This window comes from Streptacidiphilus sp. MAP12-33 (genome assembly GCF_041261265.1).
Taxonomy (GTDB): domain Bacteria; phylum Actinomycetota; class Actinomycetes; order Streptomycetales; family Streptomycetaceae; genus Streptacidiphilus.
In genome coordinates this window covers 1-110,072 of record NZ_JBGCCA010000021.1, presented here as the reverse complement: position 1 = coordinate 110,072, position 110,072 = coordinate 1, and the positions used below count along the sequence as shown (strand labels likewise).

Here is a 110,072-nt window from a genome sequence, read left to right as displayed (position 1 = left end):
CGGAAGAACCATGCAGGCTCTGCAGCCCCCCTCGCCAACCGCCGCCCCGCCCACCCCGGCGCGCCCGCCCCTGCGCACCCGTCCGGGGATCCCCCCGGGCATCCCCGCGCAGCCCACCCGGACGGGCCGGGCTCGCGCCGGCGGCGAGAGCTGCGACGCCCACCCCGGCACGTCCGACCGGCCACTGCGCGCCCTCGTGGTCACCGGCAGCGTCGGCGCCGGGCACAACGGCGCCGCCGACGAACTGACCCGCCGACTGACCGCGCTGGGCCTGGACGTCAGCTGCCGCGACTTCCTCGACACCCTCCCGCGCCGTTACCGCCGTCTGCTGCAGGACGGCTACGAGTTCAGCGCGGGCAGGCTGCCGCGCTTCTTCGAGTGGCTCTTCCAGAACGAGGAGCACGACTCGGTGGTGCGCTCCCTCACGCTCCACCTGTGCCGGCTCGCCACCCGCGAACTCGGCCGCTGGACGGACGAGGGCTGGGACGTGGTCGTCACCACCTTCCCCTTCGCCGCCCAGAGCCTCGGCATGCTCACCGAGGACGGCGCCCTCCACGCCCCGACCGTCTGCTACCTCACCGACCCAGCCCCGCACCGCCTCTGGCTGCACCCCCGGATCGGCGTCCACCTGACCGTCACCGAGGCGACCGCCGCCGAGGGCACCGCGCGCTACGGCGTCCCCATGGCGGCGGCCGGACCGCTCACCCCGGAGCGCTTCGCCGTCCCGCTCCCCGCGTCCGATCGCGCCGCGCTCCGCGCCGAACTCGGCGTGGAGGAGGACCGGTTGATGGTCCTCCTGGTCACCGGGTCGATGGGCCTGGGCGACGTCACGGCGAGCGTCGACGCGCTGCGCGCGGTCGAGGGCGCGACCCCCGTCGTCCTGTGCGGCCGCAACGACCGGCTGCGCCGCCGGCTCGCCGCCCTCCCCGGCGTCGTCGCCCTGGGCTGGCGCACCGACGTGCCGGCCCTGATGGGCGCAGCGGACGTGCTGGTGCACAACGCGGGCGGCCTCTCCTTCACCGAGGCCCTCGTCGCGGGCCTCCCGGCGGTCAGCTACGAGGTCATCTCCGGCCACGGACGCGCCAACGCCGCCACCCTCGCCGCCGCCGGGCTCGCGCCCTGGCCCCGGGACCCGCAGGCCCTCGCCGACGCGCTCACCACCCAGGCCGCCCGCGGCCGCGTCCACCTGGACCCCCTGCCCGCACACCGTCAGGCGGCCCACGTCGTCGCCGACCTCGCCCGCGAGCACCGCGCCCGGCAGGCACCACGCCGCGCCCTCGGCCGCGTCACCTCCCGCTTCGCCTCACTCGCCCGGCGGGCCTGAGCCACGCCGGGGCCGCCCGCCACTCTGGCGCGGCGGTTCCGGCGCGGCGGCTGCGCCGGGTCGGTTCCCGGCCGGGAACCGACCCCGGGCGCATGCTGGAGCCATGACCGATGCCCGCCCGGCCCGCCTTCGTGTCGCCCACACCGCCGACCTGGACCCGGACGACCTCCTCGCCGCACGAGCCCTGCTGTACCGCGCCTTCGACGACATGACGGAGGACGACTGGGAGCACTGCCTCGGCGGACTCCACGTCCTGGTGCAGCGAGCAGACGGCCTCGTCGTCGCCCACGCGGCCGTCGTCCAGCGACGCCTGCTGCACCGGGGACGGGCCTGGCGCGTCGGCTACGTCGAAGGCGTGGCGGTGGAACCGCCGCTGCGACGCCACGGTCACGGCGCCGCCGTGATGCGGGAGGCCGCCCGCCTCATCTCCCGTGCCCACGAGTTCGGCGCCCTCGCCTCCTCCGACGAGGGCCTGCCCTTCTACCGCGCGCTCGGCTGGCAGCCCTGGCACGGCCCCACCTCCGCGCTCACCCCCACCCGCGGCGTCGTGCGCACCCCGGAGGCGGACGACTGCGTCTTCGTCCTGCCGGGAACGGCGCCGCTCGACCTCACCGACGAGCTCACCTGCGACTGGCGCGACGGCGACCCGTGGTGACCGGGCTCGGCTCCAGGGTCAGGTTCAGGGAGCGAGGCTCGCCCAGTGCCGTGCCTGCGAGTAGCTGAGGACCATCCACACCCACGGCGCCACGATCGCGACCGCGAGGCACACCGATCCCAGCACCCGTGCCGACCCGCGCGGCAGCCGCCCGAGTACCAGGGACGCCGCCAGCAGCACGAGCACGACAGCGGCCGCGACTCCTGTCGACTCCTGGAAGTAGTGGTCGAAATGGCGGCTGAAGGCCTCCGGGATGTCCCGGTCGCCGTAACAGACCAGCGGCATCATCGCCGCCACGAACCAGGCCAGGCACCCGGCCCCGACCGTGAGCACCAGACCGATGGGCAGCACGATCCGGGTGAAGGTCCCCTTGACCGGCTCGGGGGCCGCGGGGCGGATCCAGGGTGCGCTCGTCATGGTCCGAGTGTGGCGAGCGCGGCGCGCCGGGTTATCCGCTGCGCTACTCAGCCCGCGACGGTCGGCTACTCAACCGTCGCTCATCAGTAGACGAAGGGGATCAGGCGCTTGGTCCGCACCCGGTAGTCGGCGTACGCGGGCCCGAACGCGGAGAGCAGCAGCCGCTCCTCGGCGCCGATCCGCCACACGTAGGCGGTGGCGAGCAGCGCCGCGACGACCACCGTCGCGGGCCAGCTGCCCAGGCCGAGGGAGTAGCCGATCCAGACCATCAGGCTCCCGCAGTACCCGGGGTGACGGATCACCCGGTACGGTCCCTCCTGCACCACCCGCTGGTCCTCGACGGTGCGCAGCGTCCTCGTGTAGTAGCCGGCCAGGGTCCGCATCCCCCACGCCCGCAGCGCGAGCCCACCGACCAGCACGACGACACCGCACCACCGCACGGCCGTCGGCACCATCCCGACCGAGGCGGCTCCGAAGACCACGTTCACCACCACCGCGGCCACATAGGCCGAGATCAGCAGCCGCGTCGACCCCCGATCCCGCCGGTCCGCCTGCCAGCTCGCCGCGTCGGCGTCCTCCCGCCGCCGCAGGACGAGTTCGTAACCCACCCAGCTCAGGATGCCCAGCACGGACAGCAGTCCGGTCAGCTCCATGGAAAACGCTCCCCACACTCGACGACCACGGCACCTGCCTCCACGGTCCCCGAGCACCGCCCCGAACGCACCCAACCCCGGGTGGACCCACCGCCCTCCACCCCCGGGTGGAGCACCCGGGACGGCCGGCCACCGGACGAACCGGACTCCGCTCCTACGCGCCGGGGCCCAGGTGCAGCGCGTCGCACAGGCGCGAGATCGCCGCGGCCATCGAGATCGACATGGCGTCGTCCTGGGACCACCCCTTCTGCTCCAGCAGCGCCCACGCGTCGCCCGCGTTCCCGCGACGATGGAACCCGGTGCACGCGTCCCGTCCGGCCGCGAGCAGGACCGGTTGCGGGGTGTGGCCGGGCACGAGCCGGTGGTCGCTCCCCGCGTCGGTGGACCCGTCCTGGAGGGCCCGCAGGTACGCCGAGACCGTCACGGCGGGGACGGACGGCAGGGCCACCGGCGCGCGGCTCGGCACGGCGGGGGCGGGCGCCGCGTCGCCACAGCCCGTGCCGGCGGCGAGGACCGTCAGTGCGGCACCGGCGGCGACGATGATCGTTCTCGGCTTCACAGCGCGCAACTGTACGGCGGGTCCGCCCTCCTGGCGAAGCCTTTACGCCCAGGCCGGTCACCGGATGCGATCATCCAGCCGCGCGCCCACCCTGAGACCGTGAGCATCTTCTCGGCAGGGCAAAACGACTCCCGCATCGTGGTCCACCGCCCCCACACCGACGCCGCCGGCCAGCACTACCGGCAGGTCGACTTCTTCGGCCTGGAGGTCGGCCGCGCCTACGGCACGGAGGACGTGAAGGCCCTCATGGTCCGGTGCGGCATGGACCCCGAGCTGCTCGACCAACCCGGCGTCGTCGAGTGGTTCGGCGGCGGCCCGGAAATCTGGGACGAGCGTGCCTGATGTCCGGTGGCGGTACGGTCACCGCATGACGGAGCAGAGCGAGTGGACCTACGTGGTGACCGACATCGAGGTCGACGGTCCGTGGGCGGGCCCGAACTCCATGCGTTCGTTCGCGTCGGTCGCCACGACGATGGACGGGCGGACCTTCGGTGAGTTCGAGGCCGTGCTCAAACCCCTCCCGGGCTCGGCGCCGAACCCGCGCACGAAGGAGTGGTTCGATTCCGAGCCGGGCACCTGGGCGGCCGCGACCACCGATCCGGAGCCCGTTGTCGACGTCATGCGCAGGTATGTCGAGTGGGTCCAGGCGCTGCCGGGGCGGCGGGCGTTCGCCGCGGCACCCTTGTCGTTCGACGGCGTGTGGATCGACTACTACCTGCGCCGGTTCACCTCCTACGGGCTGCACCAGGGCCCGTACGAATCGGATCGCCTGTTTCACGGGCCGGCCCTGTGTCTGCGGTCCTACACGGCGGCGTTGACCGGCCGACCGCCCGCAGACCTCCCCGCACCGGAGCTGCCCTCGCACTGGCTCGGCGACGTGGAGCACACACACAAGGCGATCGACGACGCGCGCGGCTTCGCCAACCTGCTGCACTTCCTCGCACGGAACGCCGGAACACCCGTGATCACGTTCGACTCCCAGGCCTCCGACGGGTCCGCGGTCAGCTCGCCGACGAGCGCGACCTCGTCATGACGGGCTCTTCCCGCCGTGACGGCGTGCGCCGCAGACCCACTCCGCGACCATCCGCCCGACGATCAACAACCACGGGGCCAGGCCCAACGGCACCATCCAGCTCGCGTGCCAACCGGCCAGCGCCGCGAGACCCGAACCGAAGAGGCCCACACAAAGGACCGCGCCCAGCATGAACGCGATGGCGATGGCCCACTTCTTCGCACGCAGTGACATGAGCGAACTGTAGGCTCCGGAATCTCGATTGCCTGCACCACACCCGTGCTCACCGACACCTGGCGCCTGGCGTCGGGCGCGTTGCCGACACCGCTGTGAACGAGGAGACCGTCCCATGGAGCCCGTCACGTTGATCACCGGCGGCTCGAGCGGCATCGGTGCGGCCACCGCCCGTGCCCTGCTCAAGCGAGGTCACCACGTGGCCGTCACCGGCCGCGACGCTGATCGACTCGCCGCGTTCGCCACCTCCACCGCAGCGGGGGAGCGGCTGCTCACCCTCAGCGGTGATGCCGCCGACGAGGCTGATGTCGCCTCCGCCGTGAGCAAGGTCGTGGACCGGTGGGGCCGACTGGACACGGTGATCGCCAACGCCGGCTTCTCGCTGCCCGGCACCCTGGAGGACCACGACCCCCAGGCCATGCGCGGCATGATCCTCACCAACGTCCTCGGCCCGGCTCTGCTGGTCCGCGAGACGCTGCCGCACCTGAGGGCGTCCAAGGGCCGGATCGTGATCGTCGGTTCGGTCGCGGGCACCAGGAACACGCCGGGCAACCTCTACTCCGTCACCAAGTGGGCCGCACACGCCCTGGCGGAGAACGTCCGGCTCCTGGTGACCCAGGACGGCGTGGGCGTCACCCTTGTCGCCCCGGGTGTCGTGGACACCCCGTTCTGGGACGAGCGCGGTGGAAGCCCGCAGGCGGCTCCGACGCTGACCGCCGAGCAGATCGCCGAGGCGATCCTCTTCGCCGTCAGCCAACCCGAAGGCGTGGAGGTCAACCAGCTCGTCGTGCGACCGGCCGGCCAGGTCGGTTGATCTCACGACGAATCGCCGATCGTCGCCGGGCTCGCGGGTGGTGAAGACGTGGGTCTGTAGCGGTCCGCCTGGAGGCAGCCTCGTCATCGACGGTCGCCGGCCTGTACGCGCGCGAGGCGGGAAGCGGGGGCGGGTTCGTCTCCCGCTGCCTCCAGCGGATCATGCCGGCCACCGCCGGGTCACGTGGATCGGCACACCACCGGCGAGGCTGACCGAACCGCCCCGAGATGCCGAGCCGCCCGTTCCGCCGCACGCTGGAGGCAGGAGACCTCAGTGAGGAGCGGGGTCGCGCATGAAACTCGTCTTCGCACTCGCCCACGCGGGGCCGCGGAACTGGACGCTCACGCTCTTCCGCGAGGACACGGACACCCTGCTGTTCACCCTGGCGGGGCTCCGCAGCGAGGCGGAGGCACGCCACGCGGCGGAGAGCCTCCGCGCGGCCGTGCACGTCGCCACCGTGGTCCGTGTCGACGCCAAGACCGCCGCATAGCGCGTGGGCGTGGTCGTCGTTGGGGGTGTTTCAGGCGGCCTCGGAGTTGCGGTCTACGACTGGCTCCGTGGTCGGCGACGCACAGTCCCGCCGGCGTGACCGCGGTCCGTGACGGCGGTGGCTTCGTGTCGGTGTCGGTCGTGGCGGGCAGCGGAGAGACGACCGCCGCCGCGGCCCGGGCGACGAGCGCGCCGGACCGCGGGCGCGGGGGTCAGCGGTAGCGGGCGCGCAGTTCGCGCTTGAGGACCTTGTGGCTCGGTCCCAGTGGGTAGGAGTCGGTGAACTCCACCCGGCGCGGGTACTTGTGCTTGGCCAGGTGCTCCTTGGACCAGTCGATGACGTCCTGCGCGGACGGCGCGGGGGCGTAGGACGGGTCCAGGACCAGGACCGCGCAGACCTCCTCGCCGTGGGTGTCGTCCGGGAGGCCGATGACGGCCGCCTCCGCGATGGCCGGGTGGCGCAGCAGCGCCTCCTCGACCTCGCGCGGGTAGACGTTGAAGCCGCCGCGGATGACGATGTCCTTCTTGCGGTCCACGATCGAGACGAAGCCGTCGGCGTCCTTGACGCCGAGGTCGCCGGTGCGGAACCAGCCGTCGACCAGGGCCTGCGCGGTCGCCTCGGGGCGGCCCAGGTAGCCCTGGAAGACGTTGTGGCCGCGCACGACCACCTCGCCCAGCTCGCCCACCGGCAGCAGCTCGACCGACTCCTCGATCTCCGCCCGCGCGATCTCCACGTCGACGCCCCACACGGGGTGGCCGACGGTGCCGGCGCGCGTGCCGAGGTCGGGCTGGTTCACCGAGGCGGTCGGGGAGGTCTCCGACAGGCCGTAGCCCTCGAAGACGTTCGCCTCGAACGCCGCGTTGAACCGCTCCAGCACCGGGACCGGCAGCGACGCGCCGCCGGAGATGCACAGGCGCAGGCGCGGCAGCGGGCCGTCGCTGCCCTTGGCGGCCTCCAGCAGCGCGATGTACATGGTCGGCACGCCGTGGAAGGTGTTGACGCCCTCCCGCAGCATCAGCTCGATCGCCTGTCCGGCTTGGAAGCGCGGCAGCAGGACCAGTGCCGCGCCCGCACGCCAGGTGGAGTTCATGCTGACGGTCTGCCCGAAGGTGTGGAACAGCGGCAGTGAGCCCAGCACGACGTCGCTGGGCTCGACGTGGTTGGCGTCGAAGGCGTTGACGGTCGCGTTCATCACCAGGTTCAGGTGCGACAGCACCGCGCCCTTCGGCTGCCCCGTCGTGCCGCTGGTGTAGAAGACGACGGCCGGATCGTCGGCCTCGCGTGAGACGAAGTGCGTCAGCGGCTGCGTGCCCTCGGCGTCCGCGAAGTCCTCCAGCCGGCCCAGCGCGCCCGGGACCTCGGCGACGGCCGGACCCATGGCGACCAGCGGAACGCCGGTCTCGGCCGCCGCGCCCGCCGCTACCGCGGCGTTCGCCACGTGGGCGACCAGCAGCGTCGCGTCGGAGTCGCGCAGGACGTAGGCGACCTCTTCGCCGGTCAGCAGCAGGTGGACCGGGACGACCACGCCGCCCGCCGCGAGGATCGCGTAGTACGCGCGGGGGAACTCGGTCACGTTCGGCGCCATCAGGGCGACGCGGTCGCCGGGCTTGACACCGAGCTTGACCAGCGCCGCGGCCTGCGCCAGCGACTGCCGCCACAGTTCACCGAAGGTCAGCCGGGTCTCGCCCTCCACCAGCGCGAGCTTTTCGGGCCGCCGCCGTGCGTTCTCCGCCAGGACGGAGGCGAGGGAGAGTGCGGTCACCGGGCGCCGCCGTTGACGTACAGGGTCTGGCCGCTGACGTAGGAGGCGTCCTCGGAGGCGAGGAAGGCGACGACCGCCGCGATGTCCTCGGGCTGGCCGACGCGGCGCAGCGGCGTGCGCCCGGCGACCTCCGCCTGGTGGTCCTCGGCGGAGGCGCCGACGCGCTCGGCGGTGGCGGCGGTCATCGAGGTGGCGATGTAGCCCGGGGCGACGGCGTTGACGTTGACGTTGAACGGGCCGAGCTCGATCGCGAGCGTCGCGGTGAAGCCCTGGATGCCGGCCTTGGCCGCCGCGTAGTTGGCCTGGCCGCGGTTACCCAGCGCCGAGCGCGACGACAGCGAGACGATCTTGCCGTACTTCTGCGCGCACATGTACTTCTGCACCACGTGCGAGCAGTTGTAGACGCTGCTCAGGTTGACCGTGATGACGGCGTCCCAGTCGGCCTTCGGCATCTTGAAGAACAGGTTGTCCCGGGTGATGCCGGCGTTGTTGACCAGGATGTGGATCGCCCCGAAGTCGTCGGCGATCGCCGCGAAGGTGGCGTCGACGGCCTCGTAGTCCGTGACGTCGCAGCCGTAGGCGCGGGCGCTGCCGCCCTTGGCGGTGATCGCGTCGACGGTGGCCTGCGCGCGTTCGGCGGTCAGGTCGACGACGGCGACGCTCGCGCCCTCCTCGGCCAGGCGCAGCGCGGTGGCGGCGCCGATGCCCTGGGCTGCGCCGGTGACGACGGCGACGCGGTCGGTGAAGCGGCTCATGCGGGTGACTCCTCAACAACGGGTGCGGTCAGCGAGGTTTCCCGGCCGTGCGACCCCGGATCGGCGGGGTCGCACGGCATGACGGGTCAGCGGAAAGCGGAAGGGGAGGGGGAAGTGGAGGGGAACGGGATCGGGATCGAGCTCAGTCGCGGTCGACGAGGACGGCGGTGCCCTGGCCGACGCCCACGCACATGGTGGCCAGACCACGGCTGTCGCCGGTGCGGGCCATGCGGTGCAGCAGGGTGGTGAGGATGCGCGCGCCGGAGGCGCCCAGCGGGTGGCCGATCGCGATCGCGCCGCCCTGCGGGTTCACCAGCTCCGGGTCGATGCCCAGCTCGCGCACGCAGGCCAGCGCCTGCGCGGCGAAGGCCTCGTTGAACTCGGCCGTCTGCACCGATCCAAGCGTGCGGCCGGTGCGCGCCAGCACCCGTCGCACCGCCGGGACCGGGCCGATGCCCATGACGTCCGGGTGCACGCCCGCGCTCGCTCCGCCGACGTAGCGGCCCAGCGGCTCCAGGCCCAGCGACGCCAGCGCCTCCTCGCTGCACAGCACCAGCGCCGCCGCGCCGTCGTTCATCGGCGAGGCGTTGCCGGCCGTCACCGTCCCGCCCGCGCGGAAGACCGGCTTCAGCGTCGCGAGCTTCTCCAGGCTGGTGTCGGGGCGGATCGACTCGTCCTGGGTGACGACGCTGCCGTCCCCCAGCGTCACCGGCACGGTCTCGGCGTCGAAGAGGCCGTCCTTGCGCGCGGCCGCGGCGGCCTGGTGGGAGCGGAACGCGAACGCGTCCTGGTCCTCGCGGCCGACCCCGTAGCGGGCGGCGACCTCCTCGGCGGTCTCGCCCATGGAGAGCAGCCCGTGCAGCTCCTTCATCCGCGGGTTGACCATGCGCCAGCCCAGCTTGGTGTCGAAGATCTCCTGGCCGTGCGGCAGCCGGTCCTCCGCGCGCGGCAGCACGAACGGTGCCCTGCTCATCGACTCCGAGCCGCCCGCGACCACGATGTCCATCTCCCCGGCGGCGATGGCGCGCGCGGCGGTGGTGACGGCCTCCAGGCCGGAGGCGCACAGGCGGTTCAGCGTGGCGCCGGGCACGGTCTCCGGCAGACCGGCCAGCAGCACCGCCATCCGCGCGATGTTGCGGTTGTCCTCGCCGGCCTGGTTCGCCGCGCCCCAGTAGACGTCGTCGATCCGGGCCGGATCCAGGCCGGGCAGGGTGTCCAGCACGCCACGCAGCGCGGTGGCCGCGAGGTCGTCGGGGCGGACCCCGGACAGCGCGCCGCGCAGGCGGCCGATGGGGGTCCGCTTGGCGGCGGCGAAGTACACAGGGCGCATCGTCGGGCTCCTGGGTGATCGGGTGGAGGAGGGTTCGTTGGTTCAGAACGCGTTGACGCCGGTCAGGGCGCGGCCGATGAGCAGCTTCTGGATCTGGCTGGTGCCCTCGTACAAGGTCATCACGCGGGCGTCGCGGACGTACTTGCCCACGGGGTACTCGTCGATGAACCCGTAGCCGCCGAAGACCTGCAGGGCGGTGTTGGCGGCCTTGACGGCCGCCTCGGAGGCGTAGAGCTTGGCGACGGAGGACTCCGTCTGGAACGGCAGCCCGCGCTCGATCAGGTCGGCGACCCGCCAGACCAGCAGGCGGGCGGCGTCGAGCTCGACCTTGATGTCGGCGAGCATCTCCTGGACCAGCTGGTGCGCGGCGATCGGCTTGCCGAACTGCTCGCGCTGGGTGGCGTAGGCGACGGCCGCGTCGAGCGAGGCGGCGATGATGCCGACGCAGCCGGCCGCGACCGACATCCGGCCCTTGGCCAGCGCCGACATGGCGACGTTGAAGCCCTTGCCCTCGGGGCCGAGCATCGCGGAGGCGGGCACGCGCACGTCCTCGAAGGCCAGCTCGGCGGTGGGCTGGCCGCGCAGGCCGAGCTTGCCGTGGACGGTGGTGCGGGTCAGGCCGGGGGTGTCGGTCGGCACCAGGAAGGCGCTGACGCCCTTGTGACCGGCCTGCTCCTCGTTGCCCGGCTCGCCGGTGCGGGCGAAGACGAGCGCCACCTCGGCCCAGGTGCCGTTGGTGATGAACATCTTCGCGCCGTTGATCACCCACGAGTCCCCGTCGCGCACGGCGCGGGTGGTCAGGTTGCCGGCGTCGGATCCGGTGCCCGGCTCGGTGAGCGCGAAGCAACCGAGCGCCTCGCCGGCGCACAGGCGCGGCAGCCACTGCTGCTTCTGCTCCTCGGTGCCCCAGTGGTTGATCGACTTGGCGACCAGGCCCAGTGAGACCGACAGCAGCCCGCGCACGGAGGAGTCGCCGCGGCCCAGCTCCTCGGTGACCAGGACGTAGGCGAGGTGGTCGCCGCCGGAGCCGCCGTACTCCTCGGGGATGGTCAGGCCCAGGAAGCCCAGCGCCCCGAGCTTCTTCACGATGCCCCGGTCGACCTCCTCGGCGCGGTCCCAGGCGGTGGCGTGCGGGACGATCTCGCGGTTGACGAAATCGGCGGCCAGCTCGCGGACAGCGGCCTGCTCTTCGCTGAGCTCCAGATTCACGGCGTTTGCTCCTCCATGACACAGCCCCTGAGGTGGTCGCTGACGGCAGTTAAACTAGCACTGCAAGTTTTTAGACCGTAACCCCGTACGGCAGGCTTGGGGAAGTGTGTCGCCGGACACGCGTGCGACAGGACGAACCAGGTGAGGAGGGTCGGAGCCCGATGGCCAGACCGCGCAACCCGCTGCTCAGCCACGAGCGGATCGTCGAGGCCGCGTTGCGCCTGGTCGACACCGAGGGCCTGGACGCGCTCTCCACCCGCCGCCTCGCCGCCGGTCTCGGCGTGAGCGGCCCCTCGCTCTACCACCACTTCGCCACCAAGGACGCACTGCTCGACGCCGTCGTCGACGCCGTGGTGGGCGAGGTGCGCCTGGACATGCTCGGCCGCGACCCGTGGCCGGACGCGTTGCGTGCCTGGGCCCGCTCCTACCGCGCGGCGCTCGCGGCCCACCCCAACCTCGTCCCCGCCCTCGCCACCGGCCCGGGCCGCCGACCCAACGCGCTGCGCCTGGCCGACGCGGTCTTCGGCGCCCTGGTCGACGCGGGCTGGCCCACCGGCGAGGCGACCCGTATCGGCGCCCTGATGCGCTACCTCGTCTTCGGCTCGGCGCTGGGCTCCTTCGCCGGAGGCTTCGTCGACGACGCGGGCCTGTACACCGAGCAGTACCCCCACCTCGGCCAGGCCCACCTGCTGGCGGACCGTCAGCGCGCGGTCGACGAGGGCGCGTTCGAACTCGGCCTGGACACCGTGCTGCTAGGCCTGGAGTCCCGCTACGCCCGCCTGGGCGCGGGTGCGGCCACGCCGAAGTGACCGCGACGCGGCGGCGTCGCGCGCGAGTTCAAATCGTTACCGGGCCCGCCCGCGAATCAACATCTTCCAACAACCTCGCAAAGGCCCGCTCATAAGCGCTTTCGTGTGCGTCCCTCCGGAGCCGCCGCGCAGGGCTCGGAAAACCCCGTGCTGGGCTGCAAGTTTGTGCTGTCCGGGACCTTGACAGGGCGTCAAGCTGTTGGTGGTATCTGAACGCTCACGTTCGTTTGTGTGTTCATTAGCGTTCCACGTACGGCACTTGCACCCCACGGGAGGGGACAATGGCAACGCCCGGACCGCACGACCACCGCACCACCCCGATAAGCCCCACCAGACGGTCGGTCCTGCGCGCCGCCGCGATCGGCGCAGGGGCGGTCACGCTTCCCTCGGTCCTCGCCGCCTGCGCCAGCGGCGGCGGAGCAGGAGGCAGTGGCGGCAAGACCGTCACCTTCGGCTCCAACTGGTCCGACCCGGTGCCGAAGAAGGGCGTCGCGAAGGCGATCGACGACTTCCAGAAGAGCCAGGGCTACACGGTCAAGACCAACACGGTCGACCACAACTCGTTCCAGCAGAACATCAACCGGTACCTGCAGGGCAACCCGGACGACGTGTTCGGCTGGTTCGCCGGTTACCGCATGCAGTACTTCGCCCAGAAGGGTCTGCTGAGCGACATCAGCGACATCTGGGCCAACTTCACCGGCTTCTCCGACGCCATCAAGGCGCAGTCCACCGGCCTGGACGGCAAGCAGTACTTCGTGCCGTTCTACTACTACCCGTGGGCCGTGTTCTACCGGAAGTCGGTCTTCGCCCAGCACGGCTACCAGATCCCCACCACCTGGGACCAGTACATCGCCCTCGCGAAGCAGATGCAGAAGGACGGCCTCGTCCCCATCTCCTTCTCGGACAAGGACGGCTGGCCGGCCATGGGGACGTTCGACTACATCAACATGCGCCTCAACGGCTACGACTTCCACAAGTCGCTGATGGCCGGCCACGAGGACTGGACCGACCCGAAGGTCAAGAAGGTCTTCGACACCTGGCGCGAACTGCTGCCCTACTACCAGCAGGGCGCCCTCGGCCTCACCTGGCAGGAGTCCGCGCAGGCCCTGCAGCAGAAGAAGACCGGCATGATGACCCTCGGCATGTTCCTGGGCCAGCAGTTCGGTTCGGACGTGTCCGACCTCGACTTCTTCGCCTACCCGAGCATCGACCCGGCCAACGGCCAGGACGCGGTGGAGGCGCCGATCGACGGCTTCCTGCTCTCACACAAGGCCAAGAACGCCGACGCGTCGAAGAAGCTGCTCACCTTCCTCGCCACCGCCAAGGCCGAGAACGACTACCTGTCCGTCGACCCGACCCTGCTCGGCGTCAACTCGGCCGTGGACACCAGCGGTTACACCGCCCTGCAGCAGTCCGGCGCCAAGCTCGTCGGAACGGCCAAGAGCATCTCGCAGTTCATGGACCGCGACAGCCGCCCGGACTTCGTCTCCACCGTGATGATCCAGGCGCTGCAGACCTTCCTCAACAACCCGAACGACATCGACGGGCTGTGCACCTCCATCCAACGGCAGAAGACGGCCATCTATGCGACCGAAGGCTGACCTCGAACCCGCCGTGGACACCGGCCCGACCGGACCCGTCGCGACCGCCGCCGCCCCCACCCAGGGGCGGCGGCGCCCGCGCGCCGGGCGCCGCCGGATCCGCCGGCTCACCACGCGCGACCGCCTCGTCATCGGTGTGCTGCTCGGCCTGCCGCTGCTGCTCACGCTCGTGCTGGTGTGGGCGACCACGCTCGCCTCGGTCGGGCTGTCCTTCACCAACTGGGACGGCATCGGCTCGGCCAAGTTCATCGGCGTCGACAACTACAAGGAACTGTTCACCAACTACCCGCCGTTCGCGACCGCGATCTGGCACAACCTGCTCTGGCTCGGCTTCCTGGCACTCGTCGCCACCCCGCTCGGCCTGCTCTTCGCGGTCCTGCTGGACCGCCAGATCCGCTTCAGCCGCTTCTACCAGAGCGCCATCTACCTGCCCGTCGTGCTCTCCCTCGCGGTGATCGGCTTCATCTCGCAGCTGCTCTTCGCCCGCGACGACGGCATCGTCAACACCGTGCTCGGCACCACCGGACAGGGCGGCCACCCGGTCGACTGGATCGGTGACCCGCACATCAACATCTGGGTCGTGCTGGTCATGGCGGGCTGGCGCCACGCCGGTTACGTCATGGTGCTCTACCTGGCCGGCCTCAAGGGCGTGGACCCCTCCCTCAAGGAGGCCGCCGCCATCGACGGCGCCAGCGCCCGGCAGACCTTCTTCCGCGTCGTCTTCCCGGTGATGCGGCCGGTCAACATCATCGTCGGCGTCATCACGGTGATCGAGGCGCTGCGCGCCTTCGACATCGTCTACGCCATCAACGGCGGCACCAACGGCCTGGAGCTGCTCAGCGTCCTGATCACCGACAACATCATCGGCGAGGCGAGCCGGATCGGCTTCGGCTCCGCCATCGCGGTCGTGCTGCTGCTGATCTCGGTGGGCTGCATCATCGCCTACTGCATGACCGAACTGCGGGAGGAGAAGTCGTGAGCGCGATCACCGCGGGCCGCGCGCCGAAGGTCTCCGGGGCGGGGGCGTCCGACCGTCCCTCCGTCCCCCCGCGCCGGCTCGGACTGCACGTTTTTCTCTCCGCCGTCTCGCTGCTGTGGCTGGCGCCGCTGCTGCTGGCCGTCTACGCCTCCCTGCGGCCCTACCAGGAGACCGCCAAGTACGGCTACTTCTCCTGGCCGCGCCACCTCAGCTTCGACTACTACCGCGAGGCGTTCACGCAGTCGGGGATGGCGCAGCACTTCCTCAACACGCTGATCATCGCCGTCCCGGCGGTGCTGCTCACGCTCTTCTTCGCCTCGTTCGTGGCGTTCTGCATCACCCGGGTGCGCATCCGAGGCGGGTTCCTCATCCTGATCCTGTTCACCGCCGGCAACCTGCTGCCGCCCCAGGTCATGGTGACGCCCGTGTACGAGCTCTTCACCCGGGTGCCGCTGCCGTACTGGATGTCCGACTCGCTGACGATGTACGACTCCTACTGGGGCGTCATCGCCATCCACGTCGCCTTCCAGACCGGGTTCTGCGTCTTCGTGATGACCAACTTCATGAAGGCGCTGCCGGAGGAGCTCCGCGAGGCCGCCATCATGGACGGCGCGAGCGTGTGGACCCAGTTCTGGCGGATCACCCTGCCGCTGTGCCGCCCCGCGCTGGCCGCGCTGGCGACACTGGAGTTCGCCTGGATCTACAACGACTTCCTGTGGGCGCTGGTGCTGATGTCCTCCGGCGACAAGATGCCGGTCACCAGCGCGCTCAACAACCTGAAGGGACAGTACTTCCAGGACTACAACCTGCTCGCGGCCGGCTCCGTCCTGGTCGCCCTGCCCACCGTCATCCTCTTCTTCATCCTCCAGCGCCACTTCATCGCCGGTCTCACCCTGGGCGCGACCAAGGGCTGAACCGGGCAGGGGGCGCCGCACCGGCTGCGGCGCCCCCTGCCCCCGTGCCGCGCCGCCTGTACTCGTCGCGTTCGGGCTGACCTACGATGACGCGGTGAAGTTCGTGATGGTGCCGGGTGGCTGGCAGGGCGGATGGGTTTTCGACTCGGTGGCTGCCGAGCTGCGCCGAGACGGTCACCACGTCGAGGCGGTGACCCTGTCGGGGTTGGAGCTGGACGGCCCGACCGACGTGAACCGTCCGCCGAACCTCGATGCCCATATCGACCAGGTCGCCGAGATCATCGCCCGTGGCGACGACACGCCCCTGGCGCTGTGCGGGCACAGCTACGGCGGGATGGTGATCGCCGGTGTCGCGGATCGGCTCGGCGACCGCCTCGATCAGCTCGTCTTCATCGACGCCTACGTCCCGGACGACGGGGATTCGTGTTGGTCGTTGACCAGCGAGAAATTCCGGGAGTTGTTCATCGCCGGCGCCCGCACAGACGGGCGGTGGGTCGCCGTTCCTGACGGGCTTGACCCGCGCGCGCGACCGCACCCGATGGCGAGCCTCGTCCAGTCGGTCACGCTGGGAGGCCACCGCGGCCGCCCGCCCATCAAGACGTTCATCAGTGGTGGCGCGTGGCCGGACAGCCCGTTCGTGGCCCTGACCGAACGGTTGCGCAACGACCGGGGCTGGCAGGTCCACGAGATTCCGGTCGGTCACAACATCGCCCGCCGCGACCCGCACAGCCTCGCCGCCGTTCTCGGCGCACTGCCGCCCGACGTCGCCTGATACACGGCTGCTCACTCCAGCCGTGCCACTACTCGCCCGCGCCGCCTCCCAACGCCTGCCGCCCCGTGAAGTACGCGAACGCCCGAGGCGCGTCCTCGTTCGCTGCCAACTGCTCCTCGGGCGACTCCCGGGGCTGCTCGTAGCACTCCCACGAGCAGCGGCCCCACGGGGTCCACTCCGTCACCGCGCCGCACCCGCCGCAGACCATGACGTTCACGCCGGGCGGCCCGGCTCCACCTTGCCATTCGCCCATGCCACCGATGCTCCCACCGGCCCGGCCACCCCGCGACCGGCGCGTCAGTCGCCGTACGGCTCCCCCCACGCGCCGTCGCGGCGCAGGTAGGCGGGGCGGGCGTGCGGGTCGGGCGCGTCGTAGTAACGGTGGAAGACCGCCGTCGCACCGCCGGACAGCGGCGGCACGATCCAGGACCAGTCCGTCGGCACCCGGCGGCCGTAGCGCTGCTCGCGCTCGATGTGGGTGAGGAAACGCAGTGACTCGGTGTGGTGGTCGGCGACGGTGACCTGCTCGCGCGTGAACGAGTGCAGCACCGCCGCGTTCAGCTCCACCAGCGCCCGGTCCCGCCACAGCGTGCGCTCGCTGGAGGTGTCCAGGCCGAAGAGCACCGCGACGGCTCGCAGCCGGTCGTAGCGGGCCTTGTCGGCGAGGTTGCGCGAGCCGATCTCGGTGCCCATGTACCAGCCGTTGAAGGGCGCGCAGGGGTACCGGATGCCGCCGATCTCCAGCGTCATGTCGCTGACCGCCGGCACGGAGTACCAGCGCAGCCCGAGATCGGCGAAGCCCGGCTCGGTCGGGTGGCTCAGCCGGACCTCGTGGACGGCGTCGTCGGGCAGCTCGTACCAGTCCGGCGGGCGCTCCGGCGAGGACTGCACCAGCAGCGGCAGCGGCTCGAACGGACCCTTGCCGCCCTTCCAGCCCAGCTCCCCGGCCAGCGCGGCCCGCTCGGCGCTGCGTGGGTCGTCGCCGTACCGCACCAGCTGCTCGTTGAGCAGCCGGGGAGCGCGATGTCCCGGCTGGTCGGGGGCGAAGACGGAGACCAGCGGCCGGATCCGCCCGCCGTTCCCCGCCAGCCGCAGGTGCTCGAAGCACTGCTCGGCGATGTCGTCCGGACGCCGCACGTGCCGCAGGTCCCGCACGACCAGGCTGCGCCAGTACAGTCGCCCGATGCACCGCGCGGCGTTGCGCCAGGCGACACGGGCGCCGAAGGCCAGCTCGTCCGCCGTGTGCGTGTAAGTGCCGCGCGCGGCCACCTCGGCGCGGACCTCGCGCAGCCGCGGCTCGGGATCATCCGGCTGTGCGGCCTCGGCGGCGAACAGGCGGACGAACTCCTCGGCGGCCGCGAGCAGCGTCGTCGGCGCGGCAGGCGCGGCAGTCGCGGGGCCGGGCGTCGGGCCCGGCGCTGTGGCGTGCCCAGGATCCGACGGGCGCTGGTGGACCACCGGACACCCCCGCGGCGCGGGCACGACAGGGGTCGCGATGGACGGTGACTCGTAGGCGACGCTGCGCAGCAGCTTGCGATGGCGAGTGAACAGCAAGGACATCCCTCCCACGCCCATGGGTACCGTAGGTGCGGCGGCGAGCACGCAGAGTGCCTGATTCGTGGGACAGGAGTGACGGCCTCCGGCTATGCTCACGCCCGCTCGAACACGTTCGCAGCCTTACCGCGCCGGTTGCCGCCCGTTGTTCCGTAGACTCCCCGCATGCTCAAGGCTGATCGCTTCGCCCGCATCCTCGACCACGTCGCCCGTGCCGGCAGCGCCGACGTGCACCAGCTCGCCGACCTGCTCGGCGTCTCCGGCGCCACCGTCCGCCGCGACCTTCAGGCGCTCGACGAGCAGGGCCTGCTGCGGCGCACCCACGGCGGCGCGGTCACCGGCACGGTCAACCTGGAGCTGCCGCTGCGTCACCGTGCGGGCCGCCGCCAGGAGGAGAAGCGCCGCATCGCCGAGGCCGCCGCCGCACTCGTCCCCGACGGCGCGGTCGTCGGTCTGACCGGCGGCAGCACGATCAGCGAGCTCGCCCACGTCCTGGCGGAGCGCTGCGGGGGCGGGCAGGGCAGCCTCACCGTGGTGACCAACGCCGTGAACATCGCGGCCGACCTCATCGTCCGCCCGGAGATCCGCCTCGTCGTGATCGGCGGTCAGGCTCGCAGCGCCAGCTACGAGCTGGTCGGCCCGGCCGCCGACCAGCACCTGGCCCGCTACCGCCTCGACTACGCCTTCATCGGCGTCGACGGCCTCAGCGCAGCCGCCGGCTGCACCACCCACGACGAGATGGAGGCGCACACCGACCGCTCCTTCCTCGGCGTCGCCGCCCACCGCGTGGTCCTCGCGGACGGCAGCAAGCTCGGCCGGGCCACCTTTGCCGCCATCTGCCCGCTCGCCGAGATCGACACCCTGGTCACCGACGTCACCCCGGCGCAGCCGGAGCTCACCGCCCTGGAGGCGGCGGACGTCCGCGTGCTCACGGCGGCGGGCGAGTGAACCCGGCGCGGGCCCGCGGGCCCCGGCGCCGGACGCTGCTCCTGTTCACGGCCTCGGCGCTCGCCGTGGTCGCCGTCTGGTACGCGGTCGCCTGGGCTGCCCCGCACGTCTTCCGGTTCCTGCTCGGCGGCGTCTGAGCCCGCGCACCGCCCGTTGCGGGACGGCGGGCGGGCGGGACGTCAGGACGCGGTGTCGAGCAGGCCCAGCAGCCGGGCCACCTCCGCCGCCACCGCGTCCCGGCCCGGCGCGAGCCACTTGCGCGGGTCGACCTGCGCCGGGTCGGCCGCCAGCGCGTCGCGGACCGCCTCGGTGAACAGGCGGTTCAGGTGCGTGGAGACGTTTATCTTCCGCATCCCCGCCCCCACCGACGCGACCAGTGTCGCGTCCGGCACACCCGAACTGCCGTGCAGCACCAGCGGAACGGGGACGGCCTCGCGCAGACGCCCGATCAGGTCCAGGTCCAGGGCGGCGGTCCGGGTCGTCATCGCGTGCTCGCTGCCCACGGCGACGGCCAGCGCGTCGACGCCGGTGCGGGCCACGAACTCCGCCGCCTCGCCCGGGTCGGTGCGCACGCCCGGCGCGTGCGCGCCGTCCTTGCCGCCGACCTCGCCGAGCTCGGCCTCGATCGCCAGCCCGTGCTCGTGGCACCAGGCGGCGATCTCGGCGGTGGTTTCCACGTTCTGTGCCCACGGCAGGGTCGAGCCGTCGTACATCACCGAGCCGAAGCCGCAGTCGGCGGCCTCGTGGATCAGCCGGGTATCGGTCGCGTGGTCCAGGTGCAGCGCGGCGCGGGCGCTGCTGCGCTCGGCGGCCAGGTGGGTGGCTGTCGCGATCGGTGCGAGGGCGCCGTGGTAGCGCACGGCGTTCTCGCTGATCTGCAGCACCACCGGAGCCTTGGCCTGCTCCGCGCCGGCGAGGATCGCCTCCGCGTGCTCGATCTGGATCACGTTGAAGGCGAAGACGGGCCGTTCGGCCAGCAGATGGGGGAGAGGGACGAGAGGCACGGCGGGTCGCTCCAGGATCCGGTAGGTCGGTGGGGTGGCTGGCAGGTGGGTCGGCGCATCCGCTGCAGCGGCGGGCGGCGGGCGGCGGGCGGCGGGTGGCGCGTGGCGTGCGGCGGGTGGCGGGTGGCGGTGGCGGTTCAGGACAAGGGGCGTGCCGTGACCAGGGGTTCGAGCTCGGCGAGCACCTGGGCGTCGACGTCCCCCGCGAGCGGTGCGGCGACGGCGGCGGCGGACAGCGCCACCGCGTGGGCCAGGGCGTCCTCAGGAGCGGAGCCCCGCATCAGGGCGAGCGCCAGCGCCGCCGACGCGGCGTCCCCGGCGCCGGTGGGGTTCCCCACCACGACCCTCGGCGGCGCGGCGGCGAGCATCCGCCCGTCCCACCACGCCACGAGCCCTGCTGCCCCGGCGGACACGACAGCAGCCCCGGCCCCGGCCGCGACGAGCCGCCGCGCGAGCGCCCCCGGGACGTCCGGCCCGCACGGCGCCTCGTCGCCGAGCGCGCGTGCCGCCTCCTCGGCGTTGGGCTTCACCAGGGCGGGCCGGGCCGCGAGCGCCTCGCGCAGGGCGTCCGCGTCCGCGTCGACCAGGGTCGGCGCCCCGGCGTCCGCCGCGAGGCGGACCAGCTGCGCGTAGGCGTCGCGCGGTACCCCCGGCGGCAGGCTCCCGGCCAGCACCACGGCCCGGACCCCGTCGCGGACCACGGCCCGGAACTCCGCGAGGAACAGCTCCCACTCCCCGTCGGACACCTCCGGCCCCGGCTCCCAGAACCCGGTCACCTCAGTGTCCGCCCCGCCGTGCGTGGGGGCGTTGTGTCCGGCGGGGTTGTGGCGGTCCGGGTCCGGTGTCTGCGGCCCGGGCTGCCCGAGTCCGCTCGTCTCATCGGCCGTCCCGTCGTGCGTGGGGGCGTTGTGTCCGGCGGGGTTGTGGCGGTCCGGGTCCGGCGCCTGCGGCCCGGGCTGCCCGAATCCGCTCGTCCCACCGGCCGCGTCGCCGGGGTGGCCGGTGTCCGGCGTCGCGCCCGGCAGGGGCTGCGCCACCACCGCCACCGTCCGCCGCGTCGAGCCCGCGACCGGGGTGAAGCGGTGGGGGATCCCCGCCGTGTCCAGCTCCGCGAGGAGGGCCGCGCCGGAGGCGCCGCCCGTCAGGCCCAGGGCGAGGACCGGCTCGCCCAGGGAGGCCAGCACTCGCGCCGTGTTGACGCCCTTGCCGCCCGCCCGCTCGGCGACCGAGCGGACGCGGTGGGTGGCGCCCGGCCGCACGCCGCCCTCGACGACGTAGGTGATGTCGAGCGCGGCGTTCAGCGTGACCGTGACGATCACGAGGACAGCACCACCGACCGGGTCAGGTGCTGCGGGTTGTCGACGTCGCGGCCGACGCTCTCGGCGAGGGCGACACCCAGGCGCTGCACCTTGACCAGCTCGGCCAGCGGGTCGTGACGCGCGGCCACCAGGTGCGCGCCCGTCGCCGCGACCTGCTCGGCCAGGCCGTCCGGGAGCGGGCCGAGGCTCCACACCGCGCGGCCGGGGCGGGCGATGGCGATGGGGCCGTGGCGGTACTCCATCGCGGGGTAGGACTCGGTCCACCAGGCCGCCGTCTCACGGACCTTGAGCGCGGCCTCGCGCGCCACGCCGTAGCTCCAGCCGCGGCCGAGGAAGGAGACCTGCTCGGCGGCGAGCAGCTCGGGCTCCAGCTCCTGCTCCAGGGCGGCCTGCGCCTGCGCGGGCAGGTGGCCGACGGACTCGCCCAGGTGCGCACGGAGCAGCACCATCTGCGAGGTGGGGAAGCGGGTCTGCACCACCGAGCGCTCGTCCGCCCAGTCCAGCACGACGAGGTCCTGGGCCAGTGCCGCGATCGGGGTCTGCGGGTCGGCGGTGATCGCGGTGGTGGCGACGGTGCCGCGCACGGCCTCCAGCAGGCTCAGCACCTCGGTCGTCGTGCCGGAGCGGGTCAGCGCGAGGACGCGGTCGTAGCGCCGGGAGAAGCCTTCGCCGAGGGGGGCCTCGGACGCCGCGAAGGCGTCCGTCTCGCCGAGCCCGGCGTTCTCGCGCAGCGCGGCGTAGGCCTGGGCCATGAACCAGGAGGTGCCGCAGCCGACGACGGCGACGCGCTCGCCGGCGCGCGGCAGCAGACCGGCGACGGAGGGCAGCAGGTCCAGCGCGCGTTGCCAGCACGCGGGCTGGGAATCGATCTCCAACGTGGTCTGCGAAGCGGCGGTCACCGTTGGCACCCTCTCTCGGATTGTCATGCGCAGTAATGCTCACTTGAGCATCAAGATGAGCAAGACCGAGCATAGCGAGCGCGGGCGCAAAACGAAACGCCCCGCCCGGCGAAAGGCCGGACGGGGCGCCACGCGTCGCGGTGGCGGGACTACTCGTCCTCGGCCAACCCCGCCTCCTCCAGATCCAGTACCCGCTGCAGCCGCCGCCGTGTCCCGTCGGTGATCCGACGCTCCGCGTACAGGCGGGCCAGCTCGGCCGTCTCCGCGCGGATCAGCTCGTGGCGCAGGTCCCGGTGGGCCGCCATCAGCGTCGCGTCCCCGTCGGGCTCCTCGTGCAACTGCGCCTGCGCATGGTCGAGCCGCGCCTGCAGACTGCGCCGCAGCTGCTCCACCACGACTTCCGGCGCTGCCTCCACGTCGGCGACCTGCTCCAGTCGCGCCAGGCCCGCCCGGGCCAGCCGGTCGCGGGCCTCGGCCTCCTCCCGCGCGGTCACGGCCGGCTCCAGGGCGATGCCGGAGGCCCGCACCACCGGCGCCAGCGTGAAGCCCTGGAGCACCAGCGTCAGCACCACCACACCCGTGGTCAGCACCAGCACCAGCGAGCGGTGCGGCAGCGGCTGCCCGTCGTCGGCCACCAGCGGGATCGAGAGCGCGGCGGCCAGCGGCATGACCCCGCGCGTGCCAGCCCAGGAGATCACCGCCGGTACCCGCCAGGAGACCGTCCCGCCGCCCCGCCTGCGCTGCATCGCCGCGGACATCGGGAAGACCCACAGCATCCGGGTCGCGATCAGCGTCGCCGCGATGGCCAGTACCCCGAGCGGCCACATCTTCTCGCCCGGGCTCAGATCGTGGATCAGCGAGGGCAGTTCCAGCCCGATGACGGCGAACACGACGCTCTCCAGCAGGAAGACGACGGTCTGGTACACCGCGTGCACCTGCAGCCGGATCCGCGCGCCGGTCAGCCGGTGGCCCATCGAGCCCAGCACCACACCCGCGACGACCACGGCGGTCACCCCGGACGTGTGCGCGTCCTCGGCCAGCACATAGGCGGCATAGGGGGTGACCAGCGCGACCACCGTCTCCAGCACCGGGTCCTCGGTACGCCTGCGGATCTGCGCGACCGCCAGCGCGACCAGCAGCCCGACGACGGCCCCGCCCCCGCCCAGCACCACGAACTCGCCCGCCGCACGCGGCACCGAGAACGACCCCGCCGCGACCGCCGTCCCCACCGCCACCTTGAACAGGACCAGGCTGGTCGCGTCGTTGAACAGGCTCTCGGACTGCACCATCACCTGGATCCGCGGCGGCAGCGACAGGCGCCGCCCGAGCGCGGTCACCGCGACCGGGTCGGTGCTGGCCAGCACCGCGCCGAGAACGAACGCCATCGGCGCGGCCAGCGGCGTCAGCGCCCGCGCGACCAGACCCACGACCGCCGCCGACGCGAGCACCAGCCCGAAGGCCAGGATCGCCACCGGACGCCAGATCAGGCGCAGGTCGCGCAGGGCGATCTCCTCCGCCGAGGCGTAGAGCAGCGGCGGCAGCACACCGATGCTGATGACCTCCGGCGGCACGTGCAGATCGGGGGTGAACGGAAGGGCGCCGATCAGCACCCCGGCCACCACCAGCAGCGACGGAGCGGGCAGGCTCCACCGGCGGGCCCCGGTGGCCACCAGGGTGGCGAGGCCCACCAGCAGCAGTACGGCGGTCAGATCGGTCATCGGCGCGGGTGCTTCCGGTTCTCGTACGGCAACGGACGGCCCCGGGGCGTCTCGACCCCGGCTCGCCGACCAGCCTTCCCGGCTCACCTCGCGCGGCCCCGGCGTGCACGGCGCGTTCGGGGGCTCGTAAAGATCCTGTCAAGGTGCCCTGGTCGAACGCAAGCCCGAACGCGCGACCGCCCCCGGCGCGAGGTGCGCCGGGGGCGGTCGGACGAGCAGGACGGGCCGAACCGGGGTGTCAGCCCTGGACCGTGCCGAACGGCGCGGAGCCGTCACCGGCCGGGCTCTGCGGGGCGTCCATGCCGGGTTGCGTCTGCGCGGGCAGCGTGCGCGGGGCCGTGTGGCTCGCGGTGGCCCCGTACGTCCCCAGGTCGCGGTGGACCTGGAGGGCGATGCGCTCGATGGTGGTGATGCCGTACCCCATCGTGGACTGGTTGTCGGTCAGTATGGCCATGCGGTAGTCACGGCCGGAACCGGTGAAGATGCCCAGGCTGTTCACCCGCCACCCCAGGGAGGCGCGCGGCAGCCAGCCGTTCTTCACGTGCGCGGTGACCCCGGCCGGCGTGCCGTAGGGGGTGCCCCAGCGCTGGTCGGACTCGACGCTCGCCATCAGCTTCAGCGCGTACGCCTTCGCGTTCGGCGTGAGCAGGTCGGTCCGGTCGGTGTAGACGTTGAGCAGCCGCATCTCGTCGCGGGCGTCGACCTGGGTCAGACCCCAGTAGCCGCCCGGGCCGAGATAGGTGGTGGTCATCTCCGCCGCGTTGAGGAACCGCTGGATCCGGGTGCGGCCGACGTAGTTCCACAGCCAGGTGGCCGCGTTGTTGTCCGAGTTCTCGATCATCGGCTTGAGGTGCGCGACCTCGGCGGCGGTGAGGGTCTGACCCTTTCGCCAGTACAGCAGCGCGCCCATGATCGTGGCCTTGACGATGCTGGCGGAGTCGAAGTGCCAGTACGGGTGCACGGAGCAGTACACACCCGTGTGCGGGTCCCACACGTTGAGCGCGTAGGTGTCCGTGCGGCCGCTCAGCGCGGAGTTGATGTCCCGCGACAGTTTGGCCGCCAGGGCGGGGTGGGTGCTGGAGGTGCAGATGGGGGCGGTCGCCGCGGCGGCCGGCTGGGCCGCGAGGCCCAGGGGAGCCAGAGTGGCGACGGCGACGGCGCCGAGCCCCCCGGCCAGCGCGCGCTTGGCGCGCGCTTTGAAGGATGATGCCACCGAAATGGATCCTTCCGACGTCGGATACGTTCGCTTGTCTTACGAGTGTGCAAGTTGACACCTCGTCGACACTGCAGACATTCCGAAAGTCGGATCGGTTGCGCAGAAAGAGTAATCGTTACGTGATCAGTTCGGAGGCGTCCTGACGGCCTGTGAGGGAGTGCTCCCCTCCGCCGTCGCGGGCGACGAGGGCCGCGTAGTGGCCGCCCAGGGCGAGGAGTTGGTCGTGGGTGCCGCGCTCGGCGATGCGGCCCGCGTCCAGGACGACGATCTCGTCCGCGTCGCGCACGGTGGAGAGGCGGTGGGCGATCGTGATGGTGGTGCGGCCGGCCGAGAGTGTGTCGAGCGCCTGCTGGACGGCCTGCTCGGTCTGGGTGTCCAGGGCGCTGGTCGCCTCGTCGAGGACCAGGACCGGGGGGTCGCGCAGGATGGTGCGGGCTATCGCCAGGCGCTGCTTCTCGCCGCCCGAGAAGCGGTAGCCGCGCTCGCCGACCAGGGTGGCGTAGCCGTCCGGCAGTGAGCTGATGTGGTCGTGGATCTGCGCCGCGCGGGCGGCCGCCTCCAGTTCCGCGTCGGTCGCGTCGGGTTTGGCGAAGCGCAGGTTGTCGGCGACGGAGGCGTGGAAGAGGTAGGTCTCCTGGGAGACGACGCCGACCGCGTCGGCGAGCGCGGCGAAGCTGAGGTCGCGCACGTCCGTGCCGTCGATGGCGACCCGGCCCTGCGTCACGTCGTACAGGCGCGGGACGAGGTAGCTCAGTGTCGTCTTGCCGGAGCCGGTCTCGCCGACCACGGCCAGGCTGCCGCCCGGCGGGACGGTCAGGCTCACGTCCTGGAGCGTGGGCCGCTCCTGGCGGTTGTCGTAGCGGAAGCCGACGCCCTCGAACCGCACCTCGCCCCGGGCCCGGCCCGGCGGGGTGACCGCGTTCGGGCGCTCGGTGATGTCCGGCACCAGGTCCAGGTACTCGAAGATGCGCTGGAACAGCGCGAGCGAGACCTGCACCGCGACGCCGACCTGCAGCAGCGAGACCGTCGGCCGGAACAGGCTTTGCTGGAGGGAGGTGAAGGCGACGAGCGTGCCGAGCGAGATCGCGGTGCCGTGCGCGCCGGCGAGCCCGGCGGCCCAGTAGATGACGGCCGGCATCGCGGCCATGACGATCTGGATGGTCGACTGGCGCCAGCGTCCGGCCATGTCGGCGCGGACCTCGAGGTCGGCCAGTGCGGCGGACTCGTCCGCGAACTCCTTGCTGAGCGCGCGCGAGCGGCCCATGGTGCGGCCGAGCAGGATGCCGGAGACCGAGAGCGACTCCTGCATGATCGAGGAGATCGCCGCGAGCTGCCGCTGCCGTTCGCCCGCGATCCGGCGCCGCTCGTTGCCGACGCGGCGGCTGATCCAGACGAACAGCGGCAGCAGGAGCAGCGAGACGATGGTCAGCTGCCAGTCCAGGGCCGCCATGGCGATGACGGTCGCGACGACCGTGGTGGTGTTGGAGACGAGCGAGGTGGCGGTGGAGGTGACCGTGGCCTGCATGCCGCCGATGTCGTTGGCGATGCGTGACTGCACCTCGCCGGTGCGGGTGCGGGTGAAGAAGGCCAGCGGCATCCGCTGCAGGTGCGCGTAGACGGCGGTGCGCAGGTCGTGCATGACGTGCTGGCCGACATTGGTCGACAGGTAGGTCTGCCAGACGTTGAACACCGAGTTCGCCACGGCGACCGCGACCATGCCGACGGCCAGCACGGTCAGCAGGCCGGTGCGGCGCTCGGGGATGGCGACGTCCAGGATCGCCCGCAGCAGGAACGGCGAGGCGACCGAGACCAGGGAGGAGAGCCCGACCAGCACCGCGACCACCGCGAGCCGCCCCCGGTAGGGGCGGAACAGCCGCAGGATGCGCCGCAGCTGCCGCGGCTGCCGCGGCGCGTCGGGATCGCGCGGCGGGGGAGTCCAGTCGGGACCGGGAGGCTTCATGAGGTCGAGCATAACTCACTATTGCTCTGGCTAATAGTGAGTTTTGCTCACTACTACTGTGGCGGTGGCCTCAGTGGCGCAGCGAGTCCGCGCCCCGGTAGCCCTCCGGCGCGCCCGGGACCAGGACGATGTCCGCGACCATGTGCCGGGTCCGCAGCGGTGCGATCTGCCGGTAGGCGGGGGAGTCCCACCAGGCCCGCGCGCGGTCCAGGTCCGGGAACTCGATGAGGATCAGGTCGCCCTTCCAGCTTCCCTCGACCTCCTGGACCGGGTTGCCGTGCACCAGGAAGCGGCCCCCGAACGGGTCCAGGGTGGCGTCGATCCGCTCCAGGTACTCCACGATCTGCGGGCCGAACTCGACGGAGTGGACGTGGGCCATCGCGTAGGCGGTCATTTCGCTGCTCCTCAGCGCTCGGTGGTGCGGTGTGGTGCGGGGTTCCTTCGATGACCCCACTCTGTCCGAGCCGCCCGCACGGCGAATCCGTCACACTTAGGTAGTCGCGGGGGCCGGACCGGCCCGGTGCGCTCTCCGGGCCGCCGGGCCACCGCGCCGGCGGGCTGGGGCAGCGGCGGCGCGGACGCCTATGCTCGGATGAGGGGAAGCAACCGACCCGGGCGGGCGCCATGGCCTTCGCCGTCTTCACCGATCGCCGCGAGGCGGGGAGACGGCTCGCCGCGCGCCTTCACCACCTGCGCGACCAGGACGTGGTGGTGCTGGGACTCCCGCGCGGCGGGGTGCCGGTCGCGGCCGAGGTGGCGGCCGAGCTGGACGCGCCGCTGGACGTCGTGGTGGTCCGCAAGCTCGGCGTTCCCGAGCAGCCGGAGCTCGGCATGGGGGCGATCGGCGAGGGCGGGGTGCGCGTGCTCAACGCCGAGGTCATCCGCCTGGCCGGCGCGAGCGAGGAGGCCCTCGCCCGCGTCGAACGCGAGGAGCGCACCGAACTGGAACGCCGGGTCCGCCGCTACCGGGGCGACCGCCCGCCCGTCGCGGTCACCGGGCGCACCGCCCTCGTCGTGGACGACGGCATCGCCACCGGCTCCACCGCGCGGGCCGCCTGCCGCATCGTCCGCGCCCAGGGCGCCGCCCGGGTCGTCCTCGCGGTCCCCGTCGCCCCGCGCGGCATCGCCTCCGCCTTCACCGGCCTCGTCGACGAACTCGTCGTCGCCGACCAGCCGGCCTGGTTCGCGGCGATCGGACAGTTCTACGAGGACTTCACCCAGACCTCGGACGCGGAGGTCCTGGCCTGCCTGGACCGCGCGGTACCGCACTGAGCGCCGCGAACGGGCCCGGTCCGGGGTCCCACGGGTTTCCGTCGCGGTGCGGTGGGCGCATGGTGGTAAGGAACACCTGTTCACGTTCCGAGGTGGTGAGCAGATGGCGGACGACTCAGACAACAGGGGGTCCGGCCACCGGGGCTCGGGCGCGGGCCCGTCCGGCTCACGCCGTGGGCTGAGTCGGCGCGCGCGGATCGTAGCCCTGGTCGCCGGGCTCGCGGTCGTCGGTGCCGGGCTCTGGTTCGGAGTGGCGGGGGGAGGCAACCCGGCGGCTCCGCCGTCCACGTCACCCTCCTCGCCGGCGGTGAACCCGCTGACCGGCGAGGGGACGGGCGGGCACGTGCTCGCCGTGAAGATCGACAACGTCGGCGGCGCGCAGCGCGTCCAAGCCGGACTGAACTCCGCGGACCTCGTCTACGCGATCCAGGTCGAGGGCGGGCTCAGCCGCTACCTGGTGGTCTTCGACAGCTCCCACGTCCCCGCCAAGGTGGGGCCGATACGCAGCGCCCGGCAGGCCGACATCCCCCTGCTCGCCCCCTTCGGGCGCGTCGGCTTCGCCTACTCCGGCGCGATCTCCGGCCTGCTACCCGACCTGGCCGCCGCCAACCTTCAGACGATCACGCCGATCGCCCGCAACGACCTGTTCAGCAACGGCGGCAGCGACCCCACCTACATCCAGCCCGCGCAGGTCTTCGCGGCCTTCCCCGATCTGGCCTCCACCCAGGACGTGGGCCTGCGTTTCGGCGCCGAACCCGCGGGCGGCACCGCCGCCGGCACGGCGAGCGCCAGGATGCCCTCGGCGCGGTTCACCTTCACCGCCTCGGGCGCGAAGTGGCTGGTCGCCGTGGACGGGCACGGCGTGACGACCACCGACGCCGGGCAGGCGAACGCGGACAACGTGATCATCCAGCACGTGCAGGTCGTGCCGGGCAAGTACACCGACCACAACGCTGGGCACGCCGACAACGAGGTCTTCTCGCAGACCACCGGCCAGGGCAGCGCCGACTTCTACCGCGACGGCAAGGTCTGGCACGGCCAGTGGTCCAAGCCGAACGACGGCGCGCCCACCAGCTACACGGTCGGCGGCGCGCCGATGCAACTCGCCCAGGGCCGCACCTGGATCGTCCTGGAGGGCTGAGGCCCGCCGCCGCGCGCCCTCACCGCGCGGCGGGGGCCGGTCCGGCCAGGTAGGCGAAGTCGTGCGAGGCCATGTCGTGCAGACGCTGCGCGAGGTCTTCCAGAGCGCGGCTGGCCGCGAGCTCGTCACCGATGTCCGGCACCGACCGATCAGCCGGGTTCCGCCGCGCCACCCCGCGCCCGGTCGCCATCGGCGCCCCGGGGTCCGTCATCACGGCCCGCGCCTCGGTACGGTCCTCGTCCTCGTCGATGGTGACCGTGACGGTCCACTGCTTGGTCTTCATGACATCACCTGTTCCTGCCTCTCCCACCAGTGCGCCACGCCCGCACGCGGGAGTCCAGTCCGGCGGCCCCGGACACCCGGAAACCCCGGTGCGACGGGCCGCCCCGGCTGACAGCATGGCCGCATGACCCAGCCCACGAACCCGCCCGCCCCGCTCTCCCTCCCCTTCGCACCGCCCGCGCCCGCGCGCGACGCGCTGGAGGGGCTCGCCCTCGGGGACGCGTTCGGCGAGCGGTGGTTCCGGCTGTTCCGCGCGCCGGACGAGGCGTCCGCGCAGATCGCGGCGCGGATCGTGCCGCAGGAGTCGCCGTGGCACTGGACCGACGACACCGCGATGGCGCTCGCCCTGGTGCGGGTGCTGTGCTTCCAGGACGCGGTGCACCAGGAGGACCTCGCCCGCTCCTTCGCCGCGACGTTCCTCGCGGATCCCGCGCGCGGCTACGGCCACGGCATGCGGCGCCTGCTCCCGGTCCTGGCCGAACGGCCGGACGCGTGGCGGGAGGAGAGCCGCAGGCTCTTCGACGACCAGGGAAGCCTCGGCAACGGCGCGGCGATGCGCGTCGCCCCGCTGGGCGCGTGGTTCTGCGACGACCTGGACGAGGCGGTCGCCCAGGCCACCTTCTCGGCCGAGGTCACCCACGCCCACCCGGAGGGCGTCGCCGGCGCGGTGGCCGTCGCGGCGGCCGCGGCACTGGCCGCCGCGAGCCGGGGCGCTGACGCCCCGTCCGCCGCCGACCTGCTGGACCGGGTGCGCGCGGTCACCCCGCAGGGCGCCATCCACGAGGGCCTCCACCGCGCCGCCGCCCTCCCGCCCACGACCCCGCCGTGGCGCGCGGCGGACCTGCTCGGCAGTGGACAGCGCATCCGCGCGAGCGACACCGTCCCCTTCGCCCTCTGGTCGGCCGCCCACCACCTCGACGACCTCGTGGGCGCGCTGTGGTCCACGGCGGCTGGCCTCGGCGACGTCGACACCACCTGCGCCATCACCGGCGGTGTGGTCGCCGCCCGCACCGGCCTCGCCCACGTCCCCGCGACCTGGCTCACCCGCCGCGAGCCGCTCCCGGACTGGGTGGGCGCCCGCTGACCCCTGCGGGCTCGTTCAGGCGGGCACGGCGGTCCGGTCAGGAGATGACCCCGGAGGCACTGACGCGCAGCTCCACCGGATGGTCGGTCACCGGCGGCAGGCAGTTCTCCCGGCTGCACGCGGCGTAGCTGACCAGCACAGTTGCCGTTCCCGAGCCCGTCGCGCGGACCTGGAGGTCCGCGGTGACCGGCCCGTCCGGGTAGACCGGCAGCACGAGCGAGGTCCCGGCCAGGGGGAGCCGCACCGGCCGCTCGGCGGTGACGGGCGGGCCGGCGCTGAGCACGGCGCTGCGCACCGTGACCCTGAGGGGCCGTCCGACTCCGTCGATGCCGGTCGGCGGGAGGTCGACACTGTAGAGGTGGTAGCCGGGGTGTTGCGGGGCGAAGCTCGCCTCCAGCGTGGCATGCGGGCCGGACCGGTCCTTGACGGTCAGCGTGACGGTCACCCCGTTCTGGGTGAACCGGCCCACCACGGAGGGCGCGGTCCCGTCCGGCCGCAGCGCCACGAAGGCGCCGGCGGCCAGGACCCCGGCGACCGCCGCGCCGGCGCCGAGCAGCGGGAGCTGCCGTCTCATGCGGCCCACTTCTTCAGGAAGGCCAGGAACCCGGCCTGGTCGAACTGCGGGTTCCCGGTCTTGTTGGTGTCGACGCGGATGGTGCCCGACGGGCTGAGGATGACGATGACGGGCAGCGCGAAGCTGCTCGCGTCGTCGTAGTGCCCCAGGATGCGCATGTTCGCGTCGACGTTGTCGCCGATGTCGATCTGGACGAGGTGGTAGGAGGCGCCGAGGACGGCCCGGACCTGCGAGGTGTGGAAGTCCTGGTCCATCGCCACGCAGTTGCCGCACCAGGTCGCGCCGAAGTCGAGGAGGACCTCCTTGCCGTCCGCCCGTGCCGCGGCGCGGGCGGCGTCGATCTGGGCCTGGGCGTTCGCGGTCGGCGAGTAGCCGAAGGACGTGGGAGCGGACGAGGCCGGCCTGGTCGTGCGGTGCGACGCCGTGGGGTGGGGCGTCGGGCGCTTGCTCGCCTGTGGGGAGGCCGGACGCTGCGTCGTCGCGTCCGACAAGGGCCGGGCTGTCGGCGTCGGGGCCCCGGCCCCGCTCGCCGTGGCGCTCACGGACGGCTGCGCGGCGCCGACGGTCGATGCGTTGAGAGGCGAGGCGCAGCCCGCCGCCAGGGCGACGACGGCTGCGGCGGTGAACACGGATATCGCTTGGCGCACGGTGGCTCCCGAGGGTGCGTGGCCGCCGCTCCGGTGGGGCGGCCCTCGTACTGGAGATCCGCGGGCGGGACGGGAGTCACAGAAATCCGCGAGCGGATCGACTCGGATTCCCGCTCCCGGCTCACCCGCCGTGAACCCGGGGCGGGCTGGGTGGGTCCCACGCTGGGGAGGCCGGACCGGTGCCTGCTTGGATGGGGACTGGCGGATCGTCACACCATCGGGGGGAACGATGACCGACACCGAGGCCGTGGTGGCCTACCTGTTCCTGTTCCTGGGACGCAAGGCCGAGAGTGCCGATGATCCGAGGGATTGGGCGGGGGAGCGGTTGCACGCGCTGGTGGCGCCGAAGCTCGGGGACGGCCCGGCCTGGCGTTTGCTCGTCGGTGAGGCCGACGCGGGCCGCGAGAAGATCTCGTCGGACACGATGCGGCGGATGGCGCTCGCGCTGGTGCCCGTCGCTGAAGGCGATCCGGGCTTCGCCCGCGCCCTGGCGGGGCAGTTGCAGATCTGCCACGCGGCGGAGGCGGCCATGCAGCCGACCCACCCGCAGGACGAGGTGACGGTGGGAGGCGAACCGGCGTTCCTCGCCGACTACGTGCGCTTCGGCGGTCCCGACAACCCCGGCATCCGGAGCGTCCGCGACAACCTTGCGGACTACCTGAATCAGCCTGAGTATCCGAACCTCGGGTTGCGTCTGCTCCAATCCATGGCGGCTGACTGCGCGTATCCGGGGCCGGAAGCGGAGCATCCCTTCGCCCCGACGGCCCGTGGCCACCTGGCTCGTTTTCTCGCGGTGACCGGGCATCCGGCGGCGGCTACCGCTGCTTTCGAGGCGCTCCTGTCCGACTGCATTCGGTTGCTCGGCGCCGAGCATCCCGTCGTCCTGGGCTCCGACCTGGCTCTCTTCCTGGGTGGGGAGGTGAGTCCGGCGGAGGCCACTGAGGCGTTCGAGGCCCTCCTGGCCAATGCCTCGACGGTCCTCGGCCCCGAGCACCCCGCGATCGTGAACGGCCGCGACCACCTGGACGGTCTACGCGACGGACTCGTCACTCCGGTCCCGGTCGCCGCGGCTCTCGCCGCCCCTCTCGCGGACTTCCTGCACGTCCTCGGTCCCGACCACGCCGTCATTCTCAAGGCCCGCGGGCACTTGGGCGGCATCCTGGCCCACGCAGCCGGCCCGGCCGCGGCCGCAGGGGCTCTCCATGCCGTTCTTGTGGACTGCCTGCGCGCCCTTGGCCCCGACCACATCGTCACCAGAGGCCTCGACCACAGCTTCGGATACTGGTACACGAGGGCGCGCTTCGAGTCGTCGTAGGCGCGGCTGCGCTCAGGTGCCGGAGCCGCGCCGGGCGAGCCAGGCGGCGTGATGTCGCATGCGTGACCGGTCGTCAGGGAAGCAGCTGTCCCAGGGCTGGTCCAGTGGGAGCCAGGCCGCCGGTTGCCCGTCCTCCGGAGCGAGCGGGGTCGAGGTGTCGGCCAGCGCGGCGTACGAGAGGCCCAAGGTCACCGCGAGGCCGGTGGCGTAGGAGCGGACGGTCGCCGCGGCCGGCTGGGGGAGGAGCGCCGCGTCCAAGCCCGTCTCTTCCCGCAGTTCGCGCGCGGCCGCCTCGCGGGGGGTCTCGCCGGGCTCGACCATGCCGCCGGGTGGCACCCAGCCCCGCCAGCGGTGGTGGACCAGCAGAACCCGCGTCAGGTCCTTGTCGAAGACCCACACCTCGGCTCCCAGCGGCTCCATCGGCCCCCGGCAGGCCGCGGCCAGCCAGCGGCGGGCGTCGTCGTACTCGCACACCGCCGACGCGGCGTCAGCCGCGGCGGCGGCCACGGACCTCTGGTCGAACTCGTCGCGCATCACCCGCCGCACGATAGGCCGTGGGTCTGACACGGCCGGTCCACGGCACAGCCCTCACCCTGAGGTCCAGGGTGAGGGTTACCCGCGTAGCTCGCGGGCGTGCGGCACGGGGCGGTGGGTCAGGCCGCCGCGGTGAACGGCGTCGCCCGTGCCCAGAGGCGGTCGAAGGTCTCCTCGAGCTCGGCGACCGTGTGCACGTCGTCGACGAGCAGGACCGGTCCGGGGGTTCCGTCCGGGGTCGGGTCCGCCGAGGGGAGGGTCAGCAGGGCGCGTTCGCGGTCCGTGAGGATCATGCGGGTCTCCACCGCGGAGGTGACCCTGGCCTGTTCGCCGGCCGCGGCGAACCGTGCCGCCCGCGCCACCAGGCGCGGGTCGCTGAGCAGGTCCGCATGGTAGACGCAGCGCACCGAGCCCCCGGAGGTGGTGATCGCGCGGACCCGGCTGAGCCAGCCCTCGTCCGACAGGCCGTCGAAGGGAGGCCGGGCGGTCGCCAGCACCGAGTGCTGGGCGTAGTCGCGCCAGTGGTCCATCCGCGCCAGGACGCCTTGGTCGTCGCGCGAGCGGGCGAGCCCGGGCCGGGGCTCGCTGCGCGCGGTCAGCCAGTCCGCGCGCAGCTCGGCGACCAGGTCGGAGGCGACGACCTCCAGTCGGGCCAGGCTGTCGCGGTGGGCGCGGATCAGGGCCGCCGCCGCGCACGCGGGGTCCACGGCCCGGTACGCGGCCGGCTTGCCGGGCGTCTTCGCCACCAGGCCCTGGTCGATGAGCGAGCCCAGGACGTCGTAGATGCGCTGGCGTGGGACGCGGGTGGCGTCCGCCAGATCCGGGGCGGTGGCGTGGGGGAGTCGGGCCAAGGTGGCGTAGGCGCGGGACGAGTACGACGTCAACCCCAGGGTTTCGAGCGCCCGTTCGCAAAACGATGCTGCCGGTGTCATGTACCACTCATATCAGAGACTCAGGTCCGGTTGCGAACAGTGATGATTCAACTACTGATATCGCAACAGCCTACGGCGACGCGGCGGTGGCCCGCTCCCGACCAAGGGAACGGGCCACCGCCGACGTCATGCCGTCGCCGCGCTGTCGCCCGGACGGACGCGGGATGAAGATCATCCCTCGGTTCGCGCCGGGGCGAACCCGGTCGGCCGTGCCGTGAACGTGCCACGGCCCTGCGTCCGGCTGCGCAGCCGCGTGGCGTAGCCGAACAGCTCCGCCAGCGGTACCGTCGCGGTGACCACACCGGCGCCGCCGCGCACCGTCTGGCCGGACACCCGGCCGCGCCGCGCGGCCAGATCGCCGAGCACCGACCCGACTGCCTCCTCCGGGACCGTCACGGTCACCTCCACGACCGGCTCCAGCAGGACCATCGCGCACCGGCCCAGCGCCTGACGCAGCGCCAGCCGGCCCGCCGTGCGGAACGCCAGATCCGAGGAGTCCTTCGGATGCGTGGCCCCGTCCGTCAGCGTCACCTTGACGCCCGTCACCCGGTGACCGCCGAGCGGACCCTCGGCGAGGGCGTCACGACAGCCGGCCTCGACCGCGCGGATCCACTCCTGCGGCACCCGGCCGCCGGTCACGGTGGACGCGAAGACGAACTCAGGCCCGCCCTCCACCCGCTCGAGCGGCTGGACGTCGAGCACGACCTGCGCGAACTGGCCCGAACCGCCGTCCTGTTTGACGTGGCGGAAGAGCATGCCCGCCACGCCGCGCACGACCGTCTCGCGATGGCCCACCTGCGGGCGGCCGACGCGCAGCTCCATCCCGTGGGCGCGGCGCAGCTTCTCCACCGCGACCTCAAGATGCAGCTCGCCCATGCCCGACAGCACGGTCTGGCCCGTCTCCGGGTCGGTCCGCACCGCGAGCGAGGGGTCCTCCTCGACCAGCCGGGCCAGCAGGCCCACCAGCCGCTCCGAGTCCGAGGACCGCACCGCCTCCACCGCGACCGACACCACCGGCTCCGCCGTCCCCGGCGGCTCCAGCAGCAGTGGCGCGTGCGGCGCGCACAACGTCGCGCCCGCGCGGGCCGCCTTCGGGCCGATCACGGCCACGATGTCGCCCGCGACCGCCGTCTCCACGTCCGCGTGCCGGTCCGCCTGGACCCGCAGGATGCGGCCCACCCGCTCGGTGCGTCCGGCGCCGGCGTCCAGCACCGAGTCGCCTTTGCGCAGGGTGCCGGAGTACAGGCGCAGGAAGGTCAGCCGCCCCGTGGGCGCCTGGGTGACCTTGAAGACCAGCGCCGCGAGCGGCTGCGCGGGGTCGGCGGCACGTTCCGCCGACCCCGCCGCCACCCCGGCACCGGACGTACCGTGAGCGGGAAGGTGGGAGGTGTCACGAGACGTCGGGGCCGACGTCCCCCTCGCCGGAGCGACATCCGCAGGCGAAGGCAGGTACGAGACCACCGCGTCCAGCAGCGGCTCCACCCCACGATTGCGATACGCGGATCCACACAGCACCACCACCCCCTCTCCGGTACAGGTCACTTCCCGAAGCGCCGCGGCCAGTGAGCTGTCGCTCAGCCGGCCCTCGGCGCAGAACTCCTCCAACGCCCGCGGATGCAGCTCCGCGACCGCTTCCTCCAGCAGGTGGCGCCGGCTCCGCGCCTCCTCCCGCAGGTGTGCGGGCACCTCGCCCGCGTGCATGCCCGCCGCCGCGTCCGGCCAGGTCAGCGCGCGCAGCGTGACCAGGTCGACGACACCGGTGAAGTGCTCCTCGCTCCCGATCGGCAGCTGCACCACCAGCGGCACGGTGTGCAGCCGCGACCGGATCGAGGCGACTGCCGCGTCGAGGTCCGCCCCGGCGCGGTCGAGCTTGTTGACGAAGGCGATCCGCGGCACGCCGTGCCGGTCCGCCTGCCGCCACACCGCCTCGCTCTGCGGCTCCACGCCCGCCACGGCGTCGAAGACCGCGACCGCGCCGTCGAGCACGCGCAGGGCGCGCTCGACCTCGTCGGCGAAGTCGACGTGGCCAGGGGTGTCGATCAGGTTGATCCGGTGCCCGTCCCAGTCGCAGCTGACGGCCGCGGCGAAGATCGTGATGCCGCGGTCGCGCTCCTGCGGGTCGAAGTCGGTGACGGTGGTGCCGTCGTGGACCTCGCCGCGCTTGTGCGTGCTGCCGGTGGCGAAGAGGATCCGCTCGGTGACGGTCGTCTTCCCGGCGTCGACATGCGCGAGGATGCCGAGGTTGCGGACCTGGGCGAGGGCGGAAACAGTGGTGACGGTGGTACGCACGGCCGAAGGCCTTTCAGGATGATCCTGGACAGGGAGGCGCGATTACCCCGCGGCGGCGTGACGGAGCGTCGGGCGGCACGGTGCCGCTCGGCTCGCAGTCGTCAGGCGAGCGCCGTGGTCCTCCGGTTCCGGCCGCGCAGCCGGCACCGGAGGACCCGGGACACCAGGATCACCTCGTACCGCGTCAGGGGAGCCATGACGGCGTGACGGTTGTTCATGGCCGGGCTCCCCTCGTGGTCGAAGTCGGTGTGTCAGTGGAACGAAAGCGTCGAACGCATGGCACAGGTGTGCCGGTCAGTGGTGCGCCGGGCGACCGCTTCCGTGCGGTGCGCTCGGCACGGGCCGAGTCTGTCAGCGGGGGACCGCGCGGCGCATCCCAATTTCCGCACTCAGGCCTTGAGTTCCTCCGGAACCGCGGCCAGCGCCTGCTGGATCGCGGCGACCAGCTGCCGCGCGGACTCCGCGGTCAGCTCCATGGCCACCCGGCGCGCGGGATCGCCGTCCGGGTCGGCCAGGTCGATGTTCAGGGTGTGCTCGGCCATCGCGTGCACCGGGTGGTCGAAGTAGACCGTCGCCTGCCCCACATGGAAGAACGTGCTGCCCGGCCCCTTGGCGCTGCCGTCGATCGCGGCCTGCACGGTGGTGTAGGTGCACATGCTCAGGCTCCCAGGTGCTTGCCGAAGAAGGCCGCGATGCGCTCCCAGCCGTCGGTGGCCGCCGCCACGTTGTAGCTGGGACGCTCGGTGGAGAAGAAGGCGTGCCCGGCCCCCTCGTAGCTGTGGACCTCGAACTCCTTGCCGTGCGCGGTGAGGATCTCCTCCAGCTGCGTCACCTGCTCCGGGCTCGGGTACTTGTCCTCCGCGCCGAACAGGCCGAGCAGCGGGGCCCGCAGGCCCGGCAGCTGGTCCACCAGGTTCGTGACCTTCAGCGGGAACTCGGTCGGCACCTCGCCGGTGACGAACGCGCCGTAGCAGTCCACCGCCGCGTCCAGGTCCAGGTGGCAGGCCGCCAGCACGGACTGACGCCCGCCCGAGCAGTAACCGATCACGCCGACCTTGCCGTTCGAGGTCGGCAGCGCGCGCAGATAGGCGGCCGCGGCCGCCACGTCGCCCACCAGCCGCTCGTCCGGGATCCCGCCCTGCGCCCGCGCAACCGCGGCCGCGTCCTCCGGCGATGCGCCGGGCGCCTCGCGCGTGTACAGGTTCGGGCAGACGACGTCGTAGCCCAGCTCGGCGAAGCGGCGCGCGATCTCCTTCGAGCCGCGGTCCCAGCCCGGCAGGTGGTGGATGACGACGACGCCACCACGGCTGAACTCCGCCTCGGGCCGGGCCACGTAGGCCTCGATCTCGTCCCCGTCGTGGCCCGGGATGCGGACCAGCGTTGCGATCATGGATTCGTACATGCGCCAGCTATATCACGCGTGTCCCACGCCCCGGCACGCCCGCCGCCGGGGACGGGCCGGGCTGGCAGCGCGGGCACCAGAACACCACCCGGTCCTGCGGCGGGGCCCCGAGCCGGGCCGTCCGCACCTCCGTGCCGCAGCGCCGGCACGGCCGGTGTGCCCGGCCGTACACCCAGTGCTGACGGTCACGGCGCGGATCACCCGTCGTCACATGGCCGTGGCGCAGCTTGTTCAGCACCAGCAGGTGCCGCGCCGCGTGGACCACCCGCGGCAGCTCCGCCACCTGCGCGACAGGCGTCCACGGCGACACCTGCGCGAGGAAGCACAGCTCGTTCGCGTACACGTTCCCGATCCCGGCCAGGTTGCGCTGGTCCAGCAGCGCCTCCCCGAGACCGCGCCCCGGCACCGAGGCGAGCCGGCGCACCGCCTCCGCCTCGTCCCACGCGGCGGAGCCGCTGGTCGGCTCGGTGGGCCCGAGCAGATCCGGCCCCAGATGGCCGACCACCCGCGCCTCCCCGGCCGTCGGCAGCAGCTCCACCACGCCCAGCCGGTATCCGACCGCCGTCCGGTCGGCGTTGCCCAGCACCGCCCGGATCTGGAACTCCGCCCCGCCGCTCCACGGCTCGCCCGCCGCGAAGACCCGCCAGCGCCCCTCCATCCGCAGATGCGTGTGCAGCGTCAGCCCGCCCTCGATCCGCGTCAGCAGATGCTTGCCACGCGGCACCACGTCCAGCACGCCACGCCCCACCAGATCGGCGGTGGCATGCGCCGGCACCCGCAACTCGGCCACCCGCAGCACCTGACCGGCCAGCGCCCGCCGCAGCTCCCACGCCGTCCGATAGACCGAATCACCCTCGGGCACCGGGCTCCCTCTCCCTCTCGTCCCTGCTGCGCCCATCGTCGCACCCACCACCGACAACGACGAAGGCCCACCCACCGGGACCGAGCGGGCGCCTACCGCAGCGGCGTCACGCGCAGCGCCTGCCACGCCGCACCCGCCCGCGCCGAGACCGCCACGCGGTCCGCGGACGCGTCGCCCAGCGCCACCCAGAACCGCCCCGCGACCACGCGCGGCACCGTCGCCTCGGCCGCGCCGCGGCCGAACCGCACCAGCGGGGTGCACCCGTCCGGCGGCAGCAGGCCCCACGCCAGCACCGCCGTCCCGGGCGCGGCGCCACGGCGGGCACCGCGCAGCAGTTCGGCCGTCAGCGCGCTCTCGACCATGACGTCGAGCAGCGCCTCCCCGGCGTAGACCTCCAGCGCGACCCGCCCGCGCGACCCCTGTCCGAGGCGCAGTGCCCACCCGTCCCCGAGGTCCACGCCGCCGTCGATCCGCTCCACGCTCTCGCGCTCCAGCACCGTCATGGCCTCTCCTCCTGCCGTTCAGCCGTACGGCCACGACCGTAGGGACCGACTTTGTGGTTTCCCTGGGAGACGCCTGCGCACTCACCCGCACGGCGGCGGGTCCTGGCGGGGCGGCCGGGAGGGGGCGAAGGTGGAGGCGGAGCGGAGGAGGTGAGCTGGGGGTCGTGGAGAGCGACGGGGACGGCCGACCGGGCCACGGCGGCAGGGTGTGGACCACCCGCGCGTACTGGGCGTCCTACGCCCGCCGCCTGTGGGACCACGGCCGCCACGTGGAGATCATGCAGCGTTCGCTCGCCTTCGCCGCGCTCTTCTTCGTCACCCTGGTGCCCCTGCTCGTCGTCATCGCCGCCGCCGAGGGGACCCGGGGCAACGGCATCGCCCAGTGGATCACCGACGCCCTCGGGCTCTCCGGCGCCGGCGCGCAGGCCGTCAAGCGTCTCTTCGTCGCCCGCGGCCAGACGCTCAGCACGACCACCGGCGTCAGCCTCGCCGCCCTCGCGGTCTTCGGCATCTCCCTGATGGCCTCGGTCCAGGCCGCCTACGAACGCATCTGGAGCCTCCCGCGTGGTCCTTGGCACACCACCTGGCGCCAGACCGTCGGCCTGGCCGGCCTCATCGGCTACATCCTGCTGGCTGCCTGGAGCGGCGTCCCAGGCCAGGGCACCGCCTTCCAGCCCGGGCTGCGCGTCGTCGTGACGCTGGTCGGCGGCATCGCGCTGTTCTGGTGGCTCCAGTGGCTCCTGCTGGGCTCCCGCATCCCCTTGACCCGGCTGCTCCCGGGCGCGATCGCGACCGTCCTCGCCCTCACCGGCCTGCAGATCTTCTCCCGCTTCGTGCTGGCGCCGCTGTTGGTGATGAACGCGGTCTCCTACGGGACCGTCGGCACGGTCCTGATCGTCCAGTCGTTCCTCATCGGCGTCGGCTACACGCTCTACGCCGGCTGCCTCGCCGGCCAGGCCCTCACCCCGCCGTCCGAGACCGAACGCCCGTCCGAGCCCTGACGTCCGCGCGGGCCGGGCCCGTACGAGCTCTCGCTCGCACGGGCCCGGCCCGCAGGTACGCACCGAGGCCGGAATCAGCCCTCGTTGGCGCAGCTGTTGCCGAAGGCCGGGTTCAGCGCACCGATGACGTTGACGGTGTTGCCGCAGACGTTCACCGGGATGTGGACCGGAACCTGGATCAGGTTGCCGGAGAGGAAGCCCGGGGAGTTGGTGGCGGTGCCGGTCGCGGTGCTGCTGGCAGTCGCCATGCCGGCGGCCGCCGCGACAAGACCGGCTGCCGCCGCCGTCACCGCAAGGCCGCGCTGGGTGCTGCTCATGTGAGGTAGTCCCTTCGGGAACCGAGAATGGGTCAGATCCGGCCGACACGGCTGGGGGCCGCACCGACTTTCACTGCCAACGCGCGGTCAACGCCGAAGGACATGCAGGTCGGCCGGGTTTCACCCGGTCGGCCGACGCGCCCAGCCCGTCGCCGTCCGGACAGCCGGTCACACCGTCAGGAGGTGTAGGGCTCCCAGGTGTGGCTGAAGTACCACGTCGACTGGCTGATGCCGGAGCAGGAGTCCGAGCCGGCCGTGCCGGGGCAGCCGCCGTTGTCGCGTTCCGAGGCCCACATGGAGATCTCGTCGACGCCCTTGCTCACGGCCCAGGTGTAGACCGTCTTCGCGTCGGCGGTCGTGAGGGTCTCCGGCTTGCCGTAGTCGTCGATGCCGGGCATCTCGGTGACGCCGACCATCGCCCACAGCTGCGCGGAGCTCTTGGTCGGGTAGAGCTTGCCGAGTTCGGTGACCAGGCCCTGTGCGGCGGTCTCCGTCGCCGTGGCCATCTCGTGCGAGCCGCCGGTGTAGTAGTCGAAGGTCATGATGTTGACCACGTCGATGCGGGTGTGGTTGGCCACGGCGTTCTTGAGCACCGCCGTGCCGCCGGAGTCCAGGCCGTCGGTGTTGGTCGGCAGCGTGTAGGAGAACTCCACGTGCCGGCCGTTGCTCGCCGCCCACGACTCCACCTGGGCTATGGCCTTGTTGCGCCGGTCGATGCCCGCGCTGTTGGTCAGCGAGTTCTGCTCGACGTCGAAGTCGACGCGGGAGAGCCCGTACGTCGAGATGAGCTTCTCCAGCTGCGAGGTGATGGAACTGACGCTGGTGCAGCTGTCGGCGAGCTCGGTGTTGGTGGTGTCCGCCGTGTAGCCGCCGAGCGAGGGGATCCCGTCACCGCCGGCCGCGCGCAGGGCGGTGAAGGAGGAGCCGTAGACGGAGGAGGAGATGGGCTGGGAGGTGCTGCCGTTCCAGTCGAGCGTGCAGGAGCCCGCCTTCGCGGTCTGCAGGAACGCCAGCGAGACCCACTTGACGCCGGACTTCGAGGCGATGGTGGCCGGGTCGTCGCCGTTGTAGGTCTCCACGTAGGGAGCGAACACGTGGGTAGGGACGGTCGTCGCGGGGTGGACGGCCGCCCCCGCGGGACTGGACGAGAGTGCGAGGGCCGCGAGCAGGGCGAGCGTGGTCGCGGCGGTGGCAGCGGTGGCACGCAGGGGAGCGGTGGGGCGCACGTGAGGCCTCCGGAACGAAGCGATGGGGGAAGATGGTTAGGAAACTTTCCTTCCTGACATGTGCCGGTAGATATACCGGCCTGGCCGACGGGCCGTCAACAGGTCCGACAGAACGGACATGTGGGCGCGCGGCCCGACGGGGGGCGTGCGCCTCGATGCTGCGCTCCGGCTAATCCGCGAAAGCGTGGAATGCATCTACATCTACGCGTAGGTTGACGCCGCCGGGGGAGCATCACCCGGCCTCGCGGACCGATCTAAGGACCGTCAGATGTCCCAACCCGCCTCGCCATCCGTATACAGTCCCTCGCCCGTCGTCCCCTTGTCCCGCGCCCCCCAGGCGAATCCCGACGCCGTCCCGGCCGACCTGTTCGCGTCCTTCGAGCAGCCGGTCGTCGAGCCGTTCCCGGTCCAGGCCCTGCACGCCTGCCGCGTCCTGGCCCACGTGCTGCAGCGCGTTCCGCGCCCCGAGAGCGTGCAGTTGTTCACGGCCGACCACTGGTCCTCGCCCTGGCTCCAGGTCCACCTCTACCCCGACCCCGACGACGCGCAGCTGGCGGCCTACCAGCACGCTCTCGGCGGACGCCTCACCCGCAGCCGCAGCGACGGGGAGTCCCGCACCGTCGTCTACAGCGAGCTGGCGACGGTGGTCGACCGGGTCCGCATCCAGGTCTGGAACGTCAACGAGCACCCCCTGCCCACGCTGGTCCCGACCCCGGACGTCCGCACCGACGAGGCACCGGCCGAGCCCCTGGTCGCCGACCCGCCGCCGACCCTGGAGTCGCCCGCGCCCGCGCCGTCTCCGGCCCCCGCCATGCCGACCGCTCTCGCGGATTCCGACGGTTCCGTGACCCCGGTGACCCCCGGCGCGCCGACCACGCTCGGCGGCCCCGCCGCCCCGGCCGCCGAGACCCTGGCTGCCCCCGGCACTGCGCCTGGTGGTGCCGAGACCCCGGCAGCCCCCGGGGCGCAGGCCGGTCCCGGTGCGCCCGCCGTGCTCGGTGGTCCTGCCGTCGTCCCCAGCGCGCGGACCGCCCCGGCGGAGCCCGCCGCCTCCGCCGCCCCCGCGGGACCCGTCCCCTGGGCCGGTCCCGGCGCCGCGAAGCGCAGCGTCGGCGCAAGGCCCAAGCCGAAGCCGCCGTCCGCCACCAAACGCCCAAGCGCGCAGGGCACCGCCCGGGACGACACCACCCAGGACGCGTCATGAACGCCCTGCTCGCACGCCTGCTGGTGATCCTCACCGCGCTCTCCGTGCTCGGCTGGCTCGCCTGGGCCGGCTCCGCCTGGCACCTGTGCCGCGTCCGTGCCCGCCGGTTCGCGCAGGACGTCGAGCTGCTGCGCCCCGTCTCGGCCAGCCGCGAGCGCGACTGGTTCGCGGAGTGCCTCCAGGAACTGCACGTCGCCATCGAACACGACCTCACCGCCTCAGCGCCTGCACTCCAACTGGGCCAGCCGGGCCAGCCGGGGCGGCAGCAGAATCGGTTCTCCACAGAAGCAGCGAAAGCCCGACCAGGTCCGCCGTGCCCCGACGTCCGCCAGGATCGCGGCGACCTCGTCGAGAATCCTGGCGATCTCCACGGCGCCGCCCGGCCACGCGCCCGCTGTGAGGGGCGCCAGCACGCAGACCTCCAGCGGATCCCAGACGACGGCATGGGACTCGGGATCTGCCACGCGAATCCGGATGCACATGGGAGGGCTCCTCACGCGGAGCAGGATGCGCGGCCAGGACGCGGTGGCGCCAGGTGCCGCGCCCCGGGGGACGGAACCGGAGGACAGACGCTACTCCCACAGGAGTGACCTGTGAGGGCCCCGTGAAGGACGAACCGGGACATCCGGAAGCGAACACCTATCCCGCGCGCCCCGCCGTCCGGGCTACGGAGCACGGGACGCGGCCACCGGACCTCCGGGTGGCTACCCCGCCCGCCGCGGTCGCGGCAGCTTGGCCAGGGCCCTCGCCATCTCCACCAGTGCGCGCTGCTGATCGGTGTCCAGCGCCCGGTAGATCTCCAGCAGCCGGGCCTCCCGCTCCGCATCGAGGTCCGCGGGCGTGCGACGACCGGCGGCGGCGAAGACCCGGGACGCCGGATACGCGGGCGGCAGCGCGTCCGCCAGCGCGCGCAGATCGTCCGAGGCGATCCGGCCGCCGGCGCCCCGGCGACCCGTCACCCACGCGTTGAGCGTGGCGTAGGGTATCCCGGCCCGCTCGGCGATCCGCTTCTGCGTCAACCCCGGATTCTCGGACAGGACGCAGCGCAGCAGCGCCCCCAGGTCCTCGCCCGCCTGCCCAGCCGGGGTCTCGATCGGTTCCACGTCGTCATTATCGGGGCTGTACCTGGGGGAGTCCTATGGTCGGTACACGTCGGGCACCCGCACCAGGAGCACGGGGCGGCGCGCGCCCCCGTCATCACGCCCTGAGCTGGCACCTCGTCATGCGTCACCCGGCGCGGCCGCACCGACTTGCCGGATCGGGCCGCACCGGGACGGGGGGACTGCTATGGTGCCGCGCTGTCCCGCGCCGTGACGGAGGGCCGGCTCGGGGCCACCGGCCGCGGTCGCGACTCGGGCGCGCGCAGCAGTGCGGTCCGCAGGCGGATCAGCGCCAGGCCGAGCAGCAGCACCTCAACAGCGCGAGCGAGGCCAGGCCGAGCGGCTCGGTCCAGTTGCCGCGAGGCGGCGCGGAAGGAGTGCACTGGCCGGCGCACGCTCCTTGCCCGCACGCGGTTTCGGGCGCCCGCCGCCGGGCGATGATCACCCACATGCTGAACACCGTGCCGCAGTTGTCCGCCGGGGTGCGCGAGGCGCTGGCGAAGGGCAGGCCCGTCGTCGCCCTCGAGTCCACGATCATCAGCCACGGGCTGCCACGCCCGGACAACCTCCGCCTCGCCTTCGAGCTGGAGGAGATCGTCCGCGACGGCGGAGCCGTGCCCGCGACGGTGGCCGTGCTCGACGGCGTCGCCCGGGTGGGTCTCGGCAAGGAGGAACTGGAGCGGCTCGGCCTGGAGGACGGCCTGCGCAAGCTGGGCGTGCGCGATCTGGCACCGGCCGTGGCCCTCGGCGTCAGCGGCGCGACCACGGTCTCCGCCACCGCCCACCTCGCTGCCCGCGCCGGCGTGCGGGTCTTCGCCACCGGCGGCCTCGGCGGGGTGCACCGCGACTGGGTCAGCGAGCAGGACGAGTCCGCCGACCTCGGACTGCTGGCCCGCACCCGGATCGCCGTCGTCTGCGCGGGCGTCAAGTCGATCCTCGACGTCCCCGCCACGCTCCAGCGGCTGGAGACGCTGAGCGTCACCGTGGCCGGCTACCGCACCGCCGAGTTCCCCGGGTTCTACCTCACCAGCTCCGGCCTCCCGGTCGACTGGACGGTGCAGGGCCCCGACGAGGCCGCCGCCCTGATGCGCGCCCAGGACGCCCTCGGCACCGACCACTCGGCGCTGATCGTGGCCAACCCGGTCCCGCCCGAGCAGCAGCTCGACCCGGCCCTGCACGACCGCGTCCTCGCTGACGCCCTCGCCGCCGCCCGCCGCGCCGGCGTGACCGGACAGGCCGTCACTCCGTTCCTGCTGGCCCACCTCGTCGAGCACACGGACGGCGCCTCCCTGCGCGCCAACCTCGCCGCCGTGCGCGGCAACGTCGCCCTCGCGGCGCGCATCGCCTCCGCCTACGCGGCCGGATGACCGGCCGCCTGCTCGTCGTCGGGGACCTGGCCACCGACGTCGTGGCCGTGCACCAGCGCCCTCTCGCACCCGCCACCGACACACCCGCCCGGATCGTGCTGCGGCCCGGCGGCGCGGCCGCCAACGTCGCCGCCTGGGCCGCCGCGGCGGGCGCCCACACGACCCTGCTCGCCCGCGTCGGCGCCGAGTCCGTGCTGGGGCACGAGGCGGAACTCCGCCACGCCGGCGTCCATCCCGTCCTGCGCGCGGACCCCGACCGGCCCACGGCTGCCATCGTCTGCCTCGTCGACGCTACGGGGGAGCGGACGATGCTCAACGACCGCGGCGCGAGCGCGGCGCTCGGCCCGGCCGACTGGGACGACGCCTTGCTCGACGGCGTCGCGCGCGTGCACCTCTCCGGCTACCTCTTCTTCTCCGCGCCCGGCCGTGACCTCGCCGCCCACGTCCTGCGCACCTGCCGCACACGGCACCTCCCGGTCAGCGTCGATCCGGCCTCCGCAGCCCCGCTCGCGACGCTGGGCACCGACGCCTTCCTCGACCTGACGGCGGGTGCCGACCTGCTCTTCCCCAACCAGGACGAGGCCCGCCTGCTGACCGGCCGAGCCGACGCGGATGAGGCGGGCGCGGACCTGTCCCGGCGAGCGGGAGCGCTGGTCGTGGTCAAACGCGGCGCGGACGGCGTGGTCCTCTGCGAGGACGGCACCGTCCTCGGGAGCGTCCCGGCGCCCGCCGCCCTGGCCGTCGACACGACCGGCGCGGGCGACGCCTTCGCCGGCACCTTCCTCGCCGCCCGCCTCACCGGCGCCGCCCCGCTCGCCGCCGCCCACGCCGGCTGCGCGGCCGCCGCCCACTGCGTCACCCGCCCGGGCGCCCGCCCGACCTGAGGCACGCCTCCGCCCGGGGCGTGAGCCGGCCGCGCCGTGGACAGCAGCAGCCCAGGATCAGGATCTTGGTCGCTCACCTGCTCCAGACGTCCGTGACCGGGGTGCGCTTCGCGCTCTCGCCGACGGGCGTCAGGCCGTAGGCGGCCTCCAGGGTGCGCAGCAGGCGGTAGTGGTCGAGCAGTTCGCCGTAGTGGCCGGGCTTGACGCGGGCGCCGGCCATCAGGGTCGGGATGTGGTTGTCAGCACCGTTGTCGTCCTCGTCCCAGGTGACGACGAGCAGGCTGTCGTGGGTGCGTGCCCACGCGGCGTAGCCGGACAGGTGGGTGCGCAGCCAGTCGTCGCCCTGGCGGACGGTGCCGTCGTGCATGTCGTGCTGAAGGTTCGGGACCACGAAGGAGAGAGTGGGCAGCGCCGCGTATCCGGCGGCGTCCGTCGGGAACGCGGCGAAGGTGCGGTTGTCGGCGGCCGGGATGTCCGCGAAGTTCACCCACGGGTTGTGCTTGCGCGCGTAGTCCCCGGCCGTGCAGCCGGTGAAGCCGGTCGCGGGCATCGACTCCGAGTACCCCGCGAAGGTGAGCCCGGCGCCGAGCAGCTCGGAGCCGAGCGTCGGGCCGGTGAAGGCGTGCGGGCACGAGTCGTCGGTCAGGCCCTGGGTGGAACCGGAGAAGAGGGCGAGGTAGTTCGGCTCGCTGGGGTGGGCCACCGCGTACGAGGCGGTGAAGGAGGCGCCCTCGGCAGCCAGGGAGTTGAGGTACGGCGCGTCCCCGCTGCCGATCACCGCCTGGTAGGGGTGGTTCTCCTCGACCACGACCACCAGGTGCTGCGGCCTGGGCACGCCGCCACCCGCGACGGCTGAGGCGCTCGCCCCGGCCTGGGCGGACAGCGACGCGGTCACCCCGGCCGGCTCGGCGGGGCCACCGGAGGAGCACGCCGCGAGACCCAGCAGCCCGAGAAGGGCGGCGAGCGGGAGAACGGCACGACGTGGGCGGATACGCATGCCGTCAGTCTCCCGCACGCCGCCGGCTCTCGGCGCGAACGGCCCGCCGCCGCCTTTCGTTCAGGCCTCGCTCCGGCTGGTGGCGGAGCCACCCGGCCGCGCGCCCGGCGGCGCGACCGATGTTCGGGCCGCGCCGGGCCGTGTGGTGGAGCTGTCGGCGCGCTACCGCCGGAAGCGCCGGCCCGAGGCCAGGAGTTCCGGCACCGTTGCCAGCTTCACCCGGGGTCGTCCGCTCTCCTCGCCGCGGGCGCGTTCCGCGCGGTCTACCGCGCGCCACTGCCGCAGTCCCATCGCGTCCGGCTGCCGGCGCCGGACCAGGCCCGCGAAGTCCTGGATGCGGTGGGCGGGTTCGGGCAGCAGCGCGGCCGCCGCGTCGTCCAGCAGCGCGTTCACGGTCTCCTGCGCGCAGTCGCGGTTCGCACCGATGCCGCCGGACGGGCCGCGCTTGGCCCAGCCCACGACGTAGGTGGCCGGCAGCGGCAGGCCCGTCGCCAGGTCGACGACCCGGCCGCCCTCGTGCGGGATCGTCCCCGAGGTCTCGTCGAAGGGCAGGCCGGTCACCGGGACCCCCCGGTAGCCGATCGAGCGGACCACCATCCCCGTCGCGATGACCGACTCACCTCCGTCCGGCCCGGTCACGCGCAGCCCCTCGACCCGCGCGTGACCGAGCAGCTCCACCGGCGTCGCCCCGAACCGCAGCACGATCCGCCGCCGCCCGACGGGTGGCGCCGCGCCCCAGTCCACCGCCTCGACGGGCACCCCGGCCAGCAGCGCCGCCTTCGAACCCGCCGCCGTGCCGTCCACCGTGCCGTCCGTCGCGGCTTCCGCCGCCACTGCGGCGGCGATCGCCTCCCGCACGCCCGGTTCGTCGGCCACCACCACCTCCACGTCCGCGAGGTGAGCCAGCGCCAGGAACTCCGGCTCCGTCCACGCCGCGTGCTCCGGCCCGCGCCGGGCCAGCAGCACGACCTCGCGGACGCGGCTGTCGCGCAGCGCGGCCAGCGCGTGGTCGGCGATGTCCGTCGTCGCCAGCGTGTCCGGACGGGAGAGGAGGATGCGGGCGATGTCCACGGCCACGTTGCCGTTCCCGACCACGACGACCCGCTCCGATCCCGGAGCGGTGCCCGATCGCAGGTCCACCGCGTCGGCGGGTACGCCCGGGTGGGCGTTGTACCAGCCGACCAGCGTCGTCGCGGGCAGGCTGCCGGGCAGGTCCTCGCCGGGCAGGCCGAGGCGGCGGTCGCCCGACGCGCCGACCGCGTAGACGACCGCGTGGTGGTAGGCCGCCAGGTCCTCGTGCGTGAGGTCCTCGCCGACCGTCACACCCAGGTGCATCCGCAGCGCGGGGTGGTGGAACGTGGTGGCGAAGGACTCGCCGATGCGCTTGGTGGACTGGTGGTCCGGCGCCACGCCGTGCCGCAGCAGGCCGCCCGCGACCGGCAGTCGGTCGATCATGGTCACCCGCGCGCCGGTCGTGCGCAGCAGCAGCTGCGCGGTGTAGCCGGCGGACGGGCCGGTGCCGACGACGGCCACCGCGAGCTCGCCGAAGCCGTCCGGCAGACTGCGCGGGAAGTCGGGCGCGCTCCACGCGTGGTCCGTGGGGTTCGCCTCGTACCAGCGGCGGTTCAGCTCCGCGTACGGCTCGTCCGGTCCGGTCAGCCGGTCGACGGGGAAGATCGCGTCGACCGGGCAGGCGTCCGCGCACGCGCCGCAGTCGATGCAGGCGGCGGGGTCGATGTAGAGCATGTCGGTGGAGCCGAAGCCGGGCTCACCGGGCGTCGGATGGATGCAGTTGACCGGGCAGACCGACACGCAGGAGGCGTCGTTGCAGCAGGTCCGGGTGATCGCGTAAGCCATGGCGGGTGGTGGGGTTCCTCGCGGTGCGGCGGGCGGGGGAGTGGGGGCGGCTCGGACAGGCCTCTGGCCGTCAGAGCATGTCGAGCTGCCGGTAGATCCCGGCCGCCGGACGGGTCAGCAGACCGGCCTCGGCGAGGAACGCCATCAGGTGACGCGAACTGGTGCGCATCATGGACTTGCGGTGCTGGTTGGCCCGGACCTCGGCGAGCGCGCGTTCGGTGTCCAGACCGGCGGCGGCGTAGACGCCCTTGTTGACCATGCTGGAGACGATCACGAACGCGGCCGCGGCCACGCCGAAGCCGTTGGTCTTCCGGCGCGCCGTGCTCACCCCGCGCAGCCGCTCGCGGATCTCCTGGCGGGCGAACTTCATGTGCCGGGACTCCTCGACGACGTGGATCCGCGAGGTGCCGCGCACGATCTCCAGCACGTTCTCGCCGCGCATCCAGTCGCGCTGCATCACGTCGAGGACCTCCTCGGCGACGAGGATGCCGCCGTAGGCGAGCTCGGCCCGAGCCAGCGCCTTGAAGCCGCGGCCGGCCTCGGCCCAGAAGCGGGCGGGCCTGTACTGCGGCACGCCCATCTTCTCGCAGGCGCGGGCGAACATGATGGAGTGCCGGCACTCGTCGGCGATCTCGGTCAGGGCGAAGCGGAACTGGGAGTTGGCCGGGTCCTTCAGGTACTGATCGCGCAGCACCATCTGTTGCAGGATCATCTCGAACCAGATGCCGGTCATCATGATCGAGCCGACCTCGTGACGGGTCAGCGTGACGCGCTGCTGCTCGCTCATCTCCTCCCACAGGCGGGTGCCGTAGAGGGTGCTCCACTCGGGGTTGAGGCCGTAGTGGTGCTCGGGCAGCGGCGCGTCCCAGTCGATCTCGACGGCCGGGTCGTAGGAGAGCGTCGCGGCGGAGTCGAGCAGCCGCTTCGAGACGTCGTCGTCCGCAGTCGTGTGCGCTGTCATCGATCCCTCCGGGTGACTCTCGGCCTGGGCCTCGCTGCCCTTGTTGACAGAAATTACAACAAGAGCAGGGCGGGAGGAAGCCCCCGCGCCCTGCCTTCGGGACATGAAGGCAGAGCGCGGCCCAATAACCGGGACATGCACAAGTCTTGACGTGTCCTTCCATGCGGCGGGAACATGCCAACGGCCGTGGGAGAACGCTCTCCCGCCACTCCGCCCGACCCCCACCCGGAGGAGCCGCATGCCGTCACGAGCCGCACGTTCACGACCCGCCCGCTCCCGTCCCTCCCTCGCCCGGCGCCTGGTCTCCCTGCTGGCCACCGCCGCCGCGGGACTCGCCCTGCTGCTCACCGCCCCCGTCGGCGTGGCCCACGCGACCACCGTGCCGGGCGCGCCGTCGGGCTGGCAGACCGTCTTCAGCGACGACTTCTCCGGCGCGTCCGGCGCCGCGCCCTCGGGCAACTGGATGTACGACACCGGACCGGGCTCGAACTTCGGCACCGGCGAGATCGAGACCATGACCAACTCCGCCGCCAACGTCCACCTCGACGGCAGCGGCCACCTCGACATCACCGCCCTGAGCGACGGCAACGGCAACTGGACCTCCGGCCGGATCCAGACCACCAGCGCCAACGTCGGCGCCCCGGCCGGCGGCAAGCTGGAGGTCACCGCGTCGATCCAGCAGCCCAACCCCGGCTCGGGGCTCGGCTACTGGCCGGCCTTCTGGATGCTCGGCCCCGGCCAGTGGCCCGAGAACGGCGAGATCGACATCATGGAGGACGTCAACGCCCGCTCCCAGCTGGCCGGCACGATCCACTGCGGCACCTACCCGGGCGGCCCGTGCAACGAGGGCAACGGGATCGGCAGCGGACTCACCGCCTGCAACGGCTGCCAGACGGGGTATCACACCTACTCGATGATCCTGGACCGGACGAACACCTCCGCCGAGACCATCACCTTCTACCTCGACGGCACCCAGTACTTCCAGGTCGCCGAGTCCCAGGTCGGCACCGCCACCTGGCAGCAGGCCTTCGACCACAACCTGTCGATCATCTTCGACCTCGCGATGGGCGGCGGCTTCCCCAACGGCGTCTGCAACTGCACCACCCCGACCTCGGCGACCACGTCGGGCGCGACCATGAGCGTCGGCTACGTCGCCGCCTACACCACGACCGGCAGCGGCAGCGGCAGCGGTGGCGGCGGGGGAGGGGGCGGTGGTGGCGGGGGAAGCCAGGTCACCGGCTACCAGGGCCTCTGCCTCGACGACCGCGCGGCGAGCACCGCGAACTTCAACCCGATCCAGGTCTACACCTGCAACGGAACCCCCGCCCAGCAGTGGACCTTCGTCCAGGCCGGCACCACCCTGCACGTCCTCGGCAAGTGCCTGGACATCAACGGCGGCGGCACGGCGAACGGCACCACCGTCGACCTCTACGACTGCAACAACACCGGAGCCCAGGTCTGGATCCCGCAGTCCAACGGTGAGCTCTACAACCCCCAGTCCAACAGGTGCCTGGACGACACGGGTTACGGCGGCTCCGGCACCCAGGCCCAGATCTGGGACTGCGCCGACACCGCCAACCAGCAGTGGACCATCCCGTGACCCGACCCGACCCGACCAGACCAGACCTGACCTGACCTGACCCGGCTCGCTCCTGGGACGGCTACGGCTACGGCTTCCGAGCCGCCAGCACGTAGCCGTCCCGGGTGCTCGCGCCGACGGGGGCGCCCGGTTCCGGGCGCCACTCGCCCGGCGGCACGATGCCGGGCTCGGCGAGCTCCAGGCCCTCGGCGAAGCGGGCGAACTCCTCGCGGCTGCGGGGGCGGATCCCCACGCCGCCGCCGCGGTAGGCCGAGCCCGCGCGGCCGACCTGGTCCGGACTCGCGTCCGCGGTCGCGTGGCTGAGCACCAGCCAACTGCCCGAGGGGAGCGCGTCCAGCAGGGTGCGCACGATGCCGTACGGGTCGTCCTCGTCGGCGAGGAAGTGCACCACCGCGCTGAGGACCAGGCCGACCGGGCGGGTCAGGTCCAGCGCCGGATCGGGGCCGGCCAGGCACTCGTGGGCCAGGATCGCCTTCGGGGCCCGCAGGTCGGCGGCGAGGAAGTCGATACGGCCCTCGGACGTGCTGTTCAGCAGCGCGCGGGTGTGGGCGAGCACGATCGGGTCGTTGTCGACGTAGACGATCCGCGCGGCCGGGTTCACCTCCTGCACGATCTCGTGCAGGTTGGGGCTGGTGGGAATCCCCGAGCCGATGTCGAGGAACTGCCCGACGCCCTCCTCGGCCAGGAACCGGGCGGCCCGCCCGAGGAAGGAGCGACCGGCCCGCACCACGTCGCGCAGGCCGGGGAAGGCCTCCAGCGCCTTGGCGGCGATCTCACGGTCGGGGGCGAAGTTGGTCTTGCCACCGAGCAGGTAGTCGTACATCCGCGCCGACTGCGGCCGGTCGGTGTGCAACTCGATCCGAGGGACCGGCTCCTGATGCACGGCAGTGCTCATCCACCCGCCCGGACCCCACTGCTCCTCGGCCATCGCCGCCGCCCCTCCCGGCTCGTCACACGACGTCAAAGCTCCGTACTCGGACGGAACTTGGGTCATGCTAGTGCAGCGAGTGGATCACGTCGACGGCCGGCCGCCGCTACCGAAGCGGGCCGGGATCGTTGCACCGGACATGAAGACCATCGCGCCGCCCCTCACCCTGCTCACCCTCGCCGCCACCGCGGCCCTGACCGGCACCGCCGCGGCCGACACCCCTCCGGGCATCCCCACCGGACCGGCCCCGACGGACGTCTGTGCCCAGCAGCTCGCCGCCGCCCCGGTCGTGGGCCAGATGACCGGCACCCTCCACAGCGCCTGCACGAGCGCGGCCGGCGTCAGCAACCTCACCCACCACCCGCTCGGCTGACCGGCCGGGCTCAGCCGCCCATCCGCAGCGGGACGAGTTCGAACGCCGAGGCGTAGCGCACCCCGAGGCGTGAGCCCGCCATCCGCAGCATGGCGTCCAGGAACTCCCCGGGGTCGGCCATGCCGTGGTCGCCGAGCCCGGCGAGGTACGCCTTGTGCTCCGCCAGCGAGGCGACGCCGAGCGCGAAGAAGTCCGTCACGTCCACGCCGTGACGGGACTCCGGCGAGCCCGCGGCCAGGAGCATCCGCACGCCGTCCCAGGGCTCCAGGCCCTCGTCCAGCAGTTCGCGGAAGACCCAGCGGTTGCCCGCGTCCCGCACCGCGTCGAGCGTGGCGCGGCCCGCCGCGATGTGGTCGGCCTGGTTGGGGAAGACACCGCCGTAGGTGTCGCGGAAGTTGGTGGTGATCACCACGTCCGGGCGGTGGCGGCGCACCAGGCGCGCGATGTCGCGACGCAGGGGCAGGCCGTACTCCAGCACGCCGTCGGGGTGGTGCAGGAACTCCACCACGTCGACCCCGACCGCCGCCGCCGAGGCGATCTGCTCGGCCTCGCGCAGCGGCCCGCAGCGCTCCGGGTCCATCCCGTCGATGCCGGCCTCGCCGCTGGTCACCATGGCGTAGACGACACGCTTGCCCTGGGCGGTCCACCGGGCGACGGCCGCGGCCGCGCCGTACTCCATGTCGTCCGGGTGCGCGACCACCGCGAGGGCGGTGGCCCAGTCCTCGTCGACGGTTTCCAGCGGCGGTGGTGCCTGCTCGTTCACGACTGCCTCCCGGCGGGTCGACGCGGTCCGGTGATCTCCACTCCGACGCTACCCACCACCGGCCCGGCTTGTCGCGCGCGACGGGCCCACCGCCGCCGGCCGTCGCTGGTCAGGCCTTGGCGGCCTGGATCCGGACCATGTTGCCGGAGGGGTCGCGGAAGGCGCAGTCGCGCGGCCCCCACGGCTGGTCGATCGGCTCCTGAAGGACCTCGGCACCCGAGGCGCGCACCTTCTCGAACGTCGCGTCCACGTCGTCGGTGCTGAACACGGTGATCGGCAGGACGCCCTTGGCGAGCAGCTCCTGCATGGTGTCGCCGTCGGCCTGCGAGCGGCCCGCGTGTGGCTCGGACAGGACGATCTCGAGCTCCGGCTGGTCGACGCTGCCCAGCGTCACCCAGCGGTAGCCGCCCGCGGCGACGTCGTTCTTCAGCGCCAGGCCCAGTGCGTCCCGGTAGAAGCCGATCGACTCGTCCACGTCGTTGACAGTGATGTGGCAGTACTGCAAAGCGATGGTCATGCCGTTCACGTTAGGGCGCGGGGGGCCGTGCTGCTTCTCCGATCCTGCTCACTGTCGGCCGGGTTCGCTGTCGGCTGGTTTCGCTGTCGGCTGGGTTCACCCCGCTCGTTCAGGTGACCTCCGGCCCGGTCGGGCCGGGTGCGACGCCGTGCACCGGGCACCGTGGGCGCCCGGCGGGAACCGCGTGGTCGCGCCCCGGCGTCCCCGTCGGCATGCAAGATCGATACCTGTACCTCGCCCGCCATGGCGAAGCCACCCCCGACGAGGGAGAGCTCACGGACGCGGGGCGGCGGCAGGCGCAACTGCTGGGCGAGCGCCTGCGCGGCGTGCCGTTGGCGGCGGTCCACCACGGCCCGCTGCCCCGCGCCGTGCACACCGCCCGACTGGTCGGCGAGCAGGTTCCGGCGGTGCCGCTGCGCGAGTCCGAGGCAGCGGGCGACTACGTTCCCTACATCCCGGAGGCCGAGGAGCTCCCGGGGGATTTCGCCGACGTCCTCTCGGCGCGGTTCGCCTCGGTGACCGCCGAGCAGCGTGCGCGCGACGCGGGGCTGGCCCGACGGGCGATCGAGGAGTTCACGGGGCCGGCCGCCCACGGGGACGGACCTCGTCACGAGCTCGTCGTCACCCACGCGTTCCTCATCGCCTGGCTGGTGCGGGCCGCGATGGAGGCACCGCTCTGGCGCTGGACGGGGCTCAACCACGCCAACGGGGCCCTCACCGTGATCCGCTACAGCCCGGCCCGGCCCGCCGCGGTCCTGGTCTACAACGACATGAGCCATCTCCCGGACGACCTGCGCTGGACCGGGTTCCCCGCACAGCTGCGCACACCGTGCTGAGGCGACAGCACACCGGCCCGCAGGCCCGGCCCGGCCCGCTCACTCCGGGCGGGGAGCCTTCGTCGGCCGGGTGCGCACCATCGCCACGCAGCCGGGCATCAGCGCCACCGCGCTGTGGTCGCGCTCGCGGTAGACGCTCGGCGGCTCGCCGACGATCTCGGTGAACTTCGAGCTGAACGACCCCAGCGACGTACAGCCCACCGCCATGCACGCGTCCGTCACGCTCATCCCGCCGCGGAGCAGCGTCATCGCCCGCTCGATCCGGCGGGTCATGAGGTAGCTGTACGGCGTCTCCCCGTAGGCCGCCCGGAACTGCCGGGAGAAGTGCGCGGGCGACATGAGTGCCTGCTGCGCCATCGTCGGCACGTCCAGCGGGCGGGCGTACTCGCGGTCGATCAGATCCCGCGCCCGGCGCAGGAGAGCGAGGTTGGCCAGCTCCTCCGGGGTCATACAACGGACGCTACCACCGTGCACCGACAACGAGGCCGCGGTTCAGTTCGCCGGGTTGCCCGTCGAGCCGGGGCCGAACGGCGTGACCTCGAACGTGCCCAGGCAGACGGTGATCCGGCCAGGGAAGACCAGCGAGGCGCGGCTGCCCGGCGGGTAGATCCGCAGCGAGACCGAGGTCGGCAGGCACTGGGACGGGTCGTTGGACTGTCGGTTCACGGTGTGGATCGTGTCGCTCGCCGACGCGCCGGGGGCGAGCACCACGGGCTGCTCCGGCAGGTAGGTGTACGTCGCCGGAACGCCGATCTGGTGGCCCGAGGCGTCCAGCAGCGACAGCCCCGGGAAGCCGGTGACATGGCAGGCGGTGGCGCTGTGGTTGGTGACCACCAGATACGTGTAGATCTGGCCCGCGCCCGCGTTGCCTGCCCCCAGCCGGGGGGTCAGCTGGGCGGCCGTGCACAGCGGGGTCCCGGCGGGGGACGCGCTGGCGGACGGCCGGGTCGTGGGCGTGGCCGACGCGGCGGCCGAGGAGGGCGCCGACGCCGAGGGGGTGGCGGGGACGGACGGTGCCGCGCTGGGGGTGGTGCCGGACGGCAGCGGCCGGGGCGTGCCGGACAGGCTGGGTCCGGGGGAGGCCGGCGGGGTGACCACGACGGCGGGCCCGTGCGGGACGAACGCCCCGGTGAGGTAGACCGCCAGCGCCACCGCGCCCATCCCCGCCGTCGCCCCGAGCGCGGCGCGTCGCCGTCTGCGCCGCGCGGCGCGCTGCCGCACCTGCGCGAACGCGCCCTCCGGGATCGGCATCGGCTCGACGGGGGTGTTGTGCAGCTCCGCGAACGGATCGTCGTCCGCGCCCGCGCCGCCCTCGCGGTCGAAGCGGTCAGCGGATCCGGTCATGGGACCCTCCCAGGGTCGCGCGGAGCAGTTCGCGGGCGGTGTGCAGGTCGGACTTGACGGTGCCTTCGCTGCGGCCGAGCCGGTGCGCCACCTCGCGCACCGGCAGGTCCGCGAAGTAGTACAGCAGCACCGGGTCGCGAAGTCGCTCCGGGAGGGAGGTGACCAGCAGGCGCACCGACGGGTCGTCCCCGTCGACGACCTGCCGTTCGGCCTCCCGCCGTCCGGCGAACCGCAGGGCCCGCCGTTCGCGCTCCATCTTGCGCCAGTGGTCGCGCACCAGGTTGGCCGCGGTCACGTAGAGGAAGCCGGTGGGCTCCTCGACGGTGGTCCAGCGGGCCCACAGCCGGGTGAACGCCTCGGCCGCGATCTCGTGGGCGGTGCCGTCGTCGTCGACCAGACGACGGCACCAGCCCGCCAGCCGCGGGTAGAGGCTGCGGAACAGCTCCGCCGCCTCCTCCTCGCGCGCGTCCGCGCGGGCACCGCGCTCCTTGCGCTCCTTGCGATTCGCGGTGACCGCCCCCCTCGTGGCGTCGGGCCTGGATGCGTGCGGCCCGACGTTCGTCCGCAGTCCGATGCTCAGGACCCGGCTCCGGTGAGGGAGGCGTAGACGATCACGTTGTCCGGATAGCCGCCGCCGCTCTCGTGCGGGCCGCCGCACGTGATGAGACGCAGCGCGGGCCGGTCGACGTTCCCGTAGACGGCCTGCGTCGGGAACGCGGACTTGTCGACGGTCTGGACCCGGTCGACGGCGAAGACCGCCGTCGAGCCGTCCCGGCGCCGGATCTCGATCCGGTCGCCCGGGTGCAGCCGGTCCAGGTGCAGGAAGACCCCGTCGCCGAAGCGGCCCACGGTGACGTGCCCGAGGATGACCGAGGGACCGGTCTGTCCGGGCGTGGGGGAGCCGTCGTACCAGGCGGCCGGGGCGTTCGCCTCGATCGGCGGCACGCCGACGGTGCCGTCGGCGTTGAGGCCGACGGACATCACCTGCGCGTTCACGCCGATCGCCGGGATGGTCAGGCCGACCGGTACCGAGCGGGCCAGCGGCGTGGCGCCCGCCCCCGTCTGCGGCGGGGCGGTCGCGGTGACGGAGGAGCCGCCGGCCCCGGCCGGGGTGGCGGCCGGGTGCGAGGCGCACCCGGCCACGAGCAGGGCGGCCGCCGCGAGAACGGCGGCGGCCGCGACCGCCCGACCCTGACCGGCCCGGTGAGCCGCCATCAGCCCCGCGCCCGCGAGCGGCGGGCGCGCGTCAGCGCCACGCTCGCGCCGCCGCCGACGACCAGGAGCGCGCCGGCGCCGACCGCCAGCATGCCGGCGGAGCCGCCGCCGGAGGTGGGCGCCTGTCCGGTGTCCGGGGCGCCGCTGGGCGTGGCGGTGACCTCCGAGCCGGGCGTGGCCGACGCGGCGGCGGACGGCTCGCCCGACGGGGCGCTCGACGCGCTGGCGGACGCGCTGGGCTGCGGGCCGTTCGCGACCAGCGGGGTGACGCTGAAGGTGTTGTTGCAGATCGTCAGCTTCGCGGGGATCACCAGCGAGCCGCGGTTGCCCGGCGGGTAGACGCGCAGCGCGGTGGACTGCGGGCGGCACTCGTTGGGGTCGTTGGTCATCCGGTTGGTGGTGTGGATGGTGGTGACCGCGGAGGCGTGGGGCGCGAGGACGACCGCGCCGTAGGACCTGGGCTCGTGGGTGGCCGCCGCGCCGATCTGCGCGCCGTGGGCGTCGAGAACGGACATGCCGGGGTAACCGCTGAGGTGGCAGGTGCGGGAGCTGTGGTTGGTGAGCACCACGTCGCGGTAGATCTGGCCCGCGCCCGCGTCGCTGCCACCCAGCGAGCCGGTCAGCTGGGCGGTGGTGCACATCGGGGTCGCGGTCTGCGGCTCGGCCCCGGCGGCCGGGGCGAAGGCGAGGGCGGCGGCGCCGAGCGCCACCGAGGCGGCGCCGGCGGCGAGGGCTTTCCTGCTGCTGTGCATGTGCGTGCATCTCCCTGGTCGAACGATGGTGTCGAGCGGCAGGAGAGACGACACATCCCGACCCGGGGTTGTAAAGGAATGTCAAAATCGAAAACGGGTGCCCCGGCCGTGGCCGGGACACCCGTTTCACCGTGCAGAGCGCAGCGTCAGCGCGCGACCGCCTGCCGCGCCGCCGGGGCCGCCGCTTCGCGGCCGTCCGTGGCGAGTGCCTGGAGGATCGCGTCGACGCTCGCCTTCGCGTCGCCGAACAGCATCTGGCTGTTCTCGCGGAAGAACAGCGGGTTCTGCACGCCCGCGTAACCCGACGCCATGGACCGCTTGAAGACGATGACCTGCTCCGCCTCCCAGACCCGCAGCACCGGCATGCCGGCGATGGGGCTGCCCGGGTCCTCGGACGCGGCCGGGTTGACGGTGTCGTTGGCGCCGATGACCAGCACCACCGAGGTGGCCGCGAAGTCGTCGTTGATCTCGTCCATCTCCAGGACGATGTCGTAGGGCACCTTCGCCTCGGCCAGCAGCACGTTCATGTGCCCGGGCAGGCGCCCGGCCACGGGGTGGACGCCGAAGCGCACCTCGACGCCGCGCTCGCGCAGCTGACGCGTCAGCTCCGCGACGGGGTGCTGCGCCTGGGCCACGGCCATGCCGTAGCCGGGGGTGATGATCACCGAGGTGGCGCCCGCCAGCATCTCGGCGGCCTCGGCGGCCTGCACCTCGCGGTGCTCGCCCTCCTCCTCCTGGCTGCTGGACGGGGCCTCGATGCCGAAGCCGCCCGCGATGACGGAGATGAAGGAGCGGTTCATCGCCTTGCACATGATGTACGACAGGTAGGCACCGGAGGAGCCGACCAGCGCGCCGGTGACGATGAGCAGGTTGTTGTTCAGCAGGAAGCCGGCCGCGGCCGCCGCCCAACCCGAGTAGCTGTTCAGCATGGAGACGACGACGGGCATGTCGCCGCCGCCGATCGAGGCGACCAGGTGCCAGCCCAGCAGCAGGGCCAGCACCGTCACCGCGACCATCAGCCCGAGGTTCGGGGAGACGGTGAACCAGACCGTCAGCGCGGCGAAGGCGCCGAGCGCCCCCAGGTTCAGGGCGTTCTTGCCGGGCAGCACCAGCGGGCGGGAGTTGATGCGCGCCGACAGCTTCAGGAACGCCACGATCGAGCCGGTGAAGGTGACCGCGCCGATGAAGATGCCGATGAACACCTCGGCGTGGTGGATCCGCAGCAGGTCGGAGAGGATCTCGGTCTGCGCGCTGCCGTGCGACTCCACCTCCAGGTAGCTGTTCCAGCCCACCAGCACGGCGGCCAGGCCGACGAAGCTGTGCAGCACGGCGATGAGTTCGGGCATCTGCGTCATCTCGACGCGGCGCGCCCGCCACAGGCCGATCACGGCGCCGAGCGCCATGGCGAGGACGATCAGCGCGACCGCGCCCGCGGTGATGCTCTGCGCGGCCACCACGATCGTGGCGACCAGCGCGAGCGCCATCCCGGCGATGCCGTAGACGACACCGGCGCGGGAGGTGCGGTGCTGGGACAGGCCCGCCAGGCTGAGGATGAACAGCAGCGCGGCGACCAGGTCGGCGGCGTGGGAGGCCGTCATGGAGGTCATCTCGGCTCAGCCTTTCGAGAACATGGACAGCATGCGGCGGGTGACGGCGAAACCTCCGAAGATGTTGACGCTCGTCAGCAGGATCGCCACGAAGGACAGGGTGGTGACGATCCAGCTCTCGTGCCCGATCTGCAGCAGCGCGCCGATCACGACGATGCCGGAGATCGCGTTCGTCACCGACATCAACGGGGTGTGCAGCGCGTGGTGCACCTTGCCGATGACGTAGTAGCCAATCACGACGGCCAGCGCGAACACCGTGAAGTTCTCGGCGAGCTGCGCGGGGGCGAAGGCCACCAGCAGGAACATCGCCAGCATCCCGGCACCGATCAGGCCCAGGCGGCCCGCCGGGGTGAGCCTCGGCTGCTTGGGCTCCGGCTTCGCCACGGCCGTGGCGGACGGCTGCGCGGCGGGCGCGGCCGAGACGGAGACGGGGGGCGGCGGCCAGGTGACGTCCCCGGCCCGCACGACGGTGACGGCCCGCTGCACGACGTCGTCGAAGTCGATCGTCAGCTGACCGTCCTTGCCGGGCGTCAGCAGCTTGACCAGGTTCAGCAGGTTGGTGCCGAACAGCTGCGAGGCCTGGGCCGGCAGCCGGGAGGCGAGATCGGTGTAGCCGATGATGGTGACGCCGTTGTCGGTCACCACGGCCCGGCCCGCGACGGTGCCCTCGACGTTGCCGCCCATCGCGGCGGCCATGTCGACGATCACGCTGCCGGGCTTCATCGCCGCGACGTCCTCCGCCGTCAGCAGGCGAGGCGCCGGACGGCCGGGGATGAGCGCGGTGGTGACGACGATGTCGACGTCCATGGCCTGCTGGTGGTACAGCTCGGCCGCGGCGCGGTCGTAGTCGGCGGAGGTGGCCTTGGCGTAGCCGTCGGTGCTCTGCTCCTGCACGACGTTGACCGGCAGGTACTCGCCGCCCAGCGACTTGACCTGGTCGGCGACCTCGGGGCGCGGGTCGGTGGCGCGCACGATCGCGCCGAGCGAGGAGGCGGCGCCGATCGCCGCGAGCCCGGCCACACCGGCACCGGCGATCAGGACCTTGGCCGGGGGCACCTTGCCGGCGGCGGTGACCTGACCGGTGAAGAACCGGCCGAAGACGTGCGCGGCCTCGATGACGGCCCGGTAGCCGGCGATGTTGGCCATCGAGGACAGCACGTCCATCGACTGCGCGCGCGAGATGCGCGGCACGGCGTCGAGCGCCAGGGCGGTCACCCCGGCGTCGGCGAGGGCCTGGACCAGCTCGGGCTTCTGGGCGGGGGCGAGCAGACCGGCGACGGTCGCGCCCGCGCGCAGGCGCGCGATCTCGGCCTCGGAGGGGGCGTTGACCTTGAGGACGACGTCGGCGTCCCAGGCCTCGCCGATGCCCGCGCCGGCGTCCAGGTAGGCCTGGTCGGTAAAGCCGGAGGCGGCTCCGGCCTCGGACTCGACCACGACCTCGTAGCCGAGGCCCAGCAGCTGCTTCACGGTCGCCGGGGTCGCGGCGACGCGGGTCTCCCCGGAGACCGACTCGGCGACGACGCCGATGCGCTGTGGCGGGTGGTGCGCGGGTTCTTGAGCAGACATGGTGTCTCGTGTTCTCTCGTCAGAGGAGGGTGTGACGGGGGATCCGCGATCGGGGAGGCGTCATGGTGGACTCCTTCCCCTTGGTCGCAGGAACCTACCCGTCACGGACCGTCAAGCCGACCGGCCACGGCCGTGACATGTTTCACTTTCAGCCGCCCGGGGAACCGCAGGGGGCCCTGCCCGCGTCAGCGGGGTGTTCAAACCCTCGCAGTCGACTTGGCCTGAACATGGCGCCACCTGAGCGGAATGATTGCTTCATACATCCACTGCTCCTAGCGTGATCATGTCGGCGGCCGCAGCGGACCGGCCGCGCCCCGGGTCGAACCACCCCACCCGCCCGGGGCGAGACGCCGACCCTCGCAGAAGGGCAACCGAGCCGTATGTGCGGGATCTCCGGATGGGTCTCCTACGACCGAGACCTGACCACCGAACACAGCACCCTCGCCGCCATGAACGCCACCATGGCCCTGCGCGGCCCCGACGCCGACGGGATCTGGCTGGACACCCACGCCGCCCTCGCCCACCGCCGCCTCGCCGTCATCGACATCGACGGCGGCGCCCAGCCGATGACGGTCACCCACGACGGCCGCACGCTGCTCGCCACCACCTACAGCGGCGAGATCTACAACTACCGCGAGCTGCGCGCCGAGCTCGCGGCCCGCGGCCACCGCTTCACCACCGCGAGCGACACCGAGGTGGCGCTGCGCGCCTACCTCGAGTGGGGCGAGGACCTCACCACCCGCCTCAACGGCATGTACGCCTTCGCCCTGTGGGACCCGCGCCGCGAGGAGCTGCTCCTCGTCCGCGACCGCATGGGCATCAAGCCGCTCTACTACTACCCGACCGGCGACGGCGTCCTGTTCGGCTCCGAGCCCAAGGCCATCCTCGCCCACCCCCTCGCCCGCGCCGTCGTCGACGCCGAGGGCCTCGCCGAGATCCTCTCCTTCGTCAAGACGCCCGGCCACGCCGTCTACCGCGGCATGCGCGAGCTGCGCCCCGGACACACCCTGCGCGTGCGCCGCGGCGCGCTCACCGAGCGCCGCTACTGGTCGCTGGAGGCCAGGGAGCACACCGACGACCTCGCCACCACCGTCCGCCACGTCCGCGAGCTGCTCGACGACATCGTCGAGCGGCAACTCGTCGCCGACGTGCCGCTGTGCACGCTGCTCTCCGGCGGTCTCGACTCCTCCGCGCTGACCGCGCTCGCGGCGGGGCGCCTCGCCAGGTCCGGAAAGGGTCCGGTGCGGTCCTTCGCCGTCGACTTCGTCGGCCAGACCGAGAACTTCCGCCCCGACGCCCTGCGCGCCACGCCGGACGGCCCCTACGCCCACGCGCTCGCCGAGCACGTCGCCGCCGACCACCGCGACGTCATGCTGTCCACCGCCGACCTGACGGACCGCGACAACCGTGACGCCGTCCTGATCGCCCGCGACCTGCCCATCGGCATCGGCGAGGGCGACACCTCCCTCTACCTGCTGTTCAAGGCGATCCGCGAGCAGACCACCGTCGCCCTGTCAGGCGAGTCGGCCGACGAGGTCTTCGGCGGCTACGCCTGGTTCCACGACCCCGAGGCCGTGGCGGAGGAGACCTTCCCCTGGCTCTGGGCCCTCCAACGCGGCTTCGCCGGCGAGGGCGCCGCCCTCGCCCCCACCTCCCTGCTCGCCCCCGACCTGCTCACCAAGATCGACGTGCCCGGCCACCAGCAGTCCCAGTACCAGCAGGCCCTGACGGAGGTCCCGCGGCTGCCCGGCGAGAGCGGCCTGGAGCGGCGCATGCGCGAGATCAGCCATTTCCACCTCACCCGCTTCGTCCAGCTGCTGCTGGACCGCAAGGACCGCGCCTCCATGGCGACCGGCCTGGAGGTCCGCGTCCCCTTCTGCGACCACCGGCTCGTCGAGTACGTCTTCAACGCCCCCTGGGCGATGAAGACCTTCGACGGCCGCGAGAAGTCCCTCCTGCGCGCCGCCACCCGCGACGTCCTGCCGGACGTCGTCGCCGACCGCGTCAAGAGCCCCTACCCCTCCACCCAGGACCCCCGCTACGCCGAGGTCCTCCGCGTCGACCTGGCCACCCTCCTCGCCGACCGCACCGCCCGCGTCCACGACCTCCTCGACCTCCCCACCGCGACCGAGGCCGTCTCCTCCGCCTCCGGCTCCGACCTCCGCACCGCCGCCGAAACCGCCCTCGCCCTCGACACCTGGCTCCGCACCCACGACGCCACGCTGGAACTCTGACCTCGGACGGCCGTGGCCGGGGCGATGCCTCGGCCACGGCCGTCTGCTTGGATGAGTCTGATCATCTGGCTCGGGGGGCACACATGGGCACGTTTCGGCGCACCAACCTGTTCTACGGCGTCGACCACGAGCAGGTGTACGCCGCGCTCGAGGAGTTCTGGCTCCAGCAGGGGCACACGCTCAGGCGCGAGGACGTCAACAACGTCAATCTCGACTCCTACGAGCTGCACGAGCGCCGCGGCGACTGGACCGTGCTGGAGTGGACCAAGGGGTGGGAGTGGGACCTGCGCCGCCGCGCCCAACTCCACGTCTCGCGCACGCTCGACTGCCCAGGGCTGCTGGTGTTCATCTACGACGATGACTTCTGGGGCTGCGAGCTGTTCCACCATGGCACGGTGATCGACCAGTTCCAGCAGGAGAGCGACGTCAGGGGCTCGTTCTTCGACGACCTCCCGATCGAGGGGCGCCCCGACCTCCTCCTCGCCGCATTCCCGGCCCTGGGCCTGGACCCGGACCACGCCCGTGGCTATCTGACCCACTACAGCATCTACGACCCCTGGTACGACGAGGTCGACTGGGAGGACGACAATGACCCACTCAACCAGCCCGTCCGCCCGGACGACGGCTTCGGCCGCCTGGACGGCGGCGTCTACTGGAACTTCCAGCACTTCCTCGGCGTCGAACCCGCTCCGGTCCGGCACAGGTTCACCACCGCGCCGTCGGCCCCCTGAGGCAGGCAACGGGTCGCCTTCGTCGCGTCCGGAAAATCCGCTGGGTCATCCACGGCTCGGCCGGTAGCGTGCGGGGACGAGCTCTGGGGGGCGGATGCGGCCGATGTTGCTGGTGGACGTGGACGGACCGCTCAATCCGTACGCGGCGAAGCCGCACCGGCGCCCGGAAGGCTACCGGACGCACCGACTGATGACCCCGCGGTGGCGGGCTGCCGAACGCCGTCGGTTCACCGAGTGGGGGCTTCCCGACAGGCCGGTGAAGCCGCTGCGTGTCTGGATCAACTCGGCTCACGGACCCGCGCTCGCCGCGTTGCCCTTCGAGCTGGTGTGGGCTACCACCTGGGAGGAAGAGGCCAACGTTTTCCTCGCGCCCCTCCTGGGGCTGCCCGAGCTGCCGTTCATCGCCTGGTCCGAGCAGCGACCCGAGCCCGGCGGTGGTGTTTTCTGGAAGACGCCCGAGATCGTCGCCTGGGCTCAGGGCCGGCCGTTCGCGTGGGTCGACGACCAGATCACGGATGCCGACCGCGCGTGGGTGCAGGACCAGCACCCCGCCCCGGCCCTGCTCCATCACGTCGATCCGAGGACCGGACTGACGGAGGACGACTTCGCCCGCCTCTCGCGCTGGGCCGGGGCGTAGCCTCAGTCCCGCCTGCCGCCGAAGATGTTGAGGAAGAACAGGAACACGTTCAGCACGTCCAGGAAGATCGACGCGGCCAGCAGCGGCGCCGACTCGATGTCCTGGTTCCGTCGCAGACGCTGGAAGTCGACCAGCGTGAACCCGGCGAAGATCACCAACCCCAGCACGCTGTAGATCAGCGAACTGTGCGGGATCCGAACGAAGATCGCCACGATGCCGAAGAGCAGCAGCCCCAGCAGCGCCCAGAAGCTGACGCGCGCCACCCCCGACAGGTCCCGGTCCGTCGCGTAACCGATCGAGCCCAGCGCGCCGATGAACAGGGCGGTGGCCCCGCCCGCCTGCCACAGCGCCTGCGGGTCCGCCGTCGCGTAGTAGACCAGGGTGGGCGAGACGGCGATGCCCATGAGCAGGCCGAACGCGCCCAGCAGCGCGACCGTCGCCTCGCGTGAGCGGGTCGCCGCGAACCGCATCGCGATCAGGCAGACGAAGGCGCCGATGAACGCGATGAAGCCCGCGGCGTGCGCGAGGTTCCGGCCGAGATACGCGCCGAGAGCGAAGAGCCCGGCGGTCATGGCGACGAAGCTCATGGTCCGGGCGAACAGGGCGTTCGCGGAGGCCCGGGGAGCCCGGCGGGTCATTGTCGTGTCGTACATGGTTCTTCCGTACCCGTGTACGACACGAAATCTCAAGGATCCGCCCCCGTGTCGGCCGGTCGTGGCAGAACCGTCACACAAGGACTCACATGAGGGAGGCCATCCAGGTCTCCACCTCGTCGGCCGCGCGCGGCAGGCCGCCGGAGAGGATGACCGGGCCGTCCGCCGTGATGAGGAAGTCGTCCTCGATCCGCATGCCGATGCCGCGCAGCTCCTCCGGGATGGTCAGGTCGTCCGGCTGGAAGTACAGGCCGGGCTCGACCGTCAGTACGTGGCCGGCCTCCAGGCGCCCCTCCATGTACGTCTCGGTGCGGGCCGCCGCGCAGTCGTGGCAGTCCAGGCCGAGCATGTGGCCCGAGCCGCAGAGCGTGTACCGGCGGTACAGGGTGCTGTCGGGGGCCAGCGCCGCCTCGGCGTCCCGCAGCAGGCCCCACGCCTCCAGGCCCTCGGCTATGACCCGCACCGCCGCGTCGTGGAAGTCGCCGTAGCGCGCGCCGGGCCGCAGCGCCGCGATGCCCGCCGACTGGGCCGCGTACACCAGCTCGTAGACGCGGCGCTGTGCGTCGCTGAACCGGCCGCTGACCGGGAGGACCCGGCTGACGTCGCCGGTGTAGAAGGAGTCGGCCTCGACGCCCGCGTCGAGCAGCAGGATGTCGCCGTCGCGGACCGGGCCGTCGTTGTGGATCCAGTGCAGCGTGGTGGAGTGCGCGCCGGACGCGGCGATGGTGTCGAAGCCGAGGCCGTGGCCGTCCAGACGGGCGCGGCGGTTGAAGGTGCCCTCGATCCACCGTTCGCCGCGTCCCAGGCCGGTGGCGTGGCGTAGCTCGGCCACGACGTCGTGGAAGCCGGCGACGGTCGAGTCGATCGCGACGCGCAGCTGCTCGATCTCGAACTCGTCCTTGACCAGGCGCAGCTCGGACAGGAACGTGAGCAGCTCCCGCTCCGCCTCGGGCGCGGGCGCGACTGCGGCGTCCACCAGGGCGTCCTCGCCGCGTACGACCCGGGTCGGCACCGCGGCGCCACCGAGCGCGCGCTCCAGGCCCTCGCGGGTGGCTGCCTCGACGCCGAACGCGTCGGCGGTCTCAGCGAGGGTGCGCCGCCGCCCGATCCAGAACTCGCCGTGCCGCCGGTCGCTGTAGAACTCCGCGGCGCGCGGCCCGGCGTCGCGGGGGGAGCGGTCGCGGGTGAACAGGGTGACGTGGTGTCCGTTGCCGTGTGGCTCGAAGACGAGGACGCTGTCCGGCACGGCACTGGTGCCCTGCTCGGCAGTCAGGTGCACGAACGCGGAGTGCGGGCGGAAGGCGAAGTCGAAGTCGTTGCTGCGCAGCTTGAGCCCGCCGGAGGGGATGACGATCCGCTCCCCGGGGAACCGCTCGGACAGCGCCGCGCGCCGCTTTGCGGCGTAGGCCGCGCCGGGCAGCGGGGGCAGCGTCCGCGCGCTGTCCGCCCAGCCCTGCCGGAAGTTCTGCGCGAGTGCCTGCGGCACCGCCTTGTCGTGGCTCTGCGTCCCGCGCTCCGCACCGCTGTGCCGCTCCACGGCATGCCTCCGCTCGTCGTCGTCCTCGACCAACGGCGCGACAATACCATTGCACATATGACACGACGCCAGACCTGCGTCAGGAAGGTTGGCCGACGGCGCGCCAGCAGGCCGCCGCTATGTCGTCGAGCTGGGCGGACGTCAGCTCGACGCCCCCGGCGGCCAGACGGACGGCGGGGCTGAGGGAGAGCTCGTACAGGACGTCGACGGGGAGCGGAAGCAGCCGCCCGGAGAACACCGGCTGGGCCACCTCGGCCACCAGCGGGTCGTCCGCGTCCGCGAGTGCGGCCCGGTGGGCGGCGCCGCGGTAGGGGGAGTGCTCGACCTGGAGCAGGAACCGTGCGTGGTCCGGGTGCGCCCGCAGGTGCTGGTAGCAGGCCAGCCACAGGGCGCGGAACCGCTCCTCGGCGCCGAGGTCCGGGGCGAGCCCCGGGGTGACGGCCCGGCCGAGCTCGGACTTCGTCTCGACGTACGCGGCCAGCACGAGGGCGTCCTTGGACGCGTAGTGGGTGTAGGCGGTGCCGGTGGCCACCCCGGCCTCGCGGGCGATCGCGCTCATCGACGCGCCGCGGAAGCCGTCCCGTGCCACCAGCGTGCGCAACGCGGCGCGTACGGCCGCCGCCTTGTCGGCCGGCGCCTGGGCCGTGGCCGCCCTGGCGGGCATCGCGTCGCCCGGCGCCGCTTTGCCCGGCGCTGCTTTGCCGGGCGCCCCGCCGCCAGGCGCCGCTCCGCCCGGTGCCCCGCTGTCCGGCGCTGCTTTGCCCGGCGCTCCGCTGCCTGGCGCCGTGCTGCCTGCCGCCCTGCCCGCCGCCGCCCGGGCGGCTCGGGCCGCGCTCACGCGCCGGCCGGGGCGCGCACGTCGATCGCGACCCCGGTCTCGCGCTCGGAGACCTCCCAGAGTCGCGCGACGGCGCGGTCCATGCCGAGCCGGCGCAGGACCGGCTTGCGCACCGGAGCGCCGTTGTTCACGAACAGCGGGCCGTAGAACTCGCCGCCCCTGGCCGCCGGATCCGTGGCCGCGCGCAGCTGAGGCAGCGCGCCGTCGTCGGGCGACATGCCCGTGCGCTGGGCCATCGCGTGGAAGAACCGCTGGGAGGCGCCGCCGCCCGAGCCCTGCACGCTGACCGCCTGCAGATCCGTGTTCGACAGGCCCGGGTGCGCGATCAGGCTGGCCGTCCGCGCGCCCGCCCGCTCCAGCTCGCGCTGCAGTCCGAGCCCGAAGTGGAAGTTGGCCAGCTTGGCCTGCCCGTAGGCGCGCCAGGGGCCGTAACGGCCCGTCAGGTGAGGATCGGCCACGTCGACGGCCCGGCCCATGTGGTGGGCGGTGCTGGTCACGGTCACGACGCGGGAACCGGGCGTACGCAGCAGCGCGGGGAGCAGGAGCGCGGTCAGGGTCCAGTGGCCGAGATGGTCGACGCCGAACTGCATCTCGAAGCCGTCGACCGTCCGCGCCTCGGAGATCGCCATCACGCCCGCGTTGTTCACCAGCAGATCGAGCCGGTCATGGGCGGCCAGCACGCGCCCGGCGGCCTCCTTGACCGACGCCTGCGAGGACAGGTCGAGCGCGACCAGTTCCAGCGAGGCGTCAGGGACGGCCGCGCGGATCTCCTCGACCGCCGCGGCGGCCTTCTCCTGGTTCCGGACGGCCATCACCACGTGCGCGCCCTTGGCCGCCAGGTCCCTGGCGGTCACCAGGCCGAGCCCGCCGTTGGCGCCGGTGACCAGGGCCGTGCGGCCGTGCTGGTCAGGGATGTCGGTTGCGGTCCAGCCCATCGCGCACCTCCGAATGAATGTTCATTCAGCCTGCGCCTGCCGACTCAGCGCGGCACGTGCGGGATGCTGCCCTCCAGGTGCCGCAGCAACTCGGCGAGGCGCTCGGCGAGCTGCTCACGGTGTTCGGGCGGCAGGCCCGCGAGGAGGGTCTGCTCGCGGTCGAGCTGGTCGGGCAGCGTCCGGTCGGAGAGCGCCTGCCCTGCCTCGGTCAGGGTCAGGTGCGCGACGCGGCGGTCACGCGCGTCGGTGCGGCGCTCGACCAGGCCCTGCTCCTCCAGCCGCCGCAGCCGCTTGGTCACCGCCGCGCCCGAGGCGAACGTCTCCCGGGCCAGCTCGCCGGCGGTCAGCGGGCGGCCGGACCGCCGCAAGGTGCCCAGCAGGTCGAACTCGGCGCGGGTCAGCTGCTCGGGCCGGAGCTGGGCGTCGGCGGCCTGCTGAAGCAGCGCCGCACACCGGTTGATCCGGCCGATCACCCCGATCGGCTCCAGATCGAGCCCTGGATGCACCTGCTGCCACTGCCGCATGATCCCGGTGACGATGTCCTCCGGCCCCCGGGCGGCCGCCGTCGTCGGCGCGGGCTCCGTCGTCTGTTCAGACACGCGCCGTCTCCCGCTCCGCCAGCAGGGTCAGCATCCTGCGTCCCTCGCGCTCCACCTGTGCCACCTCCTGCGACTGCGACGGTGCCGGTCGCTGCCACCACTCTCCCGCATGTCCGTCGGCCGACTCCCGCAGCTCGTGGAGCGTGTCGGCGAGGCGTGCCCGCACCACCTCGCGCGGCGGCGCGGGCGGTGCGGGCGGCGTGCCGGGCGCGGTGACCCCGGTCCGCGCCAGCGTCTGCGCGGCGCGCGCCTGGCCAAGCGCCACGGTGAGGCGCTCACCGGCCCGCCGGTTGGTCACCAGCACGGCTGCCGCCATGCCGAGCGCGGCGCCGAACAGCGTGTCCAGCCAGCGGTCGCCGACCAACGCGCCGAACGGCTCCACGCTCGTCAGGCTCACCAGCAGCAGCGCCATCGGCGTCACGAAGACCTGGCCCAGCCCGTAGTTGCGGGTGATCGTCGCCTCCGCCCCGATCTGGCATCCGGCCACGAGCAGCAGCGCGCACAGCGCGCCGACCCCGGGGGTGCGGACGAGCGGCACGGCCGCGGTGAAGACGGCCAGGCCCAGCAGGCTGCCGAGCGTTCGTTGCAGGGCTCGCTGGAAGGAGACGCTGGTGTTCGCGCGGTGTACGGCCGCGGCGGTCACGACGGCCCAGTACGGGTGGCCGACCCCGACGGCGAGCGAGGCCAGGCCCGCCAGTGTGCAGCCCAGGCCCACCCGCAGGGCGAGCGGCAGGTGCGCCCGCAGCGGACGCGGTGCCCTCGGTCGGGCCAGCGTGAGCGCGGGCCCGTGCTCACGTACGAGCGCGGGCGCCAGGCAGACCAGCCAGGCGATGAGACCACCCACCGCGACCAGCGCCAGGTGCGCGGGCACCTGCGGGAGGCGCTGCGGCAGGAAGAAGGCCGCGGCGCTCGCGAAGGTGAAGATCACGTTTCCGGGCGGCCCGAGCCGCGTCGCGTCGCAGAGCAGCTTCTGTGCCGCCGCCACCGCCGACGCCAGCAGCACGAGCACCACGGCCGACCGTACGAGCGACGCCGCTGTCAGCGCCACTGCGACGCTCGCCACCATGCCGCCGGCCACCCACGCCAGCGTCCGCGCCCGCTCGCGGTAGGGAAGCGCGTGCGCGAACAGCGCGCACATCGTGCCGGCGCTCGTGTAGGGGACGAGGTCCAGCCGTCCGGCCGCGAGGAGCAGCAGGTTCGGCAGCAAGGTCGCCACGGCGACGCTCAGGGCGGGGCGGTGCCACGGCCCGACGGCGGGCCGCAGCCGCAGGGTGCCGCGCAGCGGAAGGGGGGCGGGGGAGGGGTGGTGCATGGAAACAGTTTAGCAAGTGTTTTACTCGTGAAATAAATCCGCTCGGCGGAAGCCGGGCAGGCGCCGCACCAGCGCCCGTACCTCCCCGATCCCGAGCGCCCGGCTGACCAGCACGAACGCCTCTCCCCGAGCGGTCCCGGCGCCGTGGAATGGTGGGACCCGTAGGCGAACAGCAGCACCGCCAGTTGCGGGCCGAACGCCAGGAAGAAGAACGCGGCCGGGACGATCGCCGCCCCGGTGCCGCGCAGCGCTCGCGACAGGTCGGCGCGGGCGTCGTCGATCCGCCGTTCCGTCACGGCACGCGTCAACCCCGGCAGCATCGCCGTCACCAGCGAGACGGTGACCACCGACTGCGGCAGCAACCACAGGCTCTGCGCGAAGAAGTACGCCACGCTGCCGGCCCCAGCCCGCGTCGCGTCCTGCGCGTTGGCGAAGCGGGTGACCACCGCCAGGGCCACCTGGTTGGCCAGCACGAACAGCAGCGTCCAGCGGGCGGCGGCGACGCTGCGCCCAAGGCCCGTGCCCCGCCAGTCGAAGCGATCACCGAGCCGGGTGACGGTTCGAATCCGGATCATCCACAGATGTCCGATATCCCTCCGCTATCCCTCCAGGACGGTCAGCGGGGATCCGACCGGGTGGGCCTCGCGCAGCGGCTCGGTCAGGTGCACGACGTACGGGCCGTTGCCCCGGCAGCTGTCGATGCTGACGACCTCGTCCTCGATCCGCGCCCGGCACGGCACCGGCACCGTCTGGGTGATGGTCAGGTGGTGGTTGCGCCAGTGGATCGGGTCGGTCGGGTGCGCCGTGGTGACGGGGGCGACGGCGGAGGCGAGCACGGGGTCCATGGCCGAGCACAGTACGCCCGAACGGGGGTGCTGGGGAATCCCTGACGGTCGACCTTTTCGCTGGTGGGACGCCCTTTTCGGGTGTCCTGGCCATGCCATACGAGCTCCGCTCGACGGGCGCCTTCGGAACTTCCGATTCCGGTCCCGGAGTTGGCGCAGGGTCAGTCGAAGGGGGCCGGTCACCCCGGCGTTCGGGTGATGCGGCACCGCCCCGGGCGCGGCCGACCGGGTGTCCGCATGCCGGAATGCCACGATCGTCGCGCGGGGGACCGGCTTGCCCACCAGCTGACAAGGAGAGGGTGTGTCCCACCACCTGAGCGGTCCCAATCTGCGCTCCCCGAAGGGCGACGCGCGACTGGACCTGACCGACGTGTTCGTCTTCCCCGCCGCCGAGTCCGGCCGCACCGTCCTGATCATGGACGTCAACCCCTTCGCCCCGACCCAGGGCGACGCCTTCCACCCCGACGCGGTCTACCGGCTGAACGTGGACACCGACGGGGACAACCAGGCCGACCTGGCCTTCAGCTTCGTCTTCGCGCCGCCGCGCGACGGCCACCAGACCGTCACCGTCCACCGCGCCGAGGGCGCCGACGCCCGCCGTCACGAGCCCGCCGGACCGGCCGTCATCTCCGGCGCGGCCGTCGACTTCGGGCGCACGCCCAGCATCGTCAGCAGCGGCGGCTACCGCTTCTTCGCCGGCCTGCGCAGCGACCCGTTCTTCGCCGACCTCGACGGCATCGTCAACGACTTCCAGTGGACCGGCAACGACTTCGGCCTGGACAAGAACGTCTTCGGCATTGTGCTCGAGGTCGACGACGACGAGCTCGGCCCCGGCCCGATCGGGGTCTGGGCGCGCGTCAGCCTGCACGAGAACGGGGAGCTCGTCTCCGTCGACCGCGGCGCCCACCCCTCGCTGACCGCCTACTTCAACGCCGAGGACGTCAAGGACGCCTACAACGCCGGTGAACCGGCCCAGGACTGGGACACCTATCGGGAGGCGTGGACCGCGGTCCTCGCCCACACCGGCGGCTACGGCCAGGCCGAGGCCGAGGCAGCGCTGCGCACGGTCCTGCCCGACATCCTGCGCTACGACCGCTCCCGCCCCACCGCGTACCCCAACGGCCGCACCCTGCGCGACGACGTGACCTCCGCCCGCCTCGCCATGATCTCCAACGGCAGGATCACCGACGACCGCATCCCGCCCCACACCGACCTGCTGTCCGTCTTCCCCTACCTCGGCGTCCCCCACCCGGTCACTCCGTAACCCCGGGCCTCCGGCCCGGTCGTCATCCGGGAGGGTCCTTCGCAAGGGCCCCTTCCGCGCCGCGCCGCTCGCCTCGCCTCGTCCCGGACCCCGGGCCTCCGGCCCGGTCGTCATCCAGGCGGTGGGGCCTTCGCAAGGGCCCCTTCCGCGCCGCTCGCCTCGCCTCGCCTCGTCCCCGACCCGGGCCTCCGGCCCGGTCAGCGGCCTGGCAGGGAGTCCTTCGTTCGGGTGGTGGTGTCCGCCAAAAGTGGAGTTGTGAGGTGGGCGGGTAATACGGTCACGGCGTGATCGCCGACCTGACGCCGGCCGACCTGGTGACGGACCCGGCCGACTGCCTGCCCATCTTCGAGGAGCGCGTGCGCGCCGAGCAGCGCCGTCTGGCGCTCCTTCAGGAGGTGATCAGGGAGCTGCGCAGCATCGAGCAGGCGCGCGCCCGCCTCCAGCTCCTCCTCGACGGCGACGCCTCGGCCCTGGACCTGCCCGAGCCCGACTTCCCGCTCGCCGGCCTGTCCGGCCTGTCCGGCCTGCCGGACCTCGGCGGGCGGGACCCGCGCGAGCTGGTCTCGCCGGTCGCGCTCGTCCGTGCACCCGGCCGTGGCCGCGCCGCCTCCGTCCCGGGCGCCCGCTCCGGCGCGGGCGGCGGCGCAGGTCGGCAGGGTGGCCGTCGCGGCCGCCCCGGGCGGCACCTCGACCGTGCCATGGAGGTCCTGGCCGCCGAGCCGGACCGGCGCTTCAGTGCGCCGCAGATCGCGTCGATGATCGGCGCCGACGCGGACTGGCTGCGCTTCGTCCTGCACAGCGCGGCCAATCGCGGGCTGGTCCAGCGCCACTCCCAGGCACGCCCGATGGGCGGTCGCGGACGCCCCGTGGTGATCCAGTTCAGCGCGGCCCGGCCGACCCATCCGGGCTCCGGCTGAGCCTGCCTCAGTCGCAGGCGGCCGCCGCCAGGAACCGCTCCCGGTCGACGACGGCCCGGTCCACCTCGCCCGAGGCGACGATCCGGTCCGCGCCGTCCACGGCCCGCACGTGGAACGTCAGTCGCCGCCCCTCCGAGCCGCCGGACACCTCAGCGCTGACGCTCACCCAGCCGCCGACCGGCGTGGCGCGCAGGTGCGTGATCCGGACCGCCGTTCCCACCGTGGTCGCTCCGGGCCCGACGAAGGGCGCGGCCGCCCGCACCGTCGCGGCCTCCAGCCACGCGACCAGCCGGGGCGTGGCCAGCACGGGCACGTCGCCGCTGCCCAGGGCGATCGCGGTGTCGGTCTCGGTCACCTCATGACGCATGCCGTCAGGCTACCGTCCGGGGGCGGGGACAGGCCGGCAAGAGCCGCGCCCCCACGTCAGCCGCTGTCGCCGATGGACACGATGACGGCGGCGGCCTGCCCGGTGGGTGTCCGGTAGGTGACGTCGTCGCCGGCCCGGTGGCCCAGCAGCGCGAGTCCGAGCGGGCTGTCGGAGGTCACCAGAGCCTCGTCCGCCTCGTTCGCCACCACGCCGACATGCAGCGTCTGCGTCGTCCCGTCGCCGAACCGCACGGTCACCGTGCTGCCCACGCCGACCTCGTCCTGGCGCGGCGGCCCGGCCTCCGCGGCCTGGCGCAGGCGCAGGTGGACCGCGTCGATCCGCGCGTCCAACCGCGCGACGTCCGTGGCCCGCTGCAGCTCGTCCGCCTGGTCGGCGCGGTCGCCGGCGGAGTCGGTCACCCCGAGCGTCTCCGCCGCGGCCCGGCGTTCCTCGCGCAGGTCGGCGAGCTCCTGCTCGAGCGCCCGGCGGGCGGAGAGGCTGATCGGCTCGGGTTCGCTGCTCATGGGCTGGCTCCCGGGAGGGAAGAAAGGAACAGAAGGGACCGGACAGTGACAGAACACCTGATTCCCACCGTTCACGCAACGCCGCGCCGCCCCCGTGCAGCGTTTGTCCGGCCCCGGCGGGGGAGCGCATGCTGGACGCAGGGCCGAGGGCGCAGGCTCCGTCGGCCCGGCGAGGTGAGCCCATGGAGACGGTGATCTGGACGTCCGGCCTGACCAAGCGCTACCCGCGCGCGAGCGGCCCGGCCGTCGACGGGCTGGACCTGGCCGTCGGACGTGGAGAACTGTTCGGGCTGCTCGGTCCCAACGGGGCCGGCAAGACCACCACGGTGGGCATGCTGACCACCCGGGTCGTCCCCACGGCCGGCCGCGCGGTCGTCGCCGGCCTCGACGTCGTGGCCCGGTCCACGCTGGTCAAGCAGCTGATCGCGGTGGTGACTCAGCAGAACACCCTGGACCGTTCGCTCACCGTGCGCGAGAACCTGTACTTCCACGGCCTGCTGTTCGGCATGCCCTCGCGTCGCGCCCGCGCCGCCGCCGACGAGATGCTGGAGCGGTTCCGCCTGGCCGCCCACGCCGACGACGACGTCTTCATGCTCTCCGGCGGCATGGGCCAGCGCCTGATGGTGGCCCGGGCGATCCTGCACCGGCCGGCCGTGCTCTTCCTGGACGAGCCGACGGCGGGCCTGGACCCTCAGAGCCGCCTCGCCCTGTGGGAGGTGCTCGCCGGTCTGGTCGCCGAGCGGCAGACGATCCTGCTGACCACGCACAACATGGAGGAGGCCGACCGGCTCTGCGACCGGGTGGCCATCATCGACCACGGCCGCGTTCTCGCCCTGGACACCCCCGCGGCGCTCAAGCGCAGCATCGAGGCCGACACCCAGGTGACCGTCCAGCTCGCCGCCCCCGACGCCGCCGCAGCGCTCCCGGACGGTCACGGCCCGGACGGTCGGGGCCCGGACGGTCAGGGCCCGGCGCTGGCGGCGTTGCTCGCCGCCCGCGTGCCGGGGGTCGTCCGCACCCGCGTCGTGGACGGCCGGGTGGAGCTCCAGCTGCGCGGCCGCGACCGCGTCCTGCCGCGGGTGCTGGAGGCCGCGGAGTCCGGTGGCTTCCACGTCGCCGACCTCTCGGTCGCGCAGACGACGCTGGAGACGGTCTTCATCCGGCTCACCGGCAAGGAGCTGCGGGACTGATGAGCGCCGAGACCTTCCCGACCGCGGCCGCCACCCCCGCGCCGCCGCCCGCCCCGGCGGCGATCCGCCCGGAGCGCTCCGCCGCGGCCGCGAGCCGTGCCGCGCTGCGCGCGCTGATCCGGCGGGACCTGACCGTGCTGCGCAAGAACTTCGGCGAGTTCGTCGGCCGGACGATCATGCAGCCGCTGATGCTGGTCTTCGTCTTCCTCTACGTCTTCCCGACCATCGGACAGGGGGTCGGCGCGGGCACGGGCCGGGCGGGGGAGTCGGCCTTCGCGACGGTGCTGGTGCCGGGCGTGGTCGCGATCTCGATCATGTTCCAGGGCATCCAGTCGGTGGCGATCCAGCTCTCGCAGGAGTTCGGCTACACCCGCGAGATCGAGGACCGGGTCCAGGCGCCGTGCCCGATCTGGCTGGTGGCCGTGGCCCGGGTGCTGTCAGGGGCGACGCAGGCGCTGATCTCCGCACTGATCGTCTTCCCGATCGCCGCCGTGGTCCACGCCCCCGGCGTGCACGCGCATCTGAGCGTGCACTGGTGGGTCGTGGTCACCCTGATCCCGCTGGCCTGCGTCGCCATGACCTCGCTGGGTCTGGTGCTGGGTACCACCTTCGAGCCGCGCAACATCGGCCTGATGTTCGGCTTCGTGGTGCTGCCGCTGGTCTTCCTCGGCGGCACCTACTACCAGTGGACCCGCCTCGGGGCGGTGCACGTGGGAGGCTTCCACTGGCTACAGGTGCTGGTGCTGGTCAACCCGCTGATCTACATCGCCGAGGGCATGCGGGCCGGTCTGACCGACGCCGCGCACATGCCGCTGGTCGCCGTCTACCCGGTGCTGATCGGCTTCTGCGCGCTGTTCCTGGGCGTCGGCCTGCGCAACTTCCGCCGCCGCGTGCTGTCCTGAAGGCTCGCCCTACCGGCCCGTGCCGCGGGCGCGCCGGAGCAGCCGGCAGGCCACCGTCGACAGGGTCTCGCGGGGCGGGCCCGTCGGCGCGGACCGGCCGTGCAGCCAGGCGTCGAACAGCGACAGCGGCGTGTCGCGGCGCACGGTGAGCCGGCACAGCCGCAGCGGGTCGTCCGAGGTCGTGCTGAACGCGTCCGCGGTGGCGCACGCCGCGTCCCAGCCGGCCAGCCGCACCGCCCGGCGCACCATCGGGCCGTGGTAGCCGAACGGGTAGGCGTACGTGGCGACCTCGTGGCCGAGCGCGTCCTCCAGGTCCTGCTTGCACCCCTCGACCTCGGCGTGCAGCGCGCGCCCGGAGAGGGTGTCCAGCGCGGCGTGGGTGCGGGAATGGCCGCCGATCTCGACGCCGTAGGCGTCCAGTCCGGCGACCTGGCGCCAGTTGAGCATCATCGCGGGAGGCAGCCGCGAGCCGGTGGGACTGCCGCCGGGCGGGTGGATCGCGCCGGTGACGACGAACAGCGTTGCCGCCAGCTCGCGGGCAGCGAGCATGGGGGCCACCGTCCAGTAGAAGTCGGCGAAACCCTCGTCGAAGGTCAGCACGACGGCCCGGGGCGGCAGTGGGGGCCCGCCGCGGATCGTGGAGACCAGCCGGCGCAGCGGGACCACCGACATCTGCGCCCGCACCAGGTGGTCGAGTTGCTCGTCGAAGCGGTCGGGGCTCACCGAGAGCGGGGCCGCCCACTCGGGCGGGTTCTCGGCGACCGAGTGGTACTGGAGGATCGGCACGACGCTCACCGCGCGCCGTCATCTCCTTCGTCGGCGTCGGTGTCGGCGCGGCCGGTGGTCGAGGCCACTCCACGCGGGTGTCCATGCGGCCGCGCCGACGCCGGCACGTTTTCGGGGCTGTGCGTCGTATGGGCGGCGGGGCAGGGGCAGGCCGCGTCGGAGCTCCGGCCGCGCCAGCTCATCGGGGCAGGCCCGTCCGTCAGGCCGATCGCGGCCAGCCACCGGCGCACCGGGGCGAGGGCGAACACGGCGAGGACGAGCAGGACCACGGCGGCGACCGTGAGGTAGCTGCCGAGGATGTCGGTGGGGTAGTGGTCCCCGAGGTAGACGCGCCCGAAGCCGACCGCGAGCGCGAAGAGCACCCCGGCCACGGCGCCGACGCGGCGCAGCCGCCCCGTGCCGGCCAGGGCCGAGACCACGATCACCAGCAGCAGCGTCGCGGTCGTGTCGTGGCCGCTGGGGAAGCTGCCGGAGTTGTCGGGCGGCTGCACCCACAGGGAGGCGGGCGGCCTGGGGCGGTCCACCACGGCCTTGAGCACCAGGGCCAGCGTCCACGCGGCTCCGGCCGTCACCAGCAGCCGCGTCGCGGCCAGGCGCCGCCCGCGCAGGACGAGCACGCCGATCCCGAGCACCAGCGCGGCCACCCCGACGACCTCGGCCGAGGCGTCTGTCAGCCACCGGAAGGCGTCCGTCGTCCCGGCCGTCCGCCACGGCGCCACGGCCCGGTCGATCCGCAGGTCCAGCCGGGTCATCCCGGCGACGTGCACCAGCGCCGCGAGCACGAGCAGCGTTCCGAGCACCGTGAAGCCGGCCAGCGCCGGCGGGCCCGGCCGCAGGCCGCCGTCCGGCGCGGGGTTCCCGCCGAGGCGCGCCTCACCCGGCCGGTCGGTGCGCGGCCGTGGGCGCTGTGCGTCCGTCGCCGACCGGTGCGGGGGGCGGAAGCCCGAGGTCGCGGTCATCGTGGTGCCTCCTCGGCCGGGCGCGCGGAGCGGGCCAGCGCGCGGCAGACGGTGTCGACCTGACGCTCGGTGAGCGCGGGATGCATGGGCAGCGACAGCAGCCCCGGGAAGAGCGCGTCCGCCCCGGGGAAGCCGCCCGCCGGGCACAGTGCGGTGCGGCGGAAGTACGGCATCCGGTGCAGCGGAACGAAGTGCACCGAGGTGCCGATGTGCTGCGCGGCCAGCCGCTCGACCAGCTCGTCGCGCCCGCGGCCGAAGCGTTCCTCCAGCACCCGCACCGCGTACAGGTGCCAGGCGTGCCGGCCCTCGGCCGGCGCCAGCGGCAGGCGCAGGCCCGGGACGTGCCGCAGCCGTGCGGTGTAGAGCGTGGCGAGGGCCTCGCGGCGGCGCTGCCACTCGGGAAGATGCCGCAGCTGCATACGGCCGATCGCGGCCTGAAGGTCCGTCATGTTCGCCTTCAGGCCCGCCTCGTCGACGGTGTAGCGCCAGCTTCCGCCGGGCTGGTAACGCCGCCACGCGTCCGACGACATGCCGTGCAGGCGCGCGCGGTGCACCCGCTCGGCCAGCTCCGGGTCGTCGGTGGTCACCATGCCGCCCTCGCCGATCGGCAGGTTCTTCGTCGCGTAGAAGCTGAAGCAGGCGGCCCGGGTCAGGGCCCCGACGGGCCGGTCGCCGACGTAGGTGTCGAGCGCGTGCGCCGCGTCCTCGACGACGAGCTCCAGCGGGAGCCCGGCCGCCGCCGCGAGCTCGTCCAACGGGGCGGGCGCACCTGCGAGATGGACCACGACCATGGCGGCGGGTTTTCCGCACCGCACGACCGCGCGGGCGGTCGTCAGCGCGGAGGGCATGCCGGTGCGCGGATCCACGTCCACCAGGACGGGCAGCAGCCCGGCGTGCAGCACCGCGTGCGCGGTGCCGCAGAAGGTCAGAGTGGGGACCAGGACCCGGCTGCCCGCGGGCAGCCGCAGGGCCCGGAGGGCCAGTTCGAGCGCGGCGGTGCAGGAGCTGACCCCGACCGCGTACGCGGCCCCCACGTACGCGGCGAACTCCCGCTCGAACAGGGCGGTCTCCGGGCCGGTGGTCACCCAGCCGGAGTCGAGCACCCGCAGGGCGGCCTCCCGCGCCTCGGCGCTGATCTCGGTCCGCGCGAACGGCACGGGTTCTTCGGGCTCGGGCTGTCCGGCACGGGTCGAACCGCCTACGAGGCGCCCCTCGAAGACGCGGTCCGCAGGACCGTCGGGGAAGGACCGGCTGACGTCCATGGCTCGCTCCTCGTCCGGCGGTGGACCCGCCGGACCTCTGACGCTAGGCCCCGGGCGCCCGCTGCGGATCACGCAAAGGTACGAGGCGGATCTCGCCCCGCCGCATGAGCCCCAAGCCGCCGTGCGCTGCCACGATGAGGGCACCTCCTCGCCGGTGCGGTCCTGCGGGACGACCGGGACCGCATCGGCGGGGCCGTCCAACAGCGAGTTGGCCATCGGAGGTCGGCGGATGGAACTCAACGAAGCGCTGCACCGGATCGTGATCGGCCACTGGCGGCTGCTCATGGTGCTGACGCTGCTGCCCGTGCTCGTCATCGGAGCACTGCAGATGCGGGCCAGGCCCGGCTATGCCGCGACCGCCCGCCTGCAGGCCTCCAACCAGACGCCGAGCACGACCACCGAGGCCGACGCGGTGCTGAACCGTGCCCAGGGGTTCGCGACCAGCCAGTCCGTGGTCGAGAGGGCCCTGCAACAGGCAGGGATCACCGACCGCACCCCGACGAAGATCGAGCAGGAGACCTCGCTTTCCCGGGTCGGCACCTCGACCGTGCTGAACCTGACGATCACCGACGCCGACGCGCGTACCGCCGTCGCGGTCGACTCCGCGCTGGCGACGCAGCTGGTCACCTACCTCAACGGCGGACCGCAGACCACCAGCGACGCCTCGCTGGTCAGCCAGCTCACCGGCCAGGAGCAGGCGCTGCTCGGGCAGCGCAGCCAGGTCGCGGCCCAGCTCGCGCTGGCCCGCTCGACGGCGGAAAGTTCCAAGCTCTCCGCGCAGCTCTCGGCGATCGACCAGCAGCTGGGCGCGGTGCAGGCGGAACTGAACGGGATCAACAACAACTCGGCCTCGGTCATCTCCCAGCCCTCCGACGCGCACCCGGCGAAGTCCTCCATGGTCACCGACGTCACCCTGGGCGCCCTGCTCGGCCTGGTCACCGGCCTGCTGCTGGCGAGCGTCACCGAGACCGTCCGGCCGCGCGTCGCCGACGCCGGCGCCTTCGGCCGGGAGCTCGGCGCGCCCCTGCTCGGCGGCATCGCGCTGGACCGTGACCGCAAGGGTGACGAGGACGGCGACGAGGGCGCGGTCGTGGTCCCGCCCGAGACGCGCGTGGGTGTCCGCCGCGCCGTGGCGCACCATCGCGTCGGCACCCTGGTGCTGACCGGGCCCGACCCGGACCACCGGCTGGCCCGCGTCGCCGCCGCGCTGGAACGCGAGCTCGGCGCGCGGGGCGGCTTCGCCGGACGGCCGCAGCAGCCCACCCTCAACGGCGACGGGGCCGGTGCGCACGCGGCCGCGGGCCGCGCGGCCCAGCACGCCGCAGCAGGCGCGCTGCTCGGTGCGGCGCAGCTTCTGGAGGCCCCGGAGTTCACCGACCACCCCGACCTCGCATCCACCCGCCCCGTCCGGGTCCGCGTCCTGTCCGAGCTGGACGACGCCACCGACCGCGCCGCGTGGGACGAGCCGGGCCGTGAGGGGCTGCTGGTCGTCGTGCCGGACCTGGCCTCCTACCGTGAGCTGCGCCGCATCCGCCACCTCGCCGACGCGACCGGCTGGCCGCTGGTCGGCGTCCTTGGCCTGGAACGTGACCGCAGGCGCGGAAGGCGGTGAGCCCGATGACCACCATGGCAGGCGAGAGCCCCCGGATCAGGCTCGTATGGGGGACCGACGGCGAACGACCGGCTCCCCAGGGCCCAGGTGCCGCGACGCTGGGCTTCGCGGGGTCGGGCCACCGCGCTCCGGGACACGAAACCCTGGACTTCGAGCGACTGAGCCGCGAAGGAGCGGGCCGCGAGGAAGCGAGCGACGAAGGGCGGCGCCAGGATGGGCTGGGCCCGGACGGGCTCGGTTTCGACGGGCTGGGCTTCGACGGGCTGGGAGCCGTGCTGCACGCCGCCCTCGGCCTGCTGGCCGCAGGCGGCCGGATCCGCCTGGTGCGGCCCGGCGAGGGTGCCGACATCGTCCACACCGTCGGCGGGGGCGCCGCCGCGCGCGGCAACGTCGAGGACGGCGCCGCGCACCGGGTCCACACCCTGCCCGCCGTGCCGCTGCACGCCGCGCGGACGCTGCTGCCCGGCTGGTGGTGGGGGCGCCGCGAGCGCCGCCGCGTCGGGCCCGGCGCCACCTGGCTCGTCCACGGCCGCGTCGCGGCCCAGCTGCTCGTCGCCTCCGGCGCGGCGCCGGGCGAGCAGGTGCACTGGTTGCCGATCGTCGCGCCACTGGGCTGCCACACTGACGGGTCCGTCGACCGAGCGGCCGTCCGCGCCCGGCTCGGTGTGCCGCCCGGAGTCGTGCTGGTCCTGGAATGCGCACCCGACGGCGGGCTCGACACGGCCTCCCCGTGGGAACGCTTCCTCGCCGCCGACCGCCGCGACGTCATGACCGTGCGCTGCGGGCTGCCGGGCCTGGCTGCTCCTTTCGACGCGCTCGTCCCCGCCGGCTCCGGCGGCGGCCACCCGGGCGGCCCACTCGACCACCGGCTCGGCGCCGCGCGGGCCGGCCGACCAGGGTGCGTGGCCGTGGACCTCGGCGCCGCCGACGCGCACGTCCCAGCCTTCCCCGAACTGCTGGCCGCCGCCGACCTGTTCGTCGCCGGGCGGCGTAACCTGACCGCGGCCAACCCCGGTGTCGCCGCGGTCGCGGCCGGAGTGCCGGTCATCGCGGTGACGACCGACAGCACGGCGGAGCTGGTGCGCTCCGGCCGCAACGGCTTCGTCGTCCCGCCCGCCCCGGCCGCCGTGGCCGAGGCCGTCCACGCCTACCTGGCCGGCGATCTTCCGCACCTGCGGACGCCGGTGGCGTCCGGCCGCAGCGGGCCCGCTCCGGACTCCGTCCTGGAGGAGCTCGCCCGGGGCCTGCTGCGCGCCTACCACTGCGCCCTGACCCACCACGCCGACCGCCGCGCCACCGACCGCGCCACCATCGCCGGGCCCGCCCCGGTCCCGGCGGGCTGACCGGCCGAGCCGGCCGAACCGGAGAGACGACCATGCAACTCGTGCACCGCGACCACCACAGCCGCCGCCCCCGCACCCTGCGGCCCCAGGGCTGCCGCACGCTGATCGTCGGCGCGGGCGACGCGGGCCGCACCCTCGCCCACGACCTGCTCGAGACCCCCTCCTACGGTCTGGCCCCCTTCGGCTTCCTCGACGACGATCCCGCCAAGCGCCGCGTCGACCGGCTCCCCGTCCTCGGCCCGCTCTCAGCCCTGGCCTCCGTCGTGCAGGGCGAGGCGGTCGACGTGGTGATCGTCGCCATCCCCTCCCTGCCGCCGCTCGAACTGGCCGCGCTGCTGCGCCAGGCCGCCGACTCCGGCGCCCGGGTGCGTTACCTGCCGGCCTTCCACGCCGCCGTGCAGCGCGGCAGCCGCGCCGGGGACCTGTGGGAGGTCTCCCCGACGACGCTGCTCGGACGCGAGGAGATCAACGTGGTCCGCGCGGCGACCCGCTCCGTCGTCGCGGGCCGCCGGGTGCTGGTCACCGGCGCGGGCGGCTCCATCGGCAGCGAGCTCTGCCGGCAGGTGCGCTCCTATCACCCCTCCGCGCTCTACATGCTCGACCACGACGAGTCCAACCTGCATCGCCTCCAGCTGGAGGTCACCGGCAAGGCGTTGCTCGACACCGACGAGCTGCTCGTCGCCGACATCCGCGACCGGGCCCGGGTGGACCAGATCTTCGCCACGCTCCGCCCCGAGGTGATTTTCCACGCCGCCGCCCACAAGCACCTGCCGCTGCTGGAGCTGCACCCCTGCGAGGGCGTCAAGTCCAATGTGGCGGGCACCCAGAACCTCGTCGAGGCGGCCGTCGCGCACGGCGCCCGCCGCTTCGTCCTCATCTCCACCGACAAGGCCGCCGCCCCGACCTCGGTGCTCGGCGCCACCAAGCAGCTCGCCGAGTTGATCGTCCGCAGCCACGCCGGTGAGGGCACCGGCGTCGGCTCGGTGCGCTTCGGCAACGTGCTCGGCAGCCGCGGCTCCTTCCTGCACGTGCTCGCCCACCAGATCGCCAACGACGAACCGGTCACCATCACCGACCCCGAGGTCGACCGGTTCTTCATGACCGTCGAGGAGGCTGTGGGCCTGGTGCTGGAGGCGGCGGCGATGGCCGAGGCGGGGGAGACCTTCGTCCTGGACATGGGCGAACCGGTGCGCATGGTCTCGCTCGTCGAGACGTATGCCGCGCTCGTCGGCAAACCGGACGTGCAGATCCGCTTCACCGGCCTGCGGCCCGGCGAGAAGCTCAACGAGACGCTGTTCGCCGAGGCCGAGGAGAACGTCCCCACCGCCCACCCGCGCATCTCCGCCACCCGCGGAGCCGTTCTGCCCGACGACCTCGACACCGGCCTGAAGGAGCTCTACGAGGCCGCAGAACGTAACGACGGCGGCGCCGTCCGGCGCCGGATGGCCGCCCTGCTGCCGGAGTACCGGCCGCCGCTGCTGACCGAGCCGGCCGCCCGCGACCTGCTCGACACCCTGTGGCTGGACGACTTCTGATGCGCGCCGCACTGGTCCAGGCCGGAGAGCGGCTGGTGGTCTCCTGCGCCGAACGGCGGATCGCCCACCTGCTCGCGGAGGCCTGCCCGGACGCCTGGCACCCGGTCGGGAACACTGTTCCCGACATCGAGGTCTTCGTCTCCGCCGAGCGCGCGCCGATGGACCTGACCGGGGCCGAGCCGCTCACCCGCGGGGCCTGGCTGCGGCGCGGTGACGTGCTGCTCACCAACGCCGCCGGCAGCGGCTTCGACCTGGGCGTGCGCGTCGAGGGTGACCGGTTGCGCGTCGAGGCCCGCTGGCGCCCGCCGCTGCGCGAACACGCCGCCGCCTACGCGCTGCGCTCCCGCTTCCACCTGCTCGCCCGCGCCGCGCTGGTGCAGTACCCGGCACTGTGGTGGGCGGGCCGTCGTGGCCGCGCCCCGCTGCACGCCGCCGCCGTCACCGTCGGCGACGCCACCTGCCTGCTGGCCGGACCCGGCGGCATCGGCCGCTCCACGCTGCTGCTCCAGGCCGTCGCGGCCGGGGAGCACGCCTGCTCGGACAACCTCTGCGTCAGCGACGGCATCTGGGCCCACGGCCTGATCGAGCCCGTCCGCGTCGAGGGCGGCGGTGGCCGCCGGATGGCCTACGGACGCAGCGAACGCTCCCTGCCCGGCCGCGTCGACGCGCTGCGCCCGGACCGGCTGGTGGTGCTGCGGCGCTCCAACGCCGCCTGGCCGGTGGTCAACCCGCTCGCGCCGACCGCCGCCGCGCGCGCCGTCACCGCGGGCACCTACATGGCCGGTGAACTGCGCCGCTACTGGGCCTTCGCCGCTGCCCTGGCGCTGGGCACCGGCATCGGCCCGAGCCACCCGGAGGTCGCCGAGACCGCCGCCCAACTCGCCGCCCGGCTGCCCGCCTACGAGATCGTGCTCGGCGCAGCCCCGAGCGCGGGCCTGGCCGAACTGCTCGCCGACGCCTCGGCGGTCATGTCATGACCGCGCTGCGGATCGCCACCGTCATCACCCGGATGCAGGCCGGTGCCGGGGTGGTCGCCCTGCGCGGTGCCCTCGCCCTGGACCCGAGCCGTTACACCGTCACCTTCGTCGCCGGCAGCGGCGACCGGCTGATCGACGAGGCACGGGCCGCAGGCCTGGAGGTGCTGCTCGAACCGTCCCTGCGCGCGCCCATCGCCCCCCGCGACGACCTGCTCGCCCTGCACCGCCTCACCCGCCTCTTCGCGCGGCGCGGCTTCGACGTCGTGCACACCCACAGCTCCAAGGCGGGCGTGCTGGGACGCACCGCCGCCCACCGCGCGGGTGTGCCGCGCATCGTGCACACCTTCCACGGCTTCCCGTTCCACGAGTTCCAGTCCGCCGCCCGCCGTGAGGCCTACGTCCGTATCGAACGGCGCGTCGGCCGCTTCACGGACGTGGCGCTGTGCGTGGGCACCGCCGTCTCCGTCGAGGCGGTGCGGCGCGGACTGGTCGGCCCCGAACGGGTGCGCACGATCGCCATCCCGGTGCCCACGGGCGCGACCACCGTGACCCCGCAGACCCGCACCCGTGCCCGCCGCGCCCTCGGCCTGACGGCCGACGGGCCGGTCGTCGGCGCGGTGGGCCGCCTCTCCTACCAGAAGGCACCCGAGGACTTCGTCGCCGCCCTCCTCGCCCTGGACCGGCCGGACGTGACCGGGGTCTGGATCGGCGGCGGCGAACTGGCCGACCGCATGACCGCGCTGGCCCGCGAGGCAAGGCCCCGGGCCCGCCTCGTCCTCGCGGGCGAACGCGGTGACGTGCCCGACCTGCTGCCCGCCTTCGACGTCTTCGCCCTGCCCAGCCGCTACGAGGGGCTGCCTGTGGCGATCTGCGAGGCCATGGTCTGCGGCGTCCCCGTCGTGGCCACCGCCGTCAACTCCGTGCCGGACGTGGTCTGCCCCGGTGAGTCGGGGCTGCTGGTCCTGCCCGAGCGCCCCGGGCAGCTGGCGGCCGCGATCGGGTACCTGCTCGACCGGCCCGCCGACGCCGCGCGCATGGCGGCCGCCGCCCACGCCCGCATCGACGACCGCTTCACCGAACGCGCCCTCGGCGAGACCCTGACCGCCGTCTACAGCGACGGCGCGCCGCAGGCCACACCCCTCGACGCGCCGTCCGGGAACCACCCCGGGCCCGTCGACCGCCACCACGCCGTCTTCCAGTAGCAGGAGGGGACATGCGCATCGACGTGTTCTCCGCCCACCCGGGCGCCCGCACCGGCTCCGACCCCACGCGCCCCTTCGCGCCACTGGGCCCGGCCGACGACCTCACCGTCTTCGACAGCCCCGACGCCCGCGCCGATCCGGCGCTGCTGGCCAGGCTGCGCGACGGCACCGCGACCGCCGACCTCGCCGCCCCGCCCGTGGTGCTGCCGGACTTCTGCCACAAGGAGAAGTCCGAGATGCCCTCCAGCATCGCTGTAGCCACCCGCGACGCCATCCGGCCCGCCCTGACCGACGCCGCCCTCAACTGCGGCATGGCGCTGGCCACCCTCGACATCGAACGCCCCGGCCCCGCCGCCGTCACCGACTTCTACCGGCGTGTCCGCGAGCGCTACCCGGACCCGCCCGGCTGGCACCCCGAGCTCAGCCGCGACGACGTGCTGCGGGCCGCCGTCACCGGATCCGGCTTCGCCGCCGACCGCTACGGCATCGACCGCCACGACCTGGACCGCGTCGAGGAGTTCGGCGTCCTCCCGGTCGACCGCTACGGCGGCGCCCGCCGCGCGCGCCGTGAACTGCCCTGGCTCTGCGTCCAACTGGCCCGGCTGCGGTTCGGCTCGATCGGCCCCAGCACCCACTTCCTGGAACTCCAGGAGGTCGAGGAGGTCTTCGAACCCGAGATCGCCGCCCGCCTGGGCCTGCACCAGGGTCAGGTCACCCTCCAGTTCCACAACGGCGGCGGCGTGCTGACCAGCCAGATCGGCGAGCTGTACGCGCGCCGCAAGGCCGCCTCGACGCGGCTGCGCGCCCAGATGTCGGTGCAGAAGCCGCTCACCCACCTGCTGGCCGGCTCCCCGCTGCGCGCCCGGCGGCGCTACGAGGCCTACTTCACCGCCGGCTGCCCCTCGGTGGCCGCCGACTCCGACGAGGGCCGCCGCCTGATGCTGGCCCAGCGGCTGTCGATGAACTACGGCTTCGCCTACCGGCTCGCCACCTATGCCACCCTGAGGGCCTTCGCCGCCCAGGCCTTCGGCGACGAGGCCGCCCTGCGCCTGGTCGTCGACTCCCCGCACAACTCCGTCTACGAGGAGCAGGTCGACGGCGCTCCCGCGTTCGTGCACCGTCACAACGCCGCCCGCGCCTGGACCCCGGAGCTGATGCGCGGGCACCCCGCGTTCGCGCGGACCGGACAGCCGCTGCTGGTGCCCGGCACCAACCGCACCTCCTCGTTCCTGTGCGTGCCCGCCCCGCAGGCCCGGCGCAGCCTCTACACCGCCTGCCACGGCACGGGCAGCATCATCAGCGCCTTCGCCCGCGACGGCCGCTCCGGCGCCGACCCCTACGGCCGCCACACGCTGCGCTACGGCTACTCCGACACCGCGCCGCAGGAGATCCCGCAGCTCGACGACCTCGGCGTCGACGCCGCCCTCGACATCCTCACCGGCAACGGCCTGGTCAAGCCCGTCGCCCGACTGCGCCCCTTCGCGGTCCTGACCTGACGGCGGGTGGCGACATGGCGATCGAGCTGCAGACGACACCGGACCGCACCGGCCCGCCCCGCACCACGCCCGCGACCTGGCAGGACCTGCTCCCGCCCGACCGCCGATACGTCGCCCTGCCCTCCCGCGACGACCCGGTCGTCGTCGCTCTCGACGACCGGCCCGTGCTGGCCTACCTGCGCACCTCGCTGCTCACCGTGCCCCCGCACAGCCGCCTGCCCGGCTGGGCCTTCGCCGCCGCCTGCGCGCTGCTGCGCCTGCCGCCGACCTGGCGGCTGACGCCTCATCTGGCCTCCGCGCCGCGCGCGGGCGACCTGCCGCGCCCGACGGTGGGCGCACCCGGACAGGCCATCGTCGACCTGCTCGCCGCCCACGACGGCCGGATCCTGCTGCTGCGCCACAGCCACGATCCCGACGGCAGCACCCTGCTGCTCCTGTTCGGCCCCGCCGATCCCACACCCCGGCTGGCCGTCAAATTGCCCGCCCGCCCGGGCGCCGCCGCCCGCGTCCTCGCCGAGGCGGACCGGCTCGACATCCTGGCCACCCTCCCGATCGGCGTACTGCGCCGCACCGTGCCCGAGGTCGTCGCCCTGCTGGGCCACCCCGGCCAGCCCGCCCTGGTCACCACCGCCCAACCCGGCACCCCCATGCTGGTCGGCTACCACCGCCACGGACACACCGCGCATCCCGACGCCGTCCGGGCCGACCTGAGGGCCGCCCTCGCCTGGCTCACGGCCTTCCAGGCCGCGACGGCCGGCGAGCCCGCGCCGCTCGACCTCGCCCCCGGGGTGCCGGAGGCCCTGGCCCGCCACGACGGCGCCCACCCACGCCTGGAGCACCTCGCCGCCCTCGGCCGCCGCCTGCGCCGCCACCACGCCCGCCAGGTCGCCGTCCACGGCGACTACTGGCCCGGCAACATCCTCACGCTGCGCGGCACCGTCAGCGGCGTCGTCGACTGGGAGCGGTCGCTGCCCTGCGGCAGCCCGGTCCGCGACCCGGCACGCTTCGTGCTCAGCTACTCCCAGTACCTCGACGGTCACACCCGCCCGGGCCACCGGGTCCGCGGCCATGCCGGCCTGCTCGGCGGCGGCCCGGCCGCCTCCCTCGCCTATTCCCTCGACGGCTCCGGCTGGTACCCGGACCTCGTCCGCGCCTCCCTCACCGGGGCCCTGGCCCGGGCCGGCGTCCCCACCTCCTGCGCCCGCGACACCGTCCTCGCCGAGCTCGCCGCCCTCGCGGCGGAGGCCACCGACGAGCCCTACCGCGCGGGCCTCCTCGCCGCCTTCGACCGCCTCACGGGCCTGCCCGGGGAGGTCGCGCCATGACGACGACCGCGCTGCTCCCGCGCCCCGCCCCCGACGCCTCCCCGGAGCCGGAGGCGCTGCCGGCCGCCGCGCCGAAGCGCGGCACCTCGGAGCGGGCCGCCGTGGTCGCCGCGTCGCTCGCCATGGTCTTCCAGCCGATCCTGCAGCCCACCGGCCCCGGCCACACCTCGCCCGTCGACCTGTTCACCCTCGCCACCCTGCTCTTCACCGGCGTCTGGGCCGCGACCTGCGGCCGCCGCCTCGGCGCGCCCTATGTGCTCCCCATGTCCCTGCTGATCATCGGCGGCGGCATCGCCGGGCTCGCCGGGCCGCTGCCAGGTACCTCGCTGCTCCAGCTCGTCCAGGACCTGGTGCTGATCGCCTGGACCGCCGCCCTGTTCAACCTCGCCCGCCGCCCGCACGCACTCGGCACGTTGACCGCCGCCCTCGCCTACTCCGCCGTCGGCTGGGCCGCCCTGCTCGACCTCGCGTCCGTCGCCCACATCAGCGCCGTCGAAGGGATCTCCGAGGCCGACGGCAACCGGCTGCTGTTCACCTTCGGCGACCCCAACTACGCCGCCGCGTACTGGGTCGTGGCGATCCTCGTCGTCTACGCCACCCGGCGTCCGCGCCGCCGCGCCGCGCGGCTCGCGGGGTACGCGCTGCTGCTGTGGGCGTTCGCGCTGTCGGAGTCCAACGGCGGCCTTCTGGAGCTCGTCATCGGCGTGGTCTTCGTGGCGGCCGTGCGGGTGTGGCGCCGGCACGGGCTGGTCGCCTCGATCGCGATGGTCCTGGCCACGGCCGCGCTGCTGACCACGGCCCTCAACGCCGTGCCGCTCGGCACGGTGCAGAACTGGGCCGCCCAGTCCGGACAACCGCTGCTGGTCAACTCCATCGGCCGCAGCGACAACAGCACCTCGCAACGCGGGACCCTGATCAGCGAGTCGATGCAGCTCTACTACTCCAACGGCGTCCTCGGCACCGGCCCGCGCACCACCAAGCAGCTGTTGACCGACCGCCAGTACCCGTACGCCAAGGAGGCGCACGACGACTACCTGGCCGCCCTCACCGAACGCGGACCGCTCGGCGTCATCGGCATCGTGACGCTCGTCCTCGCCGGGGTGATGCGCTCCGGCCGGGTCCTGCGCGCACCTCCGGGCCGCGGCGCCTTCGGTGCACAGGTGCCACGGCCTGCGGGGCTGGTCGCCGCGCTGCTGGCGATGGCGGTGGCCGGGGCCTATTACCAGGTGCTGCACTTCCGGTTCGTGTGGATCCTGCTGGCCTTCGTCGCGGTCCTGGCCGCGGGGCCGGCCCGGGAGCTCGTAGCCCGGTCCGGCAGGTTCCCCGCGCCCGGTGCGGCGCCGACGCGCCCGTCCCCGCCCCCCGCGCCGCCGTTCCGCTCCGCCGCGCTCCGCCCGGCACCGCCCGCTCCAGCGCCGTTCTCCTCCGTTCCGTCCCCACCGTCGCCGCCCCGGCCCGCCGCGCCCCCGCCCGGGGCGGGCGGCCGGCCGCCCGCCGCGCCACCGCCGCCGACCACCCTGAGCGGCCTCTCCCCGGCGCTCCGCGCCCCGGGCTCGCCCGGACACCGTCGAGCGCCGGGCCCCACCGGCCTGGGACGCCGCAGCGTGGTGACCAACCTCGCCGCCCAGGGCGTCGCGCTGCTGGTCGTCTCCGTCGCCAGCCTGCTCGTCGCCCGCCTGTCCGGCGCCGCCGTGCTGGGCCAGTACACCCTGCTGCGGGTGCTGCCCTGGCTGGTGGGCGTCGTGGTCAGCTGCGGCCTGCCGGTCGCCTCCACCTACTTCCTCGCCGCCCGCCCGGACGACCGCCGGCTCCGGCCGACCCTGGCCGTCCTCGCAGCGGCCGGGGCCGTCCTGGGCACGGCGCTGTGGCTCGTGCTGACACCGCTGCTCCAGCGGGTGCTCTTCGCGGGCCTGCCCAAGACGCTGATCGCTCTCATGGGCGTCACCGTGGTCACCCAGCTGCTCACCGTCTGGGGCAAGGCCTGCTGCCAGGGCAGCGGCGACATGCGCGGCGCCAACCTGGTGATCGTCTGCGAGGAACTGCTCTTCCTGCCCGCCTACGCCGGGGCCCTCGCCCTCGGGCTGCACGGCATCGAGGCCGTGGCGGCCGGCATGGTCGGCGGCGGCCTCGCCGCCACCGTCACCGCCCTCACCCGCCTCGCCCTCACCGGCTTCGGCCGCGGCTGGGCCCGCCCCACCCGCGAGATGGCCGGCGAGGTGCTGCGCTACGGTGCCCGAGGACAGCTCGGCAACGTCCTGATGCTGGTCAACCTGCGCCTGGACTTCGTCGTCCTGGGCGCGCTGGCCGGACCGGCCGTCCTCGGCGTCTACGCCGTCGCCTCGAAGTTCGCCGAGCTGATGCGGCTGCCCGCCGCCGCGCTGAACTACGTGCTCTACCCGCGCTTCGCGCGCCAGGAGCCCCGCGAGGCCTCCGCCGACGCCCGCCGTCTGCTGCCCCGTGCCCTGGCCGGGACCCTGCTGCTGACCCCGGTCGTCGCCGGTGCCGCCGTCCTGGCCCTTCCGGTCCTGTACGGGCGGGCGTTCCACGGCGCCGTGCTGCCCGCGCTGATCCTCCTCGTGGGCCTCGCGGTGGAGGGCGCCGCGGCGGTCTCCTCCGCCCACCTGTGCGGCGTCGGCCGCCCAGGTGCGAACTCGCTCGGCATGGGGGCCGGGGTGGTCATCACCGTGGTCCTGGACATCCTGCTCATCCCGCGCCACGGAGCGGTGGGTGCCGCCGTCGCGTCCAGCGTGGCCTACCTCGTCACCACCAGCATGCTCACCACGATCAGCCACGCCGTCGCCCGCCGCGCCTCCAACCGGGCCGCGCCGCCGACCGCGTCACGCGACGAAGAGGAAGAGGAGGAGTGACCATGGCCGCCTCCACCGTTCCCGAACCCGGGCTGCCCCGCCGCGGGGCCGCTGTCCTCCAGTCCGCCGCCGCCCGCGCACACGCCCGGACGGTGGCGGAGATCCGCCCGGACACCCGGCTGCGCCGCTGCGTGGACGTCACGGCCGCCGCCGTGCTGCTCGTGTTCCTGCTTCCGCTCCTGCTGCTGGTCGCCCTCGTCGTCGAGCTGACCAGCGAAGGCCCCGCCCTCTACCGGCAGCAGCGCGTCGGTCGGTTCGGCGAGCCCTTCACCATCTGGAAGCTGCGCACGATGGTCGTGGACGCGGACCGTGGTGGTCCGGCGGTCGGCGGCAGCACCGACCCGCGGATCACCGCCGTCGGCCACTGGCTGCGCGAGACCCGGCTCGACGAACTGCCGCAGCTGGTCAACCTGCTGCGCGGCGACATGACGCTGATCGGCTCACGCCCCGAGGTGCAGCGCTTCCTGCCCTGCTACACCCCGCGCGAACGGGAGATCCTGAACACCCGCCCCGGCGTGCTCGGCCCCGGCGCGCTCTACGGCGCGGACCGCACCGATGAGCTGTGCAGGGCCGCGGATCCCGACGCCTGGTACGCCGCCCACCAGTTGCACCCGAAACTCGCCCTCGATCTCGCCTACCTGGCGGACCGTCGCCTGCGTACCGACCTCGGGCTGCTGCTGCGGACCGCCGCCGTCGTGCTCGGCAGGGCACTGCCCACCCCCTGACCGCGACCCGCGGCGCCCCCGGCCAGTGCGGTCGGGGCGCCGCCCTCGGCATTGTGCTGCGCGAACACCGTCCGGAGCGCGGCCGGGGCGTTGACCAGCGTCGTGTCGTTCTTCTGGGTGCCCCAGCTGTACGCCTGGTCGAACACCGGGTTGGGCACGAACTGCCGCCACACGGCCATCATCTGGGCCGCCTGGTCCGGCGTCGGCAGCAGCCACGGTGCGCCCTGGTCGTCACGCCACCCGCCGCCGCCGAAGGCCTGGTAGACCGGGACGACGTCGGACAGCGGCCAACCGACGGCCTGCGCCGCCTGCAGGAAGGTGCTGATCTGGTTGAGGTCGCAGCCGTGCAGTTCGGCCCGGCATGGGTACGGGTCGATCCCCACCAGGTCGATGTGCGTGTTGGCCGGGCTGTAGAAGTCGCCGCGGTTCACGTAGGACGGCGCGGCCGCCATGCCCAGGTCCATCATCAGGAAGAACGTGTACCGGCCGGGGGAGTGCTGGTGCAGGTAGTCGCTCTCGGCGGCCAGGTTGGCGGCCGGGCATTCCGGCTTCCAGCGGCCGTTCGGGTCGGGCTCGTCCATCAGGTAGTAGCCGAACACCTTGGGGGAGTCGAGATACGGCTGGACCGCGTCGACGAACGCCGGTGTCACGCCGTCGCAACGGCCTACCCAGATGAGCGCCTTGACGCCGGAGGGGAGCGCGTCCAGCTCGGCGGTGGTGGCGACCTCCGCCAGGTCGAAGCCGAGCGCACCCGGCTCGAACCGTTGCGACGTGTCGAAGTTGGTGTTCGACGCCTCGTGCAGCGTCGCCGTGCCAGGACGCGCCGGTGGCGCGGCCGTGGCGGGGGTGCCGTTCTGGACCGGCTCGCTGAGCGAGGCCGTCTGCACCATCAGCACGAGCAGGGCGGCGGCGACGGCGGTCAGCGAGGCGCGCCCTGCGAGGGCGGTGCCCTCCATCAGCACACCTCCAGGGACCGAAGCAGGCCGCCCGACGTGGCGGCGGGCGCCGCGTCAGAACCCCTGCGATCCCAGGGTAGGCCGGGAACGGGCGCGCTCCCTACGGCGAATGACGCAGGGCTCTCTGCGCAGCTCCCAGTACCACTGCCTGCGTCGTTCGACGCTGGTGCCGGGCGCTCGTGCGGCCGAGCCTGGATCCATGTCCGACAGCGACCACACCCCCCTCGTCCGTGTCCTGGTAGCGGACCGTCACCGTGCGGTCGGCGAGGCCCTCGCGCTGGGGTTGCGCAGGGCGGGGCTGGCCGCGGAGCCGGCCACCGGCACCGACGAGGCCCGCCGTATCGCCGCGGCCCGGGTGGACATCGCCCTGCTGGACGCCGGCCTGCTCGTCGCCGACCTGCCGGCCGCGCTGCGGGAGTGGGTGGGCCGACCCGACGTCCCCGTGGTCGTGCTCGGTGACGAACACGCCGGCCAGGACGGTGGCGCGCTGCTGTGCGCGGCGGTCCGTGCCGGGGTGCGCGGCTGGGTTCCGCGCAGCTGCCCGCTGCCGGACCTGCTCGTGGTCCTGGACGGCGTCCTGCGGGGCGACACGTGGATCCCGCCCCGCCTGCTGACCCCGCTGCTGCGGGAACTGACGCGCCCGGACGGCGAGTTGGACGAGGCCGCGCGCCTGTCCGCGGCGCTGACCCCACGCGAGCTGGAGGTCCTCGGTCTCCTGTGCGCGGGTTTCACCCGCTGCGCGATCGCCGACCAGCTGTTCGTCTCCCCCCGCACGGTCCGCACTCACGTCCAGAACATCCTCGCCAAGCTCGACGTCCACTCCTCCCTGGCGGCCGTCGCCCTCGCCCGCCACGCCGGCCTCGCGCCGTAGCGCTCCCGCGCGCGGTTGCCGCGCCCCTGGCGGCTGCGCCGCCTACCGCTGCACGACCAGCCCCGCGCGGTGGGCCATGGCCACGGCCTCCAGCCGTGAGTGCACGCCGAGCTTGTCGAGGACGTTCTGCACGTGTGTGCGTGCGGTGTTGGACGCCATGCCCAGGGCACGCGCCATCTCCGCCGTGCCGTCGCCCTCGGTGAGCCGTTCCAGGACCTGGCGTTCGCGTTGCGTGAGCCACCGCAGCGGATCGTCCTGCTCCGCGCGTTCGCGCCGCAGGTGCCGCAGGGTGTCGCGGCTCAGGTCGGGCGTCAGCACCAGCTCACCGCGCAGGATGCGTGCCAGCGCCTGCTCGATCGCGTCGATGCCCTGGTCCTTGGTCAGGTAGCCCACCGCGCCGACCTCGATCGCTGCGGCCACCGACTCCGGCTCGGTGTCGGTGGAAAGGACCAGGACCCGGACGGCGGGTGCCTCCGCGTGCAGTCGCTCGATCAGCTCCAGCGCGGACCCGTCCGCCAGGTGCAGCTCGGTCAGGCAGACGGCGGGATGGAACTCGAGCGCCGCCCGCAGGACATCGTCCCGGGTGGTGGCTGTCGCGCGGACGCGGAAGCCGCGGTCGGCGAGGGTCAGGGCGAGCGCGTCCAGCAGCAGGCGGTAGCCGTCCCCGATGACGATGGGGACTGCGGACTCCTGTGGATCGGGTGGGGCCTGGGAGGGGAGTTGAGGGGTGCTCCGGGGGTGTACGGGGGTGCTCATGGACGATTGCCTCGCAAGGCACGGGGCTTCACCCGGAGATCAGGTGTCACCCGGGAACGACAAGGGGGTCCAGCCGCCGGGGTCACGGGCGGGGACCTGCCCTGCAGGATGAAGGAGGACGGGGCCGACGGGCTGCGACGGCAGGGTGCGTACGCCCTGCCACGTCACCGCAACCGAAAGAGCGCCGGTCGCTCTCAGACGCTCACAGCGTCGACCACCACGTCCGGCGGCCTCGTACCCTCGTCAATGCCGCACGAGGGGAGCGCCACCAGGGGTTCAGCCTCGCCGCGCGCAGGGGTGCCTGTCAAGGGTATTCATCCCGCTTTGTCAAGTCTTTGCTTATATGTCCGATATGCGACGAACGGTTGACGCGGCCACTACGCCGCCCGAGCGAACCTGCCCACGGACTGCCGAACACCGCTGGTGCGCCTCCCGTCACCGGACTTGTACTGGGGCTTGCTGACCCCGGACGAAGCAGGGAGATGGGCGGAACCATGGCGCGACTGCGACTGACCCTCCGTTGGATCCTCGTCGTGGCGCTCGCCCTCCTCGGGCTCGCGGTCGTCCCGGCACAGGCGCAGGCCGCGCCCGGCTACGTGCAGGGGACCGCGTTCACCACCTCCAGCCGGGTCGCCTCGCTCTCGGTGAGCCTCACCGGGGCCGTCGGCGCGAGCCACCTGCTGGTCGGCTGGTTCGCCGAGTACAACGCCGCCGGCCAGGTGCAGGTGTCCGACAACGTCAACGGCGCCTGGACACGCGCGCCGGGCTCGACCGCCTTCCAGAACGACACCGGCGACATCGCGCTGTACTACGTGCAGAACGCGAAGGCCTCCACGGGCCTGACCGTCACCATGCGCGCCAGCGCCCCCGCCTACTTCCAGGGCTCGATCGCCGAGTACGCGGGCGTCGCCATCGCAGGTCCGCTGGACCAGGTGCTGTCCAGCCGCGGCGTCGGCACGGCCGTCGACACCGGGGCGACCGCGTCCGTGCCCAGCGGCGAGCTGGTGTACTCCGCGCTGATCACCGGTGGGAACCCGGCGAGCGTCACCCCGGGCACCAGCGGCGGGCTGACCTACACCGCGCGCAACCACACCGCCTCCGGCTCGGCGTTCGAGGAGGACATCGCCTCCGGCTCGGCCGGCGCCCAGCACGGCACCGCGACCCTCGCCTCCTCCACCGACTGGTACGCCGTCGTCGCCACCTTCCGGCCCACCTCGGGCCTGGACATCCTGCCGCCGACCGTGCCGCAGAACCTGCACACCACCAGCGTCGCCGCCGGCAGCGTCAGCCTCGCCTGGTCCGCGTCGACCGACAACGTGGCGGTGACGGGCTACACCGTGTACCGCAACGGCGCGGTCCTCGCGACGACCGGAGCGACCACCACGACGTACACCGACCCGACGGTCGCCGCGAACACGGCCTACAGCTACACCGTCGACGCCTTCGACGGCGCCGGGAACCACTCCCTGCAATCCACGCCGGTGCAGCTGACCACGCCTGCCGCCTCGCCGGCCTTCGTCCAGGGTGCCGCAAACTCGCCCGGCAGCCGGACGACCACCGCCACGCTCACCCTCACCTCCCCGGTCACCGCAGGGCACCTGCTGGTCGGCTGGTTCGCCCAGTACGACTCGCCGGGACAGGTGCAGGTCTCCGACAACGTCAACGGCGCCTGGACCCGGGGCCCGGCCTCCGAGCACTTCACCAACGGCGGCGGCGACATCGCCCTCTACTACGTCCAGAACGCCAAGGCGGCGCCGTCCCTCACGGTCACCCTCTCCGCCTCGGCGGCCACGTACCTGCCGGGAGCGGTCGCCGAGTACTCCGACGTCGCCGCCACCGCCGCCCTGGACCAGATGGCCGTCGGCGAGGCCAACAGCACCACCGTCGACTCCGGCCCCACCGCGTCCGTCCCCGGTGGTGAGCTGGTCGTCGCCGGCCTGATCACCGGTGGCCAGCCGCTCACCGTCACACCCGGCAGCAGCCAGGGCGTGCCCTACACCATGCAGGTCTTCAACGGCAGCCGCTCCACCGACATCGCGGGCATCCTCTCCAGCGCGCCGGGCGCCCAGAACGCCCGCTTCACGTTGGCCAACGGCAGCGACTGGTACGCGGTCGCCGCCGCCTTCCACCCCGACCCGCCCTCCGCTCCCGGCGCGGGCCACGGCAACGGTGCGGGCAAGGGCCGCGGCACCGGTCACGGAAAGGGCGCCGCACCCACACGGGGGCGTCGATGAGCGGCGGCGGCCCCACGTCACTCCCGCCGGGGATGGACCCGGCAAGGCCCAGCATCGCCCGGGTCTACGACTTCTTCCTCGGCGGGGAGCAGCACGTCGAGGCGGACCGTCAGGTCGCTCTCAAGCTCGCCGAGGTGATGCCCGACTTCCCGTCGGTCGTCCGTGCCAACCGCGCGTTCATCCGCCGCGCCGTGCGCTTCCTTCTCGACGCGGGGGTGCGGCAGTTCGTCGACCTCGGCTCGGGGCTGGCCACCGTCGGCGCGGTCCACCTGGTCGCCCAGGACCTGGGCGCGGACGTTCGGGTGCTGTACGTCGACAGCGATCAGACCGTCGTCGCGCACAACCGCACCCTGGTCCCGACCGCCACCACCGGCTGCGTGCTGGCGGACCTGCGCGACCCCTCGGCCGTCCTGCACTCCGGGGAGGCACGCCGCCTCCTGGACCTGGACGGGCCCGTCGCGATGCTGATGATCGCGGTGCTCCACTTCGTACCCCACCGCGACGACCCGGCCGGCGTCGTCGCCCACTACCGCGACGCGCTGGCACCCGGCAGCTACCTCGCCCTCACCCACGCCGAGGACGCCTCCCGCGTCCCGGGCACCTTCGAGGCCGCCCGCCTGTTCTCCCAGGACGTCGCGCAGATCCACCTGCGCAGCCGCAGCGAGATCTCCGAGATGCTCCGCGGCTGGGACCTCGTCGCGCCGGGCCTGGTCCCCACGCCCGCCTGGCGCCCCGACCACGACCGCTCCGCCCCGACCGCCCGCCTCAACGGCCTGGCAGCCGTCGGCTGCAAACCCCCGGCCTAGCCGGCCGGGACAGGCTCTGCCATGCAGGGAGAGGCGGTTCCCGAGCTCCTCCCAGGTTTCCGGGGGGCTCAGCTCAGGTCGGGGAAGAAGATCTTCATCTCCCGCTCCGCCGCGTCGGCGCAGTCGGAGGCGTGGATCACGTTCTCCTGCACGCGCGTCGCGAGATCGCCGCGGATCGTGCCGGGTCCGGCCCGCAGTGGGTCGGTCCTTCCGGCCAGCGCGCGCACGCCCGCCACCACGTTCTCGCCCTCGACGACCATCGCGACGCTGGGCCCGGACGACATGAACTCCACCAGCTCCCCGTAGAACGGCTTGCCGACGTGCTCGGCGTAGTGCCGCTCCAGCAGCGCCCCGTCCAGCGTCCGCAGTTCCAGCGCGACGATCCGCCACCCCGCCTTGCGTTCGATCCGTGAGACGATCTCGCCGATCAGGCCCCTGGCCACGGCATCGGTTTTGAGCAGGATCAGAGTGCGCTGCGGGAACGAGGTCGGCATAAGTTCAGCTCCTGTCTGCTTTGACGGGAGTCTGGGCACCGGCGCGCGCCCCGAAACCCCCGGCGACAAAGGAAGCCCGGAGCCGCGCTCCCGCGTCGGTACGTCGACGAACGTCTCTCTCCCGAAGCCGAAGGACCTCAGGCCGACGGCCACCTGCCGCGTGCCAGGGCGTCCAGGTGCGCGTCCAGCGCCGCGAGGTCGGGCTGGTCGAAGCGGGCCTGGGCGGCCGCCCACTGGCTGGTGTCCTGCTCGTACGCCGCCGTCACGTCCCCCTCGGTCGCGCCGGTGTGGCGGGCGATCTCCACGATGTCCTCGGGATCCAGGCCGGTCGTGCGCGCCGTCGTGCTCCAGCACCACAGCAGCGCCTCCGGGAGGTCCTGCCCGCTGACACCGTTGTCCCGGGCCTGCTGCTCGATCCACCGGGTGAAGCCGGTGCGCCAGGTGTGGTCGTTCATGGGCCGCGTCGGTCCCCTTCCGTCTCGGCGTCCTCGCTGGAGTGGTGCTACCCCGTCGGAGCCGACTCGTGCCCTTCGGGGAGCTCGCACCGATGTCACGGACGTGAACATTCGATGTGGGCCCACCCGTGCGTTCCGCTCTGCGGAATATCGGCCCGTGCAAGTCGGACACCGGGGGATATCCGTCACCAAATCGTTTGCGAAGCAATCGTGTTGAAAAGGTTTCGAAGGTGGGGGCGGCTGCATGTTCATGCAAGCGATGTGGCACGCTACCCACTTCACGATCTTCGCGAGCCTGTGGACACTCTGTGCGGGGGTGTTCCGGCGCGTCGCCGCACCGCACGTCTAGGAGATACGGAACACCATGTCAGCACTCAAGCAGCTGGCGGCACTGAGCTGCGTCGGCCTGATCGCGACCACGACCGCCTGCGGCTCCTCCAAGTCGGACGGCTCGGTGGCCGGCGCGCCGAACGTGGTCATCAAGGTGGGATCGGCCAACGCGTACTCCACCCTCGACCCGGCCCAGGCCTACGACGTCGGTGCGTGGGACGTCTACTACAACTTCTACCAGCAGTTGCTGAGCTACCCGCCGGGCTCCAACACGCCCGCGGTGGACGCGGCCCAGTCGTGCGGTTACGCCGACGCCACCGACATGACGTTCAAGTGCGTCCTGCGCCCGAACCTGAAGTTCTCCAACGGCGACCCCCTCAACGCGGACGCGGTCAAGTACTCCATAGACCGCGTGATCGCGATCAACGACCCGCAGGGCCCGGCCGCGATCCTCAGCTCCACGATCAAGTCCGTGGAGACCCAGGGCGACACCACCGTCATCTTCCACCTCAAGTACGCCGACGCGACCATGCCGGCCCGGCTCAGCTCCGGCGCCGCCTCGATCGTGGACCCGAAGACCGTCCCGGCCACCAAGGAGGCCGCGACGGACGACACCAGCCTGATCGGCTCGGGCCGCTACAAGATCGACTCGGTCACCTTCACCGGCACCGGCAAGGACAAGCTCCCGAGCGAGGTCAAGTTCTCGCTCAACCCGAACTACCAGGGCCCCGACGCCGCGCCGCGCAACTCCGGCATCGACCTGAAGTACTACCCGGACCAGACCGGCACCAAGAAGGCGCTCGACTCCCAGGACGTCGACGCGGTCATCGCCGACCTCAACGCCGGCGACGTCGTCAACATGCAGCAGAACCAGCAGCTCGGCACCGGTCTCCAGGTCGACTCCGGCCCGGGCGGTGGCATCCACATGCTGGCCCTCAACACCGTCAACGGCGTCTTCAAGAACAAGACGCTGCGCAAGGCGGTCGCCGAGCTGGTCGACCGCAACGCGATCGTCGACCAGGCCTTCGCCCACACGGTCACCGCGGCCTACACGATCGTCCCCACCGGCATCACCGACGCCACCACCAGCTTCTCGCAGTACACGCGCGGCCAGTGGACCCCGGCCAAGGTCCGCGAGCAGCTGAAGAACGCCGGCATCTCGACGCCGGTGTCCATCACGTACTCGTACTACAGCAAGGGCGACCAGGCCATCACGAAGGAGGCCGAGCTGCTCAAGAACCAGCTCGAGGCCGACGGCCTGTTCAAGGTGGGCCTGAAGGACTACACCACCCACGGGAAGCTGGCCAACGCCGAGCTGAACATCAAGGTGCCGAACTTCGACATCTACTCGCTGACCTGGTACTCCGACTACCTCGACATCGACGACTACATCACCCCGCTGATCGGCCCGCACAACATCGTCTTCAACGGCTACAAGGCCCCGGCCGCCCTGATCTCCAGCGGGCTGGCCCACACCAACCGTGAGGACGCCCGCAAGGACTACGCGCAGATCCAGGACGACATCGCCAACGACGCCCCGCTCATCCCGCTCTGGGAGAGCAACCAGTTCGCCGCGACCCAGGCGGACATCACCGGGGTGCCGCTGACCATGGACAGCTCCGGCATCAAGCGCTGGTGGCTGATCGGCAAGACCAGCACCTCCTGAGCGCCTTGACCGGCCGCCCCGCCCCGCTTCGTCCGGGGGTCGGGGCGGCCGTGCGCTACGCCGTGGCACCCCGGACGATGATCTTGCCGGTGTTCCGGCCGCGCAGCATCCCGACGAACGCGTCGACGATGTGCTCGAACCCGTCCACCACCGTCTCGTCCAGGCCCAGCCGCCCGCTCTGCAGGTGCGGCACCGCGAACGCGTGGAGCTCCTCCTGAAGTTCGCGGTAGTGGCTGACCAGGAATCCCTCCATGCGGATGCTCTTCTCCACCAGCTGCGCGTAGTCGAAGCGCGGCGGCGCCGGCGCGGGGTCGTTGTACTGGCTGATCGTGCCGATCCGCACGATCCGGCCGAACTCGCGCAGCGCCCCCACCGCCGCGGCCAGCTGCTCACCGCCGACGTTGTCGACGAAGACGTCGACGCCCTCCGGTGCCGCCTCGCGCAGCAGCCGCGACGCCGGACCGTCGTGGTAGTCGAACACCGCGTCGTAGCCGACCTCGCGGCGCAGGTAGGCGGCCTTCGCCGCCGAGCCCGCGCTGCCCACCAGCCGTCCGGCGCCCAGCAGCCGGGCGAACCGTCCGGTTGCCGTGCCCACGCCGCCCGCCGCGCCGGACACGAACAGGTCCTCGCCCTCCCGCAGCCGGGCGATCCGGGTCAGACCCACGTACGCGGTCAGGCCTGTGCCGCCCAGGACGCTGAGGAACGCCGTCAGCGGGACCTTGTCGAAGCGGGGCAGCCGCCGGACCTCCACGGGGGTGACCACGGCGTGCGTGCGCCAGCCCTGCCGGTGGAAGACGATCTCGCCCTCCGGCAGCCCGGGCGTCCGCGAGGCGACGACGCGCCCGAGCGTGCGGCCCTCCAGCGGGGTGTCGAGGGTGAAGCCGCCGGGAACGTCGTCCATCATCTCCCGGTGGTAGGGGTCCACCGACCAGTACAGGTTCTCCACCAGCGCCGCGCCGGGTCCGGGCGCGGGCACGGGCGAGCGGACGAAGGCGAAGTCCGAGGCGGTCGGGAAGCCGTGGGGGCGGGCGGTCTGCTGGACGGTGAGGGCGATGTCGGTCATGACCGGACCGTAGGCGGGGAATGGGCCCGCCGGGCAGCGGGTTGGGCTCATGTGACGCACCGTTCCATGAGCACCACTCATACCCCGAGGTGAACGCCCCGTGGCCCGTCCCGGCCCGTCCGCTCGCGTGATCACGACCGCGACGGCTCCTGCGACCGCTACCGCGACCGACACCAACCTCGCTCCGCACGAGCTGCGCATCCTGGTGGCCGTCGCGGACGCCGGCGGTTTCACGGCGGCGGCCGAGGCCCTCGGGATCACCCAGTCAGCCGTCTCGCACTCCGTCCGCGGCAGCGAAGGCAAGATCGGTGCCGTCCTGTTCGAGCGCGGCCGGGCCGGCGCCCGTCCCACCCCGGCGGGGGAGCGGGCGGTGGCCCACGCGCGCCGCGTCCTGCGGCTGCTCGGCCTGCTGACCGCCGAGGCCCGCGCCGCCGCCCGGCCCGAACCGGCCGACGCGGTCGCGGGCCCGCTGCGGATCGCGGCCTTCCGCAGTGTGGCGCTGCACCTCCTGCCACCCGTCCTTCAGCGGCTGCGCGAGCGGCACCCCGCCCTCGAGCCGCGGGTCCGCATCGTTCGCGAGGTGGGGCGCGGCACCGCGGGCGAGGTCGCCGACGGACGCGCGGACCTGGCGTTGGCCACCCTGGACGGCACGACGCCGCTGCCGTCCGGGCTGGTCGCCCACCGGCTGTTCGAGGAGCCCTACGCCTTCGTCCACCCGTCCGGCCACCCGGCCCCGCGTTCGCTCCCGTTGGCCGACTGGGTGGAGAACTGCGGCTCCTACACCCGCGCCTGGTGGTCCGCCCAGGCGTGGATCCCCAGCGCGACGGTCGAGGCGGAGGACGACGGAGCGGTGCTCTCGCTGGTGAGCACCGGTCACGCCATGGCGATCATGCCTGCCCTGTCCCTGACCGCCGCACCGCGCTCGGTCGGCATCGCCGACCTCGGCCCCGACCGGCCCAGCCGCACGATCGGCTACGCCACCACTCCCGAACTCGCCTCCACCGCCCTCGTCCGCGCTTTGGTCAGAGAACTTCGCGCGGCCACCCCGGCCATGCCGGAGGCCCTGCGCGCCGCGCGTCACGCGTAGCGCTCGAACAGGGCCAGCAGGTAGTCCTCGAGCCGGCCCGCCAGCAGTTCGGAGCCCAGCTCCGTCCGGCCGAGCTCCCGCCAGGGCACCGCGACCTTCTCCGCGTCCGGCGCGAACGCCAGCGCGTCGAGCAGCCGCCAGTACAGGTGCCCGGCCCCGTCCGCGTCGAGCCGGCCGCCCGCGGCCGTGTACCGGTCCGCGAAGCTCATCCCTAGCGGGACACCGTGCAGCAGGGCCAGCGCCGTCGAGCAGTGGGCCACGTCCAGGTCGGCCGGACCCCACGAGGTCTCCACCCAGTCGACGACGCCGCTGACCCGCACCTCCTCGCCGTCCCCGGAGAACAGGACGTTGCCGGGATGGAAGTCCCGGTGCAGGAAGCACGAATCGTGCGCGGGCGGCTCGCGCCGGATCACGTCGACGGCCCGCCGCCACAGCTCCGGCCGCCGCGTCGACGCGGGCACGCCCACCCGCTCCGGTGACGTCCACGGCTGCCAGGCTCGCGGACGCGCCTTCGGAGCCACCTCGACCCGGTGGATGCGCAGCAGCTGAGCCGCCAGCAGATCCGCACGCGCCTCCGCGCCGGCGTCCTGCACCCGCACCGCACCCGGCAGCAGCGACATCAGCAGGGACGGGTGGTCGCAGAACGCCCCCGTCGCGTCGACGTCCACCAACCGCGCCGCCGGCACGTCCGTGGCCTCCAGCAGACGCAGCACCTCCGCCTCGCGCGTCAGCAGCCCCTCCGCGTGGGCCAGGTAGAACGGCTTCACGAACGCCCGCAGCACCAGTGCGCGCCCGCCCGCCGGGCCGTGGACGTCCAGCCGGCGCATCCGCGAGGTCCAGCCCCCGCGCAGACCCGTCGCCTGCTCGATCCGTTCCCCCGGGCCGAGCCCGCGCTCGACCCATGTCCGCGTCGTGCTCCACTCCCGCGCCTCGACCTCGTCATCGCCCGGAGCCCCGCCCTCGATTTCGATCATGAAGGCAGGCTATCGCCACCCCCGCGCCGCACGGACTGGATCACCGCCCACGCCACCGAGACCGCCGGCACCGCCACCACCGCGCCCACGAACCCCAGCGCGATCGTCCCCGTGATCACCGAGATGGCCACGACCACGGGATGGAGCGAGACCGCCCAGCTCATGATCAGCGGATGCAGCAGATGTCCCTCGATCTGCCCGATCACCACGATCAGCGCCAGCACGATCAGCGCCGTCACCGGCCCACGCGCCGCCAGCGCCACCACGCTCGCCACCGCCAGCGCGAACGGCGACCCGATCAGCGGCACGAACGCCGCCAGGAACTCCAGCACCGCCAACGGCACCGCGAACGGGACCCGCAGCAGGAACAGCGCGATCCCCACCAGGATCGCGTTGGTCGCCGCCACCAGGATGATCCCGCGGATGTAACCGGCGAACGCCCGCCACGCCGCCCGCCCGGCCGCATCCCACCGCTCGCGTCCGCCCTCCGGAAGCTGGTCGCGCGTCCACGCCCACATGCGTTCACCCGAATGCACGAAGAAGACCGAGCAGAACAGGCCCAGCGCGGCCACCGTCAGCGCCTCGACCACCTGGCTGGCGCCGCTCAGCGCGTTCTGGATCAGCGTCGACCGGTGCGCGGACACGAAGGACGACACCTTGTGCTGCAGGTCCGTCAGCGCGCTCGGACGCACATGGAACGGCGCGCCCTCCAGCCACACCTTGACCCGCTCGATCCCCGTGTCGAACTGCGCCGTCACATGCCCGGACTCCCCGGCCGCCAGCAGACCCGTCACCGCGAACCCGCCTGCCACCAGCAACAGGCACAGCAGGTAGGCGCACACGACGGCCAAGGACCGCGGCAGCACCCGCTGCAGACGTTTCGCCACCGGACGCAGTACGGCCGCCACCACCAGGCCGAGGAACACCGCGATCGCCACCGGCTGGAACCTCGCCACCAGCCGGAACGCCACATACGCCAGCGTCCCGAGCAGCAGCACCCGCCACGCCCAGCCCGCCGCGACCGCCAGCCCGTGCGGGACCAGCGCCTCCTGCGGCCGTGCCGGCCCCACCCGGCCACGACCCGCCACGCGTCCCGCGCCCGACCCGCCACCCGCGCCCGACGCGCGCACCGCACGGACCCCGCCACCGGCCCGGCCCCCGCCGACCGGACGCCGCCGCACGCCGCCCCCACCGCGCGGCAGCCGCCGGGCCGAGTCCCGCGTCATCCGCTCACCTGCCCCTGGTCCGTCCCTGATCGACCCCTGACCGCCACTGCCACCGCCGCATCCGCGCCCACGTCCCTCCACTGTCGCCCCGCCCCGGCGTCGCCGCGCGGTGGCCGGGTGGCTCGGCTGCGGCAGTCCGGGTTCGATGGGCGTAGCGGACCACCGGAGGCGCGCATGATCCTCGATCTGACCCTCATCGGTCTGGCCGTCACCCTGCAGCCGGTCCCGGTCCTCGGGTTCATCCTGGTTCTCGTCGGCGACCGGGGCGTGCTCAAGGGACTGTCCTTCATCCTCGCCTGGCTGGCCTGCCTGGTCCTGGTCATGGTCGCCGTCACCGTCCTGACCGGCGGAAAGCCGCTGCGGCCGCACAGCACGCCCTCGGCCGCCGCCCTCGCCGTGAAGCTCGCCATCGGCGTCGGCTTGATCCTTTTCGGTGAACGCCGGCGCCGCCGGCTGCGCCGGACGAGGACCACCCCGCGCCCGCCCGCCTGGATGGCCCGCCTGGACCGCGTCTCCCTGTGGACGGCCGCGGGCATGGGCGTCCTGCTCCAGCCCTGGCCGCTGGTCGCCGCGGGCGCCGCGACCGTCACCGAGGCGCACCTGTCCAGCCTCGCGTCCTACCTGCTGCTGTGCGGGTTCTGCCTGCTGGCCACCGGCAGCCTGCTGGTGATGGAGCTCTACGCCGTCCTCGCGCCCGAGCGGGCGTCAGCGGCCTTCACGGCGCTGCGCGGCTGGATCGAGCGGCACCAGGACCAGGCCATCGTGCTGCTGTCGCTGGCCGTCGGCCTGTGGCTGGTCGGCAAGAGCGTCTACCAGCTGGTGACCTGACCGCTCCGCCGCCGCTCACGGGGCCTGCGCAGGCAGGGAAGCCAGCACCTCCTCGGCGATCTTCTCCACCGGGCCGACCGCCTGGACGGAGACGAGGAGATCGGCGTAGTGGCTCAGCAGCGGTGCGGTGTCGCGGTGGTAGACCCGCTGGCGGTTACGGATCACCTCCTCGGTGTCGTCCTGCCTCCCTCGGCCCAGCAGCCGGTCGACGAGGACCTGCTCGGGCGCGGTCAGCTCGACCACGGCGTCGAGCCGGAGACCGGCCCCGCTCAGCAGCGCCTCGAGGCCGTCGGCCTGGGCGACCGTGCGCGGAAAGCCGTCCAGGACGAACCCGCGCCCGGTGTCCGGCTCGTCCAGTCTCAGCCGGACCATCTCGACCGTGACCTCGTCCGGGACCAGCTCACCGGACTCCACGTAGCGCTCCGCGTCCCGCCCGAGCGCCGTGCCCCTGGCGCCGTGGTCACGGAACAGTTCACCGGTGGAGATGTGCGGGACGCCGAGCGCGGCGCTGAGCAGGGCTGCCTGGGTGCCCTTGCCCGCGCCGGGCGGGCCGATGAGGACGAGTCGCATCTGCCGGGGTCGCCTTTCGAAGAGGACGGATCATCTGGGCCGGATGATGGTCCATACCCGGCCCGGCGTGTGCGGCATTCCCGCAAATGCACCCGCGTGCCCTTTCACCCGTGGGGGACGGTCACCACCGGGCACAGGGCGTGGTGGATCGCCGCGTGCGCGACGGGGCCGATGCGCGGGCCGAGGGCGGCGTGGTGCCCGCGCCCGACCACCAGCAGACCGGCGCCGGGGGCGACGTCCAGGACGGCGCGGGCGGGACTGCCGTGGCTCAGGTGTTCGACGACGTGCACCGCCGGGAACCGGTCGCGCCACGGGCGCAGCGTCTCGTGGAACTGCTCGGCGTCGTGGTCGGCGGCCGCGTGGTGCTCCAGTTCGTCCCGGCCGATGAGCGCCGGATGGCGGCTCGCGGCGTGGACGGCGAGCAGCGGCGTGCCGTAGCGGGCGGCCGTGGAGAAGGCGAACTCCAGCACGGGCTCGTGCCCCGGCCGGGTGCTGACGCCGATCGCGACCGGACCGGGCCCGTCGCCCAGGCGGGCCGGGTCCTCGGCGCCGCGGACCAGCGCGACGGGGCAGCCGGCGTGCGCGACGGTGTGCAGGCCGACGGAGCCGAGCAGGTAGCCGGGCACCGCTCCCAGCCCCTGGGAGCCCAGGACCAGCAGGTCGTTGTGCGCCGGGTCGCCACCGGTGGTCACCAGCGCGTCGGGTGAGTCGGCCGTCACCAGCTCACTGGTGACGCGCACGCCGGGGAACCGCGCCCGGACGTCGGCCTCCGCCTCCTGCAGGAGCCGCTGGGCGGCCCGAAGCAGGGCCTCCTCGTGCGGGATCGCCTGGGCGGTCCTGCCGTGCGTCAGCCACAGGTGGACGAGGTGCAGGGGCTGCTGCCGTCGGGTGGCCTCCGCCCCCGCCCAGCGCACGGCCGCACGGCTCTCCGAGGAGGCGTCGACACCGACGGTGATCTGCTTCATGGGTTTCCTCCGCTCCTCCCGCTCGCCTCCAGCTTGCGTGACGGGGCGGGGATCCGCCCGGGGCGCGAGGCTCGCCGTCGTCGCGCCGCGTCAGAGCCCGAGCAGGGGCGGCAGTTCGGTGAGGTCGCTGACCACGAGGTCGGCCCCGCTTGCGAGCAGCAGCTCCGCTCCCGCGCCCCGGTCGACGCCGACCACCGGCGAGAACCCGCCGCGACGCCCGGCTTCTACACCGACCACCGCGTCCTCGACCACCAGCGTCCGGTCGGGCGCGGCGCCGAGCCGCCGTGCCGCCTCCAGCAGCAGGGCCGGTTCGGGTCTTCCGGGCAGGCCCAGCCTGGCCGCCGCGAGCCCGTCGACGCGGACGTCGAACCGGCCCGTCAGCCCGGCCGCCGCCACCACCTGTGTGCAGTGGCGGCTGGCCGACACCACCGCCGTCGGCACGTCGCAGGCGCGCAGCCCCGCCAGCAGGTCCACCACTCCGGGCCGCGGGGCCGCGCCCTGCCGGCGCAGCAGCGCCAGGTAGATCCTGTCCTTGCGTTCGGCGAGCCGGGTGAGTGCGCTCGGCGCCAGGTCCTCCAGCCCCCGGGAGGCGAGAAAGGTGTGCATGCCGTCCTCCCGGGAGCGGCCGTCGACGTGGCGCGGATAGTCCGTGATCAGGTCGAACGGGGCGCGGGCCCGCTCGGCCGTCCCGGCCGGGAGCGCGCGCAGCAGGTCGTCGAAGGCCGCCTTCCAGGCCATCGCGTGCAGGTCTGCGGTGTCGGTGAGCACGCCGTCCGTGTCGAAGACGGCGCCGTCCAGCTCCGCGATCGCGATCACACCGCCAGTCAAGCACTCCCACCCGCCCCGCGCGCCCCGCCGGCGCCGGCCCCGCGCCCCGTCTCGCCCGGCGCCGGGCCGCCGGGCGCCGGGCGCCGCGTCACGGCCTGCCCTGCCCGCTCCGCTGCCCTGCCCGCTCCGCTGCCGTGCCCGCTCCGCTGCCGTGCCCGCTCCGCTGCCGTGCCCGCTCCGCTGCCGTGCCCGCTCCGCTGCCGTGCCCGCTCCGCTGCCGTGCCCGCTCC

At 73.3% G+C, this 110,072-nt stretch carries 112 protein-coding genes and 1 pseudogene; 46 read left to right on the top strand and 67 right to left on the bottom strand.

Annotated elements, in window-relative coordinates:
- The first annotated feature begins 10 nt into the window (after positions 1–10).
- The gene (locus ABH931_RS21565; RefSeq protein ID WP_370115650.1) at positions 11–1,324 is read left to right on the top strand and encodes a glycosyltransferase; all 1,314 of its coding nucleotides are present in this window, start codon (positions 11–13) and stop codon (positions 1,322–1,324) included.
- A gap of 103 nt (positions 1,325–1,427) precedes the next feature.
- Positions 1,428–1,979 (top strand): GNAT family N-acetyltransferase, encoded by a 552-nt coding sequence (locus ABH931_RS21560; protein WP_370115648.1) that lies wholly within the window; start codon positions 1,428–1,430, stop codon positions 1,977–1,979.
- A gap of 24 nt (positions 1,980–2,003) precedes the next feature.
- Here the strand turns inward: ABH931_RS21560 and ABH931_RS21555 are convergent, their stop codons facing one another.
- The 3 genes from ABH931_RS21555 to ABH931_RS21545 form a co-directional block, all read right to left on the bottom strand.
- A complete protein-coding gene (locus ABH931_RS21555; protein WP_370115646.1) occupies positions 2,004–2,396 on the bottom strand; it encodes a hypothetical protein in 393 nt (130 codons plus the stop codon).
- An 83-nt stretch (positions 2,397–2,479) separates the two neighbouring features.
- Entirely contained in the window at positions 2,480–3,049 is a 570-nt protein-coding gene (locus tag ABH931_RS21550; RefSeq protein WP_370115644.1) for an isoprenylcysteine carboxylmethyltransferase family protein, read from the bottom strand.
- A 154-nt stretch (positions 3,050–3,203) separates the two neighbouring features.
- Complete coding sequence (locus tag ABH931_RS21545) at positions 3,204–3,608, bottom strand: DUF732 domain-containing protein (protein ID WP_370115642.1); 405 nt, start codon at positions 3,606–3,608, stop codon at positions 3,204–3,206.
- A 99-nt stretch (positions 3,609–3,707) separates the two neighbouring features.
- Between ABH931_RS21545 and ABH931_RS21540 the strand changes: the two genes are divergently transcribed.
- Both ABH931_RS21540 and ABH931_RS21535 read left to right on the top strand, forming a co-directional pair.
- The gene (locus tag ABH931_RS21540; protein WP_370115640.1) at positions 3,708–3,950 is read left to right on the top strand and encodes a hypothetical protein; all 243 of its coding nucleotides are present in this window, start codon (positions 3,708–3,710) and stop codon (positions 3,948–3,950) included.
- A gap of 25 nt (positions 3,951–3,975) precedes the next feature.
- Positions 3,976–4,641, top strand: coding sequence for a hypothetical protein (locus tag ABH931_RS21535; protein WP_370115638.1), 666 nt, complete (start codon positions 3,976–3,978; stop codon positions 4,639–4,641).
- Here the strand turns inward: ABH931_RS21535 and ABH931_RS21530 are convergent.
- A complete protein-coding gene (locus tag ABH931_RS21530; RefSeq protein ID WP_370115636.1) occupies positions 4,636–4,854 on the bottom strand; it encodes a hypothetical protein in 219 nt (72 codons plus the stop codon). The two genes, ABH931_RS21535 and ABH931_RS21530, sit on opposite strands and share 6 nt — an antisense overlap.
- A 115-nt stretch (positions 4,855–4,969) precedes the next feature.
- Between ABH931_RS21530 and ABH931_RS21525 the strand changes: the two genes are divergently transcribed.
- Both ABH931_RS21525 and ABH931_RS21520 read left to right on the top strand, forming a co-directional pair.
- Positions 4,970–5,668: an SDR family oxidoreductase gene (locus ABH931_RS21525; protein WP_370115634.1), complete on the top strand. Its 699-nt coding sequence runs from the start codon at positions 4,970–4,972 to the stop codon at positions 5,666–5,668.
- A gap of 292 nt (positions 5,669–5,960) precedes the next feature.
- The gene (locus ABH931_RS21520) at positions 5,961–6,158 is read left to right on the top strand and encodes a hypothetical protein (protein ID WP_370115633.1); all 198 of its coding nucleotides are present in this window, start codon (positions 5,961–5,963) and stop codon (positions 6,156–6,158) included.
- A gap of 211 nt (positions 6,159–6,369) precedes the next feature.
- Here ABH931_RS21520 and ABH931_RS21515 read toward each other — a convergent pair whose 3' ends face one another.
- The 4 genes from ABH931_RS21515 to ABH931_RS21500 form a co-directional block, all read right to left on the bottom strand.
- Entirely contained in the window at positions 6,370–7,920 is a 1,551-nt protein-coding gene (locus ABH931_RS21515; RefSeq protein WP_370115631.1) for a long-chain fatty acid--CoA ligase, read from the bottom strand.
- Positions 7,917–8,675 carry a beta-ketoacyl-ACP reductase gene (locus ABH931_RS21510; protein WP_370115629.1) on the bottom strand — a complete coding sequence of 253 codons (759 nt, stop codon included), beginning with the start codon at positions 8,673–8,675 and terminating at the stop codon, positions 7,917–7,919. Before ABH931_RS21510 ends, ABH931_RS21515 begins: the two co-directional genes overlap by 4 nt.
- A 142-nt stretch (positions 8,676–8,817) precedes the next feature.
- Positions 8,818–10,005, bottom strand: a complete 1,188-nt coding sequence (locus ABH931_RS21505) for an acetyl-CoA C-acyltransferase (protein WP_370115627.1) — start codon at positions 10,003–10,005, stop codon at positions 8,818–8,820.
- A 42-nt stretch (positions 10,006–10,047) separates the two neighbouring features.
- Positions 10,048–11,214 (bottom strand): acyl-CoA dehydrogenase family protein, encoded by a 1,167-nt coding sequence (locus ABH931_RS21500; RefSeq protein WP_370115625.1) that lies wholly within the window; start codon positions 11,212–11,214, stop codon positions 10,048–10,050.
- A gap of 161 nt (positions 11,215–11,375) precedes the next feature.
- On the opposite strand from ABH931_RS21500, the gene ABH931_RS21495 reads away from it, so the two are divergent.
- The 5 genes from ABH931_RS21495 to ABH931_RS21475 all read left to right on the top strand — a co-directional run bounded on the left by ABH931_RS21495 (position 11,376) and on the right by ABH931_RS21475 (position 16,289).
- The gene (locus ABH931_RS21495) at positions 11,376–12,023 is read left to right on the top strand and encodes a TetR/AcrR family transcriptional regulator (protein WP_370115623.1); all 648 of its coding nucleotides are present in this window, start codon (positions 11,376–11,378) and stop codon (positions 12,021–12,023) included.
- A 281-nt stretch (positions 12,024–12,304) separates the two neighbouring features.
- A complete protein-coding gene (locus tag ABH931_RS21490; RefSeq protein WP_370115621.1) occupies positions 12,305–13,624 on the top strand; it encodes an ABC transporter substrate-binding protein in 1,320 nt (439 codons plus the stop codon).
- Positions 13,608–14,603, top strand: a complete 996-nt coding sequence (locus tag ABH931_RS21485; RefSeq protein ID WP_370115619.1) for a carbohydrate ABC transporter permease — start codon at positions 13,608–13,610, stop codon at positions 14,601–14,603. The genes ABH931_RS21490 and ABH931_RS21485 overlap by 17 nt, the downstream gene beginning before the upstream one ends.
- Positions 14,604–14,608: 5 nt before the next feature.
- Positions 14,609–15,517 carry a carbohydrate ABC transporter permease gene (locus ABH931_RS21480; RefSeq protein WP_370115709.1) on the top strand — a complete coding sequence of 303 codons (909 nt, stop codon included), beginning with the start codon at positions 14,609–14,611 and terminating at the stop codon, positions 15,515–15,517.
- Positions 15,518–15,611: 94 nt separating this feature from the next.
- Positions 15,612–16,289, top strand: a complete 678-nt coding sequence (locus ABH931_RS21475; protein WP_370115617.1) for an alpha/beta fold hydrolase — start codon at positions 15,612–15,614, stop codon at positions 16,287–16,289.
- A 28-nt stretch (positions 16,290–16,317) separates the two neighbouring features.
- On the opposite strand, the gene ABH931_RS21470 is transcribed toward ABH931_RS21475, so the two are convergent.
- Together ABH931_RS21470 and ABH931_RS21465 are read right to left on the bottom strand one after the other, a co-directional pair.
- A complete protein-coding gene (locus tag ABH931_RS21470; protein WP_370115615.1) occupies positions 16,318–16,542 on the bottom strand; it encodes a hypothetical protein in 225 nt (74 codons plus the stop codon).
- 44 nt (positions 16,543–16,586) lie between these two features.
- Complete coding sequence (locus ABH931_RS21465) at positions 16,587–17,849, bottom strand: nitric oxide synthase oxygenase (RefSeq protein ID WP_370115613.1); 1,263 nt, start codon at positions 17,847–17,849, stop codon at positions 16,587–16,589.
- Positions 17,850–18,008: 159 nt separating this feature from the next.
- Between ABH931_RS21465 and ABH931_RS21460 the strand changes: the two genes are divergently transcribed.
- Both ABH931_RS21460 and ABH931_RS21455 read left to right on the top strand, forming a co-directional pair.
- On the top strand, positions 18,009–18,791 hold the full coding sequence (locus ABH931_RS21460) for a DeoR/GlpR family DNA-binding transcription regulator (protein ID WP_370115611.1): 783 nt from the start codon (positions 18,009–18,011) through the stop codon (positions 18,789–18,791).
- Complete coding sequence (locus tag ABH931_RS21455; RefSeq protein WP_370115609.1) at positions 18,788–18,928, top strand: hypothetical protein; 141 nt, start codon at positions 18,788–18,790, stop codon at positions 18,926–18,928. Before ABH931_RS21460 ends, ABH931_RS21455 begins: the two co-directional genes overlap by 4 nt.
- A 42-nt stretch (positions 18,929–18,970) precedes the next feature.
- On the opposite strand, the gene ABH931_RS21450 is transcribed toward ABH931_RS21455, so the two are convergent.
- The 7 genes from ABH931_RS21450 to ABH931_RS21420 form a co-directional block, all read right to left on the bottom strand.
- The gene (locus ABH931_RS21450) at positions 18,971–19,795 is read right to left on the bottom strand and encodes a class II fructose-bisphosphate aldolase (protein ID WP_370115607.1); all 825 of its coding nucleotides are present in this window, start codon (positions 19,793–19,795) and stop codon (positions 18,971–18,973) included.
- A gap of 137 nt (positions 19,796–19,932) precedes the next feature.
- Positions 19,933–21,114, bottom strand: a complete 1,182-nt coding sequence (locus ABH931_RS21445) for a 1-phosphofructokinase family hexose kinase (protein WP_370115605.1) — start codon at positions 21,112–21,114, stop codon at positions 19,933–19,935.
- Positions 21,111–22,040 (bottom strand): SIS domain-containing protein, encoded by a 930-nt coding sequence (locus ABH931_RS21440; RefSeq protein ID WP_370115603.1) that lies wholly within the window; start codon positions 22,038–22,040, stop codon positions 21,111–21,113. Before ABH931_RS21440 ends, ABH931_RS21445 begins: the two co-directional genes overlap by 4 nt.
- A 122-nt stretch (positions 22,041–22,162) precedes the next feature.
- Positions 22,163–23,731, bottom strand: coding sequence for a Na+/H+ antiporter (locus ABH931_RS21435; protein ID WP_370115601.1), 1,569 nt, complete (start codon positions 23,729–23,731; stop codon positions 22,163–22,165).
- Positions 23,732–23,969: 238 nt separating this feature from the next.
- Entirely contained in the window at positions 23,970–24,944 is a 975-nt protein-coding gene (locus tag ABH931_RS21430; protein WP_370115599.1) for a serine hydrolase, read from the bottom strand.
- A 118-nt stretch (positions 24,945–25,062) separates the two neighbouring features.
- Positions 25,063–26,907 (bottom strand): ABC transporter ATP-binding protein, encoded by a 1,845-nt coding sequence (locus ABH931_RS21425; RefSeq protein ID WP_370115597.1) that lies wholly within the window; start codon positions 26,905–26,907, stop codon positions 25,063–25,065.
- Positions 26,908–26,977: 70 nt separating this feature from the next.
- Positions 26,978–27,301, bottom strand: a complete 324-nt coding sequence (locus ABH931_RS21420) for a DUF1330 domain-containing protein (RefSeq protein ID WP_370115595.1) — start codon at positions 27,299–27,301, stop codon at positions 26,978–26,980.
- Positions 27,302–27,531: 230 nt separating this feature from the next.
- On the opposite strand from ABH931_RS21420, the gene ABH931_RS21415 reads away from it, so the two are divergent.
- Positions 27,532–28,179 carry a phosphoribosyltransferase gene (locus ABH931_RS21415; RefSeq protein WP_370115593.1) on the top strand — a complete coding sequence of 216 codons (648 nt, stop codon included), beginning with the start codon at positions 27,532–27,534 and terminating at the stop codon, positions 28,177–28,179.
- A gap of 103 nt (positions 28,180–28,282) precedes the next feature.
- Positions 28,283–29,320: a DUF3048 domain-containing protein gene (locus tag ABH931_RS21410; protein WP_370115591.1), complete on the top strand. Its 1,038-nt coding sequence runs from the start codon at positions 28,283–28,285 to the stop codon at positions 29,318–29,320.
- Positions 29,321–29,339: 19 nt separating this feature from the next.
- Here the strand turns inward: ABH931_RS21410 and ABH931_RS21405 are convergent, their stop codons facing one another.
- Positions 29,340–29,603 carry a DUF1876 domain-containing protein gene (locus ABH931_RS21405; RefSeq protein WP_370115589.1) on the bottom strand — a complete coding sequence of 88 codons (264 nt, stop codon included), beginning with the start codon at positions 29,601–29,603 and terminating at the stop codon, positions 29,340–29,342.
- A 123-nt stretch (positions 29,604–29,726) separates the two neighbouring features.
- Between ABH931_RS21405 and ABH931_RS21400 the strand changes: the two genes are divergently transcribed.
- Positions 29,727–30,686, top strand: a complete 960-nt coding sequence (locus tag ABH931_RS21400; RefSeq protein WP_370115587.1) for an ADP-ribosylglycohydrolase family protein — start codon at positions 29,727–29,729, stop codon at positions 30,684–30,686.
- A gap of 37 nt (positions 30,687–30,723) precedes the next feature.
- On the opposite strand, the gene ABH931_RS21395 is transcribed toward ABH931_RS21400, so the two are convergent.
- Both ABH931_RS21395 and ABH931_RS21390 read right to left on the bottom strand, forming a co-directional pair.
- Complete coding sequence (locus tag ABH931_RS21395) at positions 30,724–31,260, bottom strand: hypothetical protein (protein WP_370115585.1); 537 nt, start codon at positions 31,258–31,260, stop codon at positions 30,724–30,726.
- On the bottom strand, positions 31,257–31,907 hold the full coding sequence (locus ABH931_RS21390; protein WP_370115583.1) for a thioredoxin family protein: 651 nt from the start codon (positions 31,905–31,907) through the stop codon (positions 31,257–31,259). Before ABH931_RS21390 ends, ABH931_RS21395 begins: the two co-directional genes overlap by 4 nt.
- 229 nt (positions 31,908–32,136) lie before the next feature.
- Here ABH931_RS21390 and ABH931_RS21385 point away from each other — a divergent pair, with 229 nt between their 5' ends.
- Positions 32,137–33,222 (top strand): hypothetical protein, encoded by a 1,086-nt coding sequence (locus ABH931_RS21385; protein WP_370115581.1) that lies wholly within the window; start codon positions 32,137–32,139, stop codon positions 33,220–33,222.
- A gap of 12 nt (positions 33,223–33,234) precedes the next feature.
- Here the strand turns inward: ABH931_RS21385 and ABH931_RS21380 are convergent, their stop codons facing one another.
- From ABH931_RS21380 to ABH931_RS21350, 7 genes are all read right to left on the bottom strand, one after another.
- Complete coding sequence (locus tag ABH931_RS21380) at positions 33,235–33,756, bottom strand: NUDIX domain-containing protein (protein WP_370115708.1); 522 nt, start codon at positions 33,754–33,756, stop codon at positions 33,235–33,237.
- Positions 33,757–33,875: 119 nt separating this feature from the next.
- Entirely contained in the window at positions 33,876–34,688 is an 813-nt protein-coding gene (locus ABH931_RS21375; RefSeq protein WP_370115579.1) for a TrmB family transcriptional regulator, read from the bottom strand.
- 171 nt (positions 34,689–34,859) lie between these two features.
- Positions 34,860–36,977 carry an elongation factor G gene (gene fusA, locus ABH931_RS21370; protein WP_370115577.1) on the bottom strand — a complete coding sequence of 706 codons (2,118 nt, stop codon included), beginning with the start codon at positions 36,975–36,977 and terminating at the stop codon, positions 34,860–34,862.
- 389 nt (positions 36,978–37,366) lie between these two features.
- Positions 37,367–37,633, bottom strand: a complete 267-nt coding sequence (locus ABH931_RS21365; RefSeq protein WP_370115575.1) for a DUF6295 family protein — start codon at positions 37,631–37,633, stop codon at positions 37,367–37,369.
- A gap of 2 nt (positions 37,634–37,635) precedes the next feature.
- Positions 37,636–38,379, bottom strand: a complete 744-nt coding sequence (locus tag ABH931_RS21360; RefSeq protein ID WP_370115573.1) for a dienelactone hydrolase family protein — start codon at positions 38,377–38,379, stop codon at positions 37,636–37,638.
- 7 nt (positions 38,380–38,386) lie between these two features.
- Positions 38,387–39,241 (bottom strand): DNA-formamidopyrimidine glycosylase family protein, encoded by an 855-nt coding sequence (locus ABH931_RS21355; protein ID WP_370115572.1) that lies wholly within the window; start codon positions 39,239–39,241, stop codon positions 38,387–38,389.
- A 92-nt stretch (positions 39,242–39,333) separates the two neighbouring features.
- A complete protein-coding gene (locus ABH931_RS21350) occupies positions 39,334–39,744 on the bottom strand; it encodes a hypothetical protein (protein ID WP_370115570.1) in 411 nt (136 codons plus the stop codon).
- Positions 39,745–39,908: 164 nt separating this feature from the next.
- Here ABH931_RS21350 and ABH931_RS21345 point away from each other — a divergent pair, with 164 nt between their 5' ends.
- Positions 39,909–40,745, top strand: a complete 837-nt coding sequence (locus ABH931_RS21345; RefSeq protein ID WP_370115568.1) for a ribonuclease BN — start codon at positions 39,909–39,911, stop codon at positions 40,743–40,745.
- 74 nt (positions 40,746–40,819) lie between these two features.
- Here the strand turns inward: ABH931_RS21345 and ABH931_RS21340 are convergent, their stop codons facing one another.
- Both ABH931_RS21340 and ABH931_RS21335 read right to left on the bottom strand, forming a co-directional pair.
- The gene (locus ABH931_RS21340) at positions 40,820–41,062 is read right to left on the bottom strand and encodes a chaplin (RefSeq protein WP_370115566.1); all 243 of its coding nucleotides are present in this window, start codon (positions 41,060–41,062) and stop codon (positions 40,820–40,822) included.
- A 176-nt stretch (positions 41,063–41,238) separates the two neighbouring features.
- Positions 41,239–42,288, bottom strand: a complete 1,050-nt coding sequence (locus tag ABH931_RS21335) for a chitinase (RefSeq protein WP_370115564.1) — start codon at positions 42,286–42,288, stop codon at positions 41,239–41,241.
- Between the two features lie 319 nt (positions 42,289–42,607).
- On the opposite strand from ABH931_RS21335, the gene ABH931_RS21330 reads away from it, so the two are divergent.
- A complete protein-coding gene (locus ABH931_RS21330; protein WP_370115562.1) occupies positions 42,608–43,492 on the top strand; it encodes a hypothetical protein in 885 nt (294 codons plus the stop codon).
- A gap of 218 nt (positions 43,493–43,710) precedes the next feature.
- Here the strand turns inward: ABH931_RS21330 and ABH931_RS21325 are convergent, their stop codons facing one another.
- The gene (locus ABH931_RS21325) at positions 43,711–43,974 is read right to left on the bottom strand and encodes a hypothetical protein (RefSeq protein WP_370115561.1); all 264 of its coding nucleotides are present in this window, start codon (positions 43,972–43,974) and stop codon (positions 43,711–43,713) included.
- 222 nt (positions 43,975–44,196) lie between these two features.
- Complete coding sequence (locus ABH931_RS21320) at positions 44,197–44,595, bottom strand: transcriptional regulator (RefSeq protein ID WP_370115560.1); 399 nt, start codon at positions 44,593–44,595, stop codon at positions 44,197–44,199.
- Between the two features lie 446 nt (positions 44,596–45,041).
- Here ABH931_RS21320 and ABH931_RS21315 point away from each other — a divergent pair, with 446 nt between their 5' ends.
- Positions 45,042–45,959 (top strand): pseudouridine-5'-phosphate glycosidase, encoded by a 918-nt coding sequence (locus tag ABH931_RS21315; protein ID WP_370115558.1) that lies wholly within the window; start codon positions 45,042–45,044, stop codon positions 45,957–45,959.
- The gene (locus ABH931_RS21310; RefSeq protein ID WP_370115556.1) at positions 45,956–46,843 is read left to right on the top strand and encodes a carbohydrate kinase family protein; all 888 of its coding nucleotides are present in this window, start codon (positions 45,956–45,958) and stop codon (positions 46,841–46,843) included. Before ABH931_RS21315 ends, ABH931_RS21310 begins: the two co-directional genes overlap by 4 nt.
- A 73-nt stretch (positions 46,844–46,916) precedes the next feature.
- Here the strand turns inward: ABH931_RS21310 and ABH931_RS21305 are convergent, their stop codons facing one another.
- The 3 genes from ABH931_RS21305 to ABH931_RS21295 all read right to left on the bottom strand — a co-directional run bounded on the left by ABH931_RS21305 (position 46,917) and on the right by ABH931_RS21295 (position 50,658).
- On the bottom strand, positions 46,917–47,840 hold the full coding sequence (locus ABH931_RS21305) for an alkaline phosphatase family protein (RefSeq protein ID WP_370115554.1): 924 nt from the start codon (positions 47,838–47,840) through the stop codon (positions 46,917–46,919).
- A 162-nt stretch (positions 47,841–48,002) separates the two neighbouring features.
- Positions 48,003–49,697 carry an FAD-dependent oxidoreductase gene (locus ABH931_RS21300; RefSeq protein WP_370115552.1) on the bottom strand — a complete coding sequence of 565 codons (1,695 nt, stop codon included), beginning with the start codon at positions 49,695–49,697 and terminating at the stop codon, positions 48,003–48,005.
- A gap of 70 nt (positions 49,698–49,767) precedes the next feature.
- Complete coding sequence (locus ABH931_RS21295; protein ID WP_370115551.1) at positions 49,768–50,658, bottom strand: diiron oxygenase; 891 nt, start codon at positions 50,656–50,658, stop codon at positions 49,768–49,770.
- A 238-nt stretch (positions 50,659–50,896) separates the two neighbouring features.
- Here ABH931_RS21295 and ABH931_RS21290 point away from each other — a divergent pair, with 238 nt between their 5' ends.
- On the top strand, positions 50,897–52,258 hold the full coding sequence (locus ABH931_RS21290) for a ricin-type beta-trefoil lectin domain protein (RefSeq protein ID WP_370115549.1): 1,362 nt from the start codon (positions 50,897–50,899) through the stop codon (positions 52,256–52,258).
- 67 nt (positions 52,259–52,325) lie between these two features.
- Here ABH931_RS21290 and ABH931_RS21285 read toward each other — a convergent pair whose 3' ends face one another.
- Positions 52,326–53,153: an SAM-dependent methyltransferase gene (locus ABH931_RS21285; protein ID WP_370115547.1), complete on the bottom strand. Its 828-nt coding sequence runs from the start codon at positions 53,151–53,153 to the stop codon at positions 52,326–52,328.
- A 172-nt stretch (positions 53,154–53,325) separates the two neighbouring features.
- Here ABH931_RS21285 and ABH931_RS21280 point away from each other — a divergent pair, with 172 nt between their 5' ends.
- Positions 53,326–53,559 (top strand): hypothetical protein, encoded by a 234-nt coding sequence (locus tag ABH931_RS21280; protein ID WP_370115546.1) that lies wholly within the window; start codon positions 53,326–53,328, stop codon positions 53,557–53,559.
- 10 nt (positions 53,560–53,569) lie between these two features.
- Here ABH931_RS21280 and ABH931_RS21275 read toward each other — a convergent pair whose 3' ends face one another.
- On the bottom strand, positions 53,570–54,322 hold the full coding sequence (locus tag ABH931_RS21275; RefSeq protein ID WP_370115544.1) for a PIG-L deacetylase family protein: 753 nt from the start codon (positions 54,320–54,322) through the stop codon (positions 53,570–53,572).
- Positions 54,323–54,431: 109 nt separating this feature from the next.
- Positions 54,432–54,839 (bottom strand): VOC family protein, encoded by a 408-nt coding sequence (locus ABH931_RS21270; RefSeq protein ID WP_370115542.1) that lies wholly within the window; start codon positions 54,837–54,839, stop codon positions 54,432–54,434.
- Positions 54,840–55,051: 212 nt separating this feature from the next.
- Here ABH931_RS21270 and ABH931_RS21265 point away from each other — a divergent pair, with 212 nt between their 5' ends.
- Positions 55,052–55,675, top strand: a complete 624-nt coding sequence (locus ABH931_RS21265; protein WP_370115540.1) for a histidine phosphatase family protein — start codon at positions 55,052–55,054, stop codon at positions 55,673–55,675.
- 39 nt (positions 55,676–55,714) lie between these two features.
- On the opposite strand, the gene ABH931_RS21260 is transcribed toward ABH931_RS21265, so the two are convergent.
- From ABH931_RS21260 to ABH931_RS21230, 7 genes are all read right to left on the bottom strand, one after another.
- Entirely contained in the window at positions 55,715–56,125 is a 411-nt protein-coding gene (locus ABH931_RS21260) for a helix-turn-helix transcriptional regulator (RefSeq protein ID WP_370115538.1), read from the bottom strand.
- 42 nt (positions 56,126–56,167) lie between these two features.
- Positions 56,168–57,019, bottom strand: a complete 852-nt coding sequence (locus tag ABH931_RS21255; RefSeq protein WP_370115536.1) for a DUF4232 domain-containing protein — start codon at positions 57,017–57,019, stop codon at positions 56,168–56,170.
- Complete coding sequence (locus ABH931_RS21250) at positions 57,003–57,461, bottom strand: RNA polymerase sigma factor (protein ID WP_370115706.1); 459 nt, start codon at positions 57,459–57,461, stop codon at positions 57,003–57,005. The genes ABH931_RS21255 and ABH931_RS21250 overlap by 17 nt, the downstream gene beginning before the upstream one ends.
- A 134-nt stretch (positions 57,462–57,595) precedes the next feature.
- Positions 57,596–58,234, bottom strand: coding sequence for a class F sortase (locus ABH931_RS21245; protein ID WP_370115534.1), 639 nt, complete (start codon positions 58,232–58,234; stop codon positions 57,596–57,598).
- The gene (locus ABH931_RS21240) at positions 58,234–58,986 is read right to left on the bottom strand and encodes a DUF4232 domain-containing protein (protein ID WP_370115533.1); all 753 of its coding nucleotides are present in this window, start codon (positions 58,984–58,986) and stop codon (positions 58,234–58,236) included. The genes ABH931_RS21245 and ABH931_RS21240 overlap by 1 nt, the downstream gene beginning before the upstream one ends.
- Before the next feature lie 146 nt (positions 58,987–59,132).
- A complete protein-coding gene (pntB, locus tag ABH931_RS21235; protein WP_370115531.1) occupies positions 59,133–60,593 on the bottom strand; it encodes a Re/Si-specific NAD(P)(+) transhydrogenase subunit beta in 1,461 nt (486 codons plus the stop codon).
- Positions 60,594–60,599: 6 nt separating this feature from the next.
- A complete protein-coding gene (locus tag ABH931_RS21230) occupies positions 60,600–62,159 on the bottom strand; it encodes a Re/Si-specific NAD(P)(+) transhydrogenase subunit alpha (protein WP_370115529.1) in 1,560 nt (519 codons plus the stop codon).
- Positions 62,160–62,539: 380 nt separating this feature from the next.
- Here ABH931_RS21230 and asnB point away from each other — a divergent pair, with 380 nt between their 5' ends.
- From asnB to ABH931_RS21215, 3 genes are all read left to right on the top strand, one after another.
- Entirely contained in the window at positions 62,540–64,393 is a 1,854-nt protein-coding gene (gene asnB, locus ABH931_RS21225) for an asparagine synthase (glutamine-hydrolyzing) (RefSeq protein WP_370115527.1), read from the top strand.
- A gap of 83 nt (positions 64,394–64,476) precedes the next feature.
- The gene (locus tag ABH931_RS21220; protein WP_370115525.1) at positions 64,477–65,124 is read left to right on the top strand and encodes a hypothetical protein; all 648 of its coding nucleotides are present in this window, start codon (positions 64,477–64,479) and stop codon (positions 65,122–65,124) included.
- A gap of 103 nt (positions 65,125–65,227) precedes the next feature.
- The gene (locus ABH931_RS21215; RefSeq protein WP_370115523.1) at positions 65,228–65,761 is read left to right on the top strand and encodes an HAD domain-containing protein; all 534 of its coding nucleotides are present in this window, start codon (positions 65,228–65,230) and stop codon (positions 65,759–65,761) included.
- Positions 65,762–65,763: 2 nt separating this feature from the next.
- Here ABH931_RS21215 and ABH931_RS21210 read toward each other — a convergent pair whose 3' ends face one another.
- From ABH931_RS21210 to ABH931_RS21175, 8 genes and pseudogenes are all read right to left on the bottom strand, one after another.
- Positions 65,764–66,414 (bottom strand): Bax inhibitor-1 family protein, encoded by a 651-nt coding sequence (locus ABH931_RS21210; RefSeq protein ID WP_370115521.1) that lies wholly within the window; start codon positions 66,412–66,414, stop codon positions 65,764–65,766.
- An 85-nt stretch (positions 66,415–66,499) separates the two neighbouring features.
- Entirely contained in the window at positions 66,500–68,008 is a 1,509-nt protein-coding gene (locus ABH931_RS21205; RefSeq protein ID WP_370115519.1) for an aminopeptidase P family protein, read from the bottom strand.
- 22 nt (positions 68,009–68,030) lie between these two features.
- On the bottom strand, positions 68,031–68,615 hold the full coding sequence (locus ABH931_RS21200) for a TetR/AcrR family transcriptional regulator (protein ID WP_370115517.1): 585 nt from the start codon (positions 68,613–68,615) through the stop codon (positions 68,031–68,033).
- A 170-nt stretch (positions 68,616–68,785) separates the two neighbouring features.
- Positions 68,786–69,724 (bottom strand): oxidoreductase, encoded by a 939-nt coding sequence (locus ABH931_RS21195; RefSeq protein ID WP_370115515.1) that lies wholly within the window; start codon positions 69,722–69,724, stop codon positions 68,786–68,788.
- A 44-nt stretch (positions 69,725–69,768) separates the two neighbouring features.
- Positions 69,769–70,248 (bottom strand): MarR family winged helix-turn-helix transcriptional regulator, encoded by a 480-nt coding sequence (locus tag ABH931_RS21190; RefSeq protein ID WP_370115705.1) that lies wholly within the window; start codon positions 70,246–70,248, stop codon positions 69,769–69,771.
- 67 nt (positions 70,249–70,315) lie between these two features.
- Positions 70,316–71,635 carry an FUSC family protein gene (locus ABH931_RS21185; protein WP_370115514.1) on the bottom strand — a complete coding sequence of 440 codons (1,320 nt, stop codon included), beginning with the start codon at positions 71,633–71,635 and terminating at the stop codon, positions 70,316–70,318.
- Positions 71,636–71,733: 98 nt separating this feature from the next.
- Positions 71,734–72,186, bottom strand: a pseudogene (locus tag ABH931_RS21180) (lipid II flippase MurJ); the annotation flags it as partial.
- Between the two features lie 48 nt (positions 72,187–72,234).
- On the bottom strand, positions 72,235–72,480 hold the full coding sequence (locus ABH931_RS21175; protein ID WP_370115512.1) for a hypothetical protein: 246 nt from the start codon (positions 72,478–72,480) through the stop codon (positions 72,235–72,237).
- A gap of 301 nt (positions 72,481–72,781) precedes the next feature.
- On the opposite strand from ABH931_RS21175, the gene ABH931_RS21170 reads away from it, so the two are divergent.
- The gene (locus ABH931_RS21170) at positions 72,782–73,744 is read left to right on the top strand and encodes a DUF4331 family protein (RefSeq protein ID WP_370115510.1); all 963 of its coding nucleotides are present in this window, start codon (positions 72,782–72,784) and stop codon (positions 73,742–73,744) included.
- Between the two features lie 284 nt (positions 73,745–74,028).
- The gene (locus ABH931_RS21165; protein WP_370115509.1) at positions 74,029–74,661 is read left to right on the top strand and encodes a hypothetical protein; all 633 of its coding nucleotides are present in this window, start codon (positions 74,029–74,031) and stop codon (positions 74,659–74,661) included.
- A gap of 7 nt (positions 74,662–74,668) precedes the next feature.
- On the opposite strand, the gene ABH931_RS21160 is transcribed toward ABH931_RS21165, so the two are convergent.
- Positions 74,669–75,028 carry a thioesterase family protein gene (locus ABH931_RS21160; protein WP_370115507.1) on the bottom strand — a complete coding sequence of 120 codons (360 nt, stop codon included), beginning with the start codon at positions 75,026–75,028 and terminating at the stop codon, positions 74,669–74,671.
- A gap of 56 nt (positions 75,029–75,084) precedes the next feature.
- On the bottom strand, positions 75,085–75,552 hold the full coding sequence (locus tag ABH931_RS21155) for a GreA/GreB family elongation factor (protein WP_370115505.1): 468 nt from the start codon (positions 75,550–75,552) through the stop codon (positions 75,085–75,087).
- Positions 75,553–75,734: 182 nt separating this feature from the next.
- On the opposite strand from ABH931_RS21155, the gene ABH931_RS21150 reads away from it, so the two are divergent.
- Both ABH931_RS21150 and ABH931_RS21145 read left to right on the top strand, forming a co-directional pair.
- Positions 75,735–76,742, top strand: coding sequence for an ABC transporter ATP-binding protein (locus ABH931_RS21150; protein WP_370115503.1), 1,008 nt, complete (start codon positions 75,735–75,737; stop codon positions 76,740–76,742).
- On the top strand, positions 76,742–77,644 hold the full coding sequence (locus ABH931_RS21145; protein WP_370115502.1) for an ABC transporter permease: 903 nt from the start codon (positions 76,742–76,744) through the stop codon (positions 77,642–77,644). The genes ABH931_RS21150 and ABH931_RS21145 overlap by 1 nt, the downstream gene beginning before the upstream one ends.
- A gap of 9 nt (positions 77,645–77,653) precedes the next feature.
- Here the strand turns inward: ABH931_RS21145 and ABH931_RS21140 are convergent, their stop codons facing one another.
- The 3 genes from ABH931_RS21140 to ABH931_RS21130 are packed head-to-tail and all read right to left on the bottom strand — an operon-like array spanning position 77,654 to position 80,651.
- Positions 77,654–78,439 carry a polysaccharide deacetylase family protein gene (locus ABH931_RS21140; RefSeq protein WP_370115500.1) on the bottom strand — a complete coding sequence of 262 codons (786 nt, stop codon included), beginning with the start codon at positions 78,437–78,439 and terminating at the stop codon, positions 77,654–77,656.
- On the bottom strand, positions 78,436–79,389 hold the full coding sequence (locus ABH931_RS21135; protein WP_370115497.1) for a phosphatase PAP2 family protein: 954 nt from the start codon (positions 79,387–79,389) through the stop codon (positions 78,436–78,438). The genes ABH931_RS21140 and ABH931_RS21135 overlap by 4 nt, the downstream gene beginning before the upstream one ends.
- Complete coding sequence (locus ABH931_RS21130; RefSeq protein ID WP_370115495.1) at positions 79,386–80,651, bottom strand: DegT/DnrJ/EryC1/StrS family aminotransferase; 1,266 nt, start codon at positions 80,649–80,651, stop codon at positions 79,386–79,388. The genes ABH931_RS21135 and ABH931_RS21130 overlap by 4 nt, the downstream gene beginning before the upstream one ends.
- Before the next feature lie 229 nt (positions 80,652–80,880).
- On the opposite strand from ABH931_RS21130, the gene ABH931_RS21125 reads away from it, so the two are divergent.
- From ABH931_RS21125 to ABH931_RS21085, 9 genes are read left to right on the top strand one after another with little or no spacing between them, the layout of a single operon-like run.
- Positions 80,881–82,263, top strand: coding sequence for a hypothetical protein (locus tag ABH931_RS21125; protein ID WP_370115494.1), 1,383 nt, complete (start codon positions 80,881–80,883; stop codon positions 82,261–82,263).
- Positions 82,264–82,268: 5 nt separating this feature from the next.
- Entirely contained in the window at positions 82,269–83,606 is a 1,338-nt protein-coding gene (locus tag ABH931_RS21120; RefSeq protein WP_370115492.1) for a glycosyltransferase, read from the top strand.
- A gap of 32 nt (positions 83,607–83,638) precedes the next feature.
- A complete protein-coding gene (locus ABH931_RS21115; protein WP_370115490.1) occupies positions 83,639–85,141 on the top strand; it encodes a polysaccharide biosynthesis protein in 1,503 nt (500 codons plus the stop codon).
- Positions 85,141–86,118 (top strand): hypothetical protein, encoded by a 978-nt coding sequence (locus ABH931_RS21110; RefSeq protein ID WP_370115488.1) that lies wholly within the window; start codon positions 85,141–85,143, stop codon positions 86,116–86,118. Before ABH931_RS21115 ends, ABH931_RS21110 begins: the two co-directional genes overlap by 1 nt.
- Positions 86,115–87,320: a glycosyltransferase gene (locus tag ABH931_RS21105; protein ID WP_370115486.1), complete on the top strand. Its 1,206-nt coding sequence runs from the start codon at positions 86,115–86,117 to the stop codon at positions 87,318–87,320. Before ABH931_RS21110 ends, ABH931_RS21105 begins: the two co-directional genes overlap by 4 nt.
- Before the next feature lie 11 nt (positions 87,321–87,331).
- Entirely contained in the window at positions 87,332–88,816 is a 1,485-nt protein-coding gene (locus ABH931_RS21100) for an RtcB family protein (protein WP_370115484.1), read from the top strand.
- Between the two features lie 14 nt (positions 88,817–88,830).
- Positions 88,831–90,141 carry an aminoglycoside phosphotransferase family protein gene (locus ABH931_RS21095; RefSeq protein WP_370115482.1) on the top strand — a complete coding sequence of 437 codons (1,311 nt, stop codon included), beginning with the start codon at positions 88,831–88,833 and terminating at the stop codon, positions 90,139–90,141.
- Positions 90,138–93,008: an O-antigen ligase family protein gene (locus ABH931_RS21090; protein WP_370115480.1), complete on the top strand. Its 2,871-nt coding sequence runs from the start codon at positions 90,138–90,140 to the stop codon at positions 93,006–93,008. Before ABH931_RS21095 ends, ABH931_RS21090 begins: the two co-directional genes overlap by 4 nt.
- A gap of 2 nt (positions 93,009–93,010) precedes the next feature.
- Positions 93,011–93,733 (top strand): sugar transferase, encoded by a 723-nt coding sequence (locus tag ABH931_RS21085; protein ID WP_370115479.1) that lies wholly within the window; start codon positions 93,011–93,013, stop codon positions 93,731–93,733.
- Here ABH931_RS21085 and ABH931_RS21080 read toward each other — a convergent pair.
- Positions 93,643–94,689 carry a hypothetical protein gene (locus ABH931_RS21080; protein WP_370115477.1) on the bottom strand — a complete coding sequence of 349 codons (1,047 nt, stop codon included), beginning with the start codon at positions 94,687–94,689 and terminating at the stop codon, positions 93,643–93,645. The two genes, ABH931_RS21085 and ABH931_RS21080, sit on opposite strands and share 91 nt — an antisense overlap.
- 199 nt (positions 94,690–94,888) lie before the next feature.
- Between ABH931_RS21080 and ABH931_RS21075 the strand changes: the two genes are divergently transcribed.
- Positions 94,889–95,560, top strand: coding sequence for a LuxR C-terminal-related transcriptional regulator (locus ABH931_RS21075; RefSeq protein WP_370115475.1), 672 nt, complete (start codon positions 94,889–94,891; stop codon positions 95,558–95,560).
- Positions 95,561–95,602: 42 nt separating this feature from the next.
- Here ABH931_RS21075 and ABH931_RS21070 read toward each other — a convergent pair whose 3' ends face one another.
- Positions 95,603–96,316, bottom strand: coding sequence for a LuxR C-terminal-related transcriptional regulator (locus ABH931_RS21070; RefSeq protein ID WP_370115473.1), 714 nt, complete (start codon positions 96,314–96,316; stop codon positions 95,603–95,605).
- Between the two features lie 494 nt (positions 96,317–96,810).
- Here ABH931_RS21070 and ABH931_RS21065 point away from each other — a divergent pair, with 494 nt between their 5' ends.
- Positions 96,811–98,550, top strand: a complete 1,740-nt coding sequence (locus tag ABH931_RS21065; RefSeq protein WP_370115471.1) for a hypothetical protein — start codon at positions 96,811–96,813, stop codon at positions 98,548–98,550.
- Positions 98,547–99,356 carry an SAM-dependent methyltransferase gene (locus ABH931_RS21060; RefSeq protein WP_370115470.1) on the top strand — a complete coding sequence of 270 codons (810 nt, stop codon included), beginning with the start codon at positions 98,547–98,549 and terminating at the stop codon, positions 99,354–99,356. Before ABH931_RS21065 ends, ABH931_RS21060 begins: the two co-directional genes overlap by 4 nt.
- Positions 99,357–99,424: 68 nt before the next feature.
- Here the strand turns inward: ABH931_RS21060 and ndk are convergent, their stop codons facing one another.
- Together ndk and ABH931_RS21050 are read right to left on the bottom strand one after the other, a co-directional pair.
- Positions 99,425–99,850 carry a nucleoside-diphosphate kinase gene (gene ndk / locus ABH931_RS21055; protein ID WP_370115468.1) on the bottom strand — a complete coding sequence of 142 codons (426 nt, stop codon included), beginning with the start codon at positions 99,848–99,850 and terminating at the stop codon, positions 99,425–99,427.
- Between the two features lie 137 nt (positions 99,851–99,987).
- The gene (locus ABH931_RS21050; protein WP_370115466.1) at positions 99,988–100,305 is read right to left on the bottom strand and encodes a hypothetical protein; all 318 of its coding nucleotides are present in this window, start codon (positions 100,303–100,305) and stop codon (positions 99,988–99,990) included.
- Between the two features lie 364 nt (positions 100,306–100,669).
- Here ABH931_RS21050 and ABH931_RS21045 point away from each other — a divergent pair, with 364 nt between their 5' ends.
- Positions 100,670–102,301, top strand: a complete 1,632-nt coding sequence (locus ABH931_RS21045) for an ABC transporter substrate-binding protein (RefSeq protein WP_370115465.1) — start codon at positions 100,670–100,672, stop codon at positions 102,299–102,301.
- Positions 102,302–102,356: 55 nt separating this feature from the next.
- Here ABH931_RS21045 and ABH931_RS21040 read toward each other — a convergent pair whose 3' ends face one another.
- The gene (locus ABH931_RS21040) at positions 102,357–103,364 is read right to left on the bottom strand and encodes a zinc-binding dehydrogenase (protein WP_370115463.1); all 1,008 of its coding nucleotides are present in this window, start codon (positions 103,362–103,364) and stop codon (positions 102,357–102,359) included.
- A 130-nt stretch (positions 103,365–103,494) separates the two neighbouring features.
- Here ABH931_RS21040 and ABH931_RS21035 point away from each other — a divergent pair, with 130 nt between their 5' ends.
- On the top strand, positions 103,495–104,451 hold the full coding sequence (locus tag ABH931_RS21035) for a LysR family transcriptional regulator (protein WP_370115703.1): 957 nt from the start codon (positions 103,495–103,497) through the stop codon (positions 104,449–104,451).
- Here the strand turns inward: ABH931_RS21035 and ABH931_RS21030 are convergent.
- Both ABH931_RS21030 and ABH931_RS21025 read right to left on the bottom strand, forming a co-directional pair.
- On the bottom strand, positions 104,442–105,425 hold the full coding sequence (locus ABH931_RS21030; protein ID WP_370115461.1) for a phosphotransferase family protein: 984 nt from the start codon (positions 105,423–105,425) through the stop codon (positions 104,442–104,444). The two genes, ABH931_RS21035 and ABH931_RS21030, sit on opposite strands and share 10 nt — an antisense overlap.
- Positions 105,422–106,423 carry an AI-2E family transporter gene (locus ABH931_RS21025; RefSeq protein ID WP_370115459.1) on the bottom strand — a complete coding sequence of 334 codons (1,002 nt, stop codon included), beginning with the start codon at positions 106,421–106,423 and terminating at the stop codon, positions 105,422–105,424. Before ABH931_RS21025 ends, ABH931_RS21030 begins: the two co-directional genes overlap by 4 nt.
- 402 nt (positions 106,424–106,825) lie before the next feature.
- On the opposite strand from ABH931_RS21025, the gene ABH931_RS21020 reads away from it, so the two are divergent.
- Positions 106,826–107,479 (top strand): GAP family protein, encoded by a 654-nt coding sequence (locus ABH931_RS21020; RefSeq protein WP_370115457.1) that lies wholly within the window; start codon positions 106,826–106,828, stop codon positions 107,477–107,479.
- 15 nt (positions 107,480–107,494) lie between these two features.
- Here the strand turns inward: ABH931_RS21020 and ABH931_RS21015 are convergent, their stop codons facing one another.
- The 3 genes from ABH931_RS21015 to ABH931_RS21005 form a co-directional block, all read right to left on the bottom strand.
- Positions 107,495–108,049 carry an adenylate kinase gene (locus tag ABH931_RS21015; protein WP_370115454.1) on the bottom strand — a complete coding sequence of 185 codons (555 nt, stop codon included), beginning with the start codon at positions 108,047–108,049 and terminating at the stop codon, positions 107,495–107,497.
- 104 nt (positions 108,050–108,153) lie between these two features.
- On the bottom strand, positions 108,154–109,014 hold the full coding sequence (locus ABH931_RS21010) for a universal stress protein (protein WP_370115452.1): 861 nt from the start codon (positions 109,012–109,014) through the stop codon (positions 108,154–108,156).
- A gap of 90 nt (positions 109,015–109,104) precedes the next feature.
- A complete protein-coding gene (locus ABH931_RS21005) occupies positions 109,105–109,830 on the bottom strand; it encodes an HAD family hydrolase (RefSeq protein ID WP_370115451.1) in 726 nt (241 codons plus the stop codon).
- Positions 109,831–110,072 lie beyond the last annotated feature (242 nt).

Excerpts from the sequence above, each read along its gene's own strand:
- ABH931_RS21565 (WP_370115650.1), top strand. The coding sequence starts at position 11 with ATGCAGGCTCTGCAGCCCCCCTCGCCAACCGCCGCCCCGCCCACCCCG.
- ABH931_RS21560 (WP_370115648.1), top strand. The coding sequence starts at position 1,428 with ATGACCGATGCCCGCCCGGCCCGCCTTCGTGTCGCCCACACCGCCGAC.
- ABH931_RS21555 (WP_370115646.1), bottom strand. The coding sequence starts at position 2,396 with ATGACGAGCGCACCCTGGATCCGCCCCGCGGCCCCCGAGCCGGTCAAG.
- ABH931_RS21550 (WP_370115644.1), bottom strand. The coding sequence starts at position 3,049 with ATGGAGCTGACCGGACTGCTGTCCGTGCTGGGCATCCTGAGCTGGGTG.
- ABH931_RS21535 (WP_370115638.1), top strand. The coding sequence starts at position 3,976 with ATGACGGAGCAGAGCGAGTGGACCTACGTGGTGACCGACATCGAGGTC.
- ABH931_RS21530 (WP_370115636.1), bottom strand. The coding sequence starts at position 4,854 with ATGTCACTGCGTGCGAAGAAGTGGGCCATCGCCATCGCGTTCATGCTG.
- ABH931_RS21525 (WP_370115634.1), top strand. The coding sequence starts at position 4,970 with ATGGAGCCCGTCACGTTGATCACCGGCGGCTCGAGCGGCATCGGTGCG.
- ABH931_RS21520 (WP_370115633.1), top strand. The coding sequence starts at position 5,961 with ATGAAACTCGTCTTCGCACTCGCCCACGCGGGGCCGCGGAACTGGACG.
- ABH931_RS21510 (WP_370115629.1), bottom strand. The coding sequence starts at position 8,675 with ATGAGCCGCTTCACCGACCGCGTCGCCGTCGTCACCGGCGCAGCCCAG.
- ABH931_RS21505 (WP_370115627.1), bottom strand. The coding sequence starts at position 10,005 with ATGCGCCCTGTGTACTTCGCCGCCGCCAAGCGGACCCCCATCGGCCGC.
- ABH931_RS21495 (WP_370115623.1), top strand. The coding sequence starts at position 11,376 with ATGGCCAGACCGCGCAACCCGCTGCTCAGCCACGAGCGGATCGTCGAG.
- ABH931_RS21490 (WP_370115621.1), top strand. The coding sequence starts at position 12,305 with ATGGCAACGCCCGGACCGCACGACCACCGCACCACCCCGATAAGCCCC.
- ABH931_RS21485 (WP_370115619.1), top strand. The coding sequence starts at position 13,608 with ATGCGACCGAAGGCTGACCTCGAACCCGCCGTGGACACCGGCCCGACC.
- ABH931_RS21470 (WP_370115615.1), bottom strand. The coding sequence starts at position 16,542 with ATGGGCGAATGGCAAGGTGGAGCCGGGCCGCCCGGCGTGAACGTCATG.
- ABH931_RS21465 (WP_370115613.1), bottom strand. The coding sequence starts at position 17,849 with ATGTCCTTGCTGTTCACTCGCCATCGCAAGCTGCTGCGCAGCGTCGCC.
- ABH931_RS21460 (WP_370115611.1), top strand. The coding sequence starts at position 18,009 with ATGCTCAAGGCTGATCGCTTCGCCCGCATCCTCGACCACGTCGCCCGT.
- ABH931_RS21440 (WP_370115603.1), bottom strand. The coding sequence starts at position 22,040 with ATGACAATCCGAGAGAGGGTGCCAACGGTGACCGCCGCTTCGCAGACC.
- ABH931_RS21435 (WP_370115601.1), bottom strand. The coding sequence starts at position 23,731 with ATGACCGATCTGACCGCCGTACTGCTGCTGGTGGGCCTCGCCACCCTG.
- ABH931_RS21425 (WP_370115597.1), bottom strand. The coding sequence starts at position 26,907 with ATGAAGCCTCCCGGTCCCGACTGGACTCCCCCGCCGCGCGATCCCGAC.
- ABH931_RS21420 (WP_370115595.1), bottom strand. The coding sequence starts at position 27,301 with ATGACCGCCTACGCGATGGCCCACGTCCACTCCGTCGAGTTCGGCCCG.
- ABH931_RS21415 (WP_370115593.1), top strand. The coding sequence starts at position 27,532 with ATGGCCTTCGCCGTCTTCACCGATCGCCGCGAGGCGGGGAGACGGCTC.
- ABH931_RS21410 (WP_370115591.1), top strand. The coding sequence starts at position 28,283 with ATGGCGGACGACTCAGACAACAGGGGGTCCGGCCACCGGGGCTCGGGC.
- ABH931_RS21405 (WP_370115589.1), bottom strand. The coding sequence starts at position 29,603 with ATGAAGACCAAGCAGTGGACCGTCACGGTCACCATCGACGAGGACGAG.
- ABH931_RS21400 (WP_370115587.1), top strand. The coding sequence starts at position 29,727 with ATGACCCAGCCCACGAACCCGCCCGCCCCGCTCTCCCTCCCCTTCGCA.
- ABH931_RS21395 (WP_370115585.1), bottom strand. The coding sequence starts at position 31,260 with ATGAGACGGCAGCTCCCGCTGCTCGGCGCCGGCGCGGCGGTCGCCGGG.
- ABH931_RS21385 (WP_370115581.1), top strand. The coding sequence starts at position 32,137 with ATGACCGACACCGAGGCCGTGGTGGCCTACCTGTTCCTGTTCCTGGGA.
- ABH931_RS21380 (WP_370115708.1), bottom strand. The coding sequence starts at position 33,756 with ATGCGCGACGAGTTCGACCAGAGGTCCGTGGCCGCCGCCGCGGCTGAC.
- ABH931_RS21375 (WP_370115579.1), bottom strand. The coding sequence starts at position 34,688 with ATGACACCGGCAGCATCGTTTTGCGAACGGGCGCTCGAAACCCTGGGG.
- ABH931_RS21365 (WP_370115575.1), bottom strand. The coding sequence starts at position 37,633 with ATGTGCACCTACACCACCGTGCAGGCCGCGATCGACGGCAGCGCCAAG.
- ABH931_RS21360 (WP_370115573.1), bottom strand. The coding sequence starts at position 38,379 with ATGTACGAATCCATGATCGCAACGCTGGTCCGCATCCCGGGCCACGAC.
- ABH931_RS21350 (WP_370115570.1), bottom strand. The coding sequence starts at position 39,744 with ATGACGGTGCTGGAGCGCGAGAGCGTGGAGCGGATCGACGGCGGCGTG.
- ABH931_RS21340 (WP_370115566.1), bottom strand. The coding sequence starts at position 41,062 with ATGAGCAGCACCCAGCGCGGCCTTGCGGTGACGGCGGCGGCAGCCGGT.
- ABH931_RS21325 (WP_370115561.1), bottom strand. The coding sequence starts at position 43,974 with ATGTGCATCCGGATTCGCGTGGCAGATCCCGAGTCCCATGCCGTCGTC.
- ABH931_RS21315 (WP_370115558.1), top strand. The coding sequence starts at position 45,042 with ATGCTGAACACCGTGCCGCAGTTGTCCGCCGGGGTGCGCGAGGCGCTG.
- ABH931_RS21310 (WP_370115556.1), top strand. The coding sequence starts at position 45,956 with ATGACCGGCCGCCTGCTCGTCGTCGGGGACCTGGCCACCGACGTCGTG.
- ABH931_RS21305 (WP_370115554.1), bottom strand. The coding sequence starts at position 47,840 with ATGCGTATCCGCCCACGTCGTGCCGTTCTCCCGCTCGCCGCCCTTCTC.
- ABH931_RS21300 (WP_370115552.1), bottom strand. The coding sequence starts at position 49,697 with ATGGCTTACGCGATCACCCGGACCTGCTGCAACGACGCCTCCTGCGTG.
- ABH931_RS21295 (WP_370115551.1), bottom strand. The coding sequence starts at position 50,658 with ATGACAGCGCACACGACTGCGGACGACGACGTCTCGAAGCGGCTGCTC.
- ABH931_RS21290 (WP_370115549.1), top strand. The coding sequence starts at position 50,897 with ATGCCGTCACGAGCCGCACGTTCACGACCCGCCCGCTCCCGTCCCTCC.
- ABH931_RS21285 (WP_370115547.1), bottom strand. The coding sequence starts at position 53,153 with ATGAGCACTGCCGTGCATCAGGAGCCGGTCCCTCGGATCGAGTTGCAC.
- ABH931_RS21280 (WP_370115546.1), top strand. The coding sequence starts at position 53,326 with ATGAAGACCATCGCGCCGCCCCTCACCCTGCTCACCCTCGCCGCCACC.
- ABH931_RS21270 (WP_370115542.1), bottom strand. The coding sequence starts at position 54,839 with ATGACCATCGCTTTGCAGTACTGCCACATCACTGTCAACGACGTGGAC.
- ABH931_RS21265 (WP_370115540.1), top strand. The coding sequence starts at position 55,052 with ATGCAAGATCGATACCTGTACCTCGCCCGCCATGGCGAAGCCACCCCC.
- ABH931_RS21260 (WP_370115538.1), bottom strand. The coding sequence starts at position 56,125 with ATGACCCCGGAGGAGCTGGCCAACCTCGCTCTCCTGCGCCGGGCGCGG.
- ABH931_RS21255 (WP_370115536.1), bottom strand. The coding sequence starts at position 57,019 with ATGACCGGATCCGCTGACCGCTTCGACCGCGAGGGCGGCGCGGGCGCG.
- ABH931_RS21245 (WP_370115534.1), bottom strand. The coding sequence starts at position 58,234 with ATGGCGGCTCACCGGGCCGGTCAGGGTCGGGCGGTCGCGGCCGCCGCC.
- ABH931_RS21240 (WP_370115533.1), bottom strand. The coding sequence starts at position 58,986 with ATGCACAGCAGCAGGAAAGCCCTCGCCGCCGGCGCCGCCTCGGTGGCG.
- pntB (WP_370115531.1), bottom strand. The coding sequence starts at position 60,593 with ATGACCTCCATGACGGCCTCCCACGCCGCCGACCTGGTCGCCGCGCTG.
- ABH931_RS21230 (WP_370115529.1), bottom strand. The coding sequence starts at position 62,159 with ATGTCTGCTCAAGAACCCGCGCACCACCCGCCACAGCGCATCGGCGTC.
- asnB (WP_370115527.1), top strand. The coding sequence starts at position 62,540 with ATGTGCGGGATCTCCGGATGGGTCTCCTACGACCGAGACCTGACCACC.
- ABH931_RS21220 (WP_370115525.1), top strand. The coding sequence starts at position 64,477 with ATGGGCACGTTTCGGCGCACCAACCTGTTCTACGGCGTCGACCACGAG.
- ABH931_RS21215 (WP_370115523.1), top strand. The coding sequence starts at position 65,228 with ATGTTGCTGGTGGACGTGGACGGACCGCTCAATCCGTACGCGGCGAAG.
- ABH931_RS21210 (WP_370115521.1), bottom strand. The coding sequence starts at position 66,414 with ATGTACGACACGACAATGACCCGCCGGGCTCCCCGGGCCTCCGCGAAC.
- ABH931_RS21205 (WP_370115519.1), bottom strand. The coding sequence starts at position 68,008 with ATGTGCAATGGTATTGTCGCGCCGTTGGTCGAGGACGACGACGAGCGG.
- ABH931_RS21200 (WP_370115517.1), bottom strand. The coding sequence starts at position 68,615 with ATGCCCGCCAGGGCGGCCACGGCCCAGGCGCCGGCCGACAAGGCGGCG.
- ABH931_RS21195 (WP_370115515.1), bottom strand. The coding sequence starts at position 69,724 with ATGGGCTGGACCGCAACCGACATCCCTGACCAGCACGGCCGCACGGCC.
- ABH931_RS21190 (WP_370115705.1), bottom strand. The coding sequence starts at position 70,248 with ATGCGGCAGTGGCAGCAGGTGCATCCAGGGCTCGATCTGGAGCCGATC.
- ABH931_RS21185 (WP_370115514.1), bottom strand. The coding sequence starts at position 71,635 with ATGCACCACCCCTCCCCCGCCCCCCTTCCGCTGCGCGGCACCCTGCGG.
- ABH931_RS21175 (WP_370115512.1), bottom strand. The coding sequence starts at position 72,480 with ATGGACCCCGTGCTCGCCTCCGCCGTCGCCCCCGTCACCACGGCGCAC.
- ABH931_RS21160 (WP_370115507.1), bottom strand. The coding sequence starts at position 75,028 with ATGCGTCATGAGGTGACCGAGACCGACACCGCGATCGCCCTGGGCAGC.
- ABH931_RS21155 (WP_370115505.1), bottom strand. The coding sequence starts at position 75,552 with ATGAGCAGCGAACCCGAGCCGATCAGCCTCTCCGCCCGCCGGGCGCTC.
- ABH931_RS21150 (WP_370115503.1), top strand. The coding sequence starts at position 75,735 with ATGGAGACGGTGATCTGGACGTCCGGCCTGACCAAGCGCTACCCGCGC.
- ABH931_RS21145 (WP_370115502.1), top strand. The coding sequence starts at position 76,742 with ATGAGCGCCGAGACCTTCCCGACCGCGGCCGCCACCCCCGCGCCGCCG.
- ABH931_RS21135 (WP_370115497.1), bottom strand. The coding sequence starts at position 79,389 with ATGACCGCGACCTCGGGCTTCCGCCCCCCGCACCGGTCGGCGACGGAC.
- ABH931_RS21130 (WP_370115495.1), bottom strand. The coding sequence starts at position 80,651 with ATGGACGTCAGCCGGTCCTTCCCCGACGGTCCTGCGGACCGCGTCTTC.
- ABH931_RS21125 (WP_370115494.1), top strand. The coding sequence starts at position 80,881 with ATGGAACTCAACGAAGCGCTGCACCGGATCGTGATCGGCCACTGGCGG.
- ABH931_RS21120 (WP_370115492.1), top strand. The coding sequence starts at position 82,269 with ATGACCACCATGGCAGGCGAGAGCCCCCGGATCAGGCTCGTATGGGGG.
- ABH931_RS21115 (WP_370115490.1), top strand. The coding sequence starts at position 83,639 with ATGCAACTCGTGCACCGCGACCACCACAGCCGCCGCCCCCGCACCCTG.
- ABH931_RS21110 (WP_370115488.1), top strand. The coding sequence starts at position 85,141 with ATGCGCGCCGCACTGGTCCAGGCCGGAGAGCGGCTGGTGGTCTCCTGC.
- ABH931_RS21105 (WP_370115486.1), top strand. The coding sequence starts at position 86,115 with ATGACCGCGCTGCGGATCGCCACCGTCATCACCCGGATGCAGGCCGGT.
- ABH931_RS21100 (WP_370115484.1), top strand. The coding sequence starts at position 87,332 with ATGCGCATCGACGTGTTCTCCGCCCACCCGGGCGCCCGCACCGGCTCC.
- ABH931_RS21095 (WP_370115482.1), top strand. The coding sequence starts at position 88,831 with ATGGCGATCGAGCTGCAGACGACACCGGACCGCACCGGCCCGCCCCGC.
- ABH931_RS21090 (WP_370115480.1), top strand. The coding sequence starts at position 90,138 with ATGACGACGACCGCGCTGCTCCCGCGCCCCGCCCCCGACGCCTCCCCG.
- ABH931_RS21085 (WP_370115479.1), top strand. The coding sequence starts at position 93,011 with ATGGCCGCCTCCACCGTTCCCGAACCCGGGCTGCCCCGCCGCGGGGCC.
- ABH931_RS21080 (WP_370115477.1), bottom strand. The coding sequence starts at position 94,689 with ATGGAGGGCACCGCCCTCGCAGGGCGCGCCTCGCTGACCGCCGTCGCC.
- ABH931_RS21075 (WP_370115475.1), top strand. The coding sequence starts at position 94,889 with ATGTCCGACAGCGACCACACCCCCCTCGTCCGTGTCCTGGTAGCGGAC.
- ABH931_RS21070 (WP_370115473.1), bottom strand. The coding sequence starts at position 96,316 with ATGAGCACCCCCGTACACCCCCGGAGCACCCCTCAACTCCCCTCCCAG.
- ABH931_RS21065 (WP_370115471.1), top strand. The coding sequence starts at position 96,811 with ATGGCGCGACTGCGACTGACCCTCCGTTGGATCCTCGTCGTGGCGCTC.
- ABH931_RS21060 (WP_370115470.1), top strand. The coding sequence starts at position 98,547 with ATGAGCGGCGGCGGCCCCACGTCACTCCCGCCGGGGATGGACCCGGCA.
- ndk (WP_370115468.1), bottom strand. The coding sequence starts at position 99,850 with ATGCCGACCTCGTTCCCGCAGCGCACTCTGATCCTGCTCAAAACCGAT.
- ABH931_RS21050 (WP_370115466.1), bottom strand. The coding sequence starts at position 100,305 with ATGAACGACCACACCTGGCGCACCGGCTTCACCCGGTGGATCGAGCAG.
- ABH931_RS21045 (WP_370115465.1), top strand. The coding sequence starts at position 100,670 with ATGTCAGCACTCAAGCAGCTGGCGGCACTGAGCTGCGTCGGCCTGATC.
- ABH931_RS21040 (WP_370115463.1), bottom strand. The coding sequence starts at position 103,364 with ATGACCGACATCGCCCTCACCGTCCAGCAGACCGCCCGCCCCCACGGC.
- ABH931_RS21030 (WP_370115461.1), bottom strand. The coding sequence starts at position 105,425 with ATGATCGAAATCGAGGGCGGGGCTCCGGGCGATGACGAGGTCGAGGCG.
- ABH931_RS21020 (WP_370115457.1), top strand. The coding sequence starts at position 106,826 with ATGATCCTCGATCTGACCCTCATCGGTCTGGCCGTCACCCTGCAGCCG.
- ABH931_RS21015 (WP_370115454.1), bottom strand. The coding sequence starts at position 108,049 with ATGCGACTCGTCCTCATCGGCCCGCCCGGCGCGGGCAAGGGCACCCAG.
- ABH931_RS21010 (WP_370115452.1), bottom strand. The coding sequence starts at position 109,014 with ATGAAGCAGATCACCGTCGGTGTCGACGCCTCCTCGGAGAGCCGTGCG.